Origin of the sequence: Agaribacterium haliotis, assembly GCF_002312815.1 — a bacterium.
GTDB classification, from domain to species: domain Bacteria; phylum Pseudomonadota; class Gammaproteobacteria; order Pseudomonadales; family Cellvibrionaceae; genus Agaribacterium; species Agaribacterium haliotis.
Genome location: NZ_NKQJ01000009.1, coordinates 1 through 115,343, shown reverse-complemented (window position 1 = coordinate 115,343; position 115,343 = coordinate 1). Strand labels below are relative to the sequence as shown.

Sequence of the window (115,343 nt, the reverse complement as noted above, 5' to 3'; positions counted from 1 at the left end):
AAGCCAGAGAGCATTGCCCGCGCCAGCCGCATTCCCGGTGTGACGCCGGCGGCGATTTCACTGCTGTTAATTTATCTAAAAAAGCGCGCTGCGCTGAAAAAGTCTCAGAGCGCTTAAGGTGGACAAACAACAATTTTTTTCCCGCCTCGAACAGGTGTGCGCCGAGCTCGAGCTTGATTTAAAGCCCGAACAAGCCCAACAGCTTCACGACTACTGGGCGCTGTTTTTGAAGTGGAACGCCAGCTACAACCTCAGCGCTATTCGCGATGGTGAGGGCATATTCTACAAACACATTGTTGACAGTCTCAGTGTGGTTAAGCTCTTTAAACTAAAAGGTGGCCAGCGCAATATTGATGTTGGCACTGGCGGTGGTTTGCCTGGCATCGTCTTGGCTATTTGCTTTCCCGAGCGGCACTTTAGTTTGCTCGACTCGGCGGGTAAAAAGATGCGCTTCTTGTTTCAGGTTAAACAGAGTTTAAGCCTCGACAATGTAGAGCTGCACAACTGCCGGGTTGAGCAGCACCAGCCGGACCCCGGCTACGACTTGGTCATCAGCCGCGCTTTTACGTCTGTCGCTAACTTCAGCTCCTGGTGTAAGCACTTACTTAAACCTGGAGGCGAATTTTGGGCGATGAAAGGCCAGTACCCCGACGCAGAGTTGAGCGAGATGGAAACTTGCTATATCGTCAGCGAGCATCACGAGCTTGTCGCGCCCGGTGTTGAAGGCGAGCGCTGCCTGTTAATACTCAAGCTACGCGACTAAGCGCCTCTGGGGCTTTTTAGCTCCAGACAGAATTATTGGCCGCAGAGCCAGGGGAAATACATGTCCAAGATTATTGCCGTTGCCAATCAAAAGGGCGGAGTCGGTAAAACGACCACTTGTGTCAATCTTGCCGCATCGTTAGCGGCAACTAAACGCCAGGTTCTGCTGATCGATCTCGATCCTCAGGGCAACGCAACGATGGGCAGTGGCGTGAATAAAAACGATGTGGATCTGAGTGTTTACGATGTGCTGGCCGAAGATGCTCCGATCGATGCGGTTGCTGTTGCAAGTGGTGAATGTGGCTACGACGTTTTACCTGCAAACGGTGATCTGACCGCTGCAGAAGTTGAACTGCTTAGTAAAGACAACAAAGAAAAACGCCTGGCCAGCGCGCTTGATAAAGTTCGCGATAATTACGACTACGTGCTGATTGATTGTCCACCGTCACTGAATATGCTGACGGTAAACGCACTGAGCGCCGCCGATGGTGTACTTATTCCTATGCAGTGTGAGTACTACGCACTCGAAGGTTTAAGCGCCCTGCTCAATACCATCACCTCGATTCAAAGTGTGCTTAACCCCGAGCTGAGCATCGAGGGAATTTTGCGTACGATGTACGATCCGCGCAACAGCCTGACTAACGATGTCAGTGCGCAGTTGAAAGAATATTTTGACGACAAGGTGTATCGCACTTGCATACCCAGAAATGTGCGCTTAGCTGAAGCGCCTAGTTACGGCTTGCCTGTTATCGCCTATGATAAGCAAAGTAAGGGAGCACTAGCTTACTTAGCGCTAGCTGGCGAGATGAATCGCCGCGAAGAAGAGCTGGTGCCCGAAGCAGCGGAAGTGCTGAATTAAAGCGGGCATCACTCGCTTCGAGATTAAGAGGACTTTATGGTTAAAAAACGGGGATTGGGCAAGGGTTTGGATGCGCTGTTATCAGCGGGCGTCGACAGCGCGACAAAAAAAACATCCGCCCCAAAAGATGCAGCAGAAACAGCAAGTGCTGACGGCACCTTAAAAAAGCTCCCGGTTGAATGGCTGCAGCGAGGAAAGTACCAGCCGCGTCGCGATATGGATCAGCTGGCCCTAGAAGAGTTAGCCGAGTCGATTAAAGCCCAGGGGGTTATGCAGCCTATTGTTGTGCGCCCTATCGCTGAAAACCGTTACGAAATCATTGCCGGTGAGCGGCGCTGGCGCGCGTCTCAACTAGCGGGCCTCGATCAGATCCCGACGGTTATACGCGAAGTTCCCGACGAAACAGCTATTGCGATGGCGCTGATCGAGAACATTCAGCGCGAAGACCTAAACCCGATGGAAGAGGCATTTGCATTAAAACGCCTGCAGGACGAGTTTGAATTAACACAAAAAGAAGTTGCCGAGGCCGTTGGCAAAAGCCGCACAGCAGTCACGAATACCTTACGTCTGCTCAACCTCAGTGACGAAGTAAAAACCATGCTTGAACACGGTGACCTGGAGATGGGCCACGCGCGCTGTTTGCTGAGCCTTGAGCCCGATAGCCAGCGCCAAGTAGCCCGAGCGATAGTTGCCAAAGGCTTGAGCGTGCGCCAGGCTGAAGCGCTGTCCAAAAAAGCACTGCAAAGTGACGATGTCGAGAAAGTGATTGTTGAGGAGGAAAATCGCGATATCGCCAATCTTCAAGAAAAGCTTGGTGAACAGATTGGTGTACCTGTTGAAGTGCAGCACAGTAAAAAAGGCAGCGGCAAGCTTGTGCTGAAATACAATAATCTCGATGAGTTAGATGGCATCCTCGCCCACCTGCAATATCAAGCGAACTAATTGCAGGTACTTATGGGGCGCTCAATGTGCCCCTGGTCTGTTTAATATCTTTACTGAATACGCTTGCTGAAGGTTCTTATCGCCTAACATAGTAGCAAGCCTTATCTTTATTCACTCCTATACTCTCTAAAGTACAACTAATAAGCTGGGACTTTAGGAGGCCTTATGAGCGTCAAGCTCGAAACACTGGACTGTTTTGAACCCTTCTGCGATCTCGACGAGCAAGGCAAGTTGATCGCCGCGACCTATATCAATATGGATATGGAAAAAAAAGGCACGCGCCTTTTTGCGGTTGGTGATCAGGATAATACCGAACATTTTTTATACGATGGTGAGATAGAGCTTGTCGCGCAAGACGGTAGAAAAAAAACTGTTGTCGCCGGCGATTCAGCAGCGCACTTCCCCCTTGCGCTGCTGCGCCCAAGAAAATTTAGCGCTGTTGTCAGTTCTAAAAATGCGCAGCTAATCAAGATTGATATCAAGTTACTACACGAACTTAGAAAAACCATACCGGTAAGCGGCGATAAGTTTTCAACGTTTGCGCCGTTTGCAGAAGAAGATTATGCGCCAGAAAACCATATGGATGCGCTAAAGAAGTTCTTACAGGATGCCAGTAAAGCCATTGTCGAAAACCGCTTGAACATTACTAATTTTGACAATGTCAGCTCAATGATATTTGACGTCATCCAGCGTCCCGGGGTGAGCCTCGATGAAGTCATCAGCGCTGTTCAGCTTGATGCTGCAATTAGTGCCAAACTAATTCGCGATGCCAACTCCGCATTTTTTGGCAGCTTAGCCAAAGTCGATACAGTCCGTGCTGCCGTTGTGCGCCTGGGGCTCGATCTTACCGTGCAGCTGGTAACAATTATGGTGATGAAAGAAGTTTTCCACTCCGAGCGAGGAAATCTTCAACAGGCCATGAGCAAGCTCTGGCACAGCTCAATGAAGCTGGCAACATTTGCTGCAGTGATTGGAAAAAGTGCCAAACCGAGCTTTAATCAAGGCCAGTGTTTGTTAGCGGGGCTCATGTATGAAATTGGCACCTTGGTTAGCATTGATTATCTCGATCAATATCCAAGTGTACTAAACCGCGTTAGCGACCAGGTCTTATCTGCAAATAATGTTAAGAAGAAGATGGGCTGCGACTTACTGCGTCACTGGCAGTTTCCAGATGTAATTATTGATGTAGTAGAGCATGGCGGTGACTTAAAGCGCGATACAGAAAAGGCGACTTTAGCTGACGTTATCAGTGTTGCACTTGTGCTTGTGCGTATGACGGCTTACCGCAGTACGCCAGTTGAAAAAATAGATAGCCTGCCCGCTTATCGGCGCTTAGGTTTTGCCAATAGGCAGGCGGGTTTTATCGAAAAAATACGAGAAGAAGCACACCGCTACTTGCAGTTATTCTCCGGCGCGCTCGCCGATTGAATGCTGCTCGGCTTCCTGCAACCGCCAGAGCTCTGCGTAGCGACCTTTTTGCGACAGCAGCGCCTGATGTTTTCCCTGCTCAACAAGTTTGCCTTTTTCCAATACGTAAATATGATCGGCGTTGGCGATGGTCGACAGTCGGTGAGCAATGACAACACAAGTCTTATTCTGGCTGATCTCGTCGACCGCTTTTAAAATCTCGCGTTCACTTTCGCTATCGAGCGACGACGTAGCCTCATCAAAAATCAGTATCTTGGGATTTTTTAATATACAGCGTGCAATAGCGACTCGCTGTTTTTCGCCGCCGCTTAATTTTAGGCCGCGCTCACCGACTACGGTATCCAGCCCTTCGGGTAGGCTCTTAATAAAACTACCCAGATGAGCGAGCTCGATAGCTTTGTTTATTTCCTGTTCGCTGGCGTCGACTTTTCCATAGCGAATATTTTCGTAGATGGTGCTGTTAAACAAAACCGTATCTTGCGGCACAAAAGCCATCTTTTGCCGTAAGCTATCGAGGCTGACTTGACGGATATCTTGCCCGTCGATAAGCACTTGACCACTTTCGCAATCGTAAAAACGAAACAGAAGTTTACTAATTGTCGATTTACCACTACCGCTGCTACCGACAATAGCCACCTTACTCTTTCCTGTTATGTTAAAGCTTAGGTTTTCAAATATGGGGCGTTGGCTGTGGTAGCGGAAGCTGATGTTGTTAAATTCGATAGTGCCATTAGTAAGCGCGAGCGGTTTAGCGTTATCTTGCTCTTTAATACTGGTTTTTACATCGAGCAACTTAAACATCTTTTCAATATTTGCCATCGACCCTTTCATTTCTCTATAGACAAAACCGAGAAAATTCAGCGGCATAAATATCTGCATCATAAAAGCATTGATAAGAACAAAATCGCCGATGGTCATAGAGCCATCGCTGACTTTGTAGGCAGCGAGAATCATCGCCGCGGTCATAAACAAAGAGATAATACTTGCCTGGCCGCCATTTAATGCAAATATGCTCAGGCGGTTTTTGCGCCTAGCAGCTTCCCACTCACTTAGATTTTCATCGTAGAGTTTGGCCTCATAGTTTTCATTGCTGAAGTATTTAACGGTTTCAAAATTTAATAGGGAATCCACTGCGCGGCTATTGGTGTCGGAATCGGCCTTGTTCATCTGCCTGACAAAACGTGTACGTCGCTCCGTGGCCCAAACAGACCAAAGCACATAGAAAAAAATTGCCAAAAAGACAATAAAACCAAACCACCAGCTGTACTTACGTGAAAGAATGGCGATGACCAGCACAATCTCTAGTAAGGTTGGCACGATGTTAAAAACCATAAAACGCAGCAAAAAGCTGATACCCGTTGTTCCGCGCTCGATATCGCGGCCAAGGCCTCCAGTTTTTCTATCTAAGTGGAAGCTCAGATCGAGGTTGTGTAGATGCTTAAACACCTTAAGTGCAATATCGTGCATTGCGTGTTCTGTCACCCGCCCGAACACCGTATCGCGAAGCTCTGATAACAACACATTCGCAAGGCGAACCGCGCCATAGGCAAGCAGTAGTACCAACGGCACGGCAACAAGCTGGTGTTCTACTTGGTCTAAGTTGTCGACGATGTGTTTAAGTACAAAAGGCAGGCCTATGCTTGCGACCTTGGCGGCAATTAGAAGTACGATAGATAAAACCAGGCGCTGCTTGTAACGCCACAGATATGGAAGAAGTTTTTTGAGACTGGCCCAACTTACTTCAGAATAAGATACGTGAGTGCCTTGACCTCGCAATCTCAGCTCCTAATAATCAACAAAATTTTTTAAGGAGACGGGCTGTGCCATCTTTTGACATTGTATCTGAAATCGACAAACACAATCTGCAGAACGCTATTGAAAACGCCCAGCGCGATTTGGGAAATCGCTATGACTTCAAAGGTACGAAAGCCAGCTTTGAGTGGTCTGACCCGGCTGCAGTCATGGTTGCAGAGCAGGAGTTTCAGTTAAACCAGATGCTGGATATCTTGATCGCCAACCTGGTAAAACAAAAGATAGACCCAGAAACCATGGATAGCGGCAAGGTCGAAGGTGCGAGCAAAGGGGTGAAACAGAAAATTGACTTTAAAGAAGGTATCGATAAAGACGTTGCTAAAAAGCTGACCAAACTGATCAAAGACAGCAAACTCAAAGTTCAGGCTCAAATTCAAGGCGATCAGTTGCGCGTCACTGGCAAGAAAATTGATGATTTGCAAGCGGTGATGCAATTAGTTCGAGAAGCCGGCCTCGGCCAGCCGTTTCAGTTCAAGAATATGAAGAGTTAATATTGTTCTTCATTGGTGATTTACGCATTGTCCTGGGAGGCTCTGAACACAGGCGGGCCTCAACGATAAGCAGCTTCCACTCGACTTTATCTTTCTTGAGATATTTACAATGAAAAAACTCCTCTTCCTCTGCACTGGCAACTACTACCGCAGCCGTTTTTCTGAGGAATATTTCAACCACCACTGTCGTCAAAACAACCTGCCCTGGCTTGCCGACTCCATGGGCATACAGCGCGATTTTACCGGCAATGGAAATGTTGGCCCGATCGCCGAACAAACCCTGGCCAAGCTCACTGAAGTCGGTATTGAACCTGTCGGCCACGAGCGCATGCCCAAACATGTTCAAGCCGAACATTTTGATGAATTTGATCGTGTAATCGCAGTCAGTCTCGACGAACACAAAGCGATGCTCGCCGACATCTGGCCTGAAGATGTGTACCAAAAGGTAGAGTTCTTTGAAGTTGAAGACCTGCATATTTACCACCACGAAGTGGCGTTTCCGAGGCTGATAGCTTCGCTTGATAAACTGTTATTAGAATTGAGCTAATACCTTGAGCTGTTTGGGCTCAAGCTTAGCTTTTGTTATTAAACAGGCTTTTTAGGAAGGCTGACAATAAAACAGGCACCGCCTAGTTTACTTTGTTCGTAGCTGATTTCTCCGCCGTGAGCCTGTACGACCGTATGGGCAATGGCTAAACCCAGCCCCGTGCTTTTTTCGCCACCTGTCGCTTGGGTGCTAAGAACCTTAAATGCCTTAAACAAATCCGCTTGTTCCTCTTTGCTGATACCGGGGCCGGCATCGGCGACTTTGAACTCAATACTTGCGCCCAGGTCTTCAAGTGCAATTTCAATCTTTGAACCCTGAGGGCTGTACTTGATGGCGTTGGTAAGCAGGTTGTCGACGACCTGACGGATCTTGACGATATCAAAGTTCGCCATCAGGCTTGTTGGCATAAGTTTGTTTAAGTTCATGCCTTTGCTTTCGGCGTCGGCGACATACAGTTGCACACGATCCTCAATAAGACGGGCGATATCTTCATCTACTAAAGTGAGTTTTAACTCGCCGCTTTCAATCGCGCTGACATCTAACAGGTCGCTGAGCAAATCCAGCAACGCCTGCGAGCTGTTGCTGATCATATTTAACAGGTGCTGCTGGCGCTCGGCTTTGGGCTCGCGTTTGAGTATGTAGTCCGCCGCTGTTTTAATTGCGCCAATGGGGCCGCGGATATCGTGTGCGGCCGTGCCGAGTAGCTTATTTTTAGTGTGATTTAACTCTCTGAGCTCGGCGTAGTTCTCGACTCTATCTACCGCGTGGTTTATTCGGCATAAAAATTCTTCGGGGATAAACGGTTTAATCAAGAAGTCATTCGCACCGCTTTTTATAAACTGAGCCGATAATGTGCGGCCGCCTTGAGCGCTGACCCCGATGATTTCAAGTTGCTCGCGGCTGTATTTTTCGCGCATGGCCGAGGCGAGCTGAAAGCCGTCCATCTCATCCATAAAACAGTCGAGAATAGCCACACAAATATTAGGGTTGTGCTCGAGTACCTGTAACGCTTGTTTACCGCTGCTGGCTTCGTGCACTAACAAACGCTGAGTTAACAGCAGTCGTTTCATACTTTTTCGTGCAACCAAGCTGTCGTCGACAACCAGAACTTCAACACCCTGATTTTTGTAAAGGCGGTGTATTATCCAGCTGATATAGTCGAGGCTGTGGCTGCCGTTTTTGCTGGCGTAGTCGGCAATGCCGCGCTCCCACAGGTCGTCTTTTAAACCTTGGTCATCGGCGCTGGTAAAAACAATGGCGGGAATTTTGGCGGCGACAACTAGGTCTGTCGCTTCACCGGATGGTGCGTCGGGCAGGTGTAAGTCTACGATGGCGGCAAAATATTCTTGCCCTTATTTAGCTAATAGCTCCCTGGCTTCGGCCATGCTAAACGCTAAGTCGCACTCAAAACTGTGGCTTTCGCTCAGCAGTTTTTGCAACATCATGGCGAAGGACTTGGTATCCTCAATGATTAAGACGCGCTCGGGCATACTTGCTTGGTCGGTCGGTTTTTCCTACGGCCAATTAAGCATAGACCAAGCTTGCAACAGCTAGTCGGATTTTGGTGATGACAGACAAACTTTTAAAAGACCAGCTCAATGAAAGCTCGGTGCTGGCGCTAAGTGCCTTGCTGCAAACATCGGGGCTCAACTTTGATGCAGACAAATTTAAGAGTTTGCTGCTCGATGATTTACTGCAACTTGAGCTAAAACAGCGGGTCCAGCTTATTTGCTCTGCGCTTGAGCAGAGTTTGAGTGATGACATCAGCGAGCAGATAACGGCGTTCACTAAACTGCCAGCACTTGTTCATTCAACACATAAACTAAGTGCCTTTGAAGCCTGGCCATTAATTGACTACATCGGCCACGTCGGAATTGAAAAGCCCGAGCTTGCCCTGCCCTGTCTCGCCGATTTGACTCAGTTATTCAGCGCTGAATTTGCGATTCGCCCGTACATCGAACGCTATCAGGATCTGTGTTTTGAATTCTTTAAGCTCTGGGTAAAAAGCGACGACGAGCACGTACGCAGGTTGGTCAGCGAAGGTACGCGCAGCCGTTTACCTTGGGCTGCGCAATTACCGCGCTTTCGCCAGAAGCCAGAGCTACTCGAGCCGTTTTTAACAGCGCTTAGCTGTGATGACAGCGCCTACGTCAGAAAGTCTGTCGCCAACAATCTCAACGATATCAGCAAAGACAATGCCCAGTGGATGCTCGGCCTGTGCCATTCGTGGCAGCAGTTGTCGCTCGATGCAGCTCTAGCAGAGCGGCGGGATTGGGTGATCAAACACGCCTGTCGCACCCTGGTCAAAGCTGGCAATAGCGAGGCGCTGGCTCTGCTCGGCTATAGCGGCAAAGCAAAAAGTGTCGAGCTGAAACTTGAGCACACAAAAATAGCTTGGCAGGGCGAGCTTAACTTTTGCTGTGTGGTGCACAATTCAAACAAAAGCCTGAATGCTGTACTGGACTATCGCTTGGAGTTTCAGCGTAAGAATGGCCGTTCCAGCAAAGTGTTTAAACTTAAAAATGTAAACCTGCGCGCCAATGAAACAGTGCAGCTGAACAAGTGTTACAGCTTTGCTGAGATTTCAACTCGGCGCTATTACCCGGGTGTACATACAATCGAGATCCTGCTCAACGGTGATGTCGTGGCGCGCCAAAGCTTTGAGTTAGAGGCCGAGCTGCTGTTAGAAGCCTAACAACTAATGTCGTTAAACGTGCAAAGATATGCGGCTAACATGCGGCGCTTAGACTCGATTTAAATAAAAGCTGAAGTGGCTGTTGAACCACCTGCTCTTCATCCCTATAATCGCGTGGCCCCAAACCGGCTCGGGGTGATAATTAGAGAATTAATTCTCGTTTAATGTATTGAGATCAGTGCGCCCAACCCAGGTTGTGACGCGCCAAACTGACAGAACTGACACGGTTCCATTAGACGACTGGTAGCAAATACACTGATTGCGAGCATGAACAACTTTAGCCCGCTGCTTTACAGCCTGAAGCTGCAGCTGCTTGCGACTGTAATCGTTTCGCCTCTGGCTGCCCTGTGGGGCAAGGTCGAGTTTTACTCCCTCTTGCTTGGCGTGGCGGTGTATGTCCTGCCAAACCTCTATTTCACCTATTATGCCTTTCGTTTTCACGGTGCTGACTATGCCGCGTGGATTAAACACAGTTTTATGTGGGGCGAAATGGGCAAGCTTAGCCTGACGGCAATTGCCTTTGCGTTGGTTTACCGCTTCGTAGATCCGCTTGAGGTCAAGGCGCTGTTTTCAGGTTTTGCCCTAATGATTATTTTGCAGTGTTGGTTGGGCCGCAAGGTCGCCAACATGCTCGCCGAAACTAACGGCGAATGATGAGGTCCAAGCTGCGCGACTGGGATGAGCGCAGCCGGGGGACCTTGAGTGCCGCGAGAGCATTAAGCTTTCTGGCACCGATAACAAGTTTCTTAAATAGTTATACAGGTAGCTAAACAAGCTATGGCAAGTTCATCTGAAGGCTTAACCGCCACTGGATATATCCAGCACCACCTGCAAAACATGACTTACGGCAAGCTCCCTGCCGGTTATGCTCGCCACAACGCCGACGGAACAAGCACTGTTCTTGAAAACTCAACCTGGACTCTGGCTCATTCAAGCCAGGAAGCAAAAGACATGGGTTTTACCGCGATTCACGTGGATACCATGGGCTGGTCTATTTTGCTTGCGAGCCTGTTTTGTTTTATGTTCTGGCGCGTCGGCAAAAAAGCAACCGAGGGTGTGCCCCGCGGTGTGCAGAGTTTTGTTGAGCTGATTGTTGATTTTGTTAACAACACGGTTAAAGATATTTTCCACCACAAAAACACCATGATCGCGCCGATGGGCCTGACCATCTTCTGCTGGGTCTTCCTGATGAACCTGATGGATCTGATTCCAGTTGACTGGCTGCCTTCTGCAGCGATGTGGGTCACCAACGACTCTCACTTCTTCTTTAAAGTGGTGCCTACCACTGATCCCAATGCCACTTTGGGCATGGCGATCTCTGTATTTGCGCTGATGATCTTCTTCTCTATCAAAGAGAAAGGCGCCTGGGGTTTTGTTAAAGAGCTGACTTGCCACCCCTTCTTTGCTCCAAAGAAACTGTGGTACCTGAACATCGTTCTGATCCCAATCAACTTCATTCTTGAGACCGTCGCCCTGATTGCCAAGCCTATCTCTCTCGGCCTGCGACTGTTCGGAAATATGTATGCCGGTGAAATGATTTTCATCCTGATTGCCCTGTTATTCAGCGTTGGTCTGGTACTGGGTGTCGTTGGCGGTGTTTTGCAGTGGGCGTGGGCGGTATTCCACATCCTTGTGATTACCTTGCAGGCATTTATCTTCATGGTTCTGACCACGGTTTATATGGCCATGGCTCACGATAATCACGATGAAGAACACTAAGTAAGAATTCAATTAACCTTTTCTTTTAACTTTTTATTTACATCTACGTTTCTTAGGAGAAATACAAATGGCACAAGCTCTGGTTTACATCGCTGCTGCTCTTCTGATTGGTCTTGGTGCTCTGGGTACCGCTATCGGTTTTGGTACTCTGGGTGGCAAGCTGCTCGAAGGTTCTGCGCGTCAGCCTGAACAAGGCCCTGCCCTGCAAGGTAAAATGTTCCTGATGGCTGGTCTGCTTGATGCGGTTCCAATGATCGGTGTTGGTATCGGCATGTACCTGATCTTCGCTGTTGCGCCAGGCCTTTAATCACCCTTACCTCTAACTAACTGACGAGGTGCAGGTGTGAATATTAACCTTACCCTTATTGGCCAAAGCATAACCTTCTTTATCTTTGTGTGGTTCTGCTGGAAGTTTGTATGGCCTGCCCTGTTGGGTGTCATGCAAACTCGTGAGCAGAAAATCGCCGAAGGTCTTGAAGCCGCTGAACGCGCCGATAAAGATCTTGAACTCGCGCAGAAAAAAGCCACTGAGCAACTGAAAGAAGCCAAAGAACAAGCGGCCTCTATTGTTGATCAGGCAAACAAGCGTGCGTCTCAAATCGTTGAAGAAGCCAAAGAGCAGGCTGTTGCGGAAGGCGAGCGTATTAAAGCCGCTGCCGAAGCTGAAGTTGAGCGTGAAATCAGCTCTGCCCGCGAAGAACTTCGCGGACAAGTTGCGACTCTGGCCCTGGCCGGTGCTGAGAAAGTTCTCGGTGCTAGCGTAGACGCCAAAGCCCACGCTGAGATGCTGGACAAACTGGCCGCTGAGCTGTAACGGGGGTTAACGAGCTATGGCAGAGTTAACAACCCTTGCACGCCCTTATGCCAAAGCCGCTTTTGAAAGTGCTTTGCAAGATGGCGCCCTTGGCAACTGGTCTGAAGCCCTGGTACTGCTTGCTGCAGTATCTGCTGAAGAGACTGTTGCTGAAGCTATCGCCTCTCCACAGCACACTGCAGATGAAAAAGCTGAGGCCATGATTTATATCTGTGCCGACAAGCTCAATGATAAGCAGCAGAACTTTATCAAGATTCTGGCTGAGAATGACCGCCTGGCCCTGGCGCCTGAAATTAGTACTTTGTTCGAACTGTTCAAAGCTAATCAGGAGCAGAGCGTCGACGTCAACATTGAGACAGCATTTGAATTAACTGAAGCTCAATTGAGCGCTTTACACGCCGGCTTGAAAAAGCACCTGGCGCGCGAAGTTGAACTCAGTACATCTGTAAACAGCGACTTGCTTGGTGGTGTGTTTATCCGCGCCGGCGACACCGTGATTGATGATTCAATCCGCGGCCGCCTGAATAAACTGGCCGGAGCGATGAGCGCCTAAAAGCTGCTCTTAAGAGAATAGTGCCTTTCGCTTAAGGCACTATTCACGAACCGAATTGAACGTAGGAACTATCAGTATGCAACAGCTGAATCCTTCAGAAATTAGCGAAATTATTAAGTCGCGCATCGATTCGCTGGAAGTAGCGAGCGAAGCGCAAAACGAAGGTACTGTCGTTTCCGTAACCGACGGTATTATTCGTATCCACGGTCTTGCCGATGTGATGTACGGTGAGATGATTGAATTCGAAGGCGGTGTCTTCGGTATGGCCCTCAACCTCGAGCGCGACAGCGTTGGTGCGGTTGTTCTCGGTGAATACAAAAGCATTGCCGAAGGCCAGACCTGTAAGTGTACCGGCCGTATCCTTGAAGTACCTGTCGGCCCCGAGCTGCTCGGTCGCGTTGTCGACGCACTGGGTAACCCAATCGACGGTAAAGGCCCTGTTGAAGCAAAAATGACCGATGCAGTTGAAAAAATTGCACCGGGCGTAATTGCTCGTCAATCGGTAGACCAGCCAGTACAAATCGGCCTGAAAGCTGTTGATACCATGGTGCCAATCGGTCGTGGCCAGCGTGAGCTGATCATTGGTGACCGTCAGACCGGTAAAACTGCCGTTGCTGTTGACGCCATCATCAACCAGAAAGGCTCTGGCATTAAGTGTGTTTACGTAGCCGTTGGCCAGAAAGCAAGTTCAATTGCTTCTGTGGTACGTAAGCTCGAAGAGCACGGCGCGATGGATCACACCATCATCGTTGCAGCTACTGCCTCTGATCCAGCTGCGATGCAGTTCCTGGCTCCGTTTGCCGGCGCAACCATGGGTGAATACTTCCGTGACCGCGGCGAAGATGCTCTGATTATCTTTGATGACCTGACCAAACAAGCCTGGGCTTACCGCCAGATCTCTTTGCTTCTGCGTCGTCCACCGGGCCGTGAAGCTTACCCTGGTGACGTTTTCTACCTTCACAGCCGTCTGCTTGAGCGCGCATCTCGCGTAAGCGCTGACTACGTTGAGAAGTTCACCAACGGTGAAGTAAAAGGCAAAACCGGTTCTTTGACCGCTCTGCCTATTATTGAAACCCAGGCTGGTGACGTATCGGCATTTGTACCGACCAACGTAATTTCAATCACCGATGGTCAGATCTTCCTTGAGACTGACATGTTTGCAGCCGGTATCCGCCCTGCAATGAACGCCGGTATCTCGGTATCGCGTGTTGGTGGTTCAGCCCAGACCAAGATCGTTAAGAAGCTGTCCGGTGGTATTCGTACCGCTCTGGCTCAGTACCGTGAATTGGCAGCGTTCTCTCAGTTCGCTTCTGACCTCGACGACGCAACCAAAGCTCAGCTCGAGCACGGTGAGCGCGTAACCGAGCTGATGAAGCAGAAGCAGTACTCGCCTCTTTCTGTCGGTGAGATGGCTGCCGTGGTTTACGCCGCTAACGAAGGTTTCCTCCAGGACGTTGAAGTAGCCAAAGTTGGCGACTTCGAAGCCGCCCTGCTGAGCTTCCTGAACAGCTCTAAGGCTGAGTTGATGGAGCAAATGAACAGCGGTGCCTACAACGACGACATTGCAGCCGGTATTAAAGCTGCTCTGGAAGAATTCAAAGCCACTCAAACCTGGTAAGCACTATGGCTAGCGGAAAAGAGATACGCACGAAAATCGGCAGTATCAAAAATACGCAGAAAATTACCAGTGCAATGGAAATGGTTGCCGCATCAAAGATGCGCAAGGCCCAGGATCGCATGAGCGCAGGTAAACCCTACGCCCAGCGCATTCGTTCAGTGGTCGCGCACATCGCCAGCGGTAACCCCGAGTACAAACACATGTACTTGAGTGAGCGCGAAGTGAAGCGCGTCGGCTATGTTTTGGTCTCTACTGACCGCGGCCTGTGTGGTGGCCTGAACATTAACTTGTTCAAAGCTGCCATCAAGCACGCTAAGCAGTGGCACGATCAAGATGTCGACGTCGATCTGTGTTTGATAGGTGCCAAAGCGGCGGCCTTCTTTGGCAGTGTCGGTGGCAACATTGTTGCCAGCACGCGTGACACCGGTGAACAGCCGGAAGTTGCCAGCCTGATTGGCTCGGTAAAAGTCATGCTCGACGCCTTCGCCGAAGGCAAAATCGACCGTTTATATCTGGTCGGTAACGATTTTGTTAACACCATGACCCAGACGCCTTACGTCAACCAGCTGCTGCCTCTGGAAGCGGATGAAGACGAAAAGCTGCGTCACACCTGGGACTACCTCTACGAGCCGGATGCAGAAGAACTGCTTGAAGGCCTCCTGACTCGCTACATTGAGAGCCAGGTTTACCAGGCGGTGGTAGAGAACGTAGCTTGTGAGCAAGCTGCACGTATGGTGGCGATGAAGTCAGCAACCGACAACGCAGGCAACATGATTGATGACCTGCAATTGGTTTACAACAAGGCGCGACAGGCTGCGATTACTCAGGAAATTTCCGAGATCGTCGGCGGGGCTGCGGCTGTTTAAGCCGATTTATTAATTTAGAGATTACGAGGAAGCGAAGATGAGTAGCGGACGTATCGTACAGATTATTGGTGCTGTAATTGACGTGGAATTTCCACGCGATGCTGTACCTAATGTCTATGACGCGCTGAAAGTCGAGGGCAAAGAATTGACCCTTGAAGTTCAGCAGCAATTGGGTGATGGCGTAGTACGTACCATCGCCATGGGTGGTTCCGAAGGTGTGAGCCGTAACCTGGTTGTAACGAACACTGGTGCGCCAGTTTCTGTACCTGTTGGTGAAGAAACTCTGGGTCGTATCATGGACGTTCTCGGTAACCCTATTGATGAATGTGGCCCTATCGGTGAAAAAGAGCGTGCCTCTATCCACCGCGCCGCGCCGCCTTACGACGAGCTGAGCTCTTCTACCGATCTGCTCGAAACCGGCATCAAGGTTATTGACCTTGTTTGTCCTTTCGCCAAGGGTGGTAAAGTTGGTCTGTTCGGTGGTGCCGGTGTAGGTAAAACCGTAAACATGATGGAACTGATCAACAACATCGCACTTGAGCACAGCGGTCTGTCTGTATTTGCTGGTGTTGGTGAGCGTACTCGTGAGGGTAACGACTTCTACCACGAGATGCAGGAAGCTGGTGTTGTAAATGTTGAAGAGTTCAACAAGTCTAAAGTTGCCATGGTTTACGGCCAGATGAATGAGCCACCGGGCAACCGTCTGCGTGTAGCTTTGACCGGCCTGACCATGGCTGAGAAGTTCCGTGACGAAGGTAAAGACGTACTGCTTTTTGTTGATAACATTTACCGTTATACCCTTGCGGGTACTGAAGTATCGGCACTGCTTGGCCGTATGCCTTCTGCGGTAGGTTATCAGCCTACTCTTGCTGAAGAGATGGGTGTACTGCAGGAGCGTATTACTTCTACCAAGACTGGTTCAATTACCTCAATCCAGGCCGTTTACGTACCTGCGGATGACTTGACTGACCCGTCTCCTGCAACCACCTTTGCTCACTTGGACTCAACCGTTGTACTGAGCCGTGACATCGCCGCCAAGGGTATCTACCCGGCGATTGATCCTCTGGATTCTAGCTCTCGCCAGCTGGACCCACTGGTTATCGGTGCTGAGCACTACGAAGTAGCCCGCGGCGTACAGTCTGTACTGCAGCGCTACAAAGAGTTGAAAGACATCATCGCGATTCTCGGTATGGACGAGCTGAGTGAAGAAGACAAACTGCTCGTGGCCCGTGCCCGTAAAGTTGAGCGTTTCTTGTCACAGCCTTTCCACGTAGCCGAAGTATTCACCGGATCGCCTGGTAAGTACGTAAGCTTGAAAGACACCATCGCTGGCTTTAAAGGCCTGTTAGCTGGTGACTACGATGACCTGCCAGAGCAAGCGTTCTACATGGTTGGTACCATCGACGAAGCGATCGAAAACGCGAAGAAGATTGCCGAGAAAGCGGCATAGGGGTATAGCACATGGCTATGACTTTCCACTGCGACGTGGTCAGCGCTGAACGAGAGATCTACTCTGGTTTGGTTGAGCTGCTCGTTGCCAATGGTGCGGAAGGTGAGCTGGGTTTGACCTATGGTCACAGCCCCCTTTTGACGCGTCTGAAGCCTGGCCCCGTCCGCCTCAAGACCCAAAAAGGTGAAGAGGAAATCTTCTACGTCAGTGGTGGTTTTCTGGAAGTACAACCTCACGTTGTGACTGTACTTGCCGATACCGCTCTGCGCGAAGGTGATATGGATGAGGCTGAAGCTCAGAAAGCTAAAGAGCTCGCTGAACAAGCCATTAAAGAAAATGCCGAAGGCATTGATTACAACGCTGCCGCAGCTCGCCTTGCGGAAGCGGAAGCCCAGCTTCGCACCATCCGTGCGCTGCGCGGCAAGAAGTAATCTTGTCTTTGATTTAAAAAGAGGTGGCCTTGGCCACCTTTTTTTTTGCCTGAAATTTGTGTCTGGTAGGATCTGGGGGCAGATCTTCAGCTCTGCCCCCTTTCTTTGCCTTGAATCTAACGGAGTGTGATGTCGCGGTAAGTGCCAGAGCGGTTTCCAATAGGCCTTCTCAGACACGCCGTGAATACGTCCATATAGGCTTGTTTCAGACATCCATGTCTTCAACAGTCTGAGAAGGCCTATTGGAAACCACTCTTCGACCATCGTGCAGGATTCTAGAAAGTTTTGGTTTTAGCCATATTTCAAATTTGCACCGGGCTTCGGGATTTGCAAAGGTAGAGCAACGCAGGAGCAGTTGCCGAGATGCTGCGACTGAGCCTACACGGAAAGCCTGCCCCGCGAGCGTAGAGAGTATGTGTTCACGGCGTGTCCAGACTGTGAATACCGTAGCTCGTCTGTGGCACAATAGCGCTTATAAGGAACACACTAAAAAGTCCTAAAAAGGACGCTTTGATTAGGAACATTCGGAATGACCGACGTAGTAATTCTCGCAGCGGGTAAAGGTACTCGTATGCGCTCAAGCAAACCTAAAGTTCTCCACACAGTTGGCGGTAAAGCTTTAGTTCAACACGTTATCGACTGCGCCGCAGATCTTGATGCAAACAAAACCATCGTTGTTGTTGGCCACGGTGGTGAACAGGTTAAAGAATCTGTTGCTGGTGACGGCTTGGTTTTTGTTGAACAAACTGAACAGCTCGGTACGGGTCATGCCGTCGCACAGGCACTGCCTGAACTAAACAATGATGACGCCGTTTTAATTTTGTACGGCGACGTTCCACTTATTAAAAAGAGCACACTTGCCAAGCTGCTTGAAGGCGTAAGCGCCAACAGCATGGGCCTGCTAACTGTAGAACTCGCTGATCCAACGGGCTATGGGCGGATTATTCGATCTAACTCCTTAGACGGAAAGGGTGAAGTCGAAGCCATCGTTGAGCAAAAAGATGCGAGTGCAGAACAGCTTGCCATTACCGAAGGTAATACCGGTGTTATGGCAGTGAGCGCTGCCCTACTCCACAAATGGTTGCCAGCACTCAGCAATGAAAACGCCCAAGGCGAATATTACCTAACTGACATCATTGCCATGGCCCGCAGTGAAGGCCTGAGTGTTAACGCCGTTGTTGCCGACAGCGAAACTGAAGTCGCCGGCATCAACAACCGCGCCCAGCAGGCTGAACTTGAGCGCGCCTTCCAGCTTGATCAGGCAAACGAACTTATGGCGCAAGGCCTGTGCCTCAAAGACCCGGCTCGTTTTGATCTGCGCGGCAGCCTTGAAGTGGGAATGGACTGTGAAATCGACGTAAATTGCGTTATCGAAGGTGCCGTCAAGCTAGGTAATAATGTAACACTAGGGCCAAATTGTGTATTAAAAGATGTAGAAATAGCCGACAACGTCGCCGTAGATGCCAATTCTGTGCTGGAAAGCTCTAAAGTAGGTTCGAACTGTACGATTGGCCCTTATGCGCGCCTGCGCCCCGGCACCGTACTTGCCGATGGTGCAAAAATTGGCAACTTTGTAGAGACTAAAAAAGCTCATATAGGCCTCGGCTCGAAAGTGAATCACCTAAGTTATGTTGGTGATGCTGAAGTTGGCGAGGGTGTGAATATCGGCGCCGGTACCATTACCTGCAATTACGATGGTGTAAACAAAAGCAAGACTGAAATTGGCGACGGTGCCTTTATCGGTTCCAACAGCGCCTTAGTTGCACCCGTAAAAGTTGGCAAAATGGCTACTGTCGCAGCGGGATCTGTTGTTACTAAAGACAGCGACGACGACCAGCTTGTTATCAGTCGCGCCAAGCAGCGCAACCTTGACGGTTGGCAGCGCCCGACTAAAAAGTCTTAATTAGCTCAAGGTGGGGCTTAACAAGCACCCACCTACTATCTATATAACTTATGGCTTTATCCTCAACAATTTATAAATTCAATATTCAGCTGAGTGACTTAAACCGTCATGTCTACGAAGCTGTAGACTTGACCGTCGCTCAGCACCCGTCCGAGAACAGCGAGCGCATGCTCGTGCGTGTACTCGCGTATTGCTTAAATGTCGCAGAGGGCCTGAGTTTTAGCAAAGGTCTTTGTGTGCCAGATGATCCCGATATTGAGCAGCTAAGCTTAAGTGGGCAAAGATTGCTGTGGCTTGATGTCGGTGAACCTAAAGTCGAACGTGTGAAAAAAGCTTGTCGTTTGGCCGACAAGGTAAAAATCTATAGTTTCAATAAAAAGAGCGCCCAGTGGTGGTTAGAAAATCACAGCGTTTTGCTCAAACTTCCTGCGGAATATTATTGTTTTGATTGGGCCGGCATAGAGTTGTTAGCTAAAGATCTACCGCGCAACCCTTGCTGGAGTCTGAGTATCACCGACAGTGAATTGTTTGTTGCCCAAGACAAGGGTTCATTCACTCTCAAGCTCAATAAGCTTGAGAGCTAAGGCATGCAAATGCCCGTGGCGTACTAGAATCAAAGAAGCTTAACAGCACTTTACTTGCGCTTGCCTTGTTTAAGGCTGTCTTGAACTTGATATATAAAAACGCGCCAATATCAAAACGGCGCTTTTCCTTCATTGCTGTTATGCCTAGGATGGGCCTAGTTGAGAGAAGTTTGTTGTACTCGGCCTTTGTTCAACCAGCCGGAATGACAGCAAATCATGAGCAGTGCCTTCCTCTATACAAGCTTGTTATGTCTAGCTTGTTTTTTACTGATACTTTTCCCTTTACTCTATCGCCGCTGTCGCCAAGACGTTACCCAAGCATTTAACGATCGCAGCAACCAGTTGCTGGTAGCCAGCGGTATCGTCTGTTTTTTACTACTGCTGACGGTTATTGCGCTCATTGGCCTTAAAAAAATCAACCAACTTGAGCGCGAAGAAAGTGTTGAAGCGCTGAGCACCCTCGTGCGAACCACCAACGCCGCTCTGGAAAGCTGGACAGAGGGTTGGATGGACAGGGTGACTACCGTTGCTATCAATCCGCTACTGCATGAGCGAGTACTGCGCTTAGTCGACGCAGAGATCACTCAAAGTGCGCTACTGGCCAACCCAGATATGCTGTGGTCACGCTCTGCTTATCTGCGTTACGAAGAGCCCTTTGGTTCTCTCGGCTACTTTATTATTGATGCAAACTACAAAAATATCGCCTCAAGCCGAGACAGCAACCTGGCGGATATAAACATTGTCGCCAAGTTTTATCCGGAGCTGCTTGAACGAGCTTTTAATGGCGAGGCCGTAATTACCCCACCCATGCCCTCAGATGTTGCCCTGCCCGGTCCGGATGGCATAAATGCTGATCATATTCCTACCATGTTTGTATTGAGCCCGATAACCATCAATAAAAGCGTAGCTGCTCTGCTGTCACTGCGCATCGACCCGTACAAAGAATTTGCCAAGTTGACTCAAGAGGGCCGAGTTGGCGAAACGGGTGAATCCTATTTTGTTGGTGAGCAGGGTTTGATGATGTCGTTTAGCCGTTTTGGTGAGCAACTAAGGCAGATGCATCTGTTAAAAGCCGGAGAAACGGAACTGCTAAAACTGCGAGTGGCCGACCCGGGCAGAGAACTCAGCGCAGAGCAACCAGCAACAAATGTAGATAAATACCCTTTAACGGTTAGCGCAGCGGCGATATCCCGGCACGAAATAGGCAAGAGTGATGTGCCCTACCGCGACTACCGCGGCCACTGGGTCATTGGCGCGTGGCACTGGGATGAAGTCTACGGTTTTGGTGTTGTCGCAGAAATGGATCTCGATGAAAGTTTAAAAAACTATAAATTCTACGAAAATGTTGTAGGGGGCATTATTGCCACCGTCGCTGCACTGAGCGTTTTATTATCGATTGCCGCACTCTGGTTGGGCCGCATGATACACAAGCGTTTACAAAGAGATAATGAAAAGCTAGAAGATACTGTAGCAGAGCGAACTGCGGAGTTGAGAGAAAGCCAAGAGCAGTTTGAAAATGTTGTCGAAAATCTACAGGGTTCTATTTATCGCTATAAAGTAGGCGAAGACATTATCAATGATAGCTACATGATGTACTCAAGCTCCAAGCTTGAAGAAATAACAGGTTTTGCATTAGAGGATTTTATCGGCCCTAAAGCTAAAAGAAAGATAGGCGAGCTGATTAATAAAGATGATTTTAAACGTGTTCAACAGCAGCTAGTTGAGGCGCATAAAAAGCGTATTCCTATCGATGACGACATACGTTTAATGCACGCTTCAGGGGTGATGAAACACGTAAAAATTCAAGCTCAGTTTAGTTACGACGACAGCGGCAAAGCGCTATATTACGACGGCACTGTATTTGATATAACCGAACAAAAGCTCGCTGAAATTTTGCAAAAAGAATCAGAGCAGCGCTTAGATCTTGCTGCCACCAGCGCCCAGCTGGGTATGTGGGATTACGACATTGCCGCTCAGCAGGTCAAAGTGAATAAAGTTTACGCAAGCATGCTCGGCTACGAACTCGAAGATATTTGCAAAGACGTCGAGCAACAACAGAAATGGCACAACTTAAGCAACGCCGACGAAACCTGGTTTAGTTTAATTCACAGCGACGATCAACAATCGAGCCGGGACGCATTTAACCAGCATATTAATGGCGAAACCGAACTTTACAGTGTTGAGCTGCGTGCGCGCTGTAAAGACGGCGCCTACCTCTGGTTAATGGATATAGGGAAAATTGTCGAATACAACAGCGACGGTAGCCCTTCCCGGGCGATAGGCATACATCTAAATATTGATGATCAGAAAAAACTAGAAGAGCAACTTATTTCAGCCCGCCAGCAAGCTCAAAATGCCAACCAGGCAAAAAGCGATTTTCTCGCTAATATGAGCCACGAAATTCGCACGCCGATGAACGCGATTATTGGCATGTCCCACCTCGCTTTAGAAACACAGCTTGATGCAAAGCAGAGAAATTATATCGATAAAGTGTATCGCTCAGCTAAAGCTTTGCTTGGCATTATCAATGACATTCTCGATTTTTCAAAAATTGAAGCGGGCAAGCTAGATATAGAACACATAGATTTTAGTTTTGACTCAGTCTTAGATAGTTTAAGCAACTTGCTTGCATTAAAAGCAGAAGAAAAAGGTATTGAGCTTCTGTTTAATATCGATCAGAAATTACCGTCTAATCTCATCGGCGACCCTCTGAGGTTAGGCCAGGTTTTGACTAATTTGGTCAACAATGCGCTTAAGTTTACCGAAGAGGGTGAAGTTGTCGTAGAGCTTAAAGTACTTAAGCTAGCTAAAGAACAGGTCGAAGTTCAGCTGTGTGTTGCCGACACCGGCATAGGCATGGACAAAGAGCAACAGCAAAAACTATTTCAGGCCTTCAGCCAGGCAGATAGCTCGATAACCCGCAAACATGGTGGCACAGGCTTAGGGCTGGCGATCAGTAAAAAACTCTGTGAGTTAATGGGCGGAGACATATGGCTACAATCTGAACCCGGTGTTGGTAGCCGTTTTTATTTTACCGCTGTCTTTGCTTTGCAAGAGGAAAAAAATCAATCGCCGAGCATTAGTAGAGAAGAACTTAAAGGTGTACGTGTACTGGTTGTTGATGACAACGCAAGTGCGCGCGAAATTATCGCAAGTTTGCTTCGCTCTTTTGATTTGTCCGTCGATGTTGTTAACAGTGGTCGCCACGCGCTTGAAAAGATAGACGATGCAAAACAAGAGCCCTATAAGTTAGTGATACTCGACTGGAAAATGCCAGCCATGGATGGCATTGAAACAGCCAAGGCTATCTGCGCTAACAGCGCGCAAGATGAAGCTCCTGAAATTATTATGGTAACGGCCTATGGTCGCGAGGAGCTAAGCTTTGCAGCAAAAGATATAAAACTTGCCGCAATGCTAACCAAACCTTTAACTGCTTCGAGTTTACTCGATGCCATTATGCGCAGCCTCGGCTATAAAAGTCAGCGCCAGCCGCGCGCTCAATTGCAACAGCAAGAAGTTCTCGAAGCAAAAAATAAACTGGCTGGTGCGAATTTATTGGTTGTTGAAGACAACGAACTGAACTTAGAGTTGGTTGTAGAGTTATTGGAAAATAACCATATGAAGGTTGACAGCGCCGAGCACGGCCAAATTGCGCTCGATAAACTCGAGCAGAATAACTACGACGGCGTTTTAATGGATTGCCAGATGCCGGTTATGGACGGTTATAGTGCAACAAAAGAGATACGCCGGCGCTGGGGTCAGGCTCTACCTATTATCGCAATGACGGCAAATGCCATGGCCGGCGATAGAGAAAAGGCCATAGCAGCTGGTATGAACGATCACATCGCTAAACCTCTGGATATTAAGCAGATGTTTATCACCATGGCCGAGTGGATTACACCGCAAGAGCCGCTAACAATAAAAGCAACAACGCAGCTTGCCAGCAGTGACAAACTACCGGCGATAGATGGTCTTAATAGCGAAGACGGCCTTGCTAGAACCGAAGGCAATCTACAACTCTATTTAAAGCTTTTACGAAAATTCTCGCTCAGCCAGCAAGACTTTGCCAATCAATACAAAGAAGCGCGTCAAGCTCAGGACCTGGAACTGGCAACCCGTCTAGCACACAGCTTAAAAGGCCTGGCTGGAAGTATTGGCGCAGAAGAAATCCAGCACCTAAGCGCCGAGCTTGAACGGCAAAGTCAGCAAGCTCAGGACGCCACCGTACTCGATGAGCTAGCGGAAAAGCTGGCGCATCTCTGTACACAACTGCAAACACTTAGTAAAAATGTTAAAAGTAGCGGAGCGGATCAAGAACTCGAAGCCGATGCCAAACCAGAGCTAAACTTTGAACAGTTAGTGGCGCTGTTGAATGAACTTGATAACAAACTCTCAAACTACGATGCCGAAGTGGCCGATTATCTATACAGTCACCAGCAACAGTTGCTTGCGAGTTTGCATGCCAGCCAAGTTAAGCGCCTGCTCAAAGAGGTAGAAGACTATGAATTTGACCAAGCGCGGCAAACCATTACAGAATTAAAAAATCGCCGCTAGATTAACAAGAGCAAGCCTGAGTCGTAAAAATAAAAAATCAGCTGTTTAATAAAGCGAACAAGGAATAAGTGATGTCGGATAGAGCAAGCGTATTAGTGGTTGATGACACCCCAGAAAATATCGATGTATTAGCTGGCGTGTTAAAACAAGAATACCAAATAAAAGTCGCGAAAAATGGTGAGATGGCACTGAAAATCGCCAGCCTTGCGAGCCAGCCCGACCTGATTCTGCTAGATATTATGATGCCCGGCATCGATGGTTACGAAGTCTGTCGGCGCCTAAAACAAGACCATACCACCCGCCACATACCGATTATTTTTGTAACCGCCAAGATTACTCAGGAAGATGAGCTAAAAGGCCTGGAGCTCGGTGCCGTCGACTATATTACCAAGCCGATAAGCCCGCCGGTTGTTAAAGCGCGTGTTAAAACTCACCTTGCCCTCTATGACCAAAACCGAGAACTCGATAAGAAAGTCAAAGAGCAAACTCGGGAAATTGCTGAAACCCAAATGAAAATAGTTCAGCGCTTAGGCCTTGCAGCTGAATACAAAGACAACGAAACCGGTATGCATGTTGTCCGCATGAGCCACTACTCGCGCATACTTGCCGAGGCCTGCGGTATGAGCGAGCGCGACTGCGACTTATTACTGGCGGCGGCGCCGATGCACGATATTGGCAAAATAGGCATTCCCGATGCCATACTGCAAAAACCGGCAAAACTCGACGCCGACGAGTGGAAAGTTATGCAGAGCCACGCCGAAATTGGCGCTGAGATTCTTGGCCGAGACAACAGCGAACTGTTGCAGATGGCGCGCATTGTCGCCCTGACCCACCACGAAAAATGGGATGGCAGCGGTTATCCAAAAGGCCTTGAGGGCGAAGAAATTCCCCGCATCGGCCGCATTGTTGCAATTGCCGACGTATTTGATGCACTGACTTCAGAGCGGCCCTACAAAAAAGCCTGGACAGTCGAAGATGCGGTTGCAGTATTAGAAAAAGACGCCGGAAGCCACTTTGACCCGCAGCTTGTGCCTCTGTTTGTAAAGAACCTGGATAAGATTGTAGAAATTAAAGAGTCGTTTAAAGATTAAGCTGTTTTTTTTTGATCTAGGGCCCTGTAGTTAGAAATTAAACACGCTGAACTTGCCGCTGTGTTTTTCAAAGCGCTGGCGGCGTGTAAAAATCGTATTTCAGGTCTCGTATACGTAGGTCAGTACAGGCCAAAGCAATAATATAAACAAAAGCATACCAAGAGGTGGCTCCATGTTGTCAGAAGACTTAGTTGAAGAGATAGACTTGTTACTGCGCTTTGACTTAAGTAGCACTCAGCTCGGTTTAAAAATTCACAGCAGTGCCGAAAGTAACGTGATTGCAGCCGCCGAGCGCTTATTTGAAAAAGGCCTGACCAGCCAGGTGGACGGAGGTTATCTTACCGAATTGGGCCGCGAGAGTGCCGAGTACCTGCAGCGGGCAACCACTATCTTGAGGTCAAAGCCCGCTGTTACAGCAGATAGCTAGGGCCTGAGCGCTAATTAATAGAGAATTGCTTCTGGCGTGAAATATGTTCTTTGGCGCGCTGATTCAGCAGCTGCGCCGAGTTGAGCTCGCCTTTTTGCAGCAACTCACAAATGCTTGTAGCAATCACCCTGGCCTGTTTTTCGACATCGTCCGGCGCAGGCAGCTCGGCATCCAATTTACCGCGCAGTATCGCAATATGCATGCGCGGCACCATCGGTTCGAGGTGATAAGCAAAAATTCTAACAATGCCCGAATGCAGCCAGCTATTACTTTTTATATAAAACACCCAAAGTGTCTCACGCAAGACCTGTAGGGCATCATCACTTAGCTGGGCATAACACCAGCGTGCGTAGTTCTTAAGTTCTTTGTTATTTGCGCTTATAGAGCTTTTGTAAGCGCCATCGTTACCAGACTCTTGACCATGAGTTTGCACTGCAACTCTCCTTGTCTATTGACCTTCGCTCAAAGTGTAGTACAGCTGGCTTGGGCTGCTTGCCGCGTTAATCTGCGACAACCGTGACTTAAAAAAATACTGGCAAGCGAAGCTGATTGTTGCCGAGGCGAAAGCCTCAAGTTATAAAAAATTGCTGACCAAAGCCCTACCCAAAAAAGAGCTGCTGTGTACACCAAACTTGTGGAACAAGGTCGCCCGTTATTTTGAAGATGCCGAGGTGCTTTTTCAGATGGCCTTTAACGAACTCGACAGTGAATCCAGCCCGCTAAACAATGAACAGCAGTTTATTTGGCTAATGCAGGCCTATGAACGCTTAAACTTAGTGCTCGAAACCATCGACGACAGTGGCGGTTACCGCCTCGATCTTGAACGCGAGCTTGGTAGCCGTTTAATTCCCTGCTTCCACCGACTCGATTGGTCAGTGGAGAAAAAAGCAAAGTGGCTACAAGAGCATCGCAGCAAATACATCGTCTTCCCTTGGATCCCCGATCACTTCGGCCTCGATACCGAACTGGCCGAGGCCTATGCCAAGCTAGCCGGGGCGGACACTGGTAGCGACAGCATTAGCTTTGCGCTGATGGATAAGCTGAATCAAGGAAAGTTAGATTGATCAAAACGCAAGCACTAGTATGGTGCCCAGGACGATGTATATGGATATACAAGTATCGCAGGAGACAAGGAACCGGGAGCGATTAGGGCGAAGTCCTCGACAGGCAGGTATAAAAAACCGAGCATTGCTCGGTTTTCTTTAATATGGTGCCAGGACGATGTATATGGATATACAAGTATCGCAGGAGGCAAGGAGCCGGGAGCGATTAGGGCGAAGTCCTCGACAGGCAGGCATAAAAAAACCGAGCAGTGCTCGGTTTTCTTTAATATGGTGCCCAGGAGAGGACTTGAACCTCCACGGGGTTGCCCCCACTAGCACCTGAAGCTAGCGTGTCTACCAATTTCACCACCTGGGCTTTGTAGTAATATTTATACTGCGCTCTACAAAATAACAGTAAGATCAGTTGTATCGGCGCTTACTTATAAGTGCCACCGGGACAACGAGGCGCGCACTATAAGGATTGCGCCTTTCTCTGTCAATGTTTTATCGGCTTTTTTCTGTACAGTTTTTACTGCCTCTGTGTTCATTAAGCAGCTATATCAGCTGCGTCTTAATGTGTAAGTCAGCTGCAGCGGCTTAGCTTGCACAGCTGCGCCGGCCTCACTATATTCGCAGCACACAAAGAGCAGGGCTTTTTTATTTCTATGGCAAGTGAACGTATAGACAAACTATTGGTCGAATTGGGGCTGTGCAGCAGCCGCACGCTTGCTCAGCGTTTAATCGACGCAGGCAAAGTGGAATTTGGCCGCGGCGGTGTTTGGCAGCAAGTCGCTAAAGCCAATGCCAAGTTTGATCGCAGTTTGCAGTTTCGCATATTGCAGGCCGAAGAGCTGCGCTATGTCAGCCGCGCCGGCTTAAAACTTGAAGGTGCCATCGAAACGCTAGCTGAACTCGGTTTAAAGCCCAACTGGGCAGAGCTGTCGGCGATTGATGTTGGGCAGAGCACCGGCGGCTTTAGCGATTGCCTGTTAAAACACGGCTGTGCCAGTGTTTGCGGGGTCGATGTTGGCAAAAACCAGCTTGCCGCTAGCCTGCGCGGCGACAGGCGTTTGCGCTGTATGGAAGGGGTGAATGCACGCGAGCTCGGCCAGTATTTCCCCAGCGAGCGTTTTGATTTGGCGGTGATGGATGTCAGCTTTATCAGCCAGACTTTAATCTTGCCTGAACTTGTCGGCGTACTAAAAAACAACGCGGTGTTGATATCGCTGGTTAAACCCCAGTTTGAAGTTGGCCCAGAGGGCATAGCCAAAGGCGGCCTGGTAAAAAATGAAGACTTGTACGCACAAGTGGCACTAAAAATACGTACACTGCTCGGGCAGTTAGGCTTGGAACTACTAAGCTGGAAAGAAAGTAAAATACGCGGCGGTGACGGCAATAGGGAATTTATCGCCATCGCAACGCGCTAGGGTTTGTTAGCGAGCCCTGTCACAGCCCTTCTAATTCAGGGCCTCGAGAACTCTAATGATAAAATCAGCGGGCCCGTTGTGGCCGGCCCTAATTGCCAGTGTGCTTTGCCTTGTGCTCGCGGCCTGTGGTTCCAGCGGTGGCAGCGGTGTCGCGCCGGCAAGTTCGCCCTCCCCTTCTATACAAAATTCACCAAGGCCCGAGCCCTCGCGCAGCCCGAGTGCCGATGACGTTTTTGTTAGCGGCAGCTTGAGTTACGACTTTGTTCCGCAAGCCGCCAACGGCGCGCTCGACTACGGCAATATTGCCAGCTTGCCAATGCGCGCGGTCACGGTGCAGCTGCTCGATGAGAACAACCAAGCGCTCGATGAAGTCAGCAGTGACGAGCTTGGCAACTACGAACTGCGCGCGCCGCGCGCAACCGATGTGCGGGTGCGGGTACTGGCTGAAATCAAACGCGATCAGCAGCCGAGCTGGAATTTCCAGGTCAGCGACAATACCAATAACAACAACCTCTATGCCGTGCAGGGCAGTTTGATAAGCAGTGGTGACAGCAATAGCCAGCGCGACTTGCACGCCGCTTCCGGTTGGACAGGCCAGGCCTATGGCGGCCCGCGCTCGGCCGCGCCGTTTGCTATTCTCGATTCGGTTTATGAGCTGGTCGTTGCGCTGAGCGATGCGGGTTTAGACAGCGATATGCTGCCGCTCGAGCTGCGCTGGAGCCCCGACAACAAAGCCCTCGACGGCGACGTTGCCGATGGCAATATTGGCACCAGCCACTACGACGTGCGCCAACAGGCGATTTACCTGCTTGGCTGGGCCGACAACGACAGCGATGAATACGACCGTTCGGTGGTGCAGCATGAATTCTTTCATTTTGTTGAAGCAACACTGTCGCGCTCAGAGAGCATAGGTGGCAGTCACAGTCAGAATGACAAGCTCGATATGCGCGTGGCGTTTAGCGAAGGCACAGCCAATGCGATACCGGCTTTTCTGCGCGGCGACGGTTTTTTTGGCGATAGCGCCGGGTCTCAGCAGCAAGGCGGTTTTGCTTTTAATATCGAACAGCGCCACCCGAACCTCGGTTGGTTTAGCGAATCGAGTGTGGCCTCGCTGGTCTACGATGTGCTCGACGACAACAGTGAACAGGGCGACGCAGTAGCCCTTGGCCTGCCGAACTTTTTGCGCGCCTACACCGGCCAGCAATTTCGCAGCTCCGATGCCCTGAGTTCGATTTATCTGTTTTTGGCGAGCCTGCAAGGTGAGATTTCTTCGGCTGAAGCCGCCGAGCTAGAGCAGCTGGCAAACAGCTACGAGATCTACGGCAGCGGCCCCTGGGGTGAAGCTGAAACAAACAGCGGTGGCTCGTCCATCGCCTTGCCTATCTACCACCAGCTTGAACTCGGCGCGTCCATCAATCTGTGCTCGCGCGCAAACGATGGCAACTACTACAACTATTTTGAAGTCCGGCGTTTTGTGCAAATTGAAGTTCCGCACCGCGCAAACTATGAATTTACCGCATCGCTAAACGGCGTTGGCACCGGTGATAGAGACCCGGACATGGTGCTGTTTCGCCAGGGCGCCTACATCGCCTTTATGGACAGTACAAACAGTGGCACAGAGCAAGAAACACTAAACCTTGAAGCAGGTACTTATGTGCTGGAACTCTACGATGCCGTGAACACCAAAGAAGATGGCGACCTGGCCGCCGCCTGCTTTGACCTGAGCTGGAGGGAAGTTTAATGATGTATGTTAAAACAGCTCAGCTGACGGCCGCGCTTATTTTTGCGTTTTCTTCTGCTGCGCTTGTAGCCGACAATCACCATCAAAGCGCAAGTGGCGACAGGCTGCATACTAACCATCCGCACATCGACCAGAGCCATACTTACCAGCCCCATACTCACCAAAACAACACTTACCAAAACAACACTGCCGGCAAAGCTTCCCCGGGCCTTGCTTATCAAAAACCCGGGGCAAAAGTGCGCATGCCCGGGCCGCAAACTAAAAAGCTGGTGTTGGGTGAACGTGCTGAGCTGCTTTATCGCTTTCGCGCGCAACAAGAAAGCGGTGAACTGCGTGTGCACCTGAGCCTTAAAGGCTCGTCTGTTGCGGCACAGCTGCAGCCCAAGCCCTATATATTGCCGCTAAAACAAGGTTTGGCCGAACTGCCATTGCAAGTCGAAGCGCTGGCGCCGGGCACGGCGTATTTGAATGTCTACGTTGAATTGCAAGGCCAGAGCCGGGCGTTTGTGCGCGCGTTTGAAGTTGCAGATGATCAGCCGCAAGCAGAGCTACAGAGCTTAACACGGCAAAAACAAGTGCAAGCGCCATCTCAACAGCAAGCTCAAGAGCAAAAACAGACAAGGGCAATCCAGCTGCTGCCTGCTGAAGAGCAAGTTCGGCACGGCAACAGCAAACCCTAGGAGTGTGCTTAAAGCACCTATAGTTAGCGTCGCTAAAAATTTAATTCAAGCTAAAACCCTGTAAGTTCATACAGGTATTGTTACAATGCCCGCTATGGACGTCAGCGATCTTCTCAACTCATTAAACGATGCACAGCGCGAAGCCGTTTGTGCGCCACTTAGCAATCAACTGGTGCTTGCCGGTGCTGGTTCGGGTAAAACCCGCGTGCTGGTGCAGCGCATCGCCTGGCTTATGCGGGTAGAGAATCTCGGTGCCCAGCAAATATTGGCGGTAACCTTTACCAACAAAGCCGCCGCCGAAATGCGCGAGCGCCTCGGCCCGCAGCTCGGCTCGGAATTTGCCGTGCGCTCGATGTGGGTCGGCACCTTTCACGGTCTTGCCCACCGCTTGCTGCGCCAGCACTGGCAAGAAGCGAAGTTGCCGCAGAATTTCCAGATCCTCGACAGCGACGATCAACTGCGCCTGATTAAACGCATCTATGCCGATCTGCAGATCGACGACAGCCGCTGGCCCCACCGCCAGGCCCAGGGTTTTATCAACGGCAAAAAAGATGACGGCCTGCGCGCGGCCTACATTCAAGACAGCTTTGACCCCTACACCAAGGTTATGAAGCAAATCTACCTGGCCTATGAACAAGCCTGTGAGCGCGCCGGAGTGGTCGACTTTGCCGAGCTTTTATTGCGCAGCCACGAACTGTGGTTAAACAACAAAAACCTGCTTGAACACTACCAGCGCCGTTTTAGCGCCATTCTTGTCGACGAATTTCAAGATACCAACAGCATTCAATACGCGTGGTTGCGTGTGCTTGCCGGTAACAGCGCAGCGCTGACGGTTGTTGGCGACGACGATCAGAGCATCTACGGCTGGCGCGGGGCAAAAATAGAAAATATTCACAAGTTTGAACAAGACTTTGCCCCGGTGCAGGTAACGCGCCTAGAGCAAAACTACCGCTCCACGGCAACCATATTAAAAGCGGCCAACGCGGTTATTGAAAACAACGGCGATCGCCTCGGTAAAACCCTGTGGACAGACGGCGCCGATGGCGAGGCCATCGACCTTTACGCCGCGTTTAATGAACAGGATGAAGCGCGCTACATTGTCGATCAGGTTCAGCGCTGGCGCGATGATGGCACTAGCGCCAACGACATCGCCCTGCTCTATCGCAGCAACGCCCAGTCGCGTGTGCTTGAAGAAGCCTTTATCCGCGCCGATGTGCCCTATCGCATCTACGGCGGCCAGCGCTTCTACGAGCGCCTCGAAATTAAAAACGCGCTGGCCTATATGCGCCTGCTCAGCAACCGCAATGACGACAACGCCTTTGAGCGTGTGGTTAATACACCGACCCGCGGCATCGGCAACAAAACCCTCGATACACTCAGATTGTTTGCCCGCGATCAGGGCAGTTCACTATTTGATGCCGCCCAGGGCGCCATTGCCAACAATGTTTTTAGTGCCCGCGCCGCCAATGCGCTGCAGGCGTTTCTCGAGCTGCTAAACACGCTTGAAGACCAGTGTTTTGAACAGCAGCTTGGCGATATTGCCAGCATCGTTGTCGACGGCTCGGGTTTGCTTGATTTTCACGCCCAGGAAAAAGGCGAACGCGGCCAGGCCCGGGTAGAAAACTTGCAGGAATTAGTCAGCGCCTGTCGCGCATTTGAAAGCGACGATGACGATGTACCGGTATTAGACGCCTTCTTAGATAAAGCCGCGCTCGATGCCGGCGATACCCAGGCCGACGATTACGAAGAAGCGGTGCAAATGATGACGCTGCACAGCGCCAAGGGCCTAGAATTTCCCTTTGTTGTGCTTGCCGGCATGGAAGAAGGCCTGTTTCCCCACCGCATGAGTGCAGAAGAGCCCGGCCGCCTCGAAGAAGAGCGCCGCCTCGCCTATGTCGGTTTAACCCGGGCCATGCACAAACTGGTCTTGTGTTACGCCGAAAGCCGCCGCCTCTACGGCAAAGAAACCTTTAATTCGCCGTCGCGTTTTGTGCGTGAAATCCCCAATGGCTTGGTCAATGAAGTGCGCATGAAAAAAGCGGTGAGCCGGCCCGCGCAGTTTCAGCAACAGAGTCTGAGCGATACCGTGCCCGGCATGAGCCTCGGCCAGCTGGTCAGCCACCCGGTTTTTGGCGAAGGCACTATTTTGGCGATTGAAGGCCAGGGCGCCGCCGCGCGCCTGCAAATAAATTTTGCCGGCGAAGGTACTAAATGGCTGATGCTGCAATACGCCAAGCTTGAAGTGCTGTAAGTTCCAAGCCGCTTTCACAACACTCTGGCTGCGCAAGTTAAGCGTAGCCAAAGTGAACCCAGAGCTAAACCCAGCTTAAAACTTACCTATAAAGTTCACCGCGCTGATGTAGTTAAAATCGACAAACTCAGCTTCGTATTTTTTATAGCCGGTATTAATCGCAAAATTAGGCTCGTAGTGTTTGTAGCCGACGCTCATCGCAAAGTGGCGGGTAAAATCGATACCGAGGTCAAAACCCCAAACCATGCTGCTGTCTCTATCGCTGCTTAACACTTCGGCCTTGTCGCCGTCGCGGCGGACTAAGCGCAGGCGACTATCGGAAATGCCCAGCAATGGCCGAACGTAGAGTTTTTTATAGTTAAAGCGATAGCCAACTAATAGATCTCTGTAGTCAATCTCGTAAGAAGCATCGTTAAACAAAGCCAGCAAAAAAAACTCATCCATATAACCGTAATTAAACTGTATCGAAATCGGTGTTTGAAATTCGTAACCGATGCCGAGCTGTAAAGCAGTGGTAACCGTATCCAGTTCTTCATCTTGTGAATCCGGGAAATCGATGGCACCGGCACCAAAACCGCCGTGAATAAAAAAGTGCTTCTCGGCAAAGCAGGCCGAACTGAAACTAAATAGAAAAACAACAAATAGTTGAACGAGACGTGCAGGCATGAACATTCCTTAGCGTATGCACAAAGAGGTATCTGCGTGCAGTCTAAGGTAAATGGCGCCAATTTCTAAGTAGCGCTTACAAGACGTTACAATGTTTGCATTATTGTTAACGTCTTGGTCGTTTTTTATGCAAAACCGCTACTCGCCCTGGTGGATGCCCACACTGATCGCAGCGCTACTCGTTGTTTGTTTATCATTATTTGCCGCGCTGGTGCTTAACTCGGCAACAAAAAATAAAACAACGGAACACAGACAAGCAGCAGTAAATGATGCCGGCACAGTTTATCAGTGGGATTTAGTCACCAGCTGGCCCAAGCGCTTTCCCGGTTTAGGCCTGGGGCCAGAATTATTTGCCGAAAAAGTCCAGAAGATGAGCAGCGGCCGCCTGCAAATTACCGTGCACGGTGCCAATACCATTGTTCCCGCGCTCGGAGTTTTTGACGCCGTCAGCGCAGGCTCAGTAGAAATGGGCCACAGCGCCGCCTATTACTGGAAAGGCAAAATCCCGGCGGCGGTATTTTTTACCTCAGTACCTTTTGGCATGACCGCACAAGAATTTAACGCCTGGATCAACTACGGCGGCGGTTTAGAGCTGTGGCAAGAAATTTACGAACCCTACAACCTTATTCCGCTGCCCGGCGGCAATACCGGCACCCAGATGGGCGGCTGGTTTAATGTAGAAATCCAAAGCCCCGAAGATATTCAGGGTTTGAAAATGCGCATACCCGGCCTGGGCGGTGAAGTATTTAGCCGCGCAGGTGGCACAGCGGTAAATATTCCCGGCGCAGAACTTTTTAATGCATTGCAAACCGGCGTTATCGATGCAACCGAATGGGTTGGCCCCTACAACGACTTAGCCATGGGTTTTCAGCAAATCGCCAAATACTATTATTTCCCCGGCTGGCACGAACCCGGCCCAGCAATGGAATTTACCATCAACAAACAAGCCTGGCAGAGCCTGCCGGAAGAACTTCAGCAAATAGTTATTAGCGCTGCGCAATCAGTCAACCAGCTTATGCTCGATGAATACCAAGCGCGCAGCTTAGTTGCATTGCAGCAAATACAACAACAAAGCAATGTAGAAATTCGCCGCTTCCCCGAATCGGTACTCGCCACTTATAAACAAGCCGCTTTAGATATCTACGCCGAAAGCGCCGCCGAAGATAAGCTTTTTGAAAAAGTCTACCTGCACTACTGGGCCTATTTAGAAAAAGCCCGCGCCTATGCAGATATTGCAGAAAAGGCGTATATGGATTTGCGCTAGGAATGCCTTAATTACAGTGCCCTATCAAGGTGCCTTTAGCACCAATATGGTTTGCACTCACCTTTATTGTATTTGCAGGCAAAAAGTCAATGACATAAACGTTCAAACTTAGCTGTTTCGAATGATTTTTTTGTTCTTTGTCAAGCGTATAAGCCTTGAGCACTTCTCGTTTTTTATAAGATAATAGGCGCCTAAGAATTAGGGGCTTTACTTTTTGGGGAAGAAGTAGCAGGTCTATCCACAGTTTTCTTGTTGTCAATTACTGAAAACAATCATCGCAAGGGCGCTGCTAGTCCGCAGCGCCTAACTATTGTCTCTGCCTGTTGTAATGATTTTGCATGCGCAGAGAGTTAATAAAGGATGTGATGATCAGCCAGGGAAAGATTCAAAGTACCTACCTTATTAACTATTTCCTTAATGCCGTTGAAACAAAAGCAAAACAGGGTGATGTTTTGTTTTGCTTGTTTGTACTTCTCAGTGCGTATTCACTGATGCAGTAATTACTGCAGAAGCGGTAGTGTAATTTTACTTTTTATTTCTATTGGGGTTGAAGCTATGGGTTTTACCAGGCTTATTCTGAAGCTAACAGTCACGGCAGCCATTATTCTAATGTTTCCACTAAATGCTGTTGCTTCATCAGTTGGAATCATTTCCGGTGCACGATTTGTTCAAGATGCAATGCCAGATGGTGATGCGCTGTATATTGCGCCGCCAAATGAACACGGTATCTCTGTCAACTCTTTCTCTAGCTTTCGTGTTGATAGGCCACTTTACATAATGAATGCCCCTCGTTACGAAAGTGGTGTAGAAGACAGAATCAACTCTGCAGAAAAAATAATTTTTGTTGTCGACGATACAGAGCTTACATCCTCAATAAGATTTGTTGGTCCGGCCTCAGATTTTTTAGTGATTGCACAAGATGACTCTACTTTTAGCTGTACTAACTGCGATATTTCAAATGTTCTTCGCACGTCGATTGTGGCGAGTAATAGGCCTTCGTACGCTTTCCACTCGAGTGAAATAGGCACCATTGCGCCTGGAACCGCAAAAGTTTCCCTGGATGGCTTATATGTTCCCGGGGCAGTAGCACTGGAAATCTTTGCTATGGATTTAGATATCTCCGGTATTGTGGATGTCAACCAGGATGCTATAAAAAACATAGATACATCCAGAGGCGTATATACAGCGTTAGAGGGTGGCCCATATACCATGGGTGCTGGGTCGATAGATATTATTAAGGGTGACTTCCGCTGGCACTATGAGGATCGGGCAATCATAAGGGCTTTGACTGATAACAGCTCGTCAACGTTCTCAGGTACCTTGCGTGCGCCACGTGTTTCAATTACCTCAGCGGGAAGCCTTACTTTCAACGGAACAATAGATAGCCGTGTTGATGCAATTGTTGTTGTTAGCTACAACGGTCAGAGAAATAGCCCAAATCCTGGGGTAACAATTCAAACACTAAACAGCAATGCAACACTTAATGTTCAAGGTCGAGTTTATGATGAAACCAAGCTGACACTTAGGTCAGCAGGCGATATCAACCTTGATAAATCAATGCAATTAAACTCACCCAACGTTGAAATAATTGCTAGTAAAGATGTCAATAACTTCGCTGACTTGAAGGCAATAAATATCTCCATCGGCGCGGGTAGATTTGTAAATGAAGCAAGCCTAGTAGCTGATGCTGCAATCCAGGTCTACGGCGTTAGCGGTGTTTTAAATCAATATGGTGGTTTGATTCAAGCAGAAGTAATTGATTTAGAGTCGCTTTATGGTGTTATTCGCAACGGATCAAGGACGCCCTATCGCGATCCAAATCCAACGACGAGCCTAACAGAGCTTCTTGATTTAAATCGCTCTGATTTACTTTCAAACTTTTTGAACCCGGAAGAAGAAGCATTTAAACAGAACAGCACAAAACTCGGCGCATTTTATTTAATGCCTAACACCATATACGTATACAGCCAAGGCTCCCATGTTATGGCTGAAAAAAACTCAGCACATATCATTGGCAAAGATGTGTATATCAGAACCCAGGCGTTTGAAAATATAAACCCCTACTACACTCGCGTTGATAGTCAGGATCACATCCTGCTAGATCGAGAAAGAGTATCGCAGGTAGGCGTTTCTGCTGAACGTGAGCTTTCTATTACCGGTTCAGCTGCTGGTGATGTACTTGGCCCTGCAACTTACATCATCAACGCATCAGGCTACCTGCTTCAGCGCGGCGATTCTGGCCAGCTCAATCTGCGCGCTCATAGACTAGTGAATCAGCGATACCGCGTATCAACCTACATGGTTGAAAAATTGGGGGCTAGCGATGATTCAATAGCATATGGCTCTGCAACGCTAATATATTCACCGCCAGGGTTTTTATCTTCTATGGGCGGGGCAACGATTAAAGCAACCAACTACTTTGCCAACATGCTGTCTTACTCCGAATTTTTTTCAGGTGTAAATATTGAATCAAATGTTGTTAGAAGTATTGGTTTAGAAAACCAGATGGTCGAACAAAGCACCACTACCACTACAGTTACTCACAAGACTATCTTTGGTTCTTATACAACTGAATTGGTCGATACCGATACGGTGATAAAAGACCCTGTAGAGCTTGATGCTTTGTTTTTTGTTCGTGGCAACTTTTATGCGCCGGGTTCTGAATTCCGCCCTGAGACATATAACCCATTTCACTACTTCTTGAACGAAGCTGCGGACTATATAGCGGGGCGCCTGCGCAGTGATCAGGTCTATGTGCAGCGTACGTATACAAAAAATGGAACACAGTATGCTCACAATCACTACCGAACATTCGGCGGTGAGTTGTTATATGACGAAACAATTAATTCTGGTGAGCTAGTGTTTAAGGAAACCTACACCGAAATTGACTCCACTGTTGTTATTCCTGATGCCATTCAGGAGAGTAAAGAAGTTACAACAGGAGAAACCGGCAGAACAGTTACCCACTCTCTGTTTGAAACACTCACGCAGTATTATCACGCAGTTAAGCGCCATGCTATATCCGCGTATAACGAGTTTGATTGGTGGGGGCTTGCATCGTGATTGTTCAGTTAAATGATAAAAAGAATTCTCTAAATAAAAGCAGCTCTAATAACAAGGGTCTTTTAATGCGTTTATCTGCGTATTTCCTAAGTATCTTAACCATAGTGAATCCGTTGGCGCCTGCATTTGCAGACATACTGACCGACCAGATAATTGAAAACGATTTTGATACAAACCCCGTATATCTTGATTCGTCTAGCTCTAGCTACTCGTATGAATCACCTCAATATATGGAGTGGACCAGTAGTTCTGCAAAGAACCTGGAATGGATGTACAAGCAAGCATTATCAGAAGTACCGGACACAATAAGTGAACCTACTTACGTCCCTATTGCTGTTGGTGACATCACTACCATTATTCCCACGTACAAACGCTATAAAAATATTGGCACTGCTGCCGTTCAAGCGCGCTACATAAGAACGCAAGTGAAAGCTCTGCTAGGCCGAAGCCTATTACTCGAACATAAAACCGAGCTGGCTCAACAAAATCAATTATTTACAGATAGCTTTGAATATCTAAAGAATAATCCGCACCTGAAATTCGGAGACAGGCTAGATTTTGATCAAATTAACAGTGGCATAACAATTAATGGTGCCGCTAAGAATATAGTTTGGCCTGAACTGCGTACCGTCAATGGCCAGCAAGTTATCGTGCCGGTACTGTATTTAACCGCAGAAACCGTTGCTGAACAAAAAATTGAAGAACATACAATCAACATTGATGGTTACGTCGAGCTTGATGAGCTCAACGCAAGAAATGTTGATATACGTGCTGCTCACGGTACCTTTATCGCTACAGCAGGAGCACTTACAAGCTACAACTCGGATTTAACTAGCGACGGCTCGTTAAGTATTGTTGCTGGTGGCAGGCTAGACAATATATCAAGCATCATTCGTGCTCGCGGTGACCTGAATATTGAAGCAAAAAGCATTACCAACCAAACCATTGTCTACCGCTACGACCTCGGTTTTGAACAGGGCAGTGGTTACGGTGCGATTTCAGAAATATCATCTACTGATGGTTCGGTAACTCTCAGCACTATAACTGAAGATCCAGAAGAAGATAGCCAAGGCAGAGACATCACCAATATCGGTGCCATTATTTCTGCTGAAGAAGGCTCTGTAAAACTGAATGCGGCAGGCAATATTACTATTGCCGGTACCCCAATTTATAACCGCGAAGGCTCGAGCCGCAACAACCGCTCTACCCTTTCTTACCTACAATCACAAATTACCGCCGAAGACGCGATCGAACTTGCCGCTGGCCAGGGCATATTAATCGATGCATCCGAAATAGTTAGTGATTCCGGCCATATAAGCTTATTGGCTTCGAAAGGTATTGTGGTACAGGATCGCCTGGTTAACAGTACCAGCTATTACAAGCGCGGGAACAAAACCGAAGAGACCTATAAATCGGTTGCAATGCGATCACTTTTGGATGCTGGTGAAACAATTAGCATTCGCTCTGAATTTGGTGATATTACTCTGCAGGCGGCGGATATAAGCTCTTCAGAGGGTACGACTGTCTCCGCCGCCAACGGTTCATTAAACCTATTACTTACTAAAGAAACCGATCACTACAGCTACAGCAATGTAAAAGAAAATATGTTCACCACCACGACAATCAATCGTGGGCATACATATGAAAACGCAGCATATAACAGAATTGTTGGTGGTTTTTCAGTTGCTGCAGTAGCCAATCTAAATGTACAGATAGAAACCGAACCCGGTCTTACCCTTGCTCAGCAAGTTGATAACTTCCGTCATATCGAAGGCATGGAATGGCTAGTTGATATCTATGATCAGAATTTAAGCAACCCAGATATTAATTGGGAAGAAGTAGAGCTGATCTATAAAGAGTGGAATGAGAAAAATACCTCCCTAAATGCTGCTTCTATGGCGATGATTGCTGTTGTGATGGCCGTCGTAACAGGGGGTGCGGGTGCAGCTCTTTTTGCGGGGCAAATTTCTTCTGCCGTAGCTCAGGCTGCAATTACTTCCATGGCAACAATGGCAACGCAATCTGCCGCGAATGCAGCAGTTAATGGAGGTAACTTCTTAGAAGTATTTGAAGCGGGTTATGAGTCTGTTTTAAGTGAAGAAGGTGCCAAGCAAGTTGCGACGTCGATGGTGACTGCTTGGGCCATTGCGCAGGTAAATGCTGAATTCTTTCAAAATATTGATCCAGAAAAGGTAGACCCATCGTGGCTTCATAATGCGGAAGGGCAGCTGAGCTTGGCTGGGCAAGCAACTCAACAGGTTGTTCACGCGGCGGTATCAACATCTACTTCGACGCTGATAAATGGTGGTGAGCTCAGTGATTTTGGGGACTCTTTTACTAAGTCTCTTCTAAGTTCTGGTGTAAATGCAATCGGCAAGCAGATGGCTACCGAGATCGGCGAGCTTTATAAGGCTGGAGATATTATCAATGCTGTTCGTTACATTGCTCATGCCGGTTCTGGCTGTTTAATAGGTGTTGCAAAAGCGAGCGTAGATGGTGGCGAATCTGGGCAGTCCTGCGCCGTTGGTGCAGGTGGGGCTGTTGTTGGTGAAGTAGTTGCTGATGTTCGCAAGTCATATACCCAAGTTGGGCAGGATGCGGCAAAGCTAGAAGAGTTTTTAATAAGGCATGGACTTGATGACCCTCAAAACCTGACTTACGCGCAACAAGAAGAACTTATTAATCTTGATATCACCGCTACAGCGGCGGAACTTTCGGAATTCGGGTTAAACACTGCACAGTATGCAAAATTAAGTGGAGCTTTGGCTGCGTTTGTCGCAGGAGCAGAAGCGAGTGAGATAAATATTGCAGCGTTTTCTGCTGAAAATGCCGCAGCAAATAATGCCCTATTTTTAATTCCTGTAGCCATTATGTTGCTGAAAGCACTGGACGTAGCGGCAACGGGTTATGAGCTTTATGAAATATATGAAATTTATAATGAAGACCCCGAAGAGGGAAGAAAGCGTTTAGTTGCTTATTTTGGTGAGCAGGCCGCATCAAAAATAATTGAAAAGGCAATTCCTGGTGCCTCAACGTTTAGGGTGTTTGTTACCAAACTAGGGGATGCTGGGGTAATTTCTCCAAAATTAGCCAAGCAAATTAATGTTGAGACAAAAAACGCGAATGATGTTGATTTTGATAACGCGGTCACACCATCAGCGAGTGGCAATGTTGGTTGTAAAGCTGGTGGGGCAGCAGCTTGTACGCTCGACCTAGATGGAGCGCAGGAATTAGACCTGAAAGCGGATATTACAACAACGAGAGCTGACATCATTAAGTTAAAAGCAAACCCTCCTGTGGACGCCAAGGAGCTTCAAGCATTAAATGTAAAAGTGGGTGAGCAAACTGAAAAGCTTACAAAGGCCGTAGCCCATAGATCAGGCTGGAAATCTCTTGAGGGAGGGAAGTTTGGATCTGACAATGGCATAGATCATACCTTTACTTATAAGGATGCTGATGGCAGTGTGCATGTTGTACTTATAGATAGTAAGCAGGTTAATAAAGATTCGTTCAAGTTAGGGAACACTAAAAACGGAGTGCAGTTAGATAAGCGATGGATTGACGAAAAGTTGACTAAAATGGATCCGAGTTCCGAAGCGTTCCAAGCAATTGTTACTGCTAGAGCGGAAGGTAATCTCAAAAAGGGTGTTGCTGGGCTAGATAAATCTAGTGGTGAGTTTAAAATTATCCCAATTGACAAGAATTGGTAAGTAATCATGGATTTTGAAAAAGGTAAAAAGCTTGTTTATTCCTCCGATATCATTGATCGAATCGATAGATTTGAAAAAATCTTTACTCGTCGTTTGGAGTCAGAGCCATTTCAGGACTTAGATGGAGCTGCCTCAGCTTATTGGATAAATGTTCACGCAGCCTTTCTTAGTGCAGCTTTTGTAGATAAGGATCGGGATGAAGCGTCGAAGCTACTCGAAGTCCTAGTTAAAATTGTAATTTTACGGATACATATTCTTCCTGTGCCGTCATCCAGCTTTATATCTACGCCATCAAGTGTTTATTATCCGCTTGTTTTGGGTGATGATAAATATATCGAGTGGCATGCTCAGTTTGTACTTCCTTTTGTGCTATCCGAATATGTTGGTAGGGCAAAACAGTGGAATGAACCATTTAGCTACTATCAAATTTCTTTGTTGCTTCGCCTAGCGCTTCTTGGCGAAGATGATCTGATTGGCGAGATGTGCAATCGAGCATTTAAGTGCGAAGAAACTGTAAAGAAAAAGCGTTTATATATTCACGATTACAAGTTTTATGCTGCGCTTATAGCTAAAGATGAAAAAGGGGTTGCGGAACAGCTTGAATTAATGTGTTCGCCTAAGTTTCTTAAGTATCGATCGGATGATGATAGTCAGTGGTCGAGAGAGCAATACTTTTTTCACGGCTGGGCAACACTGTATGCGAAAGTAGCTGAATATAGAGGTCTTGCCATTCCGGATGGCATAGTTCCCCCAATTTTTAATGAACTTTCTTTAAGCACAGAAAATGCTTTTTTGGAGAATTTTGAATTTCTTAAGAATTTCGATATTTTCTCGCCATTCATGGGCATTTCTGATTACTGTGATGATCCGTCAGCGCTATCGCCAGGGCCTAAGTTCGATCTGGAATACGCCCGCTCTTATTTTTGGAAGGGTTTAGAGTAAGAAAATAGAAGAAACAGAGTTGACACTTCACACTGATTGGTACTGTATATTTTTACCCTACAACATTTAATACGCGTTTATATATGAAATATCTACTAGCCCTTATAGTTTTTTAAGCTCAACTTTTGTACATGCAAACTATTATTGCACTGGAAAAATATCTCACCTTGGTATAAGTGATGCTCTTCATATGAGCAATGGTTTTGGTGTTCATAAACTTTGTGAATTTAGTGAACAAAAATGCAATGCCTGGTTGTCCATGCTGATGGCGGCAAAAGTATCTGATAAGACAGTAGTGATTTACTACAAAAGCGATGCTGCGCAAGGTGGCAACCAGAACGGCGGTTTGTGTCAGCTTATTGGTAGTTGGGTCTCTCCAGCTGATCCTATTTATTATATTCAGATGGATTAAAGTAATAAGCCGAACGTAGTGCGGCTAGACCTCAAACTCCACACCGGTGTTTTCTTGAAAAATATTCGATAAATAATTTTATGAAAATTCTAGTTATTACAATTTCACTAATTTTTCTAAGTGATTTTACCTATGCCGACGTTAGTGCTTATTACGAGGGTAAAGTGACTGAGGTGGGTTATGAGGCTGAGCGTGGTCTGATTATTATCGATAATTCTGCACTGGATGATGTGGCGTGTTCTGGTTTTTATGTGGATCTTAATAATCACGCTCAGCAAGTTGCTTATAGTACGGCTTTGGCGGCAAAGGTATCAGGTGCGCGTGTCAAGCTGCGTTATGTGGTTGATGGGCCACTTTATTACTCAAACTGTTTGCTATTTCAATTAAGTATTGTCGAATAAACTGTCGGCATCATTTTAAGGTTAATCAATGTTTTCCCGAATATATCACTGTGTTTTATTATTTTTATTTGGCGCGGTTTCACAGCTTGCGCATTCAGCTTCGGTGAGCAAAGAGCTAACCATTAAAGAGGTGGGTTTTTCCAAAAACACTGGCCGAGTATTTATCAAAAGTTCAGATCTTGCTGATGAATCCCACTGTTCATCTAAAGACCACTACGCAATGCCGTTAGGCGAGCCCGAGTCTTTTTTATTTTACTCAGCAGCGCTTACCGCTTTAAATGAAGGTAAGAAAGTCCGTGTTTTATATGAAAGTAGCGGTGAATGTTTAAGTAATGCACCCGAGGTGCTGGTTTTCTGGAACTTAAGTAGCTGATCGGCACTAGCTGGCATTAAAAATGAAACTATTAACTCTAACGGTATTTTTATTAATTTCGAATGTAGTTTATTCGAATAGTGTGCATGGTGTGGAAATAATCAAGCTGGCAATTAATCCAGCTTATGGCAACTATGTTCTTATAAAATTAGATCAGCCCCCAGAGAGGATTTCTTGTTCCGAAAACGGAAGCTGGGATTTTACTTTATCGTTAACAAGTGATGTATATAAACATATGTATTCGCTTTTGCTTTCGGCATTTATGGCGGGCAAAAAAATTGATATTAATGGTACTAACAGTTGTAACGAATTCCCTCATATTGAGAGTGTAAATACTCTGCATGTAAATACCTAAAAATTTATTCTTCCAAATTATGATCAGTACTAAAAATATGAAGTTAGTTTCAACTACACTGCTGTGCTTATCTTTATCACTCTTAAGTAAATTTTCTTTGGCAGAGTCTTATTCCCATAGTTACAACTTAAAAGTCACTAGTGTCTATGCGGGATATATAAAGAAAAATGCATTTTTTGAGGTGGATTCTGAGCTGAGCAATAATGCCGGATGCACTGCTAAGGCCATTGCTGTTGACCCGGAAAGAAGCGATGTGGAACAGGTTTTATCTGTTCTTCTTTACGCTCACGCAACCGGCAAGCTGGTTGATTTACAAATATATAATGAAAGCTGCTTTGACAGCCACCGTATTCTGCGAAGAGTAAAAGTTAAAAACCAAAACAGCTGAAGATCATAAAACTATGAGAGTATTTATAAAAATTTTGTCAGGCTTTGTTTTACTTGGCTGTGTTTATACTGCCAGCGCCGCTACGGAAACTACCCCCTATGGCAAGGTTACCGGTATCGAAAGTCGTTCCTGGGGTTTGCATGTGCAGGTTGATTTTCAGGTAGGCCAGGCACTTGGTTGCGCTGTAAATCCAGGCGCTATGTATATGTTGGATTTAAGCGAAGCCAAAGTTAGTAAAGATGGCGGCAATTATGAATTTATCCAGTCGGCTGTGCTTGCGGCATTTATTGCGCAGTCTGATATTTCATTTCACCTCTACGAATGCAACCCATCAAACAGGCCTTATATTGGTCATATTCGTTTGAAAAATTAATAGGAAGTAATGTGTTTAGTAGAATGCGAGAGAAGGCAATTAAATTGTTATTCGCTGTAATTATTTTGTTTACAGCAAGCAATGTGTATGCAAATTATATAGGCCAAAAGAGCGTAACGGCCATGTACGGCAGTGGCATTATTTTTATTGGCGTTGAAGGCGCGCCAAGTGATACTTGTCATCACTACGGTTTTAATTTTAGGTTTGATGCAAGAACACCCGAAGGGAAAAATATATTTTCAATGTTACTTGCCGCAAAGATGGCCGATAAAAAAATCAACATCTGGTATAGCCCTAGTTCACAACCTGGGTCAGATCACTCTAATGGTTGCAGCGCCGATGCTGTAGCAGTACTAAATAGTATTGGCATTAGTTGATTGTAGTAGGATGAATAGCAATATGATTAGAGTACTTATAAGTCTTCTGCTGATTTTTTCTCCGGTTTGTCTTGCGTGGGAAACAACATGTGGGAAAGTTAAGCGTGTGTTTAGTTGGTCATCAGGGTCAGATAGATACGGGCTTCGGGCAACGTTAACAAATCTACCAGAGTCGTGTACGGGTTTTTGGATTGCTCATCAAGATGAAAATAAGCAATTTGCGTTTAGCATGTTGTTATCTTCTGCTGCATCAGGTATCAAAACTTGCATTCAGTATGACCCGGATTTAACAAAATATGATGGCATGTGTAAATTAAACCACGTATATATTGAAACTAAACACTAATAAAATGAAAAATTTCCTGTTTTTATATTAAAGAATCATTACCCGAGTGTTTATATTATTCAATGTATATCGATCTATGCCTCAATAGTGATATCTGAGTTGAGCTATTAATATCGAATTATCTTCGATTGCGTAAACTATTCTATGCTCATCGTTGATGCGACGAGACCAATAGCCAGAAAGAGCATGCTTGAGAGGCTCCGGCTTTCCGATACCTTCGAATGGAGAGCGAGATATATCTTTTATCAGAGCATTTATCCTTTTTAAAAGTTTCTTGTCTGTCTTCTGCCAATATAGGTAGTCTTGCCAAGCTTGCTCTGAAAATATCAGTTTCACTCAAGCAGCTCCCTTTCTGTTCCTTTGCCTTGCCCTAGCTCGGCAACTGACTCGATAAGGCGCTTTGCGTTCTTGGGGCTTCTAAGTAAGTACGCAGTTTCTTCAAGGGCTTGGTAGTCCTCCATTGAGATCATCACAACTGCACCTTCCCCTTTTCTGGTAATGGCAACAGGGGCGTGATCTTGGCATACTTGTTCCATTGTTTTGGCTAGGCTATTTCTGGCTGCAGTGTAACTAATACTTTGCATAATTAAACCTGTACATGTACGTAAATATGTACATATGATATCAAGGCATTACAATGCGGTCAAACTGACAGCTTGTCCCTCCCCCTGTTACTGGAAGTATCTCAATTGCTGTGCTTGGTAGCTATCAAGTCAATGGCCCGAGTGAAGAAAGTGCAAACCGAAAGTTTTCACTAGTTTTATCGGCATTTATGGCAGAGAAAAGCTTGTAGTTAACACGGAAGGTTGCGCTGGTAATCGCATGAAGCTTGGTTGGGTGCGTTTGGTAAAGTAGCCGTTACAATTTAAGGGTAAAAAATAGAGTGAAAAAATTATTATTGGCTGTTGGGCTTTTTGTATACTGTGGGGCGGCCACTGCCGATAGCTTAGGTCGAGTCGTACATATAAAGCGAATATTTTCTGAAGGAAGTACAACCGCTGGTTTTTATATCAAAGAATCACTGCCCGAGTGTTTATGGGGTTTAATGTATATCGATCTATCCAAAGAGTCGGGTAAAGCTATTTTCTCTCTCGTTCTTACAGCAAAAACAGCAGATCAATCTATTGTAAGGATCGACTATAAAAAAGATGAGAGCGGTAAATGTTTAGTTTCTGCTTTACATACAGAGTAAAAATTATGTTTAAGAAAGTTAAGATCTTAGTTTTATTTCTATTTGTAGTTGCTAGTTCTGTTTCTCATTCTGAAGGTAGTGGCCAGACAGTTGAGCAGATCTTCTATTGTGGTGATGACTTTGCTATGCGTATGAGTGGCGGGGATTGGTATCTTGTTCAGAAATCCAAGGTTGGAGAAAAGAAGCTCGATCACTTCTTGTCGTTGGCAATGTTTATGATGGCGTCAGGAAAAAAAACAGCAAATGTGTTTCCCGGTGATAAAATCGATCAGTGGTGTGGTACATCAAATCTAAGGCCAATTCATATATTAAGTGTCAAGAATTAAACCGTACTTTGTTATTGACCTGTATATTTACGCCAAGCCAGCCCTCTTCTGGCACCCCAATCTTTAATTCACTAAAACGTCGCCAAAAATAAGCTCTGTTGCAATAGTATCAACGCAAAGTCTTCTGACAATTATGTATTTGGAGGAAGTATGCGCGTTTTTACTGTTGTTTCGCTGTGTGTTTCAGCATGTGTTTTGGCGCTAGCTGCGAGTGTTAGTTTCGCAGGCCATGGAGAAGGTTATAAATATTGGCACTATATGCCAAGCAAGGTTGAGCTTGGCCCCCGGCCATTTTTTTTAGTCGATGATATGGACGAAAGTGGTTTAAAGCGAAAGCTTAAACGCTGTGAAAACCGTACTTTTCGCAAATCGACCTTTTCTATTGGCCACCGCGGTGCGCCGCTGCAATTTCCGGAGCACACAAAAGAATCGTATATTGCCGCTGCCAAGATGGGCGCCGGCATACTTGAGTGTGATGTAACCTTTACTGCCGATAGAGCTTTAGTCTGTCGCCATTCTCAGTGTGATTTGCACACAACCACCAATATTTTGCTAACAGAGCTCGCTGAAAAATGCAGTGTGCCGCCGGCTTTTGATGTAGATGGCATGTTAACCAATGCCGCCGATATTAAGTGTTGCACCAGCGATATAACACTTGCTGAATTTAAGAGCCTGCAGGGCAAAATGGATGCTGCAAATACCGCGGCAACCAGCATTGAAGAGTATATGAATGCCACCGCTGATTGGCGCACAGATTTGTATTCCGGCAAAGGTACCTTATTGTCTCACCAAGAGAGCATTGAATTATTTGATTCGCTTGGCGTTGATTTCACTCCCGAGCTTAAGGCGCCATCGGTGGCCATGCCTTTTGAGGGTGATTACACACAAGAGCAATACGCCCAGCAGTTAATTGATGAATATCGCGAAGCGGGCATACCCGCCCGGCGAGTGTGGGCCCAGTCATTTAACTATGACGATGTGTTGTATTGGATTAACAATAACCCGCGCTTTGGCCGCCAGGCTGTGTATTTAGAAGGTGCCTATGATCTGGATATCGATCTGGAAACCATGATGGAGTGGAAATACGACGGCGTGCAGGTAATCGCTCCGCCGATGTGGGTGTTGTTGGACGTTAACGCCTACGGAAAAATAGTGCCGTCTCAGTACGCCAAAAATGCGCGCAAGGCCGGTTTAAAACTGATTACCTGGACTTTAGAGCGCTCTGGCCTGCTAAAAGACAACGGTGGCTGGTACTACCAAACGGTCAATGGCGATTTGGGTAAAGCTGATGTTATAGAGAGCGACGGCGATGTGATGGAAGTGCTACATGTGCTTGCCAAAAAAGTTGGTGTGATTGGCGTTTTTTCCGACTGGCCGGCAACCACCACTTATTACGCGAACTGCATGTTGCCCAAAACAACCTGGTAGCTTTTTTGTAAGGCGCTGTTTACTCTGCAGCGCCTGTATTCAGCCCGCTAGGCAGAATACAGGGTCCACAGGCCGATTAATACAAAGCCTACGCCGGCAATATAGTGCAGAACTTTTTCGTTAATATAAGCGGAGAGTAAACTGCCGGCGAGCACACCCACTGCCGAAGCAACAATTAAGGCAGCAGATGCGGCAAAAAATACCAGGTACTTGCTTACCTCTTTATCTGATGCAAATAACATTGTCGCCAGCTGGGTTTTGTCGCCAAGCTCGGCGATAAACACCGCGACAAAAATTGTTAAAAATACTTTCCAGTCCACTGTATTAATGGCTCCCGTTGTTGTGTTGTTGCCACAGTTTAAATGCCGCTTCAAAATCCCAGTTGTCTATATGCTGGCTGAGTGTTTGAAGTTGATCACTTTTTATACCGTTGCTTAGCTCATCTTTAATATGCATAAAAACGCTTTGTGCTTCGCTATCGTAGTTCGCGAGCAGCTCGCCAAGTTGTTGCCACTTGTTTATAAAGTCAGCACTTACTTGTACAGTGTTTTTCGCATTTTTTATGTTGTGCTGTTGAGCGCTGTCGCTTTCTTTGGCCGTAAATTCTGCCAGTTCTGTTAATACGGCTTTTAGTTCTTGCTCAAGTTTTAGCGTACTTGTATCAAATTGCTGATTTTTATACGCCTGCTCTACTCGCTCGGCTTGTTGCTGAAGCGCACTTGCGCCTATGCTGCCGGCGTTGCTTTTTAAACTGTGCACGTAGCGCTCAGCTTCGGCCTGCTCATTGTTTTGCAGTTTGTCTGATAGGTTTTTGGCCATATGCCGATAGTTGTCGGCAAAACGTAGTAACAATTTGTGGTATAGCTCGCTATTGCCATCGCAGTGTAAAAGGCCGAGTTTTTTATCAATGGCTGCAGTGCTGCTCTGTCTTGGCGGTGTTTTTGTTTTGCTGCTTGTTGTGACGTTTGCTGTTGAGTTAATCCAGCGCGCCAGGCAAGAAAACATGTTTTCGATATTGAGCGGTTTGGCGATATGGTCGTTCATGCCTGCCTTCAGCACCTTTGCCCTGTCTTCGGGCATTGCATTGGCGGTCATCGCAATAATCGGCAGGGATATCAAGCCAAGTTGTTGGCGGATAATTTCGGTGGCTTTGTAACCATCCATAATTGGCATTTGGCAGTCCATTAATACGGCATCGTATTTGTGCTGTTTTAACAGGGCAACGGCCTCTTTGCCATTTTCCGCAAGCTCAACATTCACGCCGCGCTGTTTTAGCAGGGTCAGTGCAAGCTCTTGATTCATGTCGTTGTCTTCCACCAACAGCACGCGCGCGCCATCTAAGTGTTTTGTATCGCCAGTTAAAAGCTCGGGCTTATTTGTTGTTGAAGTCTGGGCGCGGCCCAGTGCCGCCCACAGCTCATCGAGCAAGTTTGATGGCGTCAGTGGTTTGTAAACAAAGTTTATTTTGCTAAATTCGCCGAGTTCAGTGGCGAGCTGTTCGCGCTGATAGTGTTTGACCAATAATATGCAGGCTATTTGTTTGTCTTGCAGTATGTTCAGCAGCCGTTTTAGTTCTTTGTTGGGCTGGTCAGCATCAATCAACAGCGCATCAAAACGATTGAGCTCATCGAGTCGTATCTGCTGCAGCCCACTCAAGCTTTTTAACTGCATGCCAAAACTGTCGACAATGCTGCCAAGCACTTGCCGGCCGAGCTCATGGCTGTCGACAAGCAGCAGTGAAAGCTGCTCTGCGCCTTTGTATTTGTCTCGGTACTTGTCTCGGTATAGCGCGCTGCGTTTTTCATCGCCGAGCTCAAGTTTGGCGGTGAAATAAAAACTGCTGCCCTTGCCCAGGCTGCTTTCAACCCACAGTTCGCCGCCCATTAATTGGCTCAGTTGTTTGCAAATACTAAGGCCTAAGCCAGTTCCGCCGTACTGGCGTGTGGTTGATACATCGGCCTGGCTAAAGGCCTGAAATATTTTTTGCTGTTGTTCGCGGCTCATGCCTATGCCGTTGTCTTCAACACAAAACTGCACATTGCCTTTGCGTTTGCTGTCTTTTGGCAGGGGTTGTATACGAAAGACGATCTGCCCGTCGCGCTCGGTAAATTTAACTGCGTTGCTGCCAAGGTTGGTTAATATCTGGCCCAGGCGCAGTGCGTCGCCAACAAATAAACGGCTCAGCTCCGGGTCTATATGAAAATAAATGCACAGGTTTTTTTCTTCGGCTTTTAAGCCGATCAGGCTGGAAATTTTGTCGAGCACCTGGCCGAGCTCAAAACAATTGTGTTCCAGTTCGAGTTTGCCGGCCTCAACTTTACTGAAGTCGAGAATGTCGTTGATGATGCCGAGCAAAGCTTCGGCGGCGCTGTAAACTTTGTTGAGGTAACGTCGTTGCTGCCCGGCTTCGTTGCTTTGCAGTGCCAATTGGCTCATGCCCATAATGGCATTCATCGGCGTGCGTATTTCGTGGCTCATATTGGCCAAAAACGCCGATTTTGCAACATTGGCCGCTTCGGCTTGTTGCTGAGAAAGTTTAAGTTCACTGTTTAGGCTGCGAAGGCGCAGCTGGAAGCGGCGCACATAATAAAAAAGCGCGGAAATGGCGATAATAAAAATAAGTGCAAGTACAGCGGTTAACTTGCGAACTTTATTGGCGTGCTCAAGATCTTTGAGCCGCGCTTCGCGCGAGTTATCGAGCAGTTCATCCGAGCGCAGCGCAGCGTTAATCATGCGTGCCGTTACCGTCTCGGCTTCGAGGCTGAGCGCCGCGAGCTGTTCAAAATTGCCAAGATAGTTTTGTACACTCGGCACCAGCTTGTCGAGCAAGGCAATTTCATTTTTGTTTTCAGAAAGCCCGCGTATGGTCGAAATTTCTATCTGCACGGTTGTCAGTTTGCTGCGCACGATGTCTGCGAGGCGCCGCTTTTCGTCGTCCTGTTCACTTAAGCTGAAATCTCTGTCGATCTGGCGAATTTCGGAAAGGTTTAAGGCCAGGCGGCTTAAGTGCTGCTCTATTTGCAGGCGCCTGGCCTGTCTGTCGGGCGAGCTGCTGCTCTGGTCAAAGCTCTGTTGGTGATCAATCAGGGTGTGCATGGTTTGCGACGCGTCCTGGGCGGCGCTGACCATGGCTTCGCGCGCAAGATAGGCCTTGCGGCGCAAGCGCTGGTAGCGCTCAAAGCTCTGGCGGTACTGGTGGACAACATCGTCTAAGATGCTCAGGCGCTTAAGGTCCTGGGCATTGTTGCTGCCGGCAACAAAGTTCGCCGAGAGTTTTTCTACTTCCGCAATATAACTCAGCGCTTCGGCGGCGCTGTTTTCGTCGCCGTCGCGGGTAAAGATCAGCTCGTTTAAGCGCGCGCGGTCGAGCAGGCCGACAATTTCGCTGGCCGCTGCATAGCGCTGTAAAGCGTGGGCGAGCTGGCTCTGGCTAAACCAGGCCAGCAGCGCAAGCACGGCAAGCAATACAACAATTGAAACAAAACCGTAGAGTATGTGTTGTTCTTCTTTGCTTTTAAGCATAAGTCGCTCGGGGTGTGAACAGCAAAAGTGGAATAAAAGGTGCCGCGCTGAACGTGCTAAATAGGGTCACAGATTAACAAGTGTGGGCAGCGCAGCGATAGCCTGTATGATGTCGGTTGGTTATTGACAAGCGTTTTTCAGTAGGAGCACAAAATGGCAAAAAGCATAGTACTTGCCGCAGGTATGGGTGGCGCGGTGCTGGTTGCCGCCGCAGTTTCAGGGCAGTGGTGGATACACTCTCAGGTTGAGCAAAAAGTGAACGCCGCCATTAGCAAGCTTGAGCAGAATGAAAACATCGACAAGGTCAGTTATGAAGACCTTGATGTGGCGCCTTTTGGCCGCGAGATCGAGCTTGTCGGTATTAGTTTCGAAACCAAAGACAGCGCCGACCCGGTTAAATTTGAATCCATGCGCATCTACGATTACGACATCAATAATGAGCTGCCTCACTATATGAACGTCGCCATTGAAGGTTTGCTGCTGCCTGATTCCATGGTGCAAGAGCTCGCCGCAGACGACAGCGCCTTTGCCGATTATTTAAAAAGTGTTGGTGTTGCGCAAACCCTGCCGGTGCAGGCGTCGTTCTCTTACAACTACCAGGAAGAAGAAAATCAAACGCAAACCGCGCAGCTGGCCATTGCCCTGCCGGAAGTGCTCGGTTACGAAGCCGACTGGATTACCAAAGGTGTACCGCTTGAACTGCTCTACGCAGACCCGGCCGATCAAACGGCACAAATGCAGGCCATGATGGCGATGACCTCGGGTTATTACCCCAAAATTGCAATGAGCCTGACCGATCTCGGCGGCGTGCCGGTGTTTATGCAAGAGCTTGCCGACGAGCAGCAGATCAGTGTCGACGAGCTTAAAACTCAGTGGCAGCAGCTTATGCAGATGCAGGCCTCTGTTGTTTTGCCGCCGGGTTTACAGGGCCCGGCCAACGATGCGATTGAGCAAGTTGGCGTATTTTTAAGCGGTGGCAAGTCACTGCAGCTTTCGGTTGAGCCGGAGTTTGAAGGCAGCTTTGAACAGCTGAGCATGCCGGTTATGCAGGCTTTTATGAGCGGCGATTTTCAAACCGTTATCGACTTGTTAAAACTGCAGGTTAAAGCTAGCTAAGCCTTAGTCTCAGCAGCTTTTTGGCATTCAGCTTAGGTCCCTGCTTAACCGCCCGCTTCAGTCCCCTGCTTCAGTTCCGTGAGTTTTCACAAAAACATCACGGAACTTATTGCGCTTTTATTTACCAAATTGCAGTTACAGCGTGTTACAGACACATGCTTTGTTCTGTTTTACGCTCTGTTTACTGAACTCAGAAGCAACGCAGATAGCTTATCAACGCTCTGCTAGGGATGGTAAATATGATTAAGCGCGCCAGCATCTTAGTGTTGTCTTTGTTTTTGTTTGCCTGTGGCGGCGACAAAAACAGCACGGGCTCCAACAGCACGGACCCCAATAACAACTCAAATGCCAACGATGGTTTTGACGAACTGCGCCAAGTTGCCAGGGCTCAGTTAGAAGCCAGCATTGCTCCAGCGTTATCGATTGCAATCTACCAAGCCGGCGAGATTGTATTTGCCGAAGCTTATGGCGAAAAAATTTACGGCGAGGGCCAGAGTGTCGATAGCAACACGCTGTTTCAGCTCGGTTCAACAACCAAGATGTTTACCGCGCTGGCGCTGCTACAACAGATTGATCAAGGCCACTTTAATCTCGACGACAGCCTGCTAGAAGCCATGCCGCAACTGCAGCTTGCCGAGCTTGAGCGGCCGCTGTGGCAGCAAATTAGTTTGCACGATTTAATGAGCCACCAGGGCGGCCTTGCCGAATTTAATCGTTTTAATCACGATGATGAAACGCTGCTCGATTTTAGCCGCGATACCTACCCCGCCCTCTATGGGCCGATGAATCCCGCCGGCCGTTTTTTTAACTACAGCAATAGCCACTGGACTTATATCGGCGCGCTGCTTGAGCAGAGTCTGAATGCAGATTTTGCCGAGCTGATGCAAACACAGGTATTTGAGCCGCTGGAAATGCCGCGTACAACAGTCAAGCGTGAGCAAGTACTGCGCGATGGCAACTACGCGCTGGGTGCGGGTAATATTTACCAGGGCTCAGAGATAAGAGCCGGCCGGGCCCAGAGCCTCGATGAAGTGCCGGGCTCGCCTTTGGGCATTCCCGCCGGAGAGTTCACCTGGTCAACCCCGTCAGAAATGCTGAAGATGGCGGAATTTCTACTCTACGGCGACAGCAATATTTTGACCGATGACTTGCGCCAGCAAATGACCTCGGCCCAGGTTGGCCTCGATATCGGTTTGCCTATGAGCTACGGCTACGGCCTGTTTATCAGCGAGGGTTTTAGTGATCAACAGCAGTGGTATGCAACACCGCTGTGGGATCACGGCGGCAATACCTACGCCTACACCAGTATGTTTTGGCTGCTGCCCGAGCAGCAGATTGCGGTGAGCATTTTATCTAGCGGCGCGCAGACCGATTTCACCGCAACCATGATGGCGGCGCTGCGCGCGGTTACGGACTTGCCCGCGCCCACCGAAGTACCGGTTGAGCCGGTGGCGAGCGATTTGTTTGAAAAACACGCCGGCCGTTATGTCGGCGACATCGGTGTAGTTGATGTGTCGTTAGTTGATGGCAACTTGCTGGTCGATATCCCCGCGTACAACCAGCAGGGTTTAGTCTACGACAAGCAATTACAGCCGCTTGCCGCTTCGTACTTCAGGCTAAAAGTTGGCAATGAGAACATCGATATCACGTTTATCGGCGCTGAAGACGGCCCGGCTTCGGAATATATTCGCCACCGCGAGTTTGTGTTGATACGCGACGATGCCGCCAGTGTTGAGTTTGAGCCGAGCGCCTCGCTGCAACAGCACTTGCATGAGTTAACTAAAAGCGAGCCGACGACCAGCCTGTAAACTTGAGCCGGCCGCGCTTTTTTAAGAGCTTATCGGGCGGGTGCGGCCGACATCGTCGATGGCAACGTAGACAATTTCGGTTTCAGTGACTTTTTGCTGGCTTTCCCACTTGTAGTGTTTGACCCATACCTCGAGGTTACAGGTCAGCGATGAGCGGCCGACATTGGATATTTCGCAGTAGCAGCTAACCGTCGCGCCGACCGGAACCGGGCGCAAAAACGCCATGGCGCCAACACTGACCGTGGTCACCCTGCCTTTGGCCACTTCGCGCGCGGCGATGGCGCCGGCGAGATCCATCGTCGACATTAACCAGCCGCCAAATACATCGCCGTTGCTATTGGTATCCTTTGGCAAAGCCAGGGTCTGTAACACAAGTTCACCCGTTGGGCACGGGTCTTGTTCGTCGCTGATATCCATAATTATCCTTATTTGTTTGGGTCAACAGGCTCAGTTTTTTAAACTGTAGGGCAGCCAGGTTGCAATTTCGGGTTTGATTGTCAGCAGTGCCAATAACAAGAGCTGAATGCCTATAAATGGAATTACGCCCCGATATATAGCACTGGTTTTGACACTTTCTGGTGCAACACCGCGCAGGTAAAACAGGGCAAAACCAAAAGGCGGCGTTAAAAAACTTGTTTGTAGATTCAGAGCAATCATGATGCCAAGCCACAACGGGTCAAAACCTAACATAAGTAGCGCCGGCGCAACCAAAGGCACAACAACAAACGTGATTTCAATAAAGTCGAGAATAAAACCGAGCAGGAAAATCAGCAGCATAACCACCAGCAGAGCGCCGTAGCGCCCGCCCGGCAGGCTTTCAAATAGGCTTTCCATCATGTGCTGGCCGCCAAAACCGTGGAACACCAGAGAAAACAGCGATGCGCCAAGCAAGATAGCAAAGACCATGGCGGTGACTTTGGCTGTGCTATCGAGCACGCCTTTGAGCACCTTAAGATCCAGGCGGCCGCGACTGTGGGCAAGTACCAAGGCGGCAATGGCGCCGACGCCGGCGGCTTCAGTTGGGGTTGCCTTGCCACTGATAATCGAGCCTAAGACCAGCGCGATCAGCAACAGCGGCGGCGCGATGCTGTGTGCAAGTGCGGCCAGGCCGATTTTTTCTTCGGTGTTGGTTGTTGGCGCCTGCTCCGGGCGCAGCTTGCCGATAAGCAGCAGGTAGACAAGGTAAAGTGCCACTAACAACAGGCCGGGAACGATGGCGCCCATAAATAAGTCGCCAACACTGACGGGGCTGATATTAAAGTGGCCGAGCTTGAGCTGGGCCTGTTGGTGAGCCGAGCTGATAATGTCGCCGAGCAGAACCAGGGCGATGCTCGGTGGAATGATCTGCCCCAAAGTGCCGGTTGCACAGATGCTGCCGCAGGCGAGCTCGGGGCTGTAGCCGCGCTTGAGCATGGTCGGCAGAGAAATCAGGCCCATGGTCACCACGGTGGCGCCAACGATGCCGGTACTGGCGGCGAGCATGGCGCCGACCAATACCACACTTAAACCGAGCCCGGCGGGCAGGCGCCCGCACAGCCTCGCCATATTTTCGAGTAGCTCTTCGGCAACTTTAGAGCGTTCTAACAGCACACCCATCAAAATAAACAGCGGCACGGCGATCAGCGTGCCGTTGTTGATGGTGCCAAATACCCGGTCTGGATAAGCGAGCAAGAGCTTTGCATCAAAGCTGCCGCTGACTATGCCAACACCGGCAAACAGCAAGGACACGCCGGCGAGGGTAAAAGCGACACTGTAGCCGAGCATCAGCGCAGCGCAGATGCAGATAAATAAAATAAGGCTCAGGTATTCCATCTTAGGCCTCCGGCTCGGCGATGCTAATGTTCAGCAGTTGGCGGCAGCATTCGGCCAGCGCTTGCAGTGCCAATAAAAAACCAGCCAGTGGCGGCAGCGTTTTCAGTACAAAAACCAGTGGCAGGCCACCGGGGTTCAGTGAAGCTTCGCCGATGCGCCAGCTTTGCACGCAGCTCTGCCAGCTGATAAACAGCAGGAACAGAGCAAAAGGCAACAAAAACATCAGGCTGCCGACAAGGTTGACCCAGGCTTTTTGTTCGCGGCCCATGCGCCGGTAAAAAATATCCACCCGCACATGGCCATCCGTGGCGACGGTATAAGCCAGGCAGAGCATAAACACAAAGGCGTGTGTGTAGCTGATGCTCTCTTGCAGTGCGGTAGAGCCAATATTGAACAGGCGCAAGAACACCACCAGGCTGACACACAGAGCCATAAACAGCAGCAGCCAGCGCAGGCTGTTGGCGATGGTTTTTTGTATGCGTGAAATTGAAACACTCAGCTTTGTGAAAGCGAGTTGCAGGGCGAGCGGCATAAACTTCCTTCGCGGCGGCAGGCCAGGCTGGGGATCAACTTGATCGGGCGTTAATATCGAAGCTGGCGCCGTTTTCTATTTTTAGTTTTGGGGCGTGATGGCTCGGTTAAGCGGTTTCAAAAAAGCTGTTGATAATCAAAACCGCTTAACTGGTTTAGGTTTTACGCGCCTTAGCGCTGATTTTTCCAGCCGATCATTTTTTCTAAATGCGCAAGTGAGCTAATCATTAGGTAACACAGTTGCAAGGCGCCGCTTTTGTGGCAATCGACCAAGGTTTTTTCATCGAGCAGTTTGAGCTTTTCTTCGTCGACACTAAAGACTTCGGGCAGCTGCAGTTTGTCGTCGTCTTTTAAGCTCAGGGTGAGCTTGACCGGGCTTACCAAAGCTAAATCAACCAGGTTTTTGGCCATCGCCGCGCTGCTTTTATTGTTGCTCATCAGCTGGGCAAAGGCGGTTTGAATACGCTGCAAATACGCCGAGGCTTTGCCTTCTTCATCAAACAGCGGCATGCCGTGAGTGCCCTGCAGGCGCAGTGAGCTGCGATCAACGGCGATTTGCCCCTCGCCCGAACTCTGGCCTTCGGGCAGCATAATCTGAAAGGGCCGGCGGATAATGTCGATAGGCATAAAGCTCGCGCGCCACTGGCCTTGCTCAACAAATAAGTTTTCGCCGCTTTCAAAACCGAGCAGCGCGGTAAATTGATACGTATCGGCTGGCCCGGCTTTGGTAACAAAAATCGGGTAGTCGTGGGCGAGGCTGGCGACTTCTCCGGCCAGGGCATAACTTGCGTTTACTTTAAATGCATCGTCGTCGTAGTTATTAACATCAACGTGCAGGTCGCGGTGAATTTCAGGGCTGAGCAGTTCGAGTTGCGCTTTAGACATAGAGCTTATCTTTGTTGTACTTGTTATCCGGTTGAGAAAATGCCGGGCGTGCAGGCAGCTGCTTTTGGCAAGTCGCAGAGTATAGCGGAATAATGTATCAGAACGAGAAGCGCGTGTTGTTAAGCTCGCCACAATAACTGTTTGTAGCTACAAATTGCACTTAATGTCCGCGTACTGCTTTGATCTTGGCGTTAATTGATGACATCGAGCTCCGCGTCTTTATAATGCGCGCCCTCTTATAAAGCTAATAACGGAGCTAAAAAAACAATGGGGACTTATTTACACAAGCTTATTGCTGCGACTTGCCTAAGTTTAATGCTGGGCGCCTGCGGCGGCGGATCATCCGACGACGCCCCGGAGGGCAATAATCACCGAATTATTAAAGAGATAGAAATTAACGGTTTTCAATATTCCAGTTTAAGCCCACTGGAAGGTGAAGAGGTTGTTATCAGCTTGCTCAGCACTAACTTTCATCAGCTTGAGCTCAGCTACGACTGGGATGTAAGTTTTCAGGGCGCTGATTACGGTTTTGCCGGCCAGGGCACGGATACGATTCGCTTCACTGCCCCCGACGTTAAGCGCGACCTGCCAATGACTATCAGTGTCACGCTCGATCTGGTAGGTGGAGATTTGTTGGGCGACGACAGCCTAAATGGCAGCATTACTGTAATTGATCTGAATTCATGGGGTCTGAATCAAGTTGCGCCTTCGGCTTTTACCCGGGATAAGCCAGAGCAGGTCTCCAGCTACGATGCCTCTGTCTTTGATGAAGATATAACTTGGCAGCTGACGAGCTTTTCAACCCTGAACTTCTTAGGGGACGTCATATTGCTTGGTGAAAAGCATGTTGTCAGTGTGGCTCAGGCTCAGGTTGCCAGTTGTGATCAGAGCTTTGAGGCCAATTTGACCCAGCTATTTGGCCCTAAACCAGAGCTCTGTGCGGCGAACGCCGAGTCGAGCACCGACTATTACCAAGATGCGGAGTCTCTGCTTGTTAAACACAACTGTGGCAACTACGTTGTTGAAGCGATTAGTTTGGTAAAAAAACACGATGAGCTGGGAACCGTCGATGTAAGTTTTGATAGTTTTACCGATGTCAGCAACGCGCCAGTGCAGTGTGTTAACAGCTTAAAATATCTCAACCTTAGCACTGAGCAAGCTTTTCAGGTGCTCGACGCTTCCGTGGCTTACGGGGCTGATGTGCTCGAGATAGTTGTTGATATCGACGAGCTAAATCACTCGCTGTTGTTTGCAGATGAAGCCTCCAACCCCGAAACCGACATTCGCCTCAGTGCAACAGCGTTGGGCAGTTTTGATGGCGCTTCGGCCCAGAGCTTTAACATTAGCCAGAGAAACTGGAACAGCGACTCAGTGCAACTGAGCGCCAGTTTTGAACTGGTTGACGACGAAGGTGTTACCGAGATGGTTGAAATGGAGCTGGACCTCAACTTTTAAGCGCTTGTTCGTCAAGCGCCTGTTAGGGCCCAAGCTAAAGGCCTATTTTTAGCTTGGCGCGCGAGTGCTGTTCCAGCCAATGTGACAGTTTTGTGTCCACAGGCAAATCCCGGTAACAAAACTGTCATATATGAGTCATATTATTCCCGGCAGTGGGAGGCTTTGGCTGAACACCGCCGTTTACTTTAGCCAGTGCGTGCGGCGGTTTTCAGGCAAGGCATCCTTCCTAGTTTTATTAATGACATACCTTCTGAGGTTAGTAACGTGAAAAAACTGATTGCCAGTGCTGCTGTTGCAGCGAGCATGATCGCCGCGACCACAGCATCTGCTGCTTCTCGTGATTCTATCAGCGTTGTGGGTTCTTCCACCGTATTCCCTTTTTCCAAAGTTGTCGCTGAGCGCTTTGGTAAAAGCACTTCGTTCAAAACACCAACTATTGAAAGCACCGGTACCGGTGGTGGTTTCAAAGAGTTCTGTAAAGGCACGGGTGTAAGCACTGTTGATATCAGCAACGCTTCGCGCCGTATCAAGCAGAGCGAGTTCGATATGTGTCAGAAAAATGGTGTTAAAGACATCATTGAAGTTCTGATCGGTTACGACGGCATCGTTTTAGCTAACTCTGTTAAATCCAAGCCTTTTACCCTGACCCGTCGCGATATCTTCCTGGCGCTGGCCAAAGAAGTTCCCGCTGCTGACGGCAGTGAAAAGCTGGTTGAGAATCCTTATAAAACCTGGAAAGACGTCAACCCTGCCCTGCCTGCAACCAAGATCGAAGTGCTTGGCCCCCCTCCAACATCTGGTACCCGCGACGCATTTGCCGAGCTGGCCATGGAAGGTGGTTGTAAGACTTTCCCTTGGATCAAGGCGATGAAGAAAAAGAACAAGGCAAAATACAAAGCGATTTGCCACATTGTTCGTGAAGATGGCGCCTATGTTGAAGCCGGTGAGAACGACAACCTGATTGTTCAAAAACTGAACGCCAACCCGAATGCTCTGGGCATCTTTGGTTTCTCTTTCCTCGATCAGAACCTCGATAAAGTTCAGGCTTCTAAAATTGACGGCCAGGACCCCGAGTTCGAAACCATCGCCGACGGTTCTTACCCTGTTAGCCGCCCTCTGTACTTCTACGTTAAAAAGGCCCATATCGGCGTGATCCCCGGTATTGCTGAGTACCTGACTGAATTCACCAGCGAAAAAGCCTGGGGCGAAGAAGGTTATCTGACTGACAAAGGCATGATTCCTCTGTCTGATGAAAAGCGCAAAGAGATCAAAACTCGCGTTCAAAACCAAGTGGCGATGACTGGCCTGTAAGATAGCTGTAAGGAGAATGACCTAAGCTCGCTTTGCTTTTGTAGCGACTTGCGCCACTCTCCTTTAGAATACGCGCAAAATTGCCAGGTGGTGCCCCCACCTGACCCCAGAAGCTCTGAATGAATCAGCCTGACTGGATCATTCGGAGCTTTGCCATATCTGCTAAACAGAAAAATTTATGAGTATATCGGTACTGTTAGTTGGCATGGGCCTGATGATGGTTGCTGCCTTTTTCCTCGGTCGTGGCCGTTCGTTAGCCGTTGCCGGCGAGCAGCGTTTGAATTCCCTGCCCAGCTTCTACGGCATACTCACTGCGCTTTGGTCTATTTTGCCGGGCATTGCCCTGCTGGGCCTGTGGAGCATTTTTGACAGTAACTTAATTGAATACGCCGCCCTCAAGCACTTGCCCGAAGCGCTGCAGGGCGCGCCCGAGTCCGAGCTCGGCCTGGTGATGAACCAGATTTACAATATCGCCAACGACAAATATGTCGGCGAGGCACCGGTCTATATGATCGAAGCGGCCAATGCGATTATCAGCATGCAAAAGCAGAGCGCCTGGCTCCAAGGTGTGATTGTGCTGGCGGCCATGTTTATTGGTGCGGCGGTTGTCTGGTTTGCCATTAATCCGCAAATGAAGGCGCGCAATCGCGTTGAATCCCTGTTCCGTGTTGGCCTGCTCGCCTGTGCCTGCATCGCGATTTTGACCACACTCGGCATCTTGCTGTCGGTTTTATTTGAAAGCCTGCGCTTTTTCCAGAGTGTGCCGATCACTGAATTTTTGTTTGGCACAACGTGGAGCCCCCAGGGCGCGCTGCGTGCCGATCAGGCCGCCTCTGAGTCGAGCTTTGGTGCCGTGCCGCTGTTTGCCGGTACTTTGCTGATTGCCGGCATAGCAATGATTATTGCGGTGCCGACTGGCTTGATGGCGGCGATTTATCTCAGCGAATACGCGCCCCAGCGCTTTCGCTCCATCGTCAAACCACTGCTTGAAGTTCTAGCTGGTGTACCGACAGTTGTTTACGGCTTTTTTGCCGCACTGACGGTTGCCCCGCTGATTCGCGATATTGCGGTCAGCATAGGTTTAAACGAATACGTCAATGTCACCTCCGAAAGTGCCCTGGCTGCCGGCCTGGTGATGGGGGTGATGATTATTCCATTTGTCAGCTCGCTGTCTGACGATGTTATTAATGCCGTGCCGCAAAGCCTGCGCGACGGCTCTTTTGGTTTGGGCGCAACGCCGTCGGAAACCATCAAACAAGTTGTGATTCCGGCGGCTCTGCCGGGCATCGTCGGCGGCATTTTGCTGGCGGTTAGCCGCGCCATCGGTGAGACCATGATTGTGGTCATGGCCGCCGGTCTCGCCGCCAACCTGACCGCCAACCCGCTCGACTCGGTCACCACGGTGACGGTGCAAATTGTAACGCTTTTGGTCGGAGACCAGGAGTTCGACAGCCCGAAGACCCTGGCGGCCTTTGCCCTCGGTCTGATGCTATTTATTACCACCCTGGCGTTGAACTACGTCGCTCTGCACGTTGTGAAGAAATATCGTGAGCAATATGACTAACCCTGATTCACAAAACCAAGCGCTGACGACCGCGCAAAAAGTCGAACTGAGCCTGAAAAAACGCTATCGCGCTGAAGCCCGTTTTAAAGCGTTTGGCCTGGCTTCAATCTGCTTTGGCCTGCTGGCGCTGGTGGTATTGTTTAGCAATATTATCGGCAATGGCATTGGCGCTTTTCAGCAGACCGATATTCAGCTCGAAGTCACGTTTGACAAAGATACGCTGGAAATCGACGACGCCAGCGATGCGCAGCAACTTGCCATCGCCAACTTTGACGGCGTGATTAAAAACGCTCTGAAAGCGCGCTTTCCCGATGTTAAGAGCCGCCGCGACAAACGCTTGCTCTACGGCATGATCAGTATCGGCGCGAGCTTTGATTTGCGCGACTATCTCAAAGCCCACCCGGAGAAACTCGGCAGCACTGAAACGCTGTGGCTGCTGGCCGACGACGACTACGACACCTATTACAAAACTCTCAAAGCGGGCGAGCCTTTTGTCGGCCGCATGAATGAAAAACAGCAGGCTTGGGTGCAGTCTTTGCTCGATAACGAGCAGATGAAAAGCAGCTTTAATACCCGCTTCTTTACCAGTGGCGATTCGGCTGAGCCGGAGCTCGCCGGCATACTCGGCGCATTGGTTGGCTCGCTGCTGACGCTGCTGGTGACCCTGCTGCTGAGCTTCCCCATCGGTGTCGCCGCTGCGATCTACCTTGAGGAATACGCCAAAAAAACCAAGCTGACCGACTTTATCGAGGTCAATATCAACAACCTCGCGGCCGTGCCGTCGGTGATTTTTGGTTTGCTCGGCCTCGCGATCTTCCTGAACTTCTTTAATATGCCGCGCTCTATTCCCCTGGTTGGTGGTTTGGTACTGACTTTAATGACCTTGCCGACCATTATTATTTCGAGCCGCGCGGCGATTAAAGCGGTGCCGCCGTCTATTCGCGAAGCGGCGCTCGGCATGGGCGCGTCTAAGATGCAGATGATTTTGCATCACGTGTTGCCGCTGGCGATGCCGGGTATGCTCACTGGCGCCATTATCGGTATGGCTCAGGCGCTCGGTGAAACCGCGCCACTTCTGATGATTGGCATGGTTGCTTTTATTGTCGACATCCCCGGTGGTGTCACCGATCCGGCGACGGTGTTGCCGGTGCAAATTTTCTTGTGGGCAGATAGTCCCGAGCGCGCCTTTACTGAGCGCACGTCGGCGGCGATTATGGTGCTGCTTGCGTTCTTGATCACGATGAACGCGCTGGCCATCTGGCTGCGCAAGCGCCTTGAGCGCCGTTGGTAAGTTTTACTCTGAGTACTAGTTATGACTGAAGCTGCATTAAAAGAAGCCAAACAGCCTTCCGAGATTAATCTTGAAAGTGGCCCGGATGCGGGCGAGCACCAGACCGTAGGCGCTCCGTTTCACGACAACGCCAAGATTACCGTGCGCAACGTAGATGTTTTTTACGCCGATAAACAGGCCGTATTTGATGTCAGCCTCGATATTGGCAAAAACGAAGTGATTGCGATGATTGGCCCGTCGGGCTGCGGTAAATCGACGTTTCTGCGCTGTTTAAACCGCATGAATGACACCATCGATATCTGTCGTGTCACCGGTTCTATCAAGCTTGAAGAAAAAGAAATTCTCGATACTAAGATCGACGTTGTGCCGCTGCGCGCAGAGGTCGGCATGGTGTTCCAGAAACCCAACCCGTTTCCGAAAAGCATTTACGACAACGTTGCCTACGGCCCGCGTATCCACGGTTTGGCTTCGCGCCGCTCTGAGCTCGACGAGATCGTTGAAACCTCGCTGCAAAAAGCCGGTTTGTGGAACGAAGTTAAAGACAGGCTGCACGCACCTGGCACCGGCCTTTCCGGCGGTCAGCAGCAGCGCCTGTGTATCGCGCGCACCATTGCGGTCAGCCCCGAAGTGATTCTGATGGATGAGCCGTGCTCGGCGCTGGACCCAATTGCAACTGCAAAGATCGAAGAGCTGATTGCCGAGCTCAGTGAAAACTTCACTATTGCCATTGTTACCCACAGCATGCAGCAGGCGGCGCGGGTCAGTAACCGCACCGCGTATTTCCACATGGGTAAACTGATTGAAGTGAACGAAACAGAACAGGTCTTTACCAACCCGGATCACAAGCTGACTGAAGCTTATATTACGGGTCGTTTTGGTTAAGAACTTGTATAGTTAGTAATATAACAAGAACAGCAGCGCCCAAGCGCCAACGCAGCTACTGGAGTAACTATGGACACGCTACATTTAGATCAACATATTTCCGCTCAGTTTAATGAGGATCTCGAGCACCTGCGTACCAAGCTGCTCGAAATGGGTGGTTTGGTTGAAGACCAGCTCAAAGACGCGGTAAAAGCTATAGAAACCGCCGATGGTGCGCTGGCTGAGAAAGTGATCGAAACTGAAAAAGAAGTCGATCAGCGCGAGATGGCGCTCGACCAAGAGAGCATTACCATCCTGGCGCGCCGCCAGCCCGCCGCTTCCGACTTGCGCCTGGTGATGATGGTTACCAAAGCAACCCGCGACCTCGAGCGGGTTGGCGACGAGGCCAATAAAATTGCCAAAATGGCAATTGCCTTAAATGCGGAAGGCAGTGATGGTGGCCGCGGTTATGTTGAGCTGCGCCACCTCGCCGCCAATGTTATCCGCGTCTTAAACACCGTGCTCGATGCTTTTGCCCGCTACGATGTTGAGTCGGCCATGGACGTGGTGCGCGAAGACAAGATTATCGATACCGAATACAAAAGTGCGGTGCGCGAAATGATCACTTATATGATGGAAGATCCGCGCGCAATTAGCCGGGTGATGAACATTATGTGGGCGCTGCGCGCGCTCGAGCGCATCGGTGATCACGCCCGCAACATTGCCGAACAGGTGATTTACCTTGTGCACGGCACCGATGTCAGGCACATCTCGATTGGCGATATAGAAAGAGCGCTGGAGTCTAAGCGCTGATGCTTGTTTGTACTTGCTGATCAATCAAAAGGCGCCACTTGTGGCGCCTTTTTTGTTTTCAGTGTTTTTGTGCTTCAGCTTGATCCAGGTTAAGGCTCTTTTTATCTGCGATAGCCTAGGGCCTGTAAAAATTTTAACCTTCGCGGCCAAAGCTTAACTGGCTGTTTTTGCTTAATTAGTCTGGATTTCTTAGAAATATCAGCTTTGTAACAGTTCTGTAATATAAGCTAAATATATTTGCCCAAAATTTGTCATTTAACGTTCATTAAACAGTAATACCAATCTCAATTGGATCGAGCACTGAGGAGTGTGACTATGAAAAAGCTGGCATTTATCCCTGTTGCCATGATGGCGGCCGCTGGTGCCTACGCTGAGCCAAAGCTTTACGGTAAAGCAAATGTAAGTCTGCAAAATGCAGACGAAAATGACAGCAGTGTTGTTGAGCTCAAGAGCAACGCTTCTCGCTTGGGTGTCAAAGGCGATCACGCTATTGAAGATACTAATCTCAAAGGCGTGTATCAGATGGAATTTGAAGTTGCTGTCGACGATGGTCAAAACAGCAACGGTGAAACCTTCAGCCAGCGCAACATTTTTGTTGGCCTGCAAGGCGGTTTTGGTTTGGCTAAAGCCGGTAAGTTTGATACTCCGCTGAAAGTTGCCCAGAAAAAAATTGATCTGTTCAACGACCTTGAAGGTGATATCAAGCACATGATCACCCGCAACGACAACCGCCCTTCTAATATCGTGCAGTACAGCTCACCTAAGCTCGGCGATGTTGTTGGCCTGAACGCCGCGGTCATTGCCAGTGAAGAAGAAGACGTCGACAACGGTTTCAGCGGCTCGGTAACGGCTGAATTCTCCGGTGTTTATCTGGCAGCAGCCTACGATACCGGTGTTGAGAGCGAAGAAACTGACGTTGCCCGCTTGGTTGCACAGTGGAACTTTGCTGCATTCCAACTCGGCGCTCTGTACGAAATGATGGAAGTTGACGGCGGTGATTCAAACAACAGCTGGATGCTTTCTGCCCAGTACAAAATTAACAACTGGGCACTGAAAGCTCAGGGCGGTGCCGCTGATGTGGTCAAAGACTACGATGACACCACGACTTACAGCCTCGGTGTTGACTACAAGTTCAGCAAAAAGCTGAAGACCTTTGCTTATTACACCAGCAACGACTTCACTGGTGCCGACGATGGCATCGAAGGTGACGCGTCTTACTTCGGCCTCGGTACTGAGTTGAAGTTCTAATTCTGAGCTAACGCTTCCCCCTTTATTGGCCCCTCCCGGCTCTGTGCCGCGAGGGGTTTTTTATGTTCTGCAGCCAGGCGAGCGCTGCACAGCACTGTCGAAAAGCAGCGAGAGTCATGCATTGCAGAGCGGCGGCCCTAGTCTAAACTGTTATAAGCCTGCGCGGTTTAACAACATCTGCGCTAAATTATTTTCAAACCAACTCGTTGCAACAACGATCCGAATAATTCGGTACTTAGGGGGCAAATATGAGCAAGCTTAAGAGATTTGCTGCAAGTGCTTTATTTACACTGGTGGCGGCAATGCTACTTAGTTTGAGTGCTTGTGAAGGCAAAATGCAAAAGATGAGCAATCAAGAGCTTTCGCAAAAACGAGCCGAGTGCATACGCCAGAACCCGACATCGCCCGGGCGCGTTACCGCTTGTGAGAACATACGCAAAGAGTGTGAAGCCAGGCGAGCAAAAGGCAATTACGCCTGCTGATTTGCTGTTTTAAAGAAGGGCCCATAGCTGTTGATTCTGCTTTGCCCTCTAGTGAATAAAACGCCGCTTTGTTAGCGCAATGTTGTTCACTTAAGTGCAAGCTTGCCGGAACGAAGCTGATGCGGGCTTTCTTGGCACGCCGTAAACCCATCCATGGGGGCTTCGCCGCCGCATCCTTGCGGCAGAGACCCAATCAAACCCACTTCAGCTTCGCTCCTACCATCTCGTTCCATCATTAGGTGAACTGTGTTGCGCTTTGTTAGCGGCGTTTTTGTAATGGCCCTTAATTGGCGCCGAGCTTTTGTAATTCAGCTTGAGCCTTTTGCCCGAGTTCGCCGCCGGCCTGAGCCACCTGCTGATAATACTTAGTGGCGGCGCTTTTGTTGTTTGCGCGCTTTTCTATATTGCCGAGTTCCCAGTAGGCGAGCTGGGTTGGCAGTTTTTTCACACTCTGTTCAAACGCGGCTTTGGCCGGCGCATCTTTGCCCTGTTCGACTAAGGCCATGCCTAGGCCGAGATTGTTGGCAAAATAATCCGGGTTTAAACGTGTTGCCTGCTTAAAGCTCTGTTCGGCTTTGCTGTTTTTTTTCTGAGCCATATAAATTTGGCCCTGGGTATTAAAAAACATCGCCTCTTTGTTTTGCATTTTTATCGCCGCAGCAACGAGCTGTTCAGCTTTGGCCCACTCCTTATTGGCGGCCGCTTTTTGTGCCTGTATGTTTTTGTCGTAGGCCGGCTGGTCTTTGCGTATCTGCGCAGTGGCCCGCTGGTAACGATCGCGGTAGCGCTGGCCCTTTGGCAGGGTTTTGGCCATCTGTTTATTTTTGGCAACACGCTCCTCGGACGGCGGGTGGCTGGCCAACAGTGAGCTGAACATATCGCTCTTTTGGCCCTGGCTGAGTTTGACAAAGGTCTGTTGCAGCTCAACGGCGGCCTGCGGCTCGTAGCCGGCCTTGGCCATGTATTTCATGCCGTATTTGTCGCTCTCAAGTTCCTGGCTGCGGCCGTAGTGGGCCTGATAAAGCTGGGCCCCGCCCATTGCGCCCGCTGCAATTAAGCCGGCGTAATCGCTATCTGATGAAGCCGCGGCTATGCCAACAGCGGCGGCGCCAGCGCCGAGCACTTGCTGTTGTGTCATTTTCTGGGCGCCGTGGCGAGCGGCGGCGTGCACGATCTCGTGGCCCATCACGGCGGCGAGCTGGGCTTCGTCGTCGAGCTGAATCAGCAGGCCGCGGTTAATGGCGATTTTGCCGCCGGGCAGGGCCCAGGCGTTGGGCACATCGCTGTTCAGCACAACAAATTCATAGGGCAGTTCTTTGCGGTCACTGACGGCGGCAAGTTTTTTACCGACACCCTGAACGTAGAGGTTGAGCTCTGGGTCAACCGTGTAAACACCACCTTGCTGCTGCTGAGAGGCAAGGTAGTGCTGCTCGCCGATGGAGACTTCCTGTTGAGCGCTGACCAGGCTGAGCTCGCTTTTGCCGGTGACGGGGTTGACCGCGCAGGCCTGGAGGGCCAACAAAAGGCTGGTAATAGTAATTAGACGAAACACCTGTATTCTCCGTTAAATTCCAAGGCTTTTAATATCGTAGACGACGGCTTTGTCGTAGAATCGCGCCGATTGTAACAATTGAGCGTTTACAGGCCCTACAAAAATGAGTGATTTACAGGTAATTAGCCTTTTTGCCGGCAAGCGCCCCGACGGCGAAGATGTGGTTGAACAGATACGTGTGAAAGCAACTGATAACAACAGCTTTATTGTTGTGCAGAGCCCCGCGTTTATTCAGGGCCTGGCCTCCGGCGACGAAATTGCTTTTGATAATAAAGACAACAGCTTTGAGCTGCTCAAACACAGCGGCAACCTCGCCATTCGCATCTTTGCGCGAACAAAAATTGACGAGATGAAAGACAACCTTGTCGGAGCGCTCGAAAAGCTCGGCGGCGAGCTCGATTTTAGCAACGAGCGCATGATGATTTTCAGCATTCATGTCAGCTGTGGTTTTAAAGAGATCGAAGCCATACTCAACCGCCATATCGGCGAAAAAACTCACAGCGCCTGGTTTTACGGCAATGTCTACGACCCGGCTGACGGCACAACGCCGCTAAACTGGTGGCTCGAACTCGATAAAGAGCAGTAGCCCGATGGTGGCGGGGGCGAGCCGTGTTTAAAAAACTCCGTGCGTTTATTTACGCCGCCTTTGGCATCGCCCTGAGTTTGGCCTGCGGGCACCTGCTTGCATCGGTATTGGGCCTGTTACCCGCTTCACTGTGGGGCATGCTGATTTTTTCCGCTTATCTCGCTTTGCCTGTGGTGCCAAGCAAAAAACTCGGCAGCGCCATTGATGTGGCGATGGTTTATATGCCGCTGGTATTTTTGCCTATTTGTGTTGGCCTTGTGCAATACGGCGATATTGTCAGCCGCTTAGGTTGGAAAATCCTGTTGATCGGCGCCAGCTCTACACTGTTGCTGATTGTTGTACTCGGTATGATAAGTCAGCGCTTACTTATTCGCGATGTATTGCCCGATGGGGCTGAAGATGACTGAGCCCTTGCGCGAGCTGCTTGTGGCTGTGCTGATGCTCGGCCTGACGCTGGGCTGCTTTTTACTGTGGCGCAAACTGCAGCGCGCAACAGCCTGGGCGTGGCTCAACCCGCTGTTAATGAGCATTGCCAGCGTGATTCTGTTTTTACTGTTAACAGGCATCAGCTACGAAAGTTATTGGCTCGGCGGCCAGGTACTTGGCGCCCTGGTTGAGCCGGTTGTGGTAGCGCTCGGTTATCCGCTTTACAAACAGCGCAGGCTTTTTTTTAGGCACTGGCGCGCCCTGCTCGCTTCGTCGTTTATTGCGGTGTTTCTATCGCTGACCAGTCTCACCCTGCTCGCGCGTCTGGCGGGTATCGATAACACTGTGTTGCTTAGCTTGGTTACTTTAAATGTCACCACCGCCGTGGCGATGGAAACCAGCGCAGCGATGGGTGGGCTCGCTTCACTCGCGGCCATCTGCGTGATGATTGCCGGCTTTACCGGTGTTGGCCTCGGCCAGTGGGCTCTGAAGCGCAGCGGCGTCAGCGATGAGCGCGCTGTTGGCATCGCCATTGGCGCCGGCAGCCACGCCCTCGGTGCGGCGACACTTACCGCTCGTTCGATGCAAAGCGCTGCTTGGGCTTCGGCCTCACTGATACTCTGTGCTCTTTTAACAGCCTTATTTGCCCCGCACTGGGTGCCGTTTTTATTAAGTCTTTAGACATCGCTCATAACAGGCCCTAGTATTGATCGCGCGCAGCCTGCCAGTGGCCACCTTGGGCTATAACAATAATGCGGCAGACTAAGTCTTAAATATAAGGAAAGCGCTGATATGAGCCCTATGCATGCGATGGGACGAGCACCGGCTTATGAAACTCTGTTTGACCAGAGCTACGAGCGCGTGCGCAGGAACAGGGTGTTTGACAAGGATTTCTTCGACACCTTTTACGACAAGTTTTTGCCGAGTTCGCCCGAAGTTGCGCAGAAGTTCCGCAATACCGATATGGCCAAGCAGCGCCAAATGCTGGAAAAGAGTTTTTACCATTTGCTTGTGTTTTACGCCTCCGGCGATGCCGACGACTATATGCAGCGCATGGTCGCCAAGCACGGCCGCCACGGGGTGAATATTCCCGACCACCTCTACGACCTGTGGATGGATACCCTGATAGCCACCGTTAAAGTCTTTGACCCAGAGTACAGTGACGATGTTGCCCTGGCCTGGCGCCTGGTGCTGGCACCGGGGCTGACTTATATGAAATACCGCTAGCGTTAACAGGCGCAAATGAAAAGCTAAGAACGTGCAAAACACTTTGTGCTGAGCCCAGATATCGCCGCGCGGCAAGCTTGTTATAATTGGCCTTTTTCAGCCTAAGGCCCAGACATGCTCAGCGTAATTAGCCCCGCCAAAAATCTCGATTTTGACAGCCCGGTACCGAGTAAAAAAAGCAGCAAAGCGCAGTTTCTTGAGCACAGCCAGCAGCTGATCGATGAACTACAGCAGCTTGCCCCTCACGATGTCAGCGAGTTAATGGGCATCAGCGACAAACTCGGTGTGTTGAATTACGACCGTTTTCAAGCCTGGCAACAGCCAATTAAAGGCAAAGATGCGCGTCAGGCGGTGTTTGCGTTTAACGGCGATGTTTACACCGGTCTCGACGCCTACAGCTTTGACGACGACGATCTGGCTTTTGCGCAAGAGCAGCTGCGCATCTTAAGTGGCCTCTATGGTTTGTTGCGGCCTTTGGACTTAATTCTCGCCTACCGCCTGGAGATGGGCACCAAGTTTCAAAACGCCGGTGGCAAAGACCTGTATGAATTTTGGGGCTCAAGCTTAACCGAAGCTTTAAACAAGCAACTTAGCAAAACTAAAAGCGCTAGCTTAGTTAATCTCGCCTCGAACGAATACTTCAAGGCCGTTAAGAACAAAGAGCTGCAGGCCGAGATTATTACGCCGCAGTTTAAAGACTTAAAAAATGGCCAGTACAAGATCATCAGCTTCTACGCGAAGAAGGCACGTGGCCTGATGAGCGCCTATATTATTAAGAATCGATTGCAAAACGCGGATGATCTGCTCGCCTTTGACAGCGCCGGCTACGCCTACAATGAGAGTTTAAGCAAAGCCGATCAGCCTGTGTTCACCCGCGATCAAGCCCCCAGCTAGGAGAGGCCTGCGCCCTCCTAAATAAGGAGTAGGCGCATGCCTTTTAAAGTACTGGTTGTCGACGACGCCAGTTTTGTTCGCGATACCATTAAGCGCCACCTGCGGCCGCTGATTCCCGATCTTGAAGTACACGAAGCGCCCGACGGCCGCCGCGCCTGTTCCCTGGTTAAAACTAAGCAGCCGCAGTTAATACTCAGCGATTGGGAAATGCCAGAGATGAGCGGCGCGCAGTTTCTGCAGTGGCTGCGAAGCGAAGACGCCTACAAAAATATTCCGTTTATTATGGTCAGCTCGCGCGGCGACCGGGAGTACGTTGTTGCGGCGATTAAAGCCGGGGTCAACGACTACCTCAGCAAACCTTTCACCCCAGACGAGCTGCACAAAAAAGTTATCAAACAACTAAAGCGCCTAGGCTATCGCCCACCTAAAAAAGCCCAGGCCGCATCGATGCAAAGCTCGGCGGACATACTTACCGGCAGCGCGGTCAGCGCCAAACAGGTGATCAAACCGCGTGCGATTAAAGATGCGGGTTTTGGCAAGGCAGCAGAAAAAGCACCGGCAAAAGCCGCCTCGCCTAAATCGTCAACGTTTTCGGGCTCGGCTGTGCTGCGTTTTGCCAAATACAGTTTGAACTGTGAAGTCAGGGAACTAAGTTTGCAGGCGATTAACGGCCTGGTCGAGCGAAAAGAAATTATTCCCGCGCTGTTTGATCAAGTAAGCGTTGATATCAGCGATGCCGACGGCAATGCCCTGGCCAGGGTAAACGCCTATGTACACGCCATCATCGCCGCCGAAAATCGCCCCGATGCAGAAAAACTTAAGCTGACGGTGCGTTTTGTCGACAACGATGCCGAAAAATTTGAAGCGCTGAGCAAGGCCATTGCGCTTTAAAAGGTGTTATCAATAAAAATCCCCGCGCTAGCGTAGTAAGATGCACGATTTCGAGTGCGTGTTAACTGCTTTGGGAGGCAAGGTTTTGTTTTTACAACAATCGAATGCGGGTCATAAATTCGTCGTATATACGGTGTTGCTGATCAGCCTAGCTGCATGTGCCAGCTTTGCTAAAAATATCTACAGCGAGAAATTTGGCCCCGCTGAACCACGCGAACACCTTGTGCAAGAATTGCCGAGTGAAGCCATTGATTATTGGCAGGATGTAAAACCAATTACCGATAGCCGCTGCCTTGTCTGCCACGGTTGTTACGATGCGCCGTGCCAGCTAAAAATGAGTTCGATTGAAGGTATAGAGCGCGGTGCCAGTAAAATCAAAGTGTATAACCCCACACGCCTGACAGCCGCCGAGCCACTGCGTTTACATGAAGACTACCAGGGTGTGAAGCAGTGGCGCGAAAAAGGCTTTTATCCAGTATTAAATGAGTTTCAGAGCACCAGCCCCGAAGCAAATACCCAGGCCAGTTTGCTCTATCGTATGCTTGAGCTTAAAGACAAGCACCCACTGCCGGCACAAGCACTGTTGCCGGAAGGTATGGATGTCAGCCTTAACAGGGCTGAGAGTTGCCCGACGATAGAAGAGTTTGATAAATACGCTGAGAAAAACCCATCCTGGGGCATGCCTTTTGGTTTACCTAATTTAAGCGACGATGAATACCTGACTTTAATAAAGTGGCTTGAACAGGGTGCACCCTACGTCGCCCGGGCGCCACTTGAGCAGGTATATCAAACAGAAATCAACAAGTGGGAAGCCTGGTTAAATCAAGATGGCTACAAAGCCCAACTGTCGGCGCGCTACATCTACGAGCACTTATTTTTAGCTCATCTGTATTTTGATGAACTTAGTAGCGATGCTGGCGTGCCCAAATATTTTAAACTGGTGCGCTCGTCAACGCCGCCCGGCGAAAAAATAAAACAAATTGTAACGCGCCGCCCTTTTGACGACCCGGGTGTGCAGCGTGTTTATTATCGCATTGTTCCAGATCTTGAAACCGTTGTGGCCAAAACTCACATGCCCTACAAGCTTGATCAGGCGCGTATGCAGCTTTGGCAGGAATTATTTATTGAGGCCGATTTTGAAGTTGATCAGCTGCCCGGCTATGACATTGAGCAAGCAGCAAACCCGTTTAAAGTCTTTATCGACTTACCTGTGCGCTCGCGCTATCGTTTTATGCTTGCAGAGGCCATGTTTACCGTCAGTGGTTTTATTAAAGGCCCTGTATGTAAAGGGCAAACGGCGCTTAACGTCATCAACGATCAGTTTTGGGTGTTTTTTGTTAACCCCGATGCACCCCTGTACAACCACAGTGAAAGCTTTCTGGCGACCCAGGTTGATAACCTGGAGATGCCCGCAGCAAAAGACAATATCTACCGCCCTATTACCAATTGGAATCGTTTTTCTAAAAAAGAGAAAGCCTATATTGATGCCAAGCTGAAGTTTGTTGAAGAGCGGGTCCAGCAGGGTTTAAAGCTTGACATAAATGTGGTTTGGGATGGCGATGGCAGCAATGCAAATGCCGGTTTAACGGTATTTCGCCACTTCGACAGCGCTACAGTAAAACAGGGTTTGCTTGGGCCTAAACCCAAGACGGCGTGGGTAATTAATTACCACCTGCTTGAGCGTATCCACTACTTACTAGTTGCCGGTTACGATGTCTACGGCAATATCGGCCACCAGTTGTTAACACGCACTTATATGGATTTCTTGCGCATGGAAGGTGAATCTGGCTTCTTAATGTTATTGCCAGACGACAAGCGCGATGCCGAGCTCGCCTACTGGTATCGCAATGCCGACGATAAAGTCAGAGAGTTTATCCAGTTTGATCGTGTTGAAAACTTAGTACCTAGCAACATCACTTACCAAACGGACGACGTGAAATCAGAGCTGTTTGATATGTTAAAAGCGCGCCTGGCACCGGTGTTAAATCGTCACCACGAACTTGATGCGATGCAGGATCAGAAACTCGCTAAGCAGCTGCAAGCTCTAAATACTATTGAAGGTGAAAAGCTCAGCCAGTTTAGCCAAAACTCGGTACTGGAAGTTCAAACTGAGTCCGCTTCAGTTTATTTCAGTTTGCTTAAGCACAACGCGCACATGAACATGACTTCACTGTTCAGTGAACAGAAAAACCGGGTACCGACGGAAGACAAGCTCTCCGTACACCCAGGTATTATCGGTGCTTACCCCAATACCTACTTTAAAGTTTCCAGCCAGCAGCTGGACAACTTTATTGACGACTTTGCTAAAGCCTCTAATAACAGTGAAAGCTACAGCGCGTTTATGGAGCTCTACGGCGTGCGTCGCACCAATCAACAGTTCTGGCCCTACAGCGATAGGCTACACAAAAACTATAAAAAACAAGACCCGCTTGAGTTTGGCGTACTTGATTACAACCGGCTGGAAAATCGATAGCTAAACGTTGCTAAGCTGCACATAAGTTCTCCCGCTAAGGCCTTTTAACTAAAAGGCCTTTTTTATGTGACTTTTTATTGTGGATCTCTTTTATCAATGGGCCTCAAAGGGCTTTTTTAGTATGTTTCGCAAAGATTATAACTGTGATTCTCCGGGAAGTAGGCGCATAAAACCATTCTTAAATCTATCCCACCACGAGCTATATGGCTCTTTATCAAATTCAATCAGCTGACCATTTTTGCCTTCGCGTTGCCAGTGCAGTTTGCCGTCGACTAAACGTACTTCAAACGCAACTTGTTTAATATTTTTCTCAAAGTCATCGGCCAATTTAGAAGCTAGTTCCGGTGACAATATCACCGCGCCGATTTCGGTATTTTCAACAACAGAGCGTGGGTCCAAATTCAAAGAGCCGATAAAAGCGTGGCTGCGATCCATAACAAAATACTTTGCGTGCAAGCTTGCTTGAGAGCCCTTTAAGCCTTCGCGGGTACGCGAACTCTTATTTCTCGCATAGTCTTGTTCAAGTAGTGTTTTATCGAGCTCATATAATTGTACTCCCGCGTTGAGCAGGTCTTTTCGATATCGGGAATAGCCAGCGTGAACCACAGCAACGTCATTAGAGGTCAACGAATTAGTTAAGATGCGAACCTGTACGCCGCGTTGTTGAAGTTCGTTAAAAAAAGCGACTCCCTCTTTGCCCGGGACAAAATAGGGGGATATAACAAGTAGTTGCTGCTTAACCGACTCGATATGCGGTACTAGCCTTGGGGCCATATGAAAGTGGGTTTGCTCTCTGTCGCTCGATATTTTTTGAGGATCATCGTAGAGCACTTCAACTTCACCCCAAAAATAGTTGTTCTTGGCGTTTTTAGTTCGCTGGATAATGCCACTGTTGCGCAAGCGCTCAAAGTAGATATTGTCGCGATTGCGCTCGACAAAAGCTTGCATGCGCTTTTCAACATCGTCGAGTTCAGCTTGAGTAGGCTGGTGCTTAGCCAGCGTACTGACCGGGTAAGCGAGCTTATCATTCCAGTACAGATCAAACTCGTTGCTGACTTCTCGCGCAGCCGGGTTGGTAAGCGTTACGTCCAAATCACCAAAGGCCATATTTGGATTTGCATCGAAGTACTCATCGCCAATATTGCGCCCACCAATAATGGCAAGCTGATTATCTGCAATCAGCGCCTTGTTGTGGGCCCTGCGGGTAACTGAACCAAAGCGGGTCAAGAATTGGCCAGTGCGGCTTTTACCGCGAATAAACGGGTTAAATAGACGGATTTCAATATTCGGGTGAGAGTCGAGTATGGCCAGGTCTTTGTCTTTGCCGGCCATGTCCATATCGTCGAGTAGCAAGCGAACTCTTACGCCGCGTTCTGCGGCTTTCCACAGCTCGTAAGTAATGATGCCGCCACTTAAATCACTGTGGTAAAGGTAGTACTGAACATCAAGTGATTGCTCTGCGAGCTTAATTAGCACCAGGCGCGCAACCATTGCATCTAAGCCGTTATCCAGCAGTAACATGCCGGTTTTATCAGCGGCTATTGCATCTTTCTCTCGCCGCTCATCAACACTGTGAGCGAGCAGGCTATCGCCCGTATCGAGTAAAGCAGAGCTGCTTATTTGCTGCTTGTTTTCCGGCAAACTTGCGCACGAAGCTAAGCAAATTAGAAAAACTACAAACAGTGTTTGTTTGAGCTTATGCATTATTGAACCCATGGATTCAGCTCCGTCAGATAAAAACCCTTATTGTAGTTCAGGCCTTGCTTATGAAAAATCGTTTTAGGCCGTTTACCAGGCCCTAGTATCTTGCTGTTTTCATAGATAGATACCAGCTCTATTAGTGCCGTTTGCAGTTCTATGGCATGCTAGCCGGCCAGCTTTAAAGTATCTGAAAACTATTTATTCCCAAAACTATTCGCCAAATTATGCCCAAAACTATGCCCAATCAGGATCAGCTTTATCAAGACGGCCGCCCTTTCAGCCAGGCCTGTGAAAACAACAAGGCCCCAATTGTAGCTATTTTGCGCAGTGCTTTTGCACCGAGTAAAAAGGTGTTGGAAATAGGCAGTGGCACCGGTCAGCACGCTGTATATTTTGCTAGCGAATTAGCACATCTGTGTTGGCAGCCTAGCGACCGGCCCGAATATCACGCCGGGCTTAAGTTTTGGTTAAACGACTATGCGGGCACAAATATGCTGCCGCTGGTGAGCCTGGATATCGAAGACAACAGCTGGCCGGCTGATTTTGATGCGGTGTTTTCCGCCAATACGGCCCATATCATGAGTTGGCAACAAGCCCAGCTTATGATTGCCAAAGTCGGTGCCAAACTTCCGGATCAAGGCATGTTTGCTCTCTATGGCCCCTTTAATTACGGTGGTGAGTTTAGCAGTGAGAGCAATGCGCGCTTTGAGCAGTGGCTAAAACAAGGTGGTGCCCACCAGGGCATACGCGATCAGGAAGCGGTTGTGGCCTGTGCTGAACAGGCAGGCATGACTTTGGTCTGTGATCATACGATGCCGGCAAATAATCGCCTGTTAGTTTTTAAGAAGATGCAACGACCAACAGGCGGGCGTATTTCTTAAAATTATTGTGGGGCTTTTGTGTTTAGAAATCTCAGTCTTTTAAGTTTTTTGTTTGCTATTTTATTGATGAAGTCGGCCCAGCTGTTCGCGGCCGACGCCGTTATTGAACTAGATTCCCCCGGTGCTGATGAGCTTGTTATTGCTTTTGGCTCGTGTAACGATCAAAACAAAGCGCAGCCACTTTGGCAACAGATAAGCAAGCAAGGCGCCGCAGCATTTATTTGGTTGGGCGACAATGTCTACGCCGATACTGATGACATGCAGAAAATGGCGAAGATCTATGCGCAACAAAAGCAAAATCCTGAATACCAGCGCTTTGTACAAAATACCGCTGTTTTTGGCACATGGGATGACCACGATTATGGTGTAAATGACGGCGGCGCCAGCTTCGCAAAAAAACAGCAAAGTGCCGAGCTGTTGCTCGATTTTTTAGATGTGCCGGCAGACAACCCAGCGCACAAGCGCGAAGGTGTGTATCAAAGTTATTTATTGAATACTGAACTCGCTCGCATCAAGCTTATTTTGCTCGATACTCGTTATTTTCGCTCCGAGCTTAATAAACAGGGGCGAACAACACTAAAAAATGATCAGGGTACAGTGCTTGGTCAGGATCAGTGGCAGTGGCTTGAACAAGAACTACAAAATAACGATGCCGAGCTTACTGTATTGGCAAGCAGTATTCAGGTTTTACCAAGCGAGCACCGCTTTGAAAAGTGGGATAACTTCCCCAAAGAGCGCAAGCGCCTGCTTGACTTGCTGCACCGCTACCAGAAAGAAAACCCGAAAAATAACTTGGTGATTATCAGCGGCGACAGGCATATGGCGGAAATTAGCCAGCTAAATTACCAAGGCCTTACGCTAACTGAAATCACCTCAAGTAGTTTGACTCACGGCTTTTTCTTAAAAAGACCGGAACAAAACAGCTATCGTGTTGGCAAGCAGGTTTACCAGGAAAACTACGGTGTGCTGAGATTGCATAAAAGTGCTGAAGGCTTAAAGCTGCGCGCGGAAATACATAGTCAAGCGCCGGCTTCATCGAAGACTAAGCTTGATGGCCTTGCTGAAAGTATCGCACTGTGAGTAGTACGAAAAGGCTGAGATTTGTATGAGAATTTTTTTCCTGCTGCCTTTGGTGCTTGTATTTTTTGCTGCGAATAGTTTGTTGTGTCGCGCGGCGTTAAAGAGCGCAGAAACGAGTGCCGATGCCATTGACCCTGCGAGTTTTACATTTATACGCCTGTTCTTTGGGGCCTTGGCTTTAGTTTTGTTGATGTTACTGGGCGGTAACTTTCGCCAGCAACTTCAACAATTAGAATTTAAACAGAAGAATATTTACCAGGCTTGTTGCCTGGCCGTTTATGCGCTCGCATTTTCATTTGCCTACGTAAAGCTCGATGCCGGTTTGGGGGCGCTACTGCTATTTGCTGCTGTGCAATTGAGCATGCTTTTGGTTTCGGCCTGTCGCGGGCAAAAGCCGCAGCGTTTTGATTATCTCGGCATTGCTCTGGCACTTATTGGTTTATTTATACTGGTAGAGCCGACAGCGCTTAGTTCAGGTGTTGGCACTGGCACTGGCACTGGCACTGGCACTGGCACTGGTGTGACAGTCGGCGCCGGCATCAGTAGCATCAATAGCACCAACAGTATCGATATGCTCGCGTTGTTATTGATGCTCGGCAGCGGTGTGGCCTGGGGGCTGTACAGCCTTGCCGGCAAAGGCAGCCTCAATGCGCGCGCCGACGTTACTTCGGCATTTTTACTTGCACTACCTCTTGCGCTACCAAGTTTAATATTGCCGGCGCAGCTGCATATCAGTGCAACAGGCTTAGGCTTGGCGGCGCTATCCGGGGCACTGTGCTCAGGCCTCGGTTACGCTTTGTGGTATGCGCTGTTGCCGTCGTTGCGCACCCAGTTTGCCGCGGCGTCGCAGCTGGCTGTGCCGCTGTTGGCGGCATTTTTGGCCTGGCCGCTGCTTGGCGAGCCGCTGAGCTGGCGTTTTTTGCTGGCGAGCTTTTTAATACTTGGCGGCATCGCCTTAACGTTAAAGCGCAAGCCGTAAAGTAGTGTTAACAGTAGCCAACAACGGGGTTCTTTTTTATCCGCTACAATTGCCGGCCAAGAATTTAAGGCAGTAACAATGAGCCGAAAAAAAGATAAAAAGGCAGGCAAAGGCAATGCCGGCCAAAACCGCAAAAATAGTAGTGACTTTCTCGCGAAATATTTACAAAAACCGGGCGTGCAAACGACTGGCTCCGGCCTCGCCTACCGTTTTATCGATCAAGGCAGTGGCACTCAGCGGCCCACAGATTTTGACAATGTTGTTGTAGAACAGCGTTTGTTATTGGCCGATGGCACTGTTATCAGTGATACCTATCGCGAGGGGCAAGCCGAGGCATTTGCAGTTGAGCAGGCGATAGATGGTTTGCGTGAGGGTTTGCAATTGATGCCGCTGGGCAGTCGTATGGAATTACTGGTGCCGCCGGAGCTAGCCTGGGGTAAAAAAGGTAACCGCAGCAAGATCGGCCCAAATGCCTTATTGTTTTTTGATCTGCGTTTACTGGAAATTAACTGATGCAGTGTGCAGGCTTGTAAAAAAAGCGGCCCCGTTGGGCGGGGCCGCGAAAAATAGAGCACGGCAGTTGTGCTCTAGTTGGGATCGTCGACTAGCACGCCGCCCCAAGATCCGGTCCAGACTTGATCGCCACTTAAGAAAAACACAGTGTTGTTGTGTAAAACACTGCGCTGAGCTTGCGGCTGCCAGAGCTGGTTGTCGCTATCTACGCGAAAGTGGCCCAGCTCGTTCAGCAGGGCTGCCTCGGCTGAGGCGTTTTTGTTTTGCAACTCAAACATATAGAGCTTGGCACTGGATGCGCGCGATGAGCTGTTGTAGAGCCGGCTTGGAATGGCAATGCGATCTGAGTCTTCACCGGCAAGGTAGGTAAATGCGTGGCGCTGATAGCTCGCTTCGGACCACTCGTAATGAGTGCCATCGCCGAGAAATAGCTTGCTTAAGCTCTGTGGTGCGGAGATATCACTGACGTTAAACAGTTCCAGCTTGAGTTGGTTTTGCTCAAGCCCAAAGCCAATTAATAAGCTGTTGTTGACCGGGTGCAACAGCTCGTTAAAACCGGGAATCTCGAGTTCACCGGCAATGCGCGGCTGTTCCGCATTACTTAAATCAAAGACATAGAGCGGGTCAGTTTGCTCAAAGGTCACCGCGTAGGCCCTGTCGCCAAAAAAACGCACGCCGTAGAGATCTTCGTTGGCTTTGCCAATTTCCGCTGGTTGTTCGGCATTTGGCAAACTCGCAATCACATTTAGCTGAACTTGGCTGGTATCTTCTTTTAATAGGTGTAGGTGGTGGTCTATCCAGTCGTTTTCATCCTGCTGCCAGCTCGAGGTCAGCAGCCGCAGTACACCCTTGTGCTCGTTGATGCGGAACTCGCTATTGCCGTGCAGCCAAAGCGCGCCTTCGACGGTTGCCGAACCGCGATAGTTTAATGCGCTCTGTTCGGCGCTATTGGCCGCGAGTGCAAACTTGTGAATGCTGGTTTGTTGTTTTTCCCAGTCCAGGCCTGGGGCCGTCAGGTACAGGGAATTAGCGCTGATATAAACGCCGCTGGCCGGTGCGGCGATGCAGTAACTGCGTGTTTGTTCGGGCGCATTGAGCTCAATAGCGGTGACGGTAGTCAAGGTGGCTTGGCCAATAAGCGCATCGGCTTTGTCGTTTAGGGCCATGCAATTATTGGCTTCAAACAGGTTCTGCTGCTCGCCGTTGATGTTGATCTGGGGTAAATGTTGGCCAAGCTCTAGTTCGTTAAGGGCTTGCTGATTCTGCAGCCGGGCTTCGTCACTGGCCGGATACAGGCTAATACCCGGAAGCTGGGGTGTGTAACGACTCACTACATAGAGCGTTGAAGCAATGCGCCGGCTCTGCACCAGCGCCCCGTCTATCTGCAACTGCCACTGCTGCTGCAGTTGAGTTTTGTCAAAGCCGCGCACAGTAATGTGATTGTCGCTTACCCAGTTGGCAGCATCGATCCAGCTGTCACCCCAGGCGTAAAACTGCTGCTCTGTGCTCAGAGTAAGCACTTGCTTATCATCCAGATACAGGCCGTCGAGGTACTCGTTGTTCGGCAGCTCTATCTGGCCGTAGGGCTCGGTGTACTGCTGTTCGGCACTGGCGCTAAGCACTTTAACCGCAGGGCTATAAAAAACCGGGCAGTCGGCGCCGTCACACAAAGCCGGGTTATGTAACGCAGCACTGTCAAACGCAGCGCCGTTGTCGTGGCGATATTGCAGGGCGATATACAGCTGTTTGCCGTCGTATTTGATAATGTCGGCTTCGGCCACCCCGCTTTCAACGCTGTAGGTGCTCGAATAATTGTCGCTGCTATCTGCACTGGCGGAGTTTGCAGCGCCGGCCGCTTCAAGTGGTGCGGCCAGCATCACCGGCAGCGCCGAAGGCCTTTGGTACTGCTGCGGGCGGGCGCGCAGATAGTTTTTTTTGATTTTTTGCTCAAGCTCAGCCTGATCGGCAATTTTAACCAAAAAGCTGTTGCTGGTATCGCGCGCAACCGGGCTCAAGCCGGGTTCTGGCTCGACTGTGGCTGTGTCTTCGTTGCCGCCAGCGCCACAGGCGCCGAGCATGACTGTGCACAGTGCCGCAGTGAGCGGCAGCATCCGGCTGCGTAGTTGAAGCTTCATGGTCCGTGTTCCGCTAATCATTATTGTTACTGCGTGAGTTTGATGGGCACAGAGTCTACTCAGCTTCAGCACTGACGTCTGTTGCGCTTTTGTAGCAGCTGCTAGCACTTGGGCTCGCAATACAACTGCAACAAAGTTGATACAAAAAATCAGTGGTTGTTGCGCGGGCCCGGGCTTATGCTGCGTTTATGTTTGCAGTACTTCGCCCTTTTACCCTGTTATTTCTTCTGCTCAGCTATAGCGCTCAGGCCGAGTGGTATGTTGCGGTTGCGCCCGGTTTGGGCCAGCGCACCCAGGCGCTAGTTGGCCAGGACGATCAGCCGCTGTATCTGAATGTCGATTTTGCCTGGTATGGCAAACGCTTCTTTTTTGATAACACCGATGTTGGTGTGTTTGTGCTCGACGGTGAGCGCTGGTCGTGGAATGTGTTAGCCGAGCTGAACGACGAGCGCGGTGTGCTCAGCGACCTCGCTGATATGGGCATTAGCATAGGCGGGCTCGCCGGGGTTGAGAGCTACGCCGCCGATGCACCGGAGCCGGTTTTCTCTCCGGCGCCAGCCGACCCGATAGAAAGTGATCAAGTCTTTGGTGACGGCGACAGCTTTGGGCCACAGCTCGTGCCCGACCCGCAGCCAGATGCGCCGAGCGAAGAACCCGAGCTCAAGCAGCCGACAACAGACGAGCGCTTGGCTGGGCCGCAGCAACTGAGTATGGAAATAAGCCTGCCGGACCGAGATCAATCCGTGCTTGGCGGCACTGAGTTCTTATATGAACTCGGCTCTGACAGCAGTTATTGGGGGGATGTCTATGTCGCCGCACTGACCGATATCAGCGACAAACACAGAGGCAACAAAATAAAGCTCGCCTACGCCTACAACCTGATACTCGGCCGCTGGCACGTACAGCCCGGGTTTGAGCTCAACTGGCTCGACGCCAGGCTCGCCAACTATTATTTTGGTTTTGATGCCGCAGATAGCGGCAGCGACGATCTGCAGTATCAACCGGGAGCCTCGCTAAATAGCGAGTATTCGATACTGATCAACTACGCTCTGAGCCCCCGTTTGTTTTGGGGCACGAGCTATCGATATAAACGTCTCGATGCATCCATTGTTGACAGCCCGATAGTAGAAGACGATGCTATCAGCACTTTTTTTACGGGTTTGAAATATAAGTTCTGACAATGAGAGCAAAGCTAAGAACTTTGCTCATGCTTTTGGTCTGCATCACCGCTGCCGGGACACAAGCTTCTGCTGAGCGAGCGCATCTGACTTTGTGGGTAAAACCCAAGCTCTGTCTCAGGTATAAAGAAAGCCAGCCCTGCAGCGTCGAGGTTCTTTTGAAATGGCAGGCCCGGGAAGCGGGCAACTATTGCATCTATTCGGCCCTGGCCGAAGCTGAGCCCCTGCGCTGTTGGCCCTCGCACGACGGCGGAGAGCATGAAGTCGAGTTACATATCAGTGAAGATTTGCAGTTCTGGCTCAGCGAGCCGGGCTCAAGCGTAAAGTTGGCGAGCGAGCTGCTCGAACTGGCTACGCTAGTCAGTGGCGGCAATAAGGCGCGCAGTCGCCGCCATATTTGGAACCTGATTTAAATAATAGGGCGACCATGAGCACCAGTAGTATTTTGCTTGTCGAAGACGACCTTAAACTCGCGACGCTAACGGCAAATTTCTTGCGCCAGCACGGCTACGAGGTGCAGGTGGCAGGAAGCTGCGCCGATGCGCTTCGCTGCCTCAGTGCCGCTGTTCCGGCACTTATCCTGTTGGACTTAGGCCTGCCCGATGGCGACGGCCTTGAGCTGTGTGCCGATCTGCGCCGCCACTACAGCGGCCCGCTATTAATGTTGACCGCGCGCGACAGCAGCGCCGAACAAATCGACGGCCTCGACGCCGGCGCCGACGATTTTATCTGCAAGCCAGTTGAGCCAATGGTGTTATTGGCCAGAGTGCGGGCGTTTTTGCGCAGACACCGGCCGGCCAGTTCCGCCGCTTCGCAGGCGCTGGAAATTAAATCGCTGAAAATTGTTCCGCGCTCGCAACAGGTATGGCTCGAGGGCCGCGAGATCAAACTCAGCAATTTGGAATTTTCGCTGCTGAGCCTGCTGGCCGAGCGCGCCGACAACATCGTTAGCCGCGATGAACTCTACCGCGAGGTCAAGGGTGTTGAATACGACGGCCTCGATCGCAGTGTTGATATTCAAATTTCCCGCCTGCGCAAAAAACTCGAAACTAAAAACAGCAATGCTAATGAAGCCGAGCACGGCACACGCATACGCACAGTCAGAAGCAAAGGCTATTTGCTGGTTTCGGAGGCCTGGTGAACAAGCCTCCAGCAGTAAAAGCGGATAAAGCTTTTAGTGGCTGGCGCACGGTTTTAAGTTTATTCAGTGTTTTACTGCTCAGTGTTTTTGTCAGCGATTGGCTGTGGTCTAAATGGCTGCAGCACGAAGATGATGTCTGGCTCGATACGGCCCTGGTGTTGATCGAAGCTCAGCTTCGTCACGGGGGTGCTGACAGCCTTGAGCAGCTCGACTTGGCCTATGATGTTCGTGTACACAAATACAGTGATGTGTATATTTCCGGTGCCAAGGCACACAGCAACGATCTGCAAATATTAAAAAAAGATGCGCAGCACTTTTATATTAAGTCTTTTCCCGAGCTTGAGTTGCAGCTGATTATCGGCCCGATTAGCCCGCCCCACTTCGGGCACCAGATTTTTTCAGTACTATTTTACCTGCTGCTGGCGTTTATTCTGTGGCTGTGGTTAAAACCGCTGCTCGCCGGCTTGGATAGATTGCGCTCAGCGATGCTGGCTTTTGCCCAAGACCACCAGCAAGAGCTTGAGTTGCCGGCCTCTTCCGAGCCCATTGCCAGCATGCAGCAGAGTTTTGAATACATGGCCGAGCAGATACGCTGGCTAATTAGCTGTCAGCAAGAGCTGACTCGCGGGCTTAGCCACGAGCTGCGCACGCCGCTGGCGCGAGCTAGTTTTTCACTGCTGGCTTTTGATGTAAAAAATGAAAAACAGCAGCAGGCGCTGCAGGCCATTAAAGACGACTTAAAAGAAATAGAAAACTTGAGCGCGGCGATGCTGAACTACAGCCGCCTGGGTGCCGCCGAACAGCTCGGCAGTGAGAAGCTAGCTGTTGCCGAACTGTTTGAGCAGCTTGCCGATGCGTTTATCTGGGAGCAGCCGCCGCAACTTTGCAGCGATTTTAGCGAAGGCCTGGAGCTTGTTGCCAACCCACTGTTAATTAAACTTGCACTGAGCAACCTGGTGGGCAATGCACGTCGTTTTGCGCGGCAAAAAATTACTGTCAGTGCCTGGCTCGAGAGCGGCGCTGTTATTATTGCAGTTAGTGACGACGGCCCCGGTTTAAGTGATGCTGAAAAGCAGCAGCTAAAACTTCCGTTTAAACGCAAGGCCGATAGCGCCGATTCCGGTTTTGGTTTTGGTTTGGGTTTGCCAACGGTGGAGCGAATAGCTAAATTGCACGGCGGCAGCATGCGCTTATTGGATGCTGAAGCTGGCGGCCTGAAAGTGGAACTGCGCCTGCCCCAGCGTTAGTTTGGCCTTTAACACCGCAGATAACTTATCAACAGCCGTAGGAATGGAATATGCGTATCGCGGTACTGTCGGACATACACAGTAATATCTTTGCTCTTGAAGCCGTACTGGCTGATCTCGCCGGAAGAAATATCGATCTAAAAATAAACTTAGGTGATATTCTCTACGGCCCTATAGCGCCACAACAGACTTACGAGCTGTTAATGCGGCACTCATTTATTACCATTCGCGGCAATCAAGACCGGCAAATATACGAAGCGAGCGAGGGTGAACTCGCGGAAAATCCTACCCTGGCGTTTATTCACAAACAATTAACACAGGCGGCGATAAATTGGCTTAAGCAGCTGCCGGCAAACCTAAATATCGACAACAAAATCTTTCTCTGCCACGGCAGTGCGCAGAGTGATCTTATTTACCTACTTGAAAACATAAAAAACGGCTCGCCCGAACTTCGCCAACAAAACGAAATCAAAGCGCTGCTTAGCGGTGTTGAACAGGCATTGGTCTTGTGTGGCCACAGCCATATCGCAAGGTCTGTTGCACTCAATAACGAGCAGTTAGTTGTCAACCCCGGCAGTGTTGGTCTGCCAGCTTATACCGATTTAGAACCTGTTGCCCACGCCATGCAAAGCGGCAGCGCGCACGCGAGCTATGCAATAGTCGACAACAAGCTTGGCCAATACTGTGTAGAGCATATTAAAGTCAGTTACGATCACCAACGCGCGGCCGCCTGTGCAGCTGCGAATGGTCGCGACGACTGGGCAGTTTGGTTAAGCAGCGGTAGAAGCCAGTTGTAAATAACAACACTAGGACCTGTTAACACTAATTAAATACGCTCTGCTGGAGCCTGAATATTCGCCCAGAAAGGCACTTTGAGCGCAGTTTAGCAAGCTAAATAAGCGATAAGTAACGCATCGGGGCGGATATTCAGGCCCAGCCCTTCGGGTTACGTCCCTCATCCCGCTCTCTGTGTTGTTTGTCGCTTATTTGGAGCAACCAAACTGCGCTCCAAACGCCTTGATAGCAGAATGAAGGGCGCAACAGAGTGCATTTAATTAGTGTTAACAGGTCCTAACGAGAACTTAATCGAGAGCTTATGCATATACCTGAGATATTTAAGGTTCAGGACAAAGAAAAACTCTTTGAATTTATTGAAAACAACGCCTTTGGCCAGCTTATCTCTTCAGTAGAGGGGCGAATATTTTCAACGGCATTACCGTTTTTAGTCGCCGAAGACAAAAAAAGCATTTTTGCCCACATCGCCAAAGCCAACGTTCAGCACCTTGAACTCAGTGGCCAGGAAGTTCTGCTCAGCTTTCAGGGCCCGCACGGTTATATCAGCCCCGCATGGTATGACACGGCCGGCGTGCCAACCTGGAATTACCAGACCGTACATATTTATGGTTGTGCTCGTGTATTTAGTGAAGCAAACAAACTTAAGTGGTTAGTTGAAGAACTAAGCAAAAAATATGAAAACAAAAAATCGGAGATTTTGGCTGAACAGCCGTGGGCCATCGAATACAAAAAATCAATGCTCGCGGCGATTGTCGGTATAGAAATTAATATTACTGAAGTTCAGGGAAAGTTTAAGTTAAGCCAAAATCGATCTTTAGCCGATAGAGAAAATGTAATGAATAAACTAAAACAAAACGGCAATAAAGAATTGGCGAAAGCGATGCAAGAAGAGCAATCGCAATAGAAGAAAGCTAAATTAGCGAGCTGTTGTAAAAAATCAACTGCGCTTGCGAGAGTAAAAACAAGCGCAGTTGTAGGGGAAGAAAAAAACTAGCCGGTCTCACCTCTGGCCCGGCCAGTAAAGCGTTACTTACAGACTAAGGGTAGCTGTAAGCTGGTAGGTTCGGCCGGCAACGTCGTAAAGTTAAGTATGATTATCGCTAGATGATGGCGTATGTATAAAGTATGTCGTTGAGAATATGTATAGAAAAATTAGTTATTTTTTTGTGATTTTTAATCATGGCCATCCAGTGTTTAGGTCCTGTATAATTATCCTTCTGCTTATTTCGTCTGGAGATGTAAGCCAATCCTGAATCAGGCTATCCACCTCAAGCTTATCTACCTCATCCAAACTTGTTGATAGTTCTTCTATCCTATCTAAAAATACCTCGTTATTAGAGGGGAAGGTGTTAATATAGACCTTAGACCAGAATAGTTTTTGTTTGTTATTGATAACTTCAGAATTATCGATAACATTTGAAAGAAGCTTAATTGATTGTTTGTTCCAGCTGGCAGATTTAGAAAGCCATTCATAGTGAGACTTAAACATAGGTGGGTAAGTAATAGCCAAGTAGTACTCTGCCTCTTTTTGATTGTCATTAATTGCTCTTGTGTATAACTCAATTAAATCATCAAAATCTTTAACTTTAATATTCTTGCATTTTTCATAAAGTGAGTCGTGAAAATCCTCATCCTCCTCTCCATAAGAGTAATTATCAACTAAGTAGTCATGCTTTTGATCATAACTAGCTACCGAGGAGCATAGTGCATTTATTCCGTGAAATGAATTTATTGATTTATAGTTTCGGGATTCTATTTCTTTATAAACTTTAGAAAAGTTAATGCTGGTAGTTTCCTCAAAACCAGAAACGTTTATGTGGGTATCGTTAGATTGGCTTGATGTCGATGAGATCTTTGCGCTTGCTTTGTTGGGGGGGGAGGTGATTTTTTCTTCGTATAAAGAAACGTTGTTGGTGCTAAAATAGACTTTACAAAAAACTAACGTAAGAAGTATAAGTGCTATAGAAAATGCCCGCTTAATATTGATAATCATAGAGATATTACACTGAAAAAGGCGCCTTTTTGTTGTTAAAGGCGCCTGCTTCTCTAGAATCTTAGGGTTACTTTCTTAGTGTTTGTCAGGTTGCCATCACTAACCGTCAATAAAACATCTTTTGCATACTTACCTTTGGCATATCGGTAGAAAGCAGGTGATATTTTTAAGTCATATATTCGCCCTGATTTAAGGGAGTTCCCATTTTTATCAGTCCAAGTATAAATTAGATTGTTTGTTGGAGTATGGGTATCAGTGGCATTGGCGGTAAACCATAAAACTAAAGGTAAATCACCCTGAGAGTTGGGATCGCCATCAATTCTCGGGCCACTGACCATATCGGAAATTTCTGGTTTTGTATTGGGTTCAATATCAACTTGAGCATAGCCGCAATCAGATATTTTTGTAGATTGGTCTGTAGGGCGATTAATGCCTGGGTAATCTGTAAATGTATAGCTGCTTAGCCATGCTGACTGGCTTTTCCCTCCAAAATTCATGACATATTTAGGCTCGTGCTTTTTTCGTTTTTCAATAAGTGTCGAGCTAGGATTGTGAGTGGATATGTCCCGATCAATCCGAAACCAATGTTGGAACTTATAAAACTGCCTGGTGCCAGCATTTTTATAGTTTTTGCTCTCGATTTCATAAGGTGTATTAAGAGATACCCTATATCTGTCGTATTCGTACTTTCCGCCAGGGGCCGTTTTTCCTGAATCGCGAACAATAGGAAAACTAGAAAAGCTAACAGTCAGAGAGTCTGGTTTCTTGGCGCCATTGATCCAGACACCTGTGTTGTCTATTCCAGATTTTTGACATGTTAAGATAGTCGATATTTTTGTGTTGCCATTCTCTAGAGTTGGAGTGTCTCCTTCATACACTTTTATGTTGGAGTCACTATAGGTTGGGGTGGAGTTCTTAATTAAGTTTCTTTGGTTTAAAGCAAGAGAGTACCACAGACTCTTTCCATTCAAGCTTGCGCTTATATGAGCATCTAGTGGTTGAGCATGTGCACAATTGGCCGCTACTAAGCTTGCGCATATAGAGATTTGGGTAACTAACAACGTTTTATTCATTTCCTTTCCTTGAATATGGGTGCGCCTTCTCTAAGGTCTTCGTTAATTTTGATGGCCTTATTAATATTGTCCCATACATTCTTTTCTGGAAAGTAGCTCCCCTGCTCAAGATTTTTCAACGAAACGATTTTATAGGTGTAATTATTTTAGCTTAATGGCATAAGTTAATGTGATTATCTATAAAAAAATAAATTAATGCTTTTTTGTTGCTAATATTGAACCAAAGTATTTATTTTTATAGGTTGAAATTTGTTCGTGTTGTTTTCGTAGTTTAATAAAAATATGAGCTATGGTCTTCGGATGTGAAAGAGATAATCTTGATGAAAGATGCCATAGTATTGTCAGCAATTGACGGTCTGAATGCTTGGGTATTATGGGTTTCTAGAGGTTTTGTCACTGTAGTTAAAAGGTTGGTAAAACGACTAAGCTATTTATAAGGTGCGATCATACCCAAATAAATGGTGAACCATTTATTTGGTGTAAGTATGTATTGTCGATCGGTGAAGTGGAAGGTTTTGGCATGACTGTCATGACAGAGGTTTATGTCTTGAGTGGGAGGCGCTTTATGGTGGGGAAAGTAATAATCGGTTCTATGAGAATTACTAGGTGTTCTGAAAACTCATATTGATAAAAAATCAACTGCGCTTGCGAGAGTAAAAACAAGCGCAGTTGTAGGGGAAGAAAAAAACTAGCCGGTCTCACCTCTGGCCCGGCTAGTAAAGCGTTACTTACAGACTAAGGGTAGCTGTAAGCTGGTAGGTTCGGCCGGCAACGTCGTAAAGTGCAGTACTTACATCGCTTGTACCTGGGCCCCAGCCTCGAACTTTATCGATAGAAGGATCTTCGTCAGTAAAGTTACGAACACCAAAGGCGAGATTAAAGTTTTCGGTTGCACTCCACACAGCGTTGATATCGTGGCGTCGATAAGCAGCGTATTCTTGAGTGACTTCACCGTCAGTTACGTCTTTGTGGGAGTCAATCCACTGATAGGTGTAAGTCAGGGTAACGTCAGACTTACTCCAGCTGAGGTTGGATGTCAGGCGGTCGCGAGGATATTCGGCGGTGCCAACGCGGTGGAAGGTTTCATCGACTGGTGTTTCATCGTACTTTAAGTAGCGTGAACCAGTAGCACTTAGGCCAAACTCGCCAGCTTTTGTTGACAGAGCATAAGCCAAGCGCATATCTAAACCAGAGACTGTCTTATCGGAATAGTTACCGTAGACGTTGATAATGCCGCAATCTGGTGGTGACAGGTCAATACAGCGGCTGATTTTACCGAGAGAACCGTCGTTTGTTGGTACTCGGTTAACCCTTACGCCAGGAGGAAGGTTGCCTTGTGCTTCAAGAGTTAAAACATCTTTCTCATCAAGCAGCTCTACCGCATCGTAAATTTCAACTGTCCAATAATCGACACTGAAATCAAGGTTATCCATTGGGTGCAATAAAATACCGAAGTTAAACGACTCAGATGTTTCTGCATTCAACTCGGGGTTACCACCACGGTGGCTATCAACTTGTGGTTCAGGGCAATCTTTAGCGCTAATGCCTTGTTGTTTACAGTACTCAAGGTCTTTGAGGCCTTCTGCGGAGGCGGCGAGCTCTTGGCTCATGGCAAGTAAGTTTGGTGCTTTAAAACCTTCGCCCCAACTTGCGCGAACACCTACGTATTTAATTGGGTCCCACTTGATTGAGACCTGCGGTGAGAACTGACCTTCAAAGTCTGAGTAGTCATCGTAGCGAGCGCTAACATTGGCGTTGAGCTGCTCCAGAATTGGAATAGCTACTTCGCCAAATACTGCACTGCGGTTGCGATCTGCACCGGAGGTATTACCGGCAGAACCGAGAATATTGCCAGCTTCGCGTAAGTTGTCGTACTGATCCGTATACTCCTCTTCTGCCCACTCTAAACCTGCCGCCCAGCCGAGGGGGCCACCAGGTAAAGTAATGGCATCCAAGCGGCCGTCTAAGATAAAGCCGGCACTGGTGTACTCGGTGCTCATATCACGCACTAGTGTTGCGGAGGTATCTTGAATAGCTTCGGCGTTACTTGGGTCTAGCGGGTTGATAATGTTGTAAGAACCATCGGCAACTTTTTCTTCAATAATTGATTTAATTACGTAGGTATCGCCTTCGGACATCGCATCGTACTGGTAGCGGCTTACATAACCATCGTAGTTAATGCTGTCAGTAAAGAACTTACCTTTAAAACCAAGAGTATTGGCCATCTCGGTAATGCTGATATTGTCGTTGCGGTTGCCGTGACCTGTGAAGCGATGATACAAGTTAAAGGCTTCGCCTGTTGTATTTAAAGGTGCGTCTTCAGCTACGGTGAAGCCACCAGCGACGGGAGCAAAACGGCCAAAAGTATCAGATTTAGTCAGGCGGTTTTCAATATAGAGTTCGTGGTTGTCACTTAATTTATAACCTGCATCAACAACCGCGGAGGTACGCTCAATACCACCGGTCATCATAGAAATATCGGCATAACCAAATCCACAGACGTCGCCATCAGGAGTGGTTGTAGGTATATAAACAGACGGGTCACAATCACCTACACGAAATAAATCGCCAGTGGTTTTGCTTTCACCGGTGTTGCCGTAGAACGAAACACCTACTGTATCAACACCGTGACGAGGGTCGCCACCATTGGGGTTAGCATTTACCTGAACACGACTGTAGTCGCGGTCAGCATCAAAAATAGGGTTGCGTTTGTAGTAGTCAAGCGCAAAAGTTACGTGGCCACTATCACTTTGCTGGCCGGTGACAATGCTAAAACGATTGGTTGTTGCATCATCGCGGCTAGGGTCATCATAACCCGCCTGAATAGTCAGGCCTTCGTATTCTTTCTTCAGAATGATGTTAACAACACCACCGATGGCATCAGCACCGTAAATCGCTGAGGCGCTGTCATTTAATACTTCGATGCGCTCAATTGCAGCCATCGGAATGGTATTTAAGTCGACGGCAGAAGTACCGGTTAAGGGGTTGGAGCCAACGCGGCGGCCGTTAATTAATACTGCGGTACGAGAGGGGCCCAGACCTTTTAAGTCAACTAAGGCGATTTGACCATAACTGGTACCAGAGCTATCGCGGAATGAGCCGATGCTGTTAAACGGCAATTCGCGAAGTGCGCTGGTGGCATCGTAGGTGCCTTGCAGTTCCAGGTCTTGAGTAGTTAAAACAGTAATGGGGCGCTCGGTTTCCGAGACAACGGTGGTAGCAATACGCGAACCAGTCACATAGACCTCTTCGGTATTCTTGGGCTCATCTTCAGCAAAGGCTGTTAGCGCTGAACCGAGCGCGATGGATGTAAGAACGGCGGTATAGAGTTTCTTTCTTTCTAGTGACTTTTTCATGTGCACTCCCAAAGTAATCATGTGTTCACAATTCTTTTGACGTGCCTCTAAAAAAACACCTCAAACAAAAAAACAAAAAAATTTCTAGCTTCTACGCAAAATAATTTCATTTAAAAAAGTCTTGAGGCTTTGCTTGGAACTTTCGTCTACATAGTCTGCGGGCTCAGGTGAGTCTGCGTTGCGTAATTCATTTTTAAGAGCAGATCTATGTTTTTAGCGAGCCTTAAGCAGCATCCAGCGGGTCTCAGACCGCTATTCTTTGCCGAAATGTGGGAGCGTATGAGTTATTACGGCATGCGCGCTATGCTGGTCCTGTTTATGGTTGATGCCGTCGAAAACGGCGGCCTGGGCATTACCGATAAAAACGCTACTGCTATTTATGGCATCTACACCGCTGCCGTTTATCTGTTGGCTCTGCCCGGCGGCTGGATAGCCGATAGGTTAATCGGTGCACAGCGCTCGGTATTCTGGGGTGGGGTTATTATTGCTGCTGGCCACTTTTCTCTTGCTGTGCCTGGCATTCATTTCTTTTTCTTAGGGCTTTTGCTGATTGCGGTGGGTACCGGTTTATTAAAACCTAATATCGCAACGATAGTCGGCGCCTTGTATGACGAGAACGACCGCCGTCGCGATGCCGGTTTTACCCTGTTTTATATGGGCATCAATATGGGCGCGATGATGGGCCCGATTATCTGCGGTGGTTTGGGCCAAAGCGATATGTTTGGCTGGCACTGGGGTTTTGCCGCCGCTGGTGTGGGCATGGTGATCGGCCTGATTGAATATCGCCGCGGCCAGTTTAAGCTCGGCGAGGCGGGTTTAGTTGCCGGTCACCCCTGTAAAAAACCTAAGCAGGCGTGGTCAATTATTGCGATCAGCTCGGTATTGGCGGTGGCTTTTGCGGCGGCCATAGGTTTTGGTGTTCTCGATATTTCTGCGCAGAAGCTTGCCAAGCACACAGCGCAAGCCATTTCGTTGATCTTTTTTGTCTACTTTACCTACGTCATTTTATTTGGCGGCCTTAACGACGAAGAGAAAAAACGCAGTTATTTAATTTTGGTTTTATGTATTGCGTCGGCGGTGTTTTGGTCGGGTTTTGAGCAGGCGGGATCGTCGCTAAATTTATTTGCCGATCGCTACACAGACAATGTTATCGACGCGCTGTCTTTTACTGTGCCGTCGAGCTGGTATCAGTCGCTTAATGCGATGTTTATTGTGTTGCTTGCACCGGTATTTAGCATGTTCTGGGTTGCGCTGGCAAAACGTTATATGGAGCCGAGCGCACCAATTAAATTCGCCTTTGGTTTGCTTTTACTCGCCGCCGGTTTTGGCATGATGATTTTTGCTGCAAACATCGTTACCGGTGGTTCCAAAGCCGCGCCGTACTGGTTAATTCTGACCTATCTTTTGCACACCATGGGTGAGCTTTGTTTAAGCCCCGTTGGTTTAAGTGCTGTCAGTCGCTTGGCGCCAAAGTCCTATCACAGTCAGATGATGGGCCTGTGGTTTTGTGCATCGGCCATTGGCAATATTCTTGCCGGCTTACTCGCGGGTCGTTTCGATAGCAATTCACTGCAAGATTTTCCAGAAATTTATTTCCAAATCGTAGTTATGAGCGCCGCCTGTGGCCTGATCCTGATGCTCGGTGTGGCCATTAGTCGCTTAAGTTTTGCAAAATCGAGGAGAGCACATACGTGAGTCAGGTCCCTTTTTCAAAGTCGCTAATATCGCTGGGCATCGTTGCCTTAACTAGCGTTGCTGCGGCACCGGTGTTGGCAAAACAACAAGCCGCGCCAGCTATGCCGGCCAGTGAGTTTATTGAAAAGTTTAATCAAGACGTATTGCCTGTTGTCGATGAAGCTGGCGCCGCGCAGTGGATACGAGCTACCTATTTAACTCAAGATACAGCGGTAATTGCCGCCAAAGCCTCAGAGCGATATCAGGCGTTTTTAAGTGAAGCCGTAAACAAAGCCAAGAGTTATCAGGGCCAGAAGCTCGATGACGATACCGCCCGTGCACTTAATTTATTGCTGCTCTCTACCGCAATGCCGGCGCCTTCTGACCCGGATAAACGCGCTGAATTAAGCCGCATTGCTACCGATATGGAAGGTATTTACGGTGCCGGTGAGTACTGCCTTGAAGACGGCACCTGCATGCAATTGCAGGAAATTGAAGCGATATTAGCGTCGTCGCGCGACTACGATAAATTGCTCGAACTGTGGCGCGGTTGGCGCGAAGTAGCCGTGCCTATTCGGCCCAAGTACGAGCGTTTTGTCGAGCTGGTTAACGAGGGCGCAAACGAGTTTGGTTACCCGGATTTAGCACAGATGTGGAAATCCGGTTACGACATGAGCGTAAGCGACTTTGAGCAGCAAACCGCTAAGCTGTGGCAACAGGTGGAGCCTCTGTACGAAGAGCTGCACTGTTATGTGCGCGGCGAGTTGAGCGAAGAGTACGGCAAAGACAAGGTCGACCCAGAGGGAACTATTCCGGCACATTTGCTTGGCAATATGTGGGCGCAAACCTGGAACAATATTTACGACTTGGTTGAACCCTACCCCGAGCACAGCATCCCCGATGTCACTCCGGTACTGGTTGAGCGCGACTACGATGCCCGCGAAATGACGGAAATTGCCGAAGAGTTTTTTGTCTCCATCGGTTTTCCGGAATTGCCCGAGACTTTCTGGCAGCGCTCGATGCTTGAAAAACCGCGCGATCGCGATGTTGTCTGCCACGCTAGCGCCTGGGATTTAAACGGCGGCCAAGATCCGCGCATTAAGCAGTGTGTAGAACCCACGGCCGAGCAGCTTTCAACTTTGCACCACGAACTCGGCCATATTTATTACTACATTTTTTACAAAGATTTACCGGCGCTTTATCGCACCGGCGCCCACGACGGTTTCCACGAAGCAATTGGCGACACCATTGTTTTATCTATGACGCCGGAGCACCTTTACAAAAAAGGTTTGATCAAAGCGTTGCCGACAGGGGATCAAGCAAAAATAAACCAGCAAATGCAAATGGCACTGGAGAAAATTGCGTTTTTACCTTTCGGCAAGATGATGGACGAGTGGCGCTGGCAGGTGTTCTCTGGCAAAACCAAAGCTGAAGATTACAACAAGGCGTGGTGGGAACTGCGCGAGCGCTACCAGGGTATCAGCCCGGCAGATAAGCGCGGTGAAAATTATTTTGATCCCGGCGCCAAATATCATATTCCGGGCAATACGCCTTATATCCGCTACTTTTTATCGTTCATTATTCAGTTCCAGTTCCACCAGGCACTGTGTGATGCGGCCGGGCACAAAGGCGAGCTGTCTGATTGCAGCATCTACGGAAACAAAGAAGCCGGTGAGCGTTTAGGCAAGGTGTTGGCAATGGGTGCCAGCAGGCCCTGGACGGAAGCGATGTTTGAGCTAACCGGGCAAAAAGAAATGGACGGCAGTGCGCTGATTGAATATTTCGCGCCGCTTAGAGCCTGGCTTAAGCAGCAAAACAAAGATCGCCAATGCGGCTGGTAACTGGCCTTAGTTAAGAATTTAAGTTGCTTCACTCCTCGAGCCATTTATCTAAGTTATTTTGCTTAGATAAATGGCTCGCTTTTTTGCTTCTATAGTTTGGTTTTTGGCGCGACTTTTTTCTGAGTTTATAAGACTTTTAATCTCTCGCGCCCGTATCTCTAACATCGCTTTAATGTAAGGCCCCGCCTTTTTTCTCAAATAAAAACGTGCCAGAAAAAACAATAAGCTACGCCAGTGTTCTACTGTGGTGCGCTTTTCGTAAAAATTGCACCAAGCTGGGTTGGCATTTTTTGAGCATTTGTGTTCTCATCCCCGCCGTTTGTGACAGTTTCTTTTAATCGTTTGTTTTAATTGGAAGATTCTTGCAAATTTGTGATTTAAATTAAGTTTTTGGCATGACTTTTATAATGCTGGGACAGATTTTGCTGTGCATATCCTAGTGACAACGCAAAGGCCCAGCGCCAATTAATCGCATTGTCTAAAAACCTAGGGAGTCGTTTTTCAACAATGAACAGCAGTACCCATTTTTGTATCGAGGAACTTTTCCAGTCGCACTGTCAGCGCCTTACCAACTTTATTCGCAAGAAGGTGGCTAGCATTGAAGATGCTGAAGATATTGCCCAGTTGGCCTTTATTCGTGTGCAAGCTGCGGCTGAGCGCAGTGAAATTGCCAGCCCTATTTCCTATTTATATCAAACGGCGTCTAATGTAATGATAGATCTCAAGCGCCGTCAGAAGTTGCACGACGCATATGTGCAAGCAACGGTTAGAGCAGAAGCCTGTAGTAGCGGGGCCTTAGAGGCCGTTAAGTCCGAGCCTGGGCCAGAGCGTGTTCTCAGTGGTAAAAATGATTTGAGTCGTATTCAAGCACTAATTTCCCAGATGCCCGAAAAGCAGCGTCAGGCTTTTTTACTGCATCGTGTAAAGGGCTTGGCTTACGCAGATATCGCGCAGACGATGGGTGTGTCGGTGTCGAGTGTTGAGAAGTACATATTAAACGCCCTGAAGCAATGCCGTAAGGCGATGCAAGAAAGCGAAAAACTGGGATGAGGTTCACCGTCATTTGCTCGTCTTTATCTGGTAAGGAGACTAGATTTTCGGCTTTAATACAAGGTTGATGTATTATTGTCGCAACGTGCGATTGAAAAACGACTATGGAACAACAAAAACCTACCGCTTCACCGAGTGACCAGTTACTGCTGGAGGCCACCGAGTGGATGGCCAAACTTGAAGCAAGCGATTGTTCTGCGACGGATCAACGGGCATTTTTGAACTGGGTAAATACCAGTGACGAACACCGGCAGGCCTATCAAGAAGTCAAAGAGGTATGGGAATTTACCTCTGCGCTTGAACATGTGGATGGCATAGAGCTAGACGAGCCACAAATAGATAGGTTGGACAAGCGAAAGTCAGCGTGGTCATCCCACGGGCTGAGTTTTGCTGGCATTGCCGCATCGCTATTGCTGGCGACCTGTATTGTGCTGTTTCACTTTACCGCGTCAGAGCAGCCCGCCAAGCAGAGTTATATATCGGCGGTTGGGCAGATAGAAGAAGTACTGCTTGCCGACGGCTCGCGGCTGACCTTGAGCACCAATACACGTGTGGATGTCAGCTACAGTGACAGCAAGCGCGAGCTTAGCCTGGTTAAAGGCGAAGCCTATTTTGATGTGGCCAAAGACAAACAGCGCCCTTTTGTTGTCAACACCGGCAATGGTGAAGTCAGGGCCGTGGGCACCGCGTTTAATATTAATCGCGAACTGAGCCGCACCGTGGTGACAATTACAGAAGGCATTGTCGCCATCGAAAAAAATGGCATGCAAGCTGTAGAGGTTGAGGCCGATTACAGTGCGGTTATTGGCCGCGGCCAACTGCCGCTTGTCAGGCTCGCCGATGAAGAGCGCGAATTAGCCTGGATGCAGCAACAGCTTGTATATCGCGATACCCCGCTGCGCGAGGTATTAAATGGTTTAAATCGTTATTTACATCAGCCGGTCAAGCTCGAAGACAGCAGCCTCGCCGGTATACGTGTCAACGGCACGCTTGATGTAAGTGATCCACAGCAGGCCTTGGAAGTCTTGCTAGACAGCTATGAGCTAACAACGCTGTATAACGGAGGTACGCGGGTTGTTGCCAAGCTATAACCTGTGTCACAAGGCTTGGGTTAGCTCGGCACTTTAGATCAACACAGACGATCACCGCAGCGCGGTTTAGCTGAAGACATTCTTAAAGCAAGCTTGTATGCGGCGCCTAGCCTTTCGACATCGATGGTTTAAGACCTTTTGCGCTTCGGGCCTGACTTGGCTGTGCAGCCTGTCGTTGGCGCTGGCGGCCGAGCTAGATCAGCGCCACAAGCTGCGCATCAAATCCGACTACCTGCTGCCGGCCCTGATCGAATTGGGCCTGCAGACAGACACCGATATTCTTGTGTCGGTAAATATTCCCGCTCAGCAACTCTGCGTTGATTTAGAAGGTAGCTACTCTACCCGCGAAGCTTTAAACATATTGTTGCAAGGCAGCAACTACGAATTTCGCCAAGTAGCCGAGGGTTCGGTTGCGATTCGCAAAAAAGCTATTGCTGAAGCGCCACAGGCCGAGCTCGACGTTGATCCAGCCAGCCTTGAAAGAATGCTTATCCTCGGTGACCGTGTCACCGGTTCGCATATACGCAAACCTCGGCGCGACGGTTTTTCTCCGTTAGACGTGCTCGACTCCGAGCAGTTTGCCCGCTCGGGCACACAGTCACTCAGCAAATTACTTAAATTTGTGCCGGCGGTATCCGGCAATTCCACCAGTACGGCGGTTTCAAACGGCGGCGATGGCACAACCAAAGTCGCCCTGCGCGGCCTGCCGGCAAACAACACCCTGGTGTTGGTAAATGGTCAGCGCGCGGTGTTTGATGGCCTTGCCGGCGATTCGGTCGATTTAAATAATATTGCGCCGATTGCGATTGATCAGGTAGAAATTTATAAAGATGGCGCTTCGGCTATTTACGGTTCGGATGCGATTGCCGGGGTTGTCAATGTGCGCATGCTCGAGCAGTACAAAGGTGTAAAACTCGAGCACTACCGCGCCTTAAGCAGTCGCGGTGATACCGCCACCAACAGCACCAACGCGCTGTTTGGCAGCGTTGGTGAGCGCGCTTCGGCGCTGTTATCGCTGTCTTATTTTGAACAAGAAGCGCTGTTTAGTCGCCAGCGAGATTTAAGTGCCAGTGCCGATATGCGCGCGCGCGGCGGCCTCGACAAACGTGTCAGCGCAACACCTTATACCAGGTTAACGCTTGCCGATGGGCAAAATCTAATTTACGACAACAGCAGTGCTCTCAGCGTTGCGCCAGAAGTCGACAATCAGACTGGTTCTGATGACTACAGGCCGGTCAATTCGGAAGACCTGTTTGATTATTTCAGCCAGACTTCCAGCATTTCGCCATCCGAGCGACTCAGCATCTACGGCAGCAGCCAATACCAGCTCAGTGAGCAAATGCAATTAAAAGCATTTATTTTATACGGCCAGACCGAAGCGACTATTACACTTGCCTCGTCACCTATTTATACCGCTTTTTTACCTGAGCCGGTGGCGGTCAGCCGGGATAATATCTACAACCCTTTTGGCGAAGATATTCTGGATTTGCGCCGCCGGGTTATTGAGCTCGACCCGCGTGAGCAAACAAATTATTCGCGCAGCCTGTATAGCAATGTCGGTTTTAACTACGATTTTGGCCACGCGGAACTTGTTGGCCATGTGTACTGGAACGAAACCAAAGCCAGAGAAAAGCGCACGAATCTTGTCGACAGCCAGCGCCTGGCATTTGGCGCTGGCCCGGCGCAAGAGTGCCAGGGTGCAGCCATTGACGGCTGTGTGCCAATTAATTTATTTGGCGCACCGGGCAGTATCGATGCCGAGCAGCTCGACTATATTACCGCTTCGGAACAAAGCCAGGGGCAGAGCAAAATTTACGGTGTTAACAGTGCCTTTAGCGAACAGTTGGATGTGGGCGAGCTTGGTTTTGATTATGCACTGGGTTTGGATTTGCGCAAAGAGCAGTCTCGTTTTGACCCGGCCGAACAAGATGTGCATATTATCGGTTCGGTTTCCCAGTCGCCAACAGAGGGCGATCGCAGTGTTGTCGAAATTTATGCCGAGACCTACTGGCAGCTTTACGGTCGCAATTCCAGTGCAAAAATCTTTGATCTGGACCTCGCGGCACGCCTGACTGAATCAAGTGATTTTGGCGAAGCGCTAACCCCCAAGTTCGGTGTGAGAAAGTCGCTCGGTCGCCAGTTGCTGCTGCGCGCTTCATATTCAAAAGGTTTTAGAGCGCCGAGTATTAAAGAGTTGCACACCAACGGCAATACAACCTACGAGTCGTTGACCGACCCGTGTTCTATCAGCAGCAATGTTGGCACTTTGCCTGGTTGCCTGCAGCAAAGCGATACAACACTAAACCAGTTTTTAACGGAATACAGCGGTTCAACAAAACTCGAGCCCGAGGTTTCAGAAAATAAATTGCTCGGCTTGTTTTTCCAGCCCGATTTTATCAGTGGCCTGAGTAGCTCGGTTGATATGTATATTATTGATGTCGACAATGTCATTGATTCCCAGCCGCAAACCATCGTCAATGAAAATGCGGCAAACGGCCGTTTTGCCGACTATGTTGAGCGCGACCAAAATGGCAATATCACCCTGATTAAGTCACCGTTTGTAAACACGGGTAATAAATCACTCAAGGGTGTCGACTTCAACATTATGTACAATCGAGGCGATTACCAAATTAATTTAAATGCCTCGTATTTACATAAATACACACGTCAACTCAGTGAAAGCTCGGCCAAAGAGCAGTTGGCAGGTAGCTTTAAAGATGTCGCAGCTTCGGGCAATGGCGCGCTGCCTCGATGGAAAGTTAACCTTGGCATTAATCGCAATATTCAAGATTTCACACTAAGTTACGCCGCAAAATACGTCGGCAGCTTGACGGAATCATTTTTATCGGCAGAGGAAATTGAGGTAAGCCGCGACGTCAGCTCCTGGCTGATCCACGATTTACAACTGGCCTATGTGCCCAGCGACAAAATTGTTTATGCATCTATTGGTGTCGAAAATATGCTCGACAACACCCCGCCTTTTTTAGCGTCTGCGTTTAACGACAACTATGACGCGCGCAGCTACGATATTAAAGGCCGTTTTTTCTATGCCACCCTCGGCCTTCGTTTCGAATAGCCCACGCTTAATCTTGTCTAAACTATTAATTAGGGCCAGCTTTGCGCATTAAATTCGCTATGTTGTGCTCGGCTTTACGGGTTTAGAGAATTTATCCGTCTTGGTAAAGATACAAATTCCTCAGTACAGGAGACGGGAATGGAGTTGTCTGCCGCCATATTAACGATTTTTTTACTAATCGATCCGATTGGTAATATTCCAATTTTTCTAAGTGTGCTTGGCAAAGTAGAGCAAAGCCAACGGCGCAAAGTCTTTGTGCGTGAGATGGTAATCGGCCTGGTTATTCTGATGCTGTTTTTGGTGGCCGGCCGGCACATACTCGATGCCTTGCATTTAAGTGTTGCTGCAATTCAATTAAGTGGCGCGGTGGTATTGTTTTTGATTGCGCTTAGCCTGGTCTTTCCACGAGAAAAACCCCTGTTTCAAAGCTCTAAGGATGAACTGCCGTTAATTGTGCCGCTGGCGATGCCGATGATTGCAGGGCCATCCACCATTGCGGTATTGGTATTGCTGGCAAGCAGCGAGCCCGAGAGCCTTGGTTGGTGGGTTGTTGCACTTACGATTGCATGGTTGGCGTCGTTTGCGATTTTGGCATGTGCACAGCCGATTGCCAATGTTATTGGCAAACGCGGTATCGCGGCGCTGGAGCGCTTGGTGGGCATGTTGTTGATTATGCTGTCGGCGCAGATGTTTATAGACAGCTTAACAGCGGTGAAGGATACCTGGATGGCCCTGCCCTAGGCCCTAACTAAAATACCCGTTTACACTTACACTTACACTTACACGATATGAAAAAAAAGGGCCAAAGTATTTAGCTTTGGCCCTTTTAGTTTATGTAATTCGGTTTATGTAAACCGTATTTTATAAAGCGTTTTTAGCAAGGGTGTGGAACTTTAAATCGCTCTGCAACTTGCTGAATGGCGTTGCTGGCGTTGGCGATATCTGATCTGCTAGCGGCCGCTTTTGCCGCAGCAGTATCGGCACTAGTCAGCTTGTTTTTATCAGTGCTGGTGTTGCTGTGAACTGGTGCTGTTTGTGTATCCATTTTCCGTGCCCTCGCTTTGGTGATTTTTTCAATAGCCAGCATTTCTGCAATATAAAAAGGAGCCTTGTGCTGCAGTTCAGAACATTCAAAGATCTGTGCCAAGGAGTTTTTAATATTTACAACTTTGTCGCTAATAGCCTGGCCCGGATAGCCCTGCTTGCCGAGCGCAACTTCAATAATGCCACCGGCATTAATAACAAAATCCGGTGCGTATAGTATGCCGCGCTCAAACAAACGCCTGCCCTGCTCGGGTCTTGCGAGCTGATTATTGGCAGCGCCTGCGACAATCTTTACATCGAGCAAGTCGACAGTATCGTCATTAATAACGGCGCCGTGTGCACAGGGGCAAAAAATATCGGCTTTATTGCTAATAATTTTCTCAGCGTCCAGCGCTTTGGCGCCGAGCATGGTGACAGCGCGTTGCACAAGCTCGCTGTTGATGTCGTAAACAAAAAGTTTGGCGCCTGCCTCGGCAAGCTGCTCGGCGACACGATAGCCAACACTGCCAAGGCCCTGAATATTAACTCGCAGGCCGTTTAAGTCTTCGCTGCCAAAGCGCGCTTTGGCACAGGCTTTAATACCAATAAAAACACCGTAAGCTGTCGCTGGCGACGGGTCGCCAAAATTGCTCTGCCACAGCGTGCCGCTAACTGCCGTGGTGCCGCCAATATAGGGGCTGTGCAGCTGCATTATTTTCATGTCTCTGACGGTGGTGCCGGAGTCTTCGGCTGCGACATATTGGCCGGCGGTTTGATTAATTTTTTCCGCCATCGCCTGTAGTAACTGAGGTGTTTTGTCTGTGCGCGGGTCGCCGATAATAACCGACTTGCCGCCGCCCACTTCCAAGTCGGCCATGGCACATTTGTAGCTCATGCCTTTGGCCAAGCGCAAAGCATCGATGAGAGCGTCTTGAGTACTGGCATAGGGCCACATACGGCAACCGCCAATTGCGTTGCCCAGGCTGGTATCGTGCAAGGCAATAATGGCTTTCAGACCGGTCTTCCTGTCCTGGCAAAAAAGTACTTGCTCGTAGTCGTCGTATCGTTGAATTGGAGACAAAATCATTTTTTTCTCATCATCGTTGCTGGGGTGAATAAGTATGTAAAGATGGCATTGAAATACCTTGTAAGGTGCTGACTAAAACACCGGCCAATACCAATATGACGGCTGTAATGGCCGCGGCATCAATGCTCTCGCCGAGTAATAAACCGCTGAAAAGCACAACCAGAGCCGGCGCCAGCGAGCCAATCACACTGCTAAGGCGCGTGCCGATAACTTTAACGGCATAAGAAAATAAGAAGCTTGCCAAGGTGCCAACAAGAAAACCCTGAACAACAATAATATGAATAATTGCCTGGCTGTGTTCGGAGTTGATCAGCCTATCGACTTGCACGTCGCCCATACCAAAGGCAAGCAGCGCCAGCAAAACAATGGTAGAGCTGCTGCAAAACAGGCCTGAAGCTGCAAGCGGTGGAATATCACTATCGCGCAAAGCAACGGTAAAAATGCTCCAGGCAAAGCTTGCCAATAAATACAACAGGTGACCTATGAGCAACTGCATACCGTCTGGGCCACTTAGTTTAGGCGCCATCAATACAACAACACCGAGCGTAATTAGCGCGACACCAAAGCTTTGCGCAGAGCTGGGGGCTTTGCGATTCTTAAAACTTGAAATCAGTGTGACAAACAGCGGGAAGGATCCGGGAATCAAAATGCCGGCGTCAGCAGCCGGTGCGTATTGCATGCCCCAGGTGGCGAGGAAAAAAAACGGCAGGCCGGCACCGGCGCAAATTAAGATAATGGTCTTTGCTGGTGTCGCGAAAATAACCGCGCGTGACTTAAAGCTAAAGTACAGAAATACCAAACTTGGCACACCGTAGCGCATAAAGGCCAGATCGCTTGCCGTCAGGTCCAGAGACAAGGCCATTTTTGATGACAGAATCCAGCTGGCCCAGATAACGGTTGTCGCAAGCATGGCTGCGATACCCAGAGGAAACGGGTTGCTTAAAGGCAGGAATTTTTGTGTCAACGAAAGGAAAAAATGTCGCATTAGTTCAACCACAATATGCCGATGTCTTGGACATAATATATGCCCTGTTTTGCGGGTATGTCCTTGCGGTTTTTAGCGAATCGTTCGTCTTTCTTAATGAATCGTTCTAATAATCTTGGTGTATTGGAATAAAATGTTAAGAGGGGAAACTAGTGTCATTAGATGGTGTTGATTTAAAAATTTTAGAGGCCTTGCAGTCCGATGGCAGGCTTACAAATGTGCAGCTATCTGAGCGAGTTCACCTGTCGCCTTCACCTTGTCACAGGCGAGTGAAGGCGCTCGAAAATATGGGTTTTATTACCGGTTATCGAGCTATTCTCTGTCGTGAAAAGATAGGCTTGCCGATAACAGTTTTTGTTGATGTTTCGCTGGATACAAATAAGGAAGAACCGAGCATCTGCTTTGAATCAGCGGTGCACAATATCGATAGCATCGTTGCCTGCTATCTCGTATCCGGCAGTGCCGATTATCGCCTGGAAGTTGTCGCAGAAGATTTAAGTTCCTACGAGGAGACTTTAAAAGCGATACAGCGTTTGCCATCCGTGCAGAGCATACACAGCAACTTTTCGATACGAACCATTAAAAATGGGTCGTCAGTACCGCTGCATCACTACGATCCTTAGGTTAAGTCTGATAGCTAAAAAAAATGGCCGCGATGCGGCCATTTTTTTTAGCTTTTTTTAAGCTTAATTATTGTCAACAGGCCTAAGTTCGGCACTGCCTTGTTCAGCACTGTTTTGTTCAGCACGGTTTTGCTCAACGGTGGCTTGCTCAACACTACTATCACTTGCCGTTACTTCAGCTTGGTCTTTATCCCAGAAAAAGGCATTTTTAACGCCCAGCTTTGATGGTGAGAAGCTAAACTGTGTTTGGCCTAACTGCAGTTGCTTTTCGTAATCTTCCAGGGCTTTGATTGCTGGTTTGCTTACAAAAAAGATAGCAATAATCGCCGCAAGATTGAGCCAGGCCATGACGCCAACGCCAATATCGCCCAGCCCCCAAATCATCTGCGAGCTTTTAATGCAACCTAAGAAACAGAAAAAGATATAAAAGAACTTCAGTATCGAGCTAGATAGCGGAGTTTGCCAGCGAGTTTTTCTTATTAAATAGGTCAGGTTTGTTTCGGCGATATAGTAATAAGCGACAATGGTTGTAAACGCAAAAAATGACAAGGCCAGTGCAACCAGTGCCGCGCCAAATCCGGGTATGCCTTTTTCAATAGCCACCTGGGTATATTGCGGGCCATTTGCCTGAATATCAGCGGCGAGGTGCTGGACAAAAAACTGGCCGTCGGCCGCGTGAACATTGTAAGAGTTAGTTATCAGAATTAGCAGCGCCGTTGCGGTACAGATAAAAAGTGTATCGATATAGACAGAAAACGCCTGCACGATGCCCTGTTGTGCCGGGTGATCAACACGAGCCGAAGCCGCTGCATGGGGGCCGGTGCCCTGTCCGGCTTCATTTGAGTAAATGCCGCGCTTGACGCCCCAGCCAACAACCGCACCAAAGCCCGCCATAGGCGTAAAGGCATCTTTGAAAATCAGCGCAAAAATACCTGGCAACTGTTCAATATGGCTGACAATAACAACAATGGTAACGCCAATATAAATCGCAGCGATGGTCGGTATGACCAGCTCGGTAAAACGTGCAATGCGGCGCGTGCCGCCATAAATGATCAGGCCCAGCAATATGGCAATAACTATTGCGGCAAGCAGCTTGATATCGGCGGCAGGCATTAACGCGTTGGGGCTGGCAAATTCAATGGCGTTGGCAATGCTATTTGACTGTACACCCGGCAATAAAAAGCCTGCCGCGACAATGGTTGTGACAGCAAAAACTCGCGCGGCCCAGGGCATATTCAAGCACTTTTCAATATAAAACGCCGGCCCGCCGCGATACTGGCCGTTGATTTCCTCTTTGTAAATTTGCCCGAGTGTACTTTCAATAAAGGCGGTCGCCGCGCCTAAAAAAGCGACAACCCACATCCAAAAAATTGCGCCGGGGCCACCAAAAGCGATGGCGGTTGCAACACCGGCGATATTGCCGGTACCGACTCGACCCGAAAGCGATATTGTCAGAGCCTGAAATGACGATACGCTGTTTTTATCCTTGTCATCTCGCTTCAGCAACTTGAGCATTTGCTTGATATGCCTGACTTGCATAAAACGTGTTTTGATGGAAAAAAACAAACCTGAAGCGAGGCATAAATAAACCAGTGCCGGGCTCCATATAATGGCGTTCAATTGATCGACGAGGTTTTGCATAGGTAGGTAGCTGCTGTGGATATTCTTGTCTCGCTATAAGACGTATGAACAACAAAAAACCGCAAGTACTTTTGCACCTTAACTTTAGTAGCTTAAGTGGCCTGTTCATCTAAGCTACTCAGCGCCGGAGAATGAATTTATACTTTGTCTTTTAGGGCCTGTTGTCGGTAGGAGGGGTAATGAATACCGTAGCTCTGCATGAAGAAACAAGTAGTCGAGTTAAAAAAACACCGGAGATCTTGTTGGTCTCTACCGGTGGAACCATCGATAAAACGTATTTTGATAAGCTTTCGCTCTACGAAGTTGGCGAGGCAGCTATCAATAAGATTCTCGCCAAGCTTCCAAACACTGAGGCTATGAATTACGTCGAACTGTGTCGCAAAGACAGCCTGGAGATAAACGACAATGACAGGCAGGCCCTGCTCGAGTTAATTAACTCGCGACCTGAGAAAAAAGTACTGGTCACCCACGGCACGGATTCAATGGCTGAAACGGCGCGCTACTTGGCTCTGCGCACAGATAAGCTGGTTGTTTTGTGCGGTGCATTTTTGCCTGCGGCTTTCACTGATAGCGATGCAGATTTAAATGTTGGCTCGGCACTAGCGGCCTTATCGTTGTTGCAGTCCGGTGTTTATATTGCCATGCATGGCAAAGTGCTCGCCGCTGAAACAGCAAAGAAAAACTATCAAAGCCGCTCGTTTGAGGCGATCTAGAGTTAGCCGCTCGCAAAGCGATTTTTGTCTTTCCATATTGATTGTTAACTATCAGTAGTTGCCGAGTGCTTGACTACTTTGAGGAGTTCGACGTTGTCAAATCAAAATACCCACGAAACTTTAGCCGGCCAAGATCCGGAGCCAGTAAAAGCTGAAGTGTACAAACAGCTTATTAAAAAGCTCGAATCGTTAATGCAGGATGAAAGTGACTTTATTGCCAATGTATCTAATCTGTGTGCACTGTTACACGCGGAGTTTGATTTTCACTGGGTCGGAATTTATCGCGTGGTTGGCAAGCAGTTGGTGCTTGGGCCGTTTCAGGGTCCGGTTGCGTGCACGCGTATTGATTATGGCAAAGGTGTGTGTGGCCAGGCGTGGAAGCAACAACGGGCACTTATTGTCGACGATGTTGATGCATTTCCGGGCCATATTGCCTGCTCGGCCTTGAGCCGCTCTGAAATTGTTTTACCAATATTTGGCGGTGCCGCAGAGGTTCTGGCTATATTGGATATCGACGATCGCGCTCTGGCGCGTTTTGATGATACTGACCGCCTCTATCTCGAGCAGTGTTTGACGGTTTTAACCCGCTCGAGTGACCTGTTGTAACTTGTGTTTAATTAGTGGTAACAGGCCTAAAAAAACGGGAGCCTAAGCTCCCGTTTTTTATTTAGCGCCTAGTTAAAACAACGGCTTAATAAAACGGGTTATTTCGCTCGTTTAATGGCGCTGCTTTCTGTTTCAATAACAAACATTGGCTCGCCTTTACCTAGATAGTTCAGCGTAGCGCCCTGTTGTGCCGGAACTAAAATATCACCAGCTTCAGGCTGAACTTGCTCTGTAAGTTCAATGCTGCCGCTGCCGAGTTGCACGGCACCGGAGTCGGCAAAGCGCTGTACTAATCTCAAGCTGTAGTTAAAGTTGCTGTCGTCGCCAGTTAAGAAACCAAAGTCGCCGTAGGCGTCCAGCTGGAACTGCAACACGGAGTTATTTGTTGAAGCATTGGCAAGGTAGAGCAAGTTGCGCGATGCAGGCTCAACGCTAAGATTATCGATAGCACTGGCAATGGTGCCAGTTGGCTCGTCGTAGCTTGCGGGGTCGAGCGCATCGAGATCAGCAACGCGGGCTCGATAATCAACCACGCCATCTTCATTTACATCGATATCCATCTCCAACATATAGGCGGAGAAGTTAGGCCAGTCTTGCTCGACGTTTACTGCAAAACCTACGCTAAGTGGCGATACCGAGCGGTAGCCAAAGCTGTTTGCTGCATCGCTGTCTGCGCGGGTATAGGTAGAAACGCTGGCATCGCCAAAGCCGGTATTGTGCAATTTAACAAAACCTTGTTGGCGGCTGAGTTCAATTTTTGAAGCGGGTTCAACCACTGAGGTAAAACCAACGCGGATGTCGCTGCGTTCGCTCTTTAATACTATCCAACCGTCGAACTCCTGGAAGGCAACTTCTTTGGCGAGCTCAGAGCTCTGCGCGCGCAGAGTTACCGCGATGCGCTGAGTTTGGCCTGCACCGACATGCACTTGCTGCTGAACGTCTATGCTAATGCCGCGACTGGCTGCACCGGTATTTTTCTCAACGCTGATATCAAAGCGCTGATCTTCATCAGAGAAGTTCGTTACTTCAAACCAGCGGGTCTGGGCATCGTTGTATTCGGGTTTGAGCAGACCGAAGCCGATACCGCCGGGGTAGGCATAAGCACTGGCATTCAGAGCTTTTTCGATATCGACTATACCGGTGCCCTGCAGGCTAAGTGGTGGAGACCCGGTGCCGCCGAGCACTTTTGCCGGCCTGGCGCTGTTAAGCATCAGCGCTTTAATTTCACGCGGGCCAAATCCCGGGAATTTTTCCCGCAGCAGCGCGGCAACACCGGCGATTTGTGGCGCCGCCATCGATGTTCCAGAGATGGTCAGGGTTTGATCGCCGCTGCCAGCCAAGGCGCTTTCTACCTGGTCACCGGGGGCACTGATATCGGGTTTGAATTGTCCGTTGGGGCCGGGGCCGCGCGAACTAAAGCTCGAAATCGTATCGTCGTCGCTGGTATCGGCTTTGTTGTTGTACGGCGAAAACTCGGCACTCACGCTGCTTGCTGCCAAGGTGCTGAGTAAAGCTTGCCCCGCTTCGAGGTCAATCATCGCCGCTGGCAGTTCAACGTCACTGCCGCCCATAACAATGGCCGGCCCAGGCTGGTTGTTGATAACCACTGCGGCGCTGGCGCCCGCTGCCAGGGCGTTTTCAAGTTTGGTGGTGAACGCACAGCTGCCGCGGCTGATCACAGCGATATTGCCGTCGAAACTGTTGGCGATGGCTTCACAGGCTTCAAATGGCGAAGCTGCTTCGAGTGGCGCGGCCAAATTCATGCTCAGCTCAGGTGATATGCCGGCGTATTTCGCAAAGACCTCGCTGTCGCCAGCCTCGCTTTCGAACGGAATAAAAAATGAAGGTTTGCCGCCCGATACCGAAGAAGCGACGGTAATCACGCCGTCGGCTGCGCCCGGTGAGCCGCTGATATAGGGCAGTTCATTGCCCGAGTTACCGGCCGATGCAACCACTACAACACCGCCGTCGACAGCGTTTTGCGCAGAAACCGCACTGGCGTCTTCGGGGCTGCCGAAGATTGAGCCGAGGCTTAAGTTGATCACATCAACCGCATCGTCGGGCAGGCCATCGCCGTTTGGGTCCATGGCCTTTTCAATGGCTTGGGAAACTAAGTTGGTGGAACCGCGGTTGCCAAATACTTTAAGAGCATAGAGCGAAGCCTCTGGCGCTATGCCGGTGGCCATATCGGCACCGAGCTTGCGGCCCGCAGCAATACCGGCGACGTGGGTGCCGTGGGTGGCGTCGTCAATTGGGTCCGGGTCGGGTTTGGGTACAGAGTTTTCCGGCTCGCCGGCGTGGTAGTCAAAGCCGGCAAAGTCGTAACCGCCGATAACACTTGCCGTGGGAAAGCTGCCCGCTTCGATCACAGTTGGATCGTCGTTTTCATAGTCAGCCGCGTTGCCCGAGCCTAAAAAATCCGCGTGCAGATAATCGATACCGGTGTCGATAATAGCGATGGTTTGATCTTTGCCGCGCAAGCCGTAGTCGTTGTGCGCGCGCTCGCCGCCTATCCACGGAGTGCTGTAAGTGCGCTGGCGCTTGAAGTTTTGCTTGGGTCTTACTGATTTAAGCTCTGGCATCTTTGCCAGGCGCTGGGCATTTTCGCTGGTGGTTTGAATGGTAAAACCAACATCGGTAACGCTGACCGGGTCGAGTGCCTTGACCCCGGTATTTTCTACCATGGTCATCGCCGCAGTAAGCTTATCTTCTAACAGTGCTCGATATTGTTGCTGCTGTTTTTTATTCGGGCTTTGGCCGAGCTCATTCAAGCGGTTTTGCCAAACTAAAAACGGTTCGATATCCAAGCGTACAAAATAGCTGGCTGCTTGTTGCTGTTCAAAACCGACGCTTTGGCGGATGTCTTCAAAGGAATGCTCAAAGGATTGCGGACTTGCGTGTGCTTGCTGAAATGCAAACAAGCCACTGGCCGTGATTGATGAAATTGCTGCCGAGATAAGCTTTTTTTTCATGGTCCATAACTCCTTAGGTTGCCGGACGATGTATGTGTTGTCGTGTTATCTAATTTCGAAAGGTTTCTGACCTGTGTTAATTGCGGTTAACAAATTTGATGACGTCTAATTGAGCCTTGTCCTCAAAATGAAACAAAAAAATCAAAATAGTCTTTTTAACTTGAGGTTAGGTGCCACTTGTTCGTTATTATTGGGTGGATAAAAATCTGAGGAAATCTAAGTCAATGATCTCGAAGCGTTTAATTTCATCGGCCGCTGTTCTTGCACTGGCCTCCTGTGCGCCGTCGCCCGCACCTGAAAAAGAGACCAGTGAAAAAGCTGTCAAAGCCGCCTCAGTTGAGGCCGTAAACACCGACACCGCAAGCGCTGAAGTAGCACACTCTGCCAACTTGCTTGCCCAGGCTTTGTTTGACGAGATATTCGAAGAGCAGGTAGCCCGTTCCCCCGAAAGCTTGACTTACTTGGGGCGAAAAGATCGCTACGGTGAATGGGATGATGCATCCGAGCAAGCCCAGCTGCAGGAGCAAAGCTTAATTCGCGAGCAGCTAAAGCGCCTTACCATGCTCGATACCGAAAAGCTTGATGACACAACTAAACTGAATTATCAGCTACTGAAAAAAAGCCTTGAAGATGAGCTGGAGTATTTTCAGTGGCGCCATCACGACTACCCTGTTAATCAGATGTTTGGGGTGCACAGTGAAATTCCGTCACTGTTGATCTCCGCTCACCGAATTGATGATGAGGCTGACGCAGTTGCCTATATCAGTCGTTTAAACGGTGTACCTAAAAAAATTGATCAGCTAATTGATGGCCTTAAGAAGCGTGCAGAGCAAGGTGTTGTAGCGCCGGCGTTTGTATTTCCATTTGTAATTGACGATTCACGCAATGTCATCAGTGGTGCGCCATTTAATAAAGACGGCGAAGACAGCCCGCTGTGGGCAGATTTTAAGCGCAAGACCGCAGAGCTCGAAGGCAAGCAGGCACTTGAACAAGCTGCCGAGAAAGCGCTACTTGAAAGTTTTGGCCCGGCCTATGAAAAGCTGATCAGCTACTTAGGCGAATTAGAGAAACAAGCCGAAGGCAACTACGGCGCGTGGAAACTACCGCAGGGCGACGCATATTATCGTGCGATGTTGGCCCAGATGACGACAACTTCGATGAGTGCTGCCGATATTCATCAGCTCGGTGTGGACAACGTACTGCGCATTCACGAAGAAATTCACGCCATTATGAAGCAGGTGGATTTCAAAGGTAATATGCAAGAATTCTTTACCTTTATGCGTGAAGATCCGCGCTTTTATTACAGCAACGATCAACAGGGTAGAGATGCTTATTTAAAGCAAACGCAAGCCTATATTGATGGTATGCAAGCGGCGCTGCCGAATTTATTTATTACTCTGCCCAAGGCCGGCCTCGAAGTAAAACCAGTGGAAGCCTTCCGGGAAAAATCTGCCGGTAAAGCTTTTTACCAGGGGCCATCGGAAGACGGCAAGCGCCCTGGCATGTATTACGTTAATCTGTATGAAATGAAAGACATGCCGAGCTATCAAATGGAGGCGCTGGCTTACCATGAAGCTTTGCCTGGCCACCATATGCAAATTGCGATTAATCAGGAAATTGAGGGAGCACCGAAGTTCCGCCGCTACGGTTATTCCTACACGGCTTATATCGAAGGTTGGGGTTTGTATTCAGAAAAAGTGCCCAAAGCTTTTGGTTTTTACAGCGATCCGTATTCGGACTTCGGCCGTTTAGCTATGGAGTTGTGGCGCGCCGCGCGTTTAGTGGTTGATACCGGTTTGCACTACAAAAAGTGGAGCCGCGAACAGGCGGTCGACTACCTGGTGCAAAATACTCCGAATACACCGCGCGACTGCAAGCGTGCGATTGAACGCTACATGGTTATGCCGGGTCAGGCGACTTCGTACTATATCGGTATGACCTCTATTTTGAAGTTGCGAGCTGAAGCCGAGCAGCGCCTGGGCGATAAATATGATATCCGCGAATTCCACGAGCAGATACTTGCTCACGGCTCGTTGCCGCTCGACGTACTGGAGCAGCGTATAGAAACCTGGATACTTAGCAAAAACAGCTAAGCGCTATTATTAAAAGGCTCCTTTTTCAATCAAAAGGGGCCTTATTAATTTTTTTACTGAGCCGGCAAACGTTTTACCTCTCCTCACTCGCCTTTCATCTCTCTTTTTATATTACTTGCGTCACGCGAGTTAGACACAAATAGCCTTAACAGGCCGCAAGCCTGGCAGCGGTGTTTATATTTGCGCCATTTTTTATCTCGTTACAAGCCCCGCGCTAGTAATTCATCGCTTAGTTTGAAATTATTTAACGTATACGCTGTTTTCTGGGTAGCTTGGTGCCAGGTTTGGCTTGTGCTTGTAGCGACTTTGCAACTTTGAAATAGCTGCGACGATTTTAACTGCGATGGAGAACGCGATGACAAAGCACGGTTTTGCAAAATTTTTTCTGGGAGGGCTGTTAGCGGTGTCTGTAAACAGCGTTTTAGCGAAAGAAGATACAAGCGCCTACGCCACACCAAGCGAAGATTTTTCAGTATCGGCACTTAAACACGGATATTCCCTGCAAGATGCCAAGCGTTTACACGAGCAGTGGAACTTGCAGAAATTTTTAGATATCACCGAGTCCGGTGCATATTCATACCTGCATTTACCCGAGTTTATGCCGCATGCGGTGATTCATCGAGACGGGCCCGTCGCCGAACTTAAATACGCTTACAATAATGCGATTGGCAGGCTCAGCTTAAAAAACAAGCATAAAAAACATCAGCTCGAGCAGATGATCAGCGCCGACGATTCGCCGCTGCAAGGCCTGCTGGTTATTAATAAAGGCAAGATTGTTTATGAACTGTACCCCGGCATGCGCAAGACCGATCGCCATGTGTGGATGTCTAACAGCAAAACCTTTGCGGGCCTACTGATTGCAAAACTTGAAGATGAAGGCCGCATAGACCTGCAGCAGCCGGTTTCTCGTTATTTAAAAAAGGCCAAAGGTACAGCTTGGGAAAACGTAAAAGTTTTTGATGTATTGAATATGCAGTCGGGTCTTAACTTAGAAGAAAATCCGGCAACCCGCAAAGGCGACACACCCTACAACGCCTTTGTGCGTGCAGAAGTTGGTGTACCGGGCAACGACGGTAAAGTACACAGCCACGACGAAGCGCTGTTGGCAATTCCCAAGTTGCATGAGCCCGGGCAGCGCTTTGAATACTCATCTGCCAATACCCAGATGCTCGGTTTAATTATCGAAGAGATAACTCAAAAGCGCCTTGCTGAAGTAATTTCGGAAACGATTTGGATGCCATCGGCAATGGCTGCGGATGCAACCTTGGGTCTTAGCCCGCAGGGCAACGCCATTATTCACGGTTTAATCAGCACGCGCTTAGATGATATGGCGCGTTTTGGCATGTTGTACACACCGAGTGCGCAGTTAATTAGCCGCGAGCCTATCGTCACGCCGAGCATGCTTAAGCGCATGCAGACATCGGGCAAATCCGACAACTACCTAAAAGGAGCACTCGGGCCGCGTTTAAGTGAAGAGTTTGGAGAGCAGCCGCTGTTTAATTCCTATCAGTGGGACGCCGTTTTTGCCGATGGCGATATATATAAAAGCGGTATGAATGGCCAGGGCCTATATATATCGCCAGCGCGCGATAACGTTGTTGTTTGGTTTGCAACAGGTTTTACCGAAGTGCCAATGGAAGCCTTTGCGCGAAAAATAAGTTTGTCCCTAGGGCCTGTTAACACTAATTAAATACGCTCTGCTGGAGCCTGAGTATTCGACCAGAAAGGCACTTTGAGCGCAGTT

The 115,343-nt window shown here is 48.8% G+C and carries 103 protein-coding genes and 1 tRNA gene (1 of these 104 running past the window's edge); 80 read left to right on the top strand and 24 right to left on the bottom strand.

The window, feature by feature from the left end; translation table 11 throughout:
- The 5 genes from mnmG to CFK45_RS11815 all read left to right on the top strand — a co-directional run.
- Positions 1-117, top strand: partial view of a tRNA uridine-5-carboxymethylaminomethyl(34) synthesis enzyme MnmG gene (mnmG, locus tag CFK45_RS11835; protein WP_096086651.1) — the end only. Its footprint begins 1,773 nt before the window's first position; 117 of the gene's 1,890 nt are visible here — the last part of the coding sequence; its start codon lies off the left edge, out of view; it ends in the stop codon at positions 115-117.
- Position 118: 1 nt separating this feature from the next.
- The gene (gene rsmG, locus CFK45_RS11830; RefSeq protein WP_096086650.1) at positions 119-763 is read left to right on the top strand and encodes a 16S rRNA (guanine(527)-N(7))-methyltransferase RsmG; all 645 of its coding nucleotides are present in this window, start codon (positions 119-121) and stop codon (positions 761-763) included.
- A gap of 60 nt (positions 764-823) precedes the next feature.
- A complete protein-coding gene (locus tag CFK45_RS11825) occupies positions 824-1,621 on the top strand; it encodes a ParA family protein (RefSeq protein ID WP_096086649.1) in 798 nt (265 codons plus the stop codon).
- 36 nt (positions 1,622-1,657) lie between these two features.
- Positions 1,658-2,563, top strand: coding sequence for a ParB/RepB/Spo0J family partition protein (locus CFK45_RS11820; RefSeq protein ID WP_096086648.1), 906 nt, complete (start codon positions 1,658-1,660; stop codon positions 2,561-2,563).
- 165 nt (positions 2,564-2,728) lie between these two features.
- Positions 2,729-3,991 carry an HDOD domain-containing protein gene (locus CFK45_RS11815; RefSeq protein ID WP_096086647.1) on the top strand — a complete coding sequence of 421 codons (1,263 nt, stop codon included), beginning with the start codon at positions 2,729-2,731 and terminating at the stop codon, positions 3,989-3,991.
- On the opposite strand, the gene CFK45_RS11810 is transcribed toward CFK45_RS11815, so the two are convergent.
- The gene (locus tag CFK45_RS11810; RefSeq protein ID WP_096086646.1) at positions 3,965-5,767 is read right to left on the bottom strand and encodes an ABCB family ABC transporter ATP-binding protein/permease; all 1,803 of its coding nucleotides are present in this window, start codon (positions 5,765-5,767) and stop codon (positions 3,965-3,967) included. The genes CFK45_RS11815 and CFK45_RS11810 overlap by 27 nt on opposite strands.
- A gap of 44 nt (positions 5,768-5,811) precedes the next feature.
- Here CFK45_RS11810 and CFK45_RS11805 point away from each other — a divergent pair, with 44 nt between their 5' ends.
- Complete coding sequence (locus CFK45_RS11805) at positions 5,812-6,294, top strand: YajQ family cyclic di-GMP-binding protein (protein WP_096086645.1); 483 nt, start codon at positions 5,812-5,814, stop codon at positions 6,292-6,294.
- A gap of 109 nt (positions 6,295-6,403) precedes the next feature.
- Complete coding sequence (locus tag CFK45_RS11800; RefSeq protein WP_096086644.1) at positions 6,404-6,841, top strand: arsenate-mycothiol transferase ArsC; 438 nt, start codon at positions 6,404-6,406, stop codon at positions 6,839-6,841.
- A 38-nt stretch (positions 6,842-6,879) separates the two neighbouring features.
- Here the strand turns inward: CFK45_RS11800 and CFK45_RS11795 are convergent, their stop codons facing one another.
- Entirely contained in the window at positions 6,880-7,947 is a 1,068-nt protein-coding gene (locus tag CFK45_RS11795) for a hybrid sensor histidine kinase/response regulator (protein WP_275655696.1), read from the bottom strand.
- Between the two features lie 246 nt (positions 7,948-8,193).
- On the bottom strand, positions 8,194-8,331 hold the full coding sequence (locus tag CFK45_RS18345) for a response regulator (protein WP_143247570.1): 138 nt from the start codon (positions 8,329-8,331) through the stop codon (positions 8,194-8,196).
- A 77-nt stretch (positions 8,332-8,408) separates the two neighbouring features.
- On the opposite strand from CFK45_RS18345, the gene CFK45_RS11790 reads away from it, so the two are divergent.
- The 15 genes from CFK45_RS11790 to CFK45_RS11720 all read left to right on the top strand — a co-directional run bounded on the left by CFK45_RS11790 (position 8,409) and on the right by CFK45_RS11720 (position 25,546).
- Entirely contained in the window at positions 8,409-9,536 is a 1,128-nt protein-coding gene (locus tag CFK45_RS11790; RefSeq protein ID WP_096086642.1) for a DNA alkylation repair protein, read from the top strand.
- 267 nt (positions 9,537-9,803) lie between these two features.
- Positions 9,804-10,190, top strand: a complete 387-nt coding sequence (locus CFK45_RS11785; RefSeq protein ID WP_096086641.1) for an ATP synthase subunit I — start codon at positions 9,804-9,806, stop codon at positions 10,188-10,190.
- Positions 10,191-10,313: 123 nt separating this feature from the next.
- Positions 10,314-11,255 carry a F0F1 ATP synthase subunit A gene (gene atpB, locus CFK45_RS11780; protein WP_096086640.1) on the top strand — a complete coding sequence of 314 codons (942 nt, stop codon included), beginning with the start codon at positions 10,314-10,316 and terminating at the stop codon, positions 11,253-11,255.
- 67 nt (positions 11,256-11,322) lie between these two features.
- Complete coding sequence (gene atpE / locus CFK45_RS11775; protein ID WP_096086639.1) at positions 11,323-11,562, top strand: F0F1 ATP synthase subunit C; 240 nt, start codon at positions 11,323-11,325, stop codon at positions 11,560-11,562.
- 36 nt (positions 11,563-11,598) lie between these two features.
- A complete protein-coding gene (locus tag CFK45_RS11770) occupies positions 11,599-12,069 on the top strand; it encodes a F0F1 ATP synthase subunit B (RefSeq protein ID WP_096086638.1) in 471 nt (156 codons plus the stop codon).
- A 16-nt stretch (positions 12,070-12,085) separates the two neighbouring features.
- Entirely contained in the window at positions 12,086-12,622 is a 537-nt protein-coding gene (locus CFK45_RS11765) for a F0F1 ATP synthase subunit delta (RefSeq protein ID WP_096086637.1), read from the top strand.
- A 76-nt stretch (positions 12,623-12,698) separates the two neighbouring features.
- A complete protein-coding gene (gene atpA, locus CFK45_RS11760) occupies positions 12,699-14,240 on the top strand; it encodes a F0F1 ATP synthase subunit alpha (RefSeq protein ID WP_096086636.1) in 1,542 nt (513 codons plus the stop codon).
- A 5-nt stretch (positions 14,241-14,245) separates the two neighbouring features.
- Positions 14,246-15,106 (top strand): F0F1 ATP synthase subunit gamma, encoded by an 861-nt coding sequence (atpG, locus tag CFK45_RS11755; protein WP_096086635.1) that lies wholly within the window; start codon positions 14,246-14,248, stop codon positions 15,104-15,106.
- A 37-nt stretch (positions 15,107-15,143) separates the two neighbouring features.
- Positions 15,144-16,556, top strand: a complete 1,413-nt coding sequence (atpD, locus tag CFK45_RS11750) for a F0F1 ATP synthase subunit beta (RefSeq protein ID WP_096086634.1) — start codon at positions 15,144-15,146, stop codon at positions 16,554-16,556.
- A gap of 11 nt (positions 16,557-16,567) precedes the next feature.
- Positions 16,568-16,987: a F0F1 ATP synthase subunit epsilon gene (locus CFK45_RS11745; RefSeq protein ID WP_096086633.1), complete on the top strand. Its 420-nt coding sequence runs from the start codon at positions 16,568-16,570 to the stop codon at positions 16,985-16,987.
- A 529-nt stretch (positions 16,988-17,516) separates the two neighbouring features.
- Positions 17,517-18,890, top strand: a complete 1,374-nt coding sequence (glmU, locus tag CFK45_RS11740) for a bifunctional UDP-N-acetylglucosamine diphosphorylase/glucosamine-1-phosphate N-acetyltransferase GlmU (protein WP_096086632.1) — start codon at positions 17,517-17,519, stop codon at positions 18,888-18,890.
- 50 nt (positions 18,891-18,940) lie between these two features.
- Positions 18,941-19,474: a YaeQ family protein gene (locus CFK45_RS11735; protein WP_096086631.1), complete on the top strand. Its 534-nt coding sequence runs from the start codon at positions 18,941-18,943 to the stop codon at positions 19,472-19,474.
- A gap of 216 nt (positions 19,475-19,690) precedes the next feature.
- Positions 19,691-24,028 (top strand): response regulator, encoded by a 4,338-nt coding sequence (locus tag CFK45_RS11730; protein WP_096086630.1) that lies wholly within the window; start codon positions 19,691-19,693, stop codon positions 24,026-24,028.
- A 71-nt stretch (positions 24,029-24,099) separates the two neighbouring features.
- Positions 24,100-25,119, top strand: a complete 1,020-nt coding sequence (locus CFK45_RS11725) for a response regulator (RefSeq protein ID WP_096086629.1) — start codon at positions 24,100-24,102, stop codon at positions 25,117-25,119.
- 172 nt (positions 25,120-25,291) lie between these two features.
- A complete protein-coding gene (locus CFK45_RS11720) occupies positions 25,292-25,546 on the top strand; it encodes a TIGR02647 family protein (protein ID WP_096086628.1) in 255 nt (84 codons plus the stop codon).
- Between the two features lie 10 nt (positions 25,547-25,556).
- Here the strand turns inward: CFK45_RS11720 and CFK45_RS11715 are convergent, their stop codons facing one another.
- Positions 25,557-25,979, bottom strand: coding sequence for a hypothetical protein (locus CFK45_RS11715; RefSeq protein ID WP_096086627.1), 423 nt, complete (start codon positions 25,977-25,979; stop codon positions 25,557-25,559).
- Positions 25,980-26,130: 151 nt separating this feature from the next.
- Between CFK45_RS11715 and CFK45_RS11710 the strand changes: the two genes are divergently transcribed.
- Positions 26,131-26,610, top strand: a complete 480-nt coding sequence (locus tag CFK45_RS11710; protein ID WP_096086626.1) for a hypothetical protein — start codon at positions 26,131-26,133, stop codon at positions 26,608-26,610.
- Between the two features lie 268 nt (positions 26,611-26,878).
- Here CFK45_RS11710 and CFK45_RS11705 read toward each other — a convergent pair.
- Positions 26,879-26,965 (bottom strand) — tRNA-Leu (locus CFK45_RS11705).
- Positions 26,966-27,254: 289 nt separating this feature from the next.
- On the opposite strand from CFK45_RS11705, the gene CFK45_RS11700 reads away from it, so the two are divergent.
- From CFK45_RS11700 to uvrD, 4 genes are all read left to right on the top strand, one after another.
- Positions 27,255-28,016, top strand: coding sequence for a TlyA family RNA methyltransferase (locus CFK45_RS11700; protein WP_096086745.1), 762 nt, complete (start codon positions 27,255-27,257; stop codon positions 28,014-28,016).
- A gap of 55 nt (positions 28,017-28,071) precedes the next feature.
- Positions 28,072-29,757, top strand: a complete 1,686-nt coding sequence (locus CFK45_RS11695) for a hypothetical protein (RefSeq protein WP_096086625.1) — start codon at positions 28,072-28,074, stop codon at positions 29,755-29,757.
- Positions 29,757-30,437 carry a hypothetical protein gene (locus CFK45_RS11690; protein ID WP_143247569.1) on the top strand — a complete coding sequence of 227 codons (681 nt, stop codon included), beginning with the start codon at positions 29,757-29,759 and terminating at the stop codon, positions 30,435-30,437. The genes CFK45_RS11695 and CFK45_RS11690 overlap by 1 nt, the downstream gene beginning before the upstream one ends.
- Before the next feature lie 94 nt (positions 30,438-30,531).
- Positions 30,532-32,688 (top strand): DNA helicase II, encoded by a 2,157-nt coding sequence (uvrD, locus tag CFK45_RS11685; RefSeq protein WP_096086744.1) that lies wholly within the window; start codon positions 30,532-30,534, stop codon positions 32,686-32,688.
- A 75-nt stretch (positions 32,689-32,763) separates the two neighbouring features.
- Here uvrD and CFK45_RS11680 read toward each other — a convergent pair whose 3' ends face one another.
- Positions 32,764-33,354, bottom strand: a complete 591-nt coding sequence (locus CFK45_RS11680) for an outer membrane beta-barrel protein (RefSeq protein WP_158224683.1) — start codon at positions 33,352-33,354, stop codon at positions 32,764-32,766.
- Positions 33,355-33,445: 91 nt separating this feature from the next.
- Here CFK45_RS11680 and CFK45_RS11675 point away from each other — a divergent pair, with 91 nt between their 5' ends.
- The 12 genes from CFK45_RS11675 (at position 33,446) to CFK45_RS11625 (ending at position 45,012) form a co-directional block, all read left to right on the top strand.
- On the top strand, positions 33,446-34,618 hold the full coding sequence (locus CFK45_RS11675; RefSeq protein WP_239923660.1) for a TRAP transporter substrate-binding protein: 1,173 nt from the start codon (positions 33,446-33,448) through the stop codon (positions 34,616-34,618).
- A 338-nt stretch (positions 34,619-34,956) separates the two neighbouring features.
- Positions 34,957-35,118, top strand: coding sequence for a hypothetical protein (locus CFK45_RS18470; protein WP_158224682.1), 162 nt, complete (start codon positions 34,957-34,959; stop codon positions 35,116-35,118).
- 55 nt (positions 35,119-35,173) lie between these two features.
- Positions 35,174-37,681 carry a hypothetical protein gene (locus tag CFK45_RS11670; protein ID WP_096086622.1) on the top strand — a complete coding sequence of 836 codons (2,508 nt, stop codon included), beginning with the start codon at positions 35,174-35,176 and terminating at the stop codon, positions 37,679-37,681.
- Positions 37,678-41,391, top strand: a complete 3,714-nt coding sequence (locus CFK45_RS11665; RefSeq protein ID WP_096086621.1) for a DUF637 domain-containing protein — start codon at positions 37,678-37,680, stop codon at positions 41,389-41,391. Before CFK45_RS11670 ends, CFK45_RS11665 begins: the two co-directional genes overlap by 4 nt.
- 6 nt (positions 41,392-41,397) lie before the next feature.
- Positions 41,398-42,333 (top strand): hypothetical protein, encoded by a 936-nt coding sequence (locus CFK45_RS11660; protein ID WP_096086620.1) that lies wholly within the window; start codon positions 41,398-41,400, stop codon positions 42,331-42,333.
- 190 nt (positions 42,334-42,523) lie between these two features.
- Positions 42,524-42,745, top strand: a complete 222-nt coding sequence (locus CFK45_RS11655) for a hypothetical protein (RefSeq protein WP_096086619.1) — start codon at positions 42,524-42,526, stop codon at positions 42,743-42,745.
- 80 nt (positions 42,746-42,825) lie between these two features.
- A complete protein-coding gene (locus CFK45_RS11650) occupies positions 42,826-43,146 on the top strand; it encodes a hypothetical protein (protein ID WP_096086618.1) in 321 nt (106 codons plus the stop codon).
- 28 nt (positions 43,147-43,174) lie between these two features.
- Positions 43,175-43,519, top strand: a complete 345-nt coding sequence (locus CFK45_RS11645; protein ID WP_096086617.1) for a hypothetical protein — start codon at positions 43,175-43,177, stop codon at positions 43,517-43,519.
- 22 nt (positions 43,520-43,541) lie between these two features.
- On the top strand, positions 43,542-43,874 hold the full coding sequence (locus tag CFK45_RS11640) for a hypothetical protein (protein ID WP_096086616.1): 333 nt from the start codon (positions 43,542-43,544) through the stop codon (positions 43,872-43,874).
- Between the two features lie 37 nt (positions 43,875-43,911).
- The gene (locus CFK45_RS11635; RefSeq protein WP_143247568.1) at positions 43,912-44,262 is read left to right on the top strand and encodes a hypothetical protein; all 351 of its coding nucleotides are present in this window, start codon (positions 43,912-43,914) and stop codon (positions 44,260-44,262) included.
- 13 nt (positions 44,263-44,275) lie between these two features.
- Positions 44,276-44,635, top strand: a complete 360-nt coding sequence (locus CFK45_RS11630; RefSeq protein WP_096086614.1) for a hypothetical protein — start codon at positions 44,276-44,278, stop codon at positions 44,633-44,635.
- 11 nt (positions 44,636-44,646) lie between these two features.
- The gene (locus CFK45_RS11625) at positions 44,647-45,012 is read left to right on the top strand and encodes a hypothetical protein (RefSeq protein ID WP_143247567.1); all 366 of its coding nucleotides are present in this window, start codon (positions 44,647-44,649) and stop codon (positions 45,010-45,012) included.
- 427 nt (positions 45,013-45,439) lie between these two features.
- On the opposite strand, the gene CFK45_RS11620 is transcribed toward CFK45_RS11625, so the two are convergent.
- Both CFK45_RS11620 and CFK45_RS11615 read right to left on the bottom strand, forming a co-directional pair.
- Complete coding sequence (locus CFK45_RS11620; protein WP_096086612.1) at positions 45,440-45,694, bottom strand: Txe/YoeB family addiction module toxin; 255 nt, start codon at positions 45,692-45,694, stop codon at positions 45,440-45,442.
- A complete protein-coding gene (locus CFK45_RS11615; RefSeq protein WP_096086611.1) occupies positions 45,691-45,942 on the bottom strand; it encodes a type II toxin-antitoxin system Phd/YefM family antitoxin in 252 nt (83 codons plus the stop codon). Before CFK45_RS11615 ends, CFK45_RS11620 begins: the two co-directional genes overlap by 4 nt.
- A gap of 299 nt (positions 45,943-46,241) precedes the next feature.
- Between CFK45_RS11615 and CFK45_RS18340 the strand changes: the two genes are divergently transcribed.
- From CFK45_RS18340 to CFK45_RS11605, 3 genes are all read left to right on the top strand, one after another.
- Entirely contained in the window at positions 46,242-46,550 is a 309-nt protein-coding gene (locus CFK45_RS18340) for a hypothetical protein (protein WP_143247566.1), read from the top strand.
- Positions 46,551-46,555: 5 nt separating this feature from the next.
- On the top strand, positions 46,556-46,876 hold the full coding sequence (locus tag CFK45_RS11610; RefSeq protein ID WP_143247565.1) for a hypothetical protein: 321 nt from the start codon (positions 46,556-46,558) through the stop codon (positions 46,874-46,876).
- 150 nt (positions 46,877-47,026) lie between these two features.
- A complete protein-coding gene (locus tag CFK45_RS11605) occupies positions 47,027-48,304 on the top strand; it encodes a glycerophosphodiester phosphodiesterase family protein (RefSeq protein ID WP_096086609.1) in 1,278 nt (425 codons plus the stop codon).
- A gap of 47 nt (positions 48,305-48,351) precedes the next feature.
- Here CFK45_RS11605 and CFK45_RS11600 read toward each other — a convergent pair whose 3' ends face one another.
- Both CFK45_RS11600 and CFK45_RS11595 read right to left on the bottom strand, forming a co-directional pair.
- Positions 48,352-48,624, bottom strand: coding sequence for a TMEM165/GDT1 family protein (locus tag CFK45_RS11600; protein ID WP_096086608.1), 273 nt, complete (start codon positions 48,622-48,624; stop codon positions 48,352-48,354).
- A gap of 4 nt (positions 48,625-48,628) precedes the next feature.
- Positions 48,629-51,826, bottom strand: a complete 3,198-nt coding sequence (locus CFK45_RS11595) for a response regulator (RefSeq protein WP_096086607.1) — start codon at positions 51,824-51,826, stop codon at positions 48,629-48,631.
- A gap of 153 nt (positions 51,827-51,979) precedes the next feature.
- On the opposite strand from CFK45_RS11595, the gene CFK45_RS11590 reads away from it, so the two are divergent.
- Positions 51,980-52,942 (top strand): hypothetical protein, encoded by a 963-nt coding sequence (locus CFK45_RS11590; RefSeq protein WP_096086606.1) that lies wholly within the window; start codon positions 51,980-51,982, stop codon positions 52,940-52,942.
- A 239-nt stretch (positions 52,943-53,181) separates the two neighbouring features.
- Complete coding sequence (locus CFK45_RS11585; RefSeq protein WP_158224681.1) at positions 53,182-54,750, top strand: serine hydrolase domain-containing protein; 1,569 nt, start codon at positions 53,182-53,184, stop codon at positions 54,748-54,750.
- A 21-nt stretch (positions 54,751-54,771) separates the two neighbouring features.
- Here CFK45_RS11585 and CFK45_RS11580 read toward each other — a convergent pair whose 3' ends face one another.
- The 4 genes from CFK45_RS11580 to CFK45_RS11565 all read right to left on the bottom strand — a co-directional run bounded on the left by CFK45_RS11580 (position 54,772) and on the right by CFK45_RS11565 (position 57,978).
- Positions 54,772-55,167 (bottom strand): acyl-CoA thioesterase, encoded by a 396-nt coding sequence (locus CFK45_RS11580; RefSeq protein ID WP_096086604.1) that lies wholly within the window; start codon positions 55,165-55,167, stop codon positions 54,772-54,774.
- A gap of 30 nt (positions 55,168-55,197) precedes the next feature.
- Positions 55,198-56,562, bottom strand: a complete 1,365-nt coding sequence (locus CFK45_RS11575) for a TRAP transporter large permease (protein WP_096086603.1) — start codon at positions 56,560-56,562, stop codon at positions 55,198-55,200.
- A gap of 1 nt (position 56,563) precedes the next feature.
- On the bottom strand, positions 56,564-57,094 hold the full coding sequence (locus CFK45_RS11570; RefSeq protein ID WP_239923657.1) for a TRAP transporter small permease subunit: 531 nt from the start codon (positions 57,092-57,094) through the stop codon (positions 56,564-56,566).
- Between the two features lie 170 nt (positions 57,095-57,264).
- Entirely contained in the window at positions 57,265-57,978 is a 714-nt protein-coding gene (locus CFK45_RS11565) for a SapC family protein (RefSeq protein ID WP_096086602.1), read from the bottom strand.
- A gap of 267 nt (positions 57,979-58,245) precedes the next feature.
- On the opposite strand from CFK45_RS11565, the gene CFK45_RS11560 reads away from it, so the two are divergent.
- The 8 genes from CFK45_RS11560 to CFK45_RS11525 all read left to right on the top strand — a co-directional run bounded on the left by CFK45_RS11560 (position 58,246) and on the right by CFK45_RS11525 (position 67,003).
- Entirely contained in the window at positions 58,246-59,433 is a 1,188-nt protein-coding gene (locus CFK45_RS11560) for a hypothetical protein (protein WP_096086601.1), read from the top strand.
- A gap of 264 nt (positions 59,434-59,697) precedes the next feature.
- A complete protein-coding gene (locus CFK45_RS11555) occupies positions 59,698-60,744 on the top strand; it encodes a PstS family phosphate ABC transporter substrate-binding protein (protein ID WP_096086600.1) in 1,047 nt (348 codons plus the stop codon).
- Positions 60,745-60,922: 178 nt separating this feature from the next.
- Positions 60,923-62,308: a phosphate ABC transporter permease subunit PstC gene (gene pstC, locus CFK45_RS11550; protein WP_096086599.1), complete on the top strand. Its 1,386-nt coding sequence runs from the start codon at positions 60,923-60,925 to the stop codon at positions 62,306-62,308.
- A complete protein-coding gene (gene pstA, locus CFK45_RS11545) occupies positions 62,301-63,599 on the top strand; it encodes a phosphate ABC transporter permease PstA (protein WP_096086598.1) in 1,299 nt (432 codons plus the stop codon). Before pstC ends, pstA begins: the two co-directional genes overlap by 8 nt.
- A gap of 21 nt (positions 63,600-63,620) precedes the next feature.
- Positions 63,621-64,481, top strand: coding sequence for a phosphate ABC transporter ATP-binding protein PstB (gene pstB, locus CFK45_RS11540; protein ID WP_096086597.1), 861 nt, complete (start codon positions 63,621-63,623; stop codon positions 64,479-64,481).
- 69 nt (positions 64,482-64,550) lie between these two features.
- Positions 64,551-65,273 (top strand): phosphate signaling complex protein PhoU, encoded by a 723-nt coding sequence (gene phoU, locus CFK45_RS11535; protein WP_096086596.1) that lies wholly within the window; start codon positions 64,551-64,553, stop codon positions 65,271-65,273.
- A gap of 315 nt (positions 65,274-65,588) precedes the next feature.
- Positions 65,589-66,521, top strand: a complete 933-nt coding sequence (locus CFK45_RS11530) for a porin (RefSeq protein WP_096086595.1) — start codon at positions 65,589-65,591, stop codon at positions 66,519-66,521.
- Positions 66,522-66,769: 248 nt separating this feature from the next.
- A complete protein-coding gene (locus CFK45_RS11525) occupies positions 66,770-67,003 on the top strand; it encodes a hypothetical protein (RefSeq protein WP_096086594.1) in 234 nt (77 codons plus the stop codon).
- A gap of 283 nt (positions 67,004-67,286) precedes the next feature.
- On the opposite strand, the gene CFK45_RS11520 is transcribed toward CFK45_RS11525, so the two are convergent.
- Positions 67,287-68,555, bottom strand: a complete 1,269-nt coding sequence (locus CFK45_RS11520) for a M48 family metalloprotease (RefSeq protein ID WP_239923655.1) — start codon at positions 68,553-68,555, stop codon at positions 67,287-67,289.
- A gap of 103 nt (positions 68,556-68,658) precedes the next feature.
- On the opposite strand from CFK45_RS11520, the gene CFK45_RS11515 reads away from it, so the two are divergent.
- The 7 genes from CFK45_RS11515 to CFK45_RS11485 all read left to right on the top strand — a co-directional run bounded on the left by CFK45_RS11515 (position 68,659) and on the right by CFK45_RS11485 (position 75,052).
- Positions 68,659-69,141, top strand: coding sequence for a DUF4265 domain-containing protein (locus CFK45_RS11515; RefSeq protein ID WP_096086592.1), 483 nt, complete (start codon positions 68,659-68,661; stop codon positions 69,139-69,141).
- A 23-nt stretch (positions 69,142-69,164) separates the two neighbouring features.
- Positions 69,165-69,548, top strand: coding sequence for a CidA/LrgA family protein (locus CFK45_RS11510; protein WP_096086591.1), 384 nt, complete (start codon positions 69,165-69,167; stop codon positions 69,546-69,548).
- Positions 69,541-70,248, top strand: coding sequence for an LrgB family protein (locus CFK45_RS11505; RefSeq protein ID WP_158224680.1), 708 nt, complete (start codon positions 69,541-69,543; stop codon positions 70,246-70,248). Before CFK45_RS11510 ends, CFK45_RS11505 begins: the two co-directional genes overlap by 8 nt.
- 111 nt (positions 70,249-70,359) lie before the next feature.
- Positions 70,360-70,794 (top strand): globin family protein, encoded by a 435-nt coding sequence (locus tag CFK45_RS11500; protein ID WP_204378463.1) that lies wholly within the window; start codon positions 70,360-70,362, stop codon positions 70,792-70,794.
- 114 nt (positions 70,795-70,908) lie between these two features.
- Positions 70,909-71,688 (top strand): peroxide stress protein YaaA, encoded by a 780-nt coding sequence (gene yaaA / locus CFK45_RS11495; protein WP_096086589.1) that lies wholly within the window; start codon positions 70,909-70,911, stop codon positions 71,686-71,688.
- Between the two features lie 36 nt (positions 71,689-71,724).
- Positions 71,725-72,579, top strand: coding sequence for a response regulator (locus CFK45_RS11490; RefSeq protein ID WP_096086588.1), 855 nt, complete (start codon positions 71,725-71,727; stop codon positions 72,577-72,579).
- Positions 72,580-72,664: 85 nt separating this feature from the next.
- Entirely contained in the window at positions 72,665-75,052 is a 2,388-nt protein-coding gene (locus CFK45_RS11485; protein WP_204378462.1) for a fatty acid cis/trans isomerase, read from the top strand.
- Positions 75,053-75,187: 135 nt separating this feature from the next.
- On the opposite strand, the gene CFK45_RS11480 is transcribed toward CFK45_RS11485, so the two are convergent.
- Positions 75,188-76,756 carry a phospholipase D family protein gene (locus CFK45_RS11480; RefSeq protein ID WP_158224679.1) on the bottom strand — a complete coding sequence of 523 codons (1,569 nt, stop codon included), beginning with the start codon at positions 76,754-76,756 and terminating at the stop codon, positions 75,188-75,190.
- Positions 76,757-76,977: 221 nt separating this feature from the next.
- Here CFK45_RS11480 and CFK45_RS11475 point away from each other — a divergent pair, with 221 nt between their 5' ends.
- The 4 genes from CFK45_RS11475 to CFK45_RS11460 all read left to right on the top strand — a co-directional run bounded on the left by CFK45_RS11475 (position 76,978) and on the right by CFK45_RS11460 (position 80,206).
- A complete protein-coding gene (locus CFK45_RS11475; protein WP_239923653.1) occupies positions 76,978-77,634 on the top strand; it encodes a DUF938 domain-containing protein in 657 nt (218 codons plus the stop codon).
- An 18-nt stretch (positions 77,635-77,652) separates the two neighbouring features.
- Positions 77,653-78,714: an alkaline phosphatase D family protein gene (locus CFK45_RS11470; protein WP_096086585.1), complete on the top strand. Its 1,062-nt coding sequence runs from the start codon at positions 77,653-77,655 to the stop codon at positions 78,712-78,714.
- A 25-nt stretch (positions 78,715-78,739) separates the two neighbouring features.
- On the top strand, positions 78,740-79,693 hold the full coding sequence (locus CFK45_RS11465; protein WP_096086584.1) for a DMT family transporter: 954 nt from the start codon (positions 78,740-78,742) through the stop codon (positions 79,691-79,693).
- Positions 79,694-79,771: 78 nt separating this feature from the next.
- Positions 79,772-80,206, top strand: a complete 435-nt coding sequence (locus CFK45_RS11460; protein WP_096086583.1) for an FKBP-type peptidyl-prolyl cis-trans isomerase — start codon at positions 79,772-79,774, stop codon at positions 80,204-80,206.
- 74 nt (positions 80,207-80,280) lie between these two features.
- Here CFK45_RS11460 and CFK45_RS11455 read toward each other — a convergent pair whose 3' ends face one another.
- Positions 80,281-82,341, bottom strand: coding sequence for a beta-propeller domain-containing protein (locus tag CFK45_RS11455; protein WP_158224678.1), 2,061 nt, complete (start codon positions 82,339-82,341; stop codon positions 80,281-80,283).
- Positions 82,342-82,529: 188 nt separating this feature from the next.
- Between CFK45_RS11455 and CFK45_RS11450 the strand changes: the two genes are divergently transcribed.
- The 6 genes from CFK45_RS11450 (at position 82,530) to CFK45_RS11425 (ending at position 87,606) form a co-directional block, all read left to right on the top strand.
- The gene (locus tag CFK45_RS11450) at positions 82,530-83,519 is read left to right on the top strand and encodes a MipA/OmpV family protein (RefSeq protein WP_096086581.1); all 990 of its coding nucleotides are present in this window, start codon (positions 82,530-82,532) and stop codon (positions 83,517-83,519) included.
- A 2-nt stretch (positions 83,520-83,521) separates the two neighbouring features.
- Entirely contained in the window at positions 83,522-83,932 is a 411-nt protein-coding gene (locus tag CFK45_RS11445; protein WP_096086580.1) for a DUF3019 domain-containing protein, read from the top strand.
- Positions 83,933-83,946: 14 nt separating this feature from the next.
- Positions 83,947-84,660: a response regulator gene (locus CFK45_RS11440; protein ID WP_096086579.1), complete on the top strand. Its 714-nt coding sequence runs from the start codon at positions 83,947-83,949 to the stop codon at positions 84,658-84,660.
- Complete coding sequence (locus tag CFK45_RS11435; protein WP_096086578.1) at positions 84,657-85,907, top strand: ATP-binding protein; 1,251 nt, start codon at positions 84,657-84,659, stop codon at positions 85,905-85,907. The genes CFK45_RS11440 and CFK45_RS11435 overlap by 4 nt, the downstream gene beginning before the upstream one ends.
- A gap of 50 nt (positions 85,908-85,957) precedes the next feature.
- Positions 85,958-86,704 (top strand): metallophosphoesterase family protein, encoded by a 747-nt coding sequence (locus tag CFK45_RS11430; protein ID WP_096086577.1) that lies wholly within the window; start codon positions 85,958-85,960, stop codon positions 86,702-86,704.
- Positions 86,705-87,003: 299 nt separating this feature from the next.
- Positions 87,004-87,606, top strand: coding sequence for an FMN-binding negative transcriptional regulator (locus CFK45_RS11425; protein WP_096086576.1), 603 nt, complete (start codon positions 87,004-87,006; stop codon positions 87,604-87,606).
- A gap of 273 nt (positions 87,607-87,879) precedes the next feature.
- On the opposite strand, the gene CFK45_RS11420 is transcribed toward CFK45_RS11425, so the two are convergent.
- From CFK45_RS11420 to CFK45_RS11410, 3 genes are all read right to left on the bottom strand, one after another.
- Positions 87,880-88,695, bottom strand: a complete 816-nt coding sequence (locus CFK45_RS11420; RefSeq protein WP_096086575.1) for a hypothetical protein — start codon at positions 88,693-88,695, stop codon at positions 87,880-87,882.
- A gap of 53 nt (positions 88,696-88,748) precedes the next feature.
- On the bottom strand, positions 88,749-89,768 hold the full coding sequence (locus tag CFK45_RS11415) for a hypothetical protein (protein WP_096086574.1): 1,020 nt from the start codon (positions 89,766-89,768) through the stop codon (positions 88,749-88,751).
- Positions 89,769-90,496: 728 nt separating this feature from the next.
- Positions 90,497-93,124 carry a TonB-dependent receptor plug domain-containing protein gene (locus CFK45_RS11410; RefSeq protein WP_158224676.1) on the bottom strand — a complete coding sequence of 876 codons (2,628 nt, stop codon included), beginning with the start codon at positions 93,122-93,124 and terminating at the stop codon, positions 90,497-90,499.
- 207 nt (positions 93,125-93,331) lie between these two features.
- On the opposite strand from CFK45_RS11410, the gene CFK45_RS11405 reads away from it, so the two are divergent.
- The 6 genes from CFK45_RS11405 to CFK45_RS11380 all read left to right on the top strand — a co-directional run bounded on the left by CFK45_RS11405 (position 93,332) and on the right by CFK45_RS11380 (position 102,597).
- Positions 93,332-94,819 carry a peptide MFS transporter gene (locus CFK45_RS11405; RefSeq protein ID WP_096086572.1) on the top strand — a complete coding sequence of 496 codons (1,488 nt, stop codon included), beginning with the start codon at positions 93,332-93,334 and terminating at the stop codon, positions 94,817-94,819.
- On the top strand, positions 94,816-96,639 hold the full coding sequence (locus tag CFK45_RS11400) for a M2 family metallopeptidase (protein WP_204378461.1): 1,824 nt from the start codon (positions 94,816-94,818) through the stop codon (positions 96,637-96,639). Before CFK45_RS11405 ends, CFK45_RS11400 begins: the two co-directional genes overlap by 4 nt.
- A 507-nt stretch (positions 96,640-97,146) precedes the next feature.
- Positions 97,147-97,689 carry an RNA polymerase sigma factor gene (locus CFK45_RS11395; protein WP_096086571.1) on the top strand — a complete coding sequence of 181 codons (543 nt, stop codon included), beginning with the start codon at positions 97,147-97,149 and terminating at the stop codon, positions 97,687-97,689.
- 104 nt (positions 97,690-97,793) lie between these two features.
- On the top strand, positions 97,794-98,780 hold the full coding sequence (locus CFK45_RS11390) for a FecR family protein (protein ID WP_096086570.1): 987 nt from the start codon (positions 97,794-97,796) through the stop codon (positions 98,778-98,780).
- Positions 98,781-98,877: 97 nt separating this feature from the next.
- Positions 98,878-101,856: a TonB-dependent receptor gene (locus tag CFK45_RS11385; protein ID WP_096086569.1), complete on the top strand. Its 2,979-nt coding sequence runs from the start codon at positions 98,878-98,880 to the stop codon at positions 101,854-101,856.
- A gap of 138 nt (positions 101,857-101,994) precedes the next feature.
- On the top strand, positions 101,995-102,597 hold the full coding sequence (locus CFK45_RS11380; RefSeq protein WP_096086568.1) for a MarC family protein: 603 nt from the start codon (positions 101,995-101,997) through the stop codon (positions 102,595-102,597).
- A gap of 133 nt (positions 102,598-102,730) precedes the next feature.
- Here the strand turns inward: CFK45_RS11380 and CFK45_RS11375 are convergent, their stop codons facing one another.
- Together CFK45_RS11375 and CFK45_RS11370 are read right to left on the bottom strand one after the other, a co-directional pair.
- Positions 102,731-103,966 (bottom strand): Glu/Leu/Phe/Val dehydrogenase dimerization domain-containing protein, encoded by a 1,236-nt coding sequence (locus CFK45_RS11375; protein ID WP_096086567.1) that lies wholly within the window; start codon positions 103,964-103,966, stop codon positions 102,731-102,733.
- A gap of 10 nt (positions 103,967-103,976) precedes the next feature.
- A complete protein-coding gene (locus CFK45_RS11370; RefSeq protein WP_143247564.1) occupies positions 103,977-104,951 on the bottom strand; it encodes a DMT family transporter in 975 nt (324 codons plus the stop codon).
- A 152-nt stretch (positions 104,952-105,103) separates the two neighbouring features.
- On the opposite strand from CFK45_RS11370, the gene CFK45_RS11365 reads away from it, so the two are divergent.
- Complete coding sequence (locus tag CFK45_RS11365; RefSeq protein WP_096086565.1) at positions 105,104-105,574, top strand: Lrp/AsnC family transcriptional regulator; 471 nt, start codon at positions 105,104-105,106, stop codon at positions 105,572-105,574.
- A 63-nt stretch (positions 105,575-105,637) separates the two neighbouring features.
- On the opposite strand, the gene CFK45_RS11360 is transcribed toward CFK45_RS11365, so the two are convergent.
- Positions 105,638-107,215, bottom strand: coding sequence for an alanine/glycine:cation symporter family protein (locus tag CFK45_RS11360; protein ID WP_096086564.1), 1,578 nt, complete (start codon positions 107,213-107,215; stop codon positions 105,638-105,640).
- A 179-nt stretch (positions 107,216-107,394) separates the two neighbouring features.
- Here CFK45_RS11360 and CFK45_RS11355 point away from each other — a divergent pair, with 179 nt between their 5' ends.
- Both CFK45_RS11355 and CFK45_RS11350 read left to right on the top strand, forming a co-directional pair.
- Positions 107,395-107,928, top strand: coding sequence for an asparaginase domain-containing protein (locus CFK45_RS11355; RefSeq protein ID WP_096086563.1), 534 nt, complete (start codon positions 107,395-107,397; stop codon positions 107,926-107,928).
- A 93-nt stretch (positions 107,929-108,021) separates the two neighbouring features.
- Complete coding sequence (locus CFK45_RS11350) at positions 108,022-108,534, top strand: GAF domain-containing protein (RefSeq protein ID WP_204378460.1); 513 nt, start codon at positions 108,022-108,024, stop codon at positions 108,532-108,534.
- 98 nt (positions 108,535-108,632) lie between these two features.
- Here the strand turns inward: CFK45_RS11350 and CFK45_RS11345 are convergent, their stop codons facing one another.
- The gene (locus CFK45_RS11345) at positions 108,633-111,506 is read right to left on the bottom strand and encodes a S8 family serine peptidase (RefSeq protein WP_096086562.1); all 2,874 of its coding nucleotides are present in this window, start codon (positions 111,504-111,506) and stop codon (positions 108,633-108,635) included.
- Positions 111,507-111,730: 224 nt separating this feature from the next.
- Between CFK45_RS11345 and CFK45_RS11340 the strand changes: the two genes are divergently transcribed.
- Both CFK45_RS11340 and CFK45_RS11335 read left to right on the top strand, forming a co-directional pair.
- A complete protein-coding gene (locus CFK45_RS11340; protein ID WP_096086561.1) occupies positions 111,731-113,599 on the top strand; it encodes a DUF885 domain-containing protein in 1,869 nt (622 codons plus the stop codon).
- Between the two features lie 355 nt (positions 113,600-113,954).
- Positions 113,955-115,289, top strand: coding sequence for a serine hydrolase domain-containing protein (locus CFK45_RS11335; RefSeq protein WP_158224675.1), 1,335 nt, complete (start codon positions 113,955-113,957; stop codon positions 115,287-115,289).
- Positions 115,290-115,343 lie beyond the last annotated feature (54 nt).

Excerpts from the sequence above, each read along its gene's own strand:
- CFK45_RS11825 (WP_096086649.1), top strand. The coding sequence starts at position 824 with ATGTCCAAGATTATTGCCGTTGCCAATCAAAAGGGCGGAGTCGGTAAA.
- CFK45_RS11820 (WP_096086648.1), top strand. The coding sequence starts at position 1,658 with ATGGTTAAAAAACGGGGATTGGGCAAGGGTTTGGATGCGCTGTTATCA.
- CFK45_RS11815 (WP_096086647.1), top strand. The coding sequence starts at position 2,729 with ATGAGCGTCAAGCTCGAAACACTGGACTGTTTTGAACCCTTCTGCGAT.
- CFK45_RS11800 (WP_096086644.1), top strand. The coding sequence starts at position 6,404 with ATGAAAAAACTCCTCTTCCTCTGCACTGGCAACTACTACCGCAGCCGT.
- CFK45_RS18345 (WP_143247570.1), bottom strand. The coding sequence starts at position 8,331 with ATGCCCGAGCGCGTCTTAATCATTGAGGATACCAAGTCCTTCGCCATG.
- CFK45_RS11790 (WP_096086642.1), top strand. The coding sequence starts at position 8,409 with ATGACAGACAAACTTTTAAAAGACCAGCTCAATGAAAGCTCGGTGCTG.
- CFK45_RS11785 (WP_096086641.1), top strand. The coding sequence starts at position 9,804 with ATGAACAACTTTAGCCCGCTGCTTTACAGCCTGAAGCTGCAGCTGCTT.
- atpB (WP_096086640.1), top strand. The coding sequence starts at position 10,314 with ATGGCAAGTTCATCTGAAGGCTTAACCGCCACTGGATATATCCAGCAC.
- atpE (WP_096086639.1), top strand. The coding sequence starts at position 11,323 with ATGGCACAAGCTCTGGTTTACATCGCTGCTGCTCTTCTGATTGGTCTT.
- CFK45_RS11765 (WP_096086637.1), top strand. The coding sequence starts at position 12,086 with ATGGCAGAGTTAACAACCCTTGCACGCCCTTATGCCAAAGCCGCTTTT.
- atpA (WP_096086636.1), top strand. The coding sequence starts at position 12,699 with ATGCAACAGCTGAATCCTTCAGAAATTAGCGAAATTATTAAGTCGCGC.
- atpG (WP_096086635.1), top strand. The coding sequence starts at position 14,246 with ATGGCTAGCGGAAAAGAGATACGCACGAAAATCGGCAGTATCAAAAAT.
- atpD (WP_096086634.1), top strand. The coding sequence starts at position 15,144 with ATGAGTAGCGGACGTATCGTACAGATTATTGGTGCTGTAATTGACGTG.
- CFK45_RS11745 (WP_096086633.1), top strand. The coding sequence starts at position 16,568 with ATGGCTATGACTTTCCACTGCGACGTGGTCAGCGCTGAACGAGAGATC.
- glmU (WP_096086632.1), top strand. The coding sequence starts at position 17,517 with ATGACCGACGTAGTAATTCTCGCAGCGGGTAAAGGTACTCGTATGCGC.
- CFK45_RS11735 (WP_096086631.1), top strand. The coding sequence starts at position 18,941 with ATGGCTTTATCCTCAACAATTTATAAATTCAATATTCAGCTGAGTGAC.
- CFK45_RS11730 (WP_096086630.1), top strand. The coding sequence starts at position 19,691 with ATGAGCAGTGCCTTCCTCTATACAAGCTTGTTATGTCTAGCTTGTTTT.
- CFK45_RS11725 (WP_096086629.1), top strand. The coding sequence starts at position 24,100 with ATGTCGGATAGAGCAAGCGTATTAGTGGTTGATGACACCCCAGAAAAT.
- CFK45_RS11720 (WP_096086628.1), top strand. The coding sequence starts at position 25,292 with ATGTTGTCAGAAGACTTAGTTGAAGAGATAGACTTGTTACTGCGCTTT.
- CFK45_RS11700 (WP_096086745.1), top strand. The coding sequence starts at position 27,255 with ATGGCAAGTGAACGTATAGACAAACTATTGGTCGAATTGGGGCTGTGC.
- CFK45_RS11695 (WP_096086625.1), top strand. The coding sequence starts at position 28,072 with ATGATAAAATCAGCGGGCCCGTTGTGGCCGGCCCTAATTGCCAGTGTG.
- CFK45_RS11690 (WP_143247569.1), top strand. The coding sequence starts at position 29,757 with ATGATGTATGTTAAAACAGCTCAGCTGACGGCCGCGCTTATTTTTGCG.
- uvrD (WP_096086744.1), top strand. The coding sequence starts at position 30,532 with ATGGACGTCAGCGATCTTCTCAACTCATTAAACGATGCACAGCGCGAA.
- CFK45_RS11680 (WP_158224683.1), bottom strand. The coding sequence starts at position 33,354 with ATGCCTGCACGTCTCGTTCAACTATTTGTTGTTTTTCTATTTAGTTTC.
- CFK45_RS11675 (WP_239923660.1), top strand. The coding sequence starts at position 33,446 with ATGTTTGCATTATTGTTAACGTCTTGGTCGTTTTTTATGCAAAACCGC.
- CFK45_RS18470 (WP_158224682.1), top strand. The coding sequence starts at position 34,957 with ATGCGCAGAGAGTTAATAAAGGATGTGATGATCAGCCAGGGAAAGATT.
- CFK45_RS11670 (WP_096086622.1), top strand. The coding sequence starts at position 35,174 with ATGGGTTTTACCAGGCTTATTCTGAAGCTAACAGTCACGGCAGCCATT.
- CFK45_RS11660 (WP_096086620.1), top strand. The coding sequence starts at position 41,398 with ATGGATTTTGAAAAAGGTAAAAAGCTTGTTTATTCCTCCGATATCATT.
- CFK45_RS11655 (WP_096086619.1), top strand. The coding sequence starts at position 42,524 with ATGAGCAATGGTTTTGGTGTTCATAAACTTTGTGAATTTAGTGAACAA.
- CFK45_RS11650 (WP_096086618.1), top strand. The coding sequence starts at position 42,826 with ATGAAAATTCTAGTTATTACAATTTCACTAATTTTTCTAAGTGATTTT.
- CFK45_RS11645 (WP_096086617.1), top strand. The coding sequence starts at position 43,175 with ATGTTTTCCCGAATATATCACTGTGTTTTATTATTTTTATTTGGCGCG.
- CFK45_RS11640 (WP_096086616.1), top strand. The coding sequence starts at position 43,542 with ATGAAACTATTAACTCTAACGGTATTTTTATTAATTTCGAATGTAGTT.
- CFK45_RS11635 (WP_143247568.1), top strand. The coding sequence starts at position 43,912 with ATGAAGTTAGTTTCAACTACACTGCTGTGCTTATCTTTATCACTCTTA.
- CFK45_RS11630 (WP_096086614.1), top strand. The coding sequence starts at position 44,276 with ATGAGAGTATTTATAAAAATTTTGTCAGGCTTTGTTTTACTTGGCTGT.
- CFK45_RS11615 (WP_096086611.1), bottom strand. The coding sequence starts at position 45,942 with ATGCAAAGTATTAGTTACACTGCAGCCAGAAATAGCCTAGCCAAAACA.
- CFK45_RS11610 (WP_143247565.1), top strand. The coding sequence starts at position 46,556 with ATGTTTAAGAAAGTTAAGATCTTAGTTTTATTTCTATTTGTAGTTGCT.
- CFK45_RS11605 (WP_096086609.1), top strand. The coding sequence starts at position 47,027 with ATGCGCGTTTTTACTGTTGTTTCGCTGTGTGTTTCAGCATGTGTTTTG.
- CFK45_RS11595 (WP_096086607.1), bottom strand. The coding sequence starts at position 51,826 with ATGCTTAAAAGCAAAGAAGAACAACACATACTCTACGGTTTTGTTTCA.
- CFK45_RS11590 (WP_096086606.1), top strand. The coding sequence starts at position 51,980 with ATGGCAAAAAGCATAGTACTTGCCGCAGGTATGGGTGGCGCGGTGCTG.
- CFK45_RS11585 (WP_158224681.1), top strand. The coding sequence starts at position 53,182 with ATGATTAAGCGCGCCAGCATCTTAGTGTTGTCTTTGTTTTTGTTTGCC.
- CFK45_RS11580 (WP_096086604.1), bottom strand. The coding sequence starts at position 55,167 with ATGGATATCAGCGACGAACAAGACCCGTGCCCAACGGGTGAACTTGTG.
- CFK45_RS11575 (WP_096086603.1), bottom strand. The coding sequence starts at position 56,562 with ATGGAATACCTGAGCCTTATTTTATTTATCTGCATCTGCGCTGCGCTG.
- CFK45_RS11570 (WP_239923657.1), bottom strand. The coding sequence starts at position 57,094 with ATGCCGCTCGCCCTGCAACTCGCTTTCACAAAGCTGAGTGTTTCAATT.
- CFK45_RS11565 (WP_096086602.1), bottom strand. The coding sequence starts at position 57,978 with ATGTCTAAAGCGCAACTCGAACTGCTCAGCCCTGAAATTCACCGCGAC.
- CFK45_RS11560 (WP_096086601.1), top strand. The coding sequence starts at position 58,246 with ATGGGGACTTATTTACACAAGCTTATTGCTGCGACTTGCCTAAGTTTA.
- pstC (WP_096086599.1), top strand. The coding sequence starts at position 60,923 with ATGAGTATATCGGTACTGTTAGTTGGCATGGGCCTGATGATGGTTGCT.
- pstA (WP_096086598.1), top strand. The coding sequence starts at position 62,301 with ATGACTAACCCTGATTCACAAAACCAAGCGCTGACGACCGCGCAAAAA.
- pstB (WP_096086597.1), top strand. The coding sequence starts at position 63,621 with ATGACTGAAGCTGCATTAAAAGAAGCCAAACAGCCTTCCGAGATTAAT.
- phoU (WP_096086596.1), top strand. The coding sequence starts at position 64,551 with ATGGACACGCTACATTTAGATCAACATATTTCCGCTCAGTTTAATGAG.
- CFK45_RS11530 (WP_096086595.1), top strand. The coding sequence starts at position 65,589 with ATGAAAAAGCTGGCATTTATCCCTGTTGCCATGATGGCGGCCGCTGGT.
- CFK45_RS11525 (WP_096086594.1), top strand. The coding sequence starts at position 66,770 with ATGAGCAAGCTTAAGAGATTTGCTGCAAGTGCTTTATTTACACTGGTG.
- CFK45_RS11515 (WP_096086592.1), top strand. The coding sequence starts at position 68,659 with ATGAGTGATTTACAGGTAATTAGCCTTTTTGCCGGCAAGCGCCCCGAC.
- CFK45_RS11505 (WP_158224680.1), top strand. The coding sequence starts at position 69,541 with ATGACTGAGCCCTTGCGCGAGCTGCTTGTGGCTGTGCTGATGCTCGGC.
- CFK45_RS11500 (WP_204378463.1), top strand. The coding sequence starts at position 70,360 with ATGAGCCCTATGCATGCGATGGGACGAGCACCGGCTTATGAAACTCTG.
- yaaA (WP_096086589.1), top strand. The coding sequence starts at position 70,909 with ATGCTCAGCGTAATTAGCCCCGCCAAAAATCTCGATTTTGACAGCCCG.
- CFK45_RS11490 (WP_096086588.1), top strand. The coding sequence starts at position 71,725 with ATGCCTTTTAAAGTACTGGTTGTCGACGACGCCAGTTTTGTTCGCGAT.
- CFK45_RS11480 (WP_158224679.1), bottom strand. The coding sequence starts at position 76,756 with ATGCATAAGCTCAAACAAACACTGTTTGTAGTTTTTCTAATTTGCTTA.
- CFK45_RS11475 (WP_239923653.1), top strand. The coding sequence starts at position 76,978 with ATGCCCAAAACTATGCCCAATCAGGATCAGCTTTATCAAGACGGCCGC.
- CFK45_RS11465 (WP_096086584.1), top strand. The coding sequence starts at position 78,740 with ATGAGAATTTTTTTCCTGCTGCCTTTGGTGCTTGTATTTTTTGCTGCG.
- CFK45_RS11460 (WP_096086583.1), top strand. The coding sequence starts at position 79,772 with ATGAGCCGAAAAAAAGATAAAAAGGCAGGCAAAGGCAATGCCGGCCAA.
- CFK45_RS11455 (WP_158224678.1), bottom strand. The coding sequence starts at position 82,341 with ATGAAGCTTCAACTACGCAGCCGGATGCTGCCGCTCACTGCGGCACTG.
- CFK45_RS11450 (WP_096086581.1), top strand. The coding sequence starts at position 82,530 with ATGTTTGCAGTACTTCGCCCTTTTACCCTGTTATTTCTTCTGCTCAGC.
- CFK45_RS11445 (WP_096086580.1), top strand. The coding sequence starts at position 83,522 with ATGAGAGCAAAGCTAAGAACTTTGCTCATGCTTTTGGTCTGCATCACC.
- CFK45_RS11440 (WP_096086579.1), top strand. The coding sequence starts at position 83,947 with ATGAGCACCAGTAGTATTTTGCTTGTCGAAGACGACCTTAAACTCGCG.
- CFK45_RS11430 (WP_096086577.1), top strand. The coding sequence starts at position 85,958 with ATGCGTATCGCGGTACTGTCGGACATACACAGTAATATCTTTGCTCTT.
- CFK45_RS11425 (WP_096086576.1), top strand. The coding sequence starts at position 87,004 with ATGCATATACCTGAGATATTTAAGGTTCAGGACAAAGAAAAACTCTTT.
- CFK45_RS11420 (WP_096086575.1), bottom strand. The coding sequence starts at position 88,695 with ATGATTATCAATATTAAGCGGGCATTTTCTATAGCACTTATACTTCTT.
- CFK45_RS11415 (WP_096086574.1), bottom strand. The coding sequence starts at position 89,768 with ATGAATAAAACGTTGTTAGTTACCCAAATCTCTATATGCGCAAGCTTA.
- CFK45_RS11410 (WP_158224676.1), bottom strand. The coding sequence starts at position 93,124 with ATGAAAAAGTCACTAGAAAGAAAGAAACTCTATACCGCCGTTCTTACA.
- CFK45_RS11405 (WP_096086572.1), top strand. The coding sequence starts at position 93,332 with ATGTTTTTAGCGAGCCTTAAGCAGCATCCAGCGGGTCTCAGACCGCTA.
- CFK45_RS11395 (WP_096086571.1), top strand. The coding sequence starts at position 97,147 with ATGAACAGCAGTACCCATTTTTGTATCGAGGAACTTTTCCAGTCGCAC.
- CFK45_RS11390 (WP_096086570.1), top strand. The coding sequence starts at position 97,794 with ATGGAACAACAAAAACCTACCGCTTCACCGAGTGACCAGTTACTGCTG.
- CFK45_RS11385 (WP_096086569.1), top strand. The coding sequence starts at position 98,878 with ATGCGGCGCCTAGCCTTTCGACATCGATGGTTTAAGACCTTTTGCGCT.
- CFK45_RS11380 (WP_096086568.1), top strand. The coding sequence starts at position 101,995 with ATGGAGTTGTCTGCCGCCATATTAACGATTTTTTTACTAATCGATCCG.
- CFK45_RS11375 (WP_096086567.1), bottom strand. The coding sequence starts at position 103,966 with ATGATTTTGTCTCCAATTCAACGATACGACGACTACGAGCAAGTACTT.
- CFK45_RS11370 (WP_143247564.1), bottom strand. The coding sequence starts at position 104,951 with ATGCGACATTTTTTCCTTTCGTTGACACAAAAATTCCTGCCTTTAAGC.
- CFK45_RS11360 (WP_096086564.1), bottom strand. The coding sequence starts at position 107,215 with ATGCAAAACCTCGTCGATCAATTGAACGCCATTATATGGAGCCCGGCA.
- CFK45_RS11355 (WP_096086563.1), top strand. The coding sequence starts at position 107,395 with ATGAATACCGTAGCTCTGCATGAAGAAACAAGTAGTCGAGTTAAAAAA.
- CFK45_RS11345 (WP_096086562.1), bottom strand. The coding sequence starts at position 111,506 with ATGAAAAAAAAGCTTATCTCGGCAGCAATTTCATCAATCACGGCCAGT.
- CFK45_RS11340 (WP_096086561.1), top strand. The coding sequence starts at position 111,731 with ATGATCTCGAAGCGTTTAATTTCATCGGCCGCTGTTCTTGCACTGGCC.
- CFK45_RS11335 (WP_158224675.1), top strand. The coding sequence starts at position 113,955 with ATGACAAAGCACGGTTTTGCAAAATTTTTTCTGGGAGGGCTGTTAGCG.